At 62.8% G+C, this 115,343-nt stretch carries 110 protein-coding genes and 1 tRNA gene (2 of these 111 only partly in view); 32 read left to right on the top strand and 79 right to left on the bottom strand.

Features of this window, described 5'->3' with window-relative positions:
• The 9 genes from JN280_RS11460 to JN280_RS11420 form a co-directional block, all read right to left on the bottom strand.
• Positions 1-455, bottom strand: partial view of a dipeptidase gene (locus JN280_RS11460; protein ID WP_202312264.1) — the beginning only. Its footprint begins 622 nt before the window's first position; 455 of the gene's 1,077 nt are visible here — the first part of the coding sequence; the start codon lies at positions 453-455; its stop codon lies beyond the left edge, outside the window.
• Positions 456-683: 228 nt separating this feature from the next.
• Positions 684-986 (bottom strand): GNAT family N-acetyltransferase, encoded by a 303-nt coding sequence (locus JN280_RS11455; protein ID WP_202312263.1) that lies wholly within the window; start codon positions 984-986, stop codon positions 684-686.
• Between the two features lie 2 nt (positions 987-988).
• Positions 989-1,288, bottom strand: a complete 300-nt coding sequence (locus JN280_RS11450) for a GNAT family N-acetyltransferase (RefSeq protein ID WP_202312262.1) — start codon at positions 1,286-1,288, stop codon at positions 989-991.
• Positions 1,285-1,920: an alpha/beta hydrolase gene (locus JN280_RS11445; RefSeq protein ID WP_202312261.1), complete on the bottom strand. Its 636-nt coding sequence runs from the start codon at positions 1,918-1,920 to the stop codon at positions 1,285-1,287. Before JN280_RS11445 ends, JN280_RS11450 begins: the two co-directional genes overlap by 4 nt.
• Before the next feature lie 7 nt (positions 1,921-1,927).
• Positions 1,928-2,857 carry a VOC family protein gene (locus JN280_RS11440; RefSeq protein WP_202312260.1) on the bottom strand — a complete coding sequence of 310 codons (930 nt, stop codon included), beginning with the start codon at positions 2,855-2,857 and terminating at the stop codon, positions 1,928-1,930.
• A gap of 227 nt (positions 2,858-3,084) precedes the next feature.
• Entirely contained in the window at positions 3,085-4,032 is a 948-nt protein-coding gene (locus JN280_RS11435) for a PRC-barrel domain-containing protein (RefSeq protein ID WP_202312259.1), read from the bottom strand.
• A 392-nt stretch (positions 4,033-4,424) separates the two neighbouring features.
• Positions 4,425-4,802 carry a hypothetical protein gene (locus tag JN280_RS11430; protein WP_244743229.1) on the bottom strand — a complete coding sequence of 126 codons (378 nt, stop codon included), beginning with the start codon at positions 4,800-4,802 and terminating at the stop codon, positions 4,425-4,427.
• A 72-nt stretch (positions 4,803-4,874) separates the two neighbouring features.
• Complete coding sequence (locus JN280_RS11425) at positions 4,875-5,213, bottom strand: DUF883 family protein (RefSeq protein ID WP_202312255.1); 339 nt, start codon at positions 5,211-5,213, stop codon at positions 4,875-4,877.
• 134 nt (positions 5,214-5,347) lie between these two features.
• On the bottom strand, positions 5,348-6,097 hold the full coding sequence (locus JN280_RS11420) for a Crp/Fnr family transcriptional regulator (RefSeq protein WP_202312253.1): 750 nt from the start codon (positions 6,095-6,097) through the stop codon (positions 5,348-5,350).
• A gap of 184 nt (positions 6,098-6,281) precedes the next feature.
• Between JN280_RS11420 and JN280_RS11415 the strand changes: the two genes are divergently transcribed.
• Positions 6,282-6,668 (top strand): response regulator, encoded by a 387-nt coding sequence (locus JN280_RS11415; RefSeq protein WP_244743226.1) that lies wholly within the window; start codon positions 6,282-6,284, stop codon positions 6,666-6,668.
• Here the strand turns inward: JN280_RS11415 and JN280_RS11410 are convergent.
• Both JN280_RS11410 and JN280_RS11405 read right to left on the bottom strand, forming a co-directional pair.
• Complete coding sequence (locus JN280_RS11410) at positions 6,654-7,202, bottom strand: sigma-70 family RNA polymerase sigma factor (RefSeq protein WP_202312251.1); 549 nt, start codon at positions 7,200-7,202, stop codon at positions 6,654-6,656. The two genes, JN280_RS11415 and JN280_RS11410, sit on opposite strands and share 15 nt — an antisense overlap.
• A 6-nt stretch (positions 7,203-7,208) precedes the next feature.
• Positions 7,209-7,403: a NepR family anti-sigma factor gene (locus JN280_RS11405; protein WP_202314690.1), complete on the bottom strand. Its 195-nt coding sequence runs from the start codon at positions 7,401-7,403 to the stop codon at positions 7,209-7,211.
• Positions 7,404-7,633: 230 nt separating this feature from the next.
• Between JN280_RS11405 and JN280_RS11400 the strand changes: the two genes are divergently transcribed.
• The 5 genes from JN280_RS11400 (at position 7,634) to JN280_RS11380 (ending at position 10,725) form a co-directional block, all read left to right on the top strand.
• The gene (locus tag JN280_RS11400; protein ID WP_202312250.1) at positions 7,634-8,428 is read left to right on the top strand and encodes a response regulator; all 795 of its coding nucleotides are present in this window, start codon (positions 7,634-7,636) and stop codon (positions 8,426-8,428) included.
• A 120-nt stretch (positions 8,429-8,548) separates the two neighbouring features.
• Positions 8,549-8,716 (top strand): DUF1328 domain-containing protein, encoded by a 168-nt coding sequence (locus tag JN280_RS11395; RefSeq protein ID WP_202312248.1) that lies wholly within the window; start codon positions 8,549-8,551, stop codon positions 8,714-8,716.
• A 117-nt stretch (positions 8,717-8,833) separates the two neighbouring features.
• On the top strand, positions 8,834-9,889 hold the full coding sequence (locus tag JN280_RS11390; protein ID WP_202312246.1) for a PAS domain-containing sensor histidine kinase: 1,056 nt from the start codon (positions 8,834-8,836) through the stop codon (positions 9,887-9,889).
• A gap of 193 nt (positions 9,890-10,082) precedes the next feature.
• Entirely contained in the window at positions 10,083-10,409 is a 327-nt protein-coding gene (locus tag JN280_RS11385; RefSeq protein WP_202312244.1) for a hypothetical protein, read from the top strand.
• Between the two features lie 61 nt (positions 10,410-10,470).
• The gene (locus tag JN280_RS11380; protein ID WP_202312242.1) at positions 10,471-10,725 is read left to right on the top strand and encodes a glycine zipper domain-containing protein; all 255 of its coding nucleotides are present in this window, start codon (positions 10,471-10,473) and stop codon (positions 10,723-10,725) included.
• Between the two features lie 227 nt (positions 10,726-10,952).
• On the opposite strand, the gene JN280_RS11375 is transcribed toward JN280_RS11380, so the two are convergent.
• From JN280_RS11375 to xylF, 4 genes are all read right to left on the bottom strand, one after another.
• Positions 10,953-12,563, bottom strand: coding sequence for a CHASE domain-containing protein (locus JN280_RS11375; RefSeq protein ID WP_202312240.1), 1,611 nt, complete (start codon positions 12,561-12,563; stop codon positions 10,953-10,955).
• A gap of 139 nt (positions 12,564-12,702) precedes the next feature.
• Positions 12,703-13,494: an ATP-binding cassette domain-containing protein gene (locus tag JN280_RS11370; RefSeq protein ID WP_202312238.1), complete on the bottom strand. Its 792-nt coding sequence runs from the start codon at positions 13,492-13,494 to the stop codon at positions 12,703-12,705.
• 11 nt (positions 13,495-13,505) lie between these two features.
• Positions 13,506-14,822: a sugar ABC transporter permease gene (locus tag JN280_RS11365; RefSeq protein WP_202312236.1), complete on the bottom strand. Its 1,317-nt coding sequence runs from the start codon at positions 14,820-14,822 to the stop codon at positions 13,506-13,508.
• A gap of 204 nt (positions 14,823-15,026) precedes the next feature.
• The gene (xylF, locus tag JN280_RS11360) at positions 15,027-16,067 is read right to left on the bottom strand and encodes a D-xylose ABC transporter substrate-binding protein (protein WP_202312234.1); all 1,041 of its coding nucleotides are present in this window, start codon (positions 16,065-16,067) and stop codon (positions 15,027-15,029) included.
• A gap of 183 nt (positions 16,068-16,250) precedes the next feature.
• Between xylF and JN280_RS11355 the strand changes: the two genes are divergently transcribed.
• From JN280_RS11355 to JN280_RS11345, 3 genes are read left to right on the top strand one after another with little or no spacing between them, the layout of a single operon-like run.
• Positions 16,251-17,492, top strand: a complete 1,242-nt coding sequence (locus JN280_RS11355; RefSeq protein ID WP_202312232.1) for an ROK family protein — start codon at positions 16,251-16,253, stop codon at positions 17,490-17,492.
• Complete coding sequence (locus tag JN280_RS11350) at positions 17,489-18,919, top strand: di-heme oxidoredictase family protein (RefSeq protein WP_202312230.1); 1,431 nt, start codon at positions 17,489-17,491, stop codon at positions 18,917-18,919. Before JN280_RS11355 ends, JN280_RS11350 begins: the two co-directional genes overlap by 4 nt.
• The gene (locus JN280_RS11345) at positions 18,916-20,565 is read left to right on the top strand and encodes a CRTAC1 family protein (protein WP_202312228.1); all 1,650 of its coding nucleotides are present in this window, start codon (positions 18,916-18,918) and stop codon (positions 20,563-20,565) included. Before JN280_RS11350 ends, JN280_RS11345 begins: the two co-directional genes overlap by 4 nt.
• A 246-nt stretch (positions 20,566-20,811) precedes the next feature.
• On the opposite strand, the gene JN280_RS11340 is transcribed toward JN280_RS11345, so the two are convergent.
• From JN280_RS11340 to JN280_RS11330, 3 genes are all read right to left on the bottom strand, one after another.
• Entirely contained in the window at positions 20,812-22,194 is a 1,383-nt protein-coding gene (locus JN280_RS11340; RefSeq protein ID WP_274609094.1) for an adenylate/guanylate cyclase domain-containing protein, read from the bottom strand.
• Positions 22,195-22,514: 320 nt separating this feature from the next.
• Positions 22,515-22,739, bottom strand: coding sequence for a hypothetical protein (locus JN280_RS11335; protein WP_202312225.1), 225 nt, complete (start codon positions 22,737-22,739; stop codon positions 22,515-22,517).
• 179 nt (positions 22,740-22,918) lie between these two features.
• On the bottom strand, positions 22,919-23,326 hold the full coding sequence (locus JN280_RS11330) for a DUF2000 family protein (RefSeq protein WP_202312224.1): 408 nt from the start codon (positions 23,324-23,326) through the stop codon (positions 22,919-22,921).
• Between the two features lie 30 nt (positions 23,327-23,356).
• Between JN280_RS11330 and JN280_RS11325 the strand changes: the two genes are divergently transcribed.
• Positions 23,357-24,367, top strand: a complete 1,011-nt coding sequence (locus JN280_RS11325) for an AraC family transcriptional regulator (RefSeq protein ID WP_244743220.1) — start codon at positions 23,357-23,359, stop codon at positions 24,365-24,367.
• Here the strand turns inward: JN280_RS11325 and phoB are convergent.
• From phoB to JN280_RS11285, 8 genes are all read right to left on the bottom strand, one after another.
• Positions 24,354-25,043 (bottom strand): phosphate regulon transcriptional regulator PhoB, encoded by a 690-nt coding sequence (phoB, locus tag JN280_RS11320; protein ID WP_202312223.1) that lies wholly within the window; start codon positions 25,041-25,043, stop codon positions 24,354-24,356. The genes JN280_RS11325 and phoB overlap by 14 nt on opposite strands.
• A 41-nt stretch (positions 25,044-25,084) precedes the next feature.
• Complete coding sequence (gene phoU, locus JN280_RS11315) at positions 25,085-25,789, bottom strand: phosphate signaling complex protein PhoU (RefSeq protein WP_202312222.1); 705 nt, start codon at positions 25,787-25,789, stop codon at positions 25,085-25,087.
• 32 nt (positions 25,790-25,821) lie between these two features.
• The gene (pstB, locus tag JN280_RS11310) at positions 25,822-26,637 is read right to left on the bottom strand and encodes a phosphate ABC transporter ATP-binding protein PstB (protein WP_202312221.1); all 816 of its coding nucleotides are present in this window, start codon (positions 26,635-26,637) and stop codon (positions 25,822-25,824) included.
• A 12-nt stretch (positions 26,638-26,649) separates the two neighbouring features.
• A complete protein-coding gene (pstA, locus tag JN280_RS11305) occupies positions 26,650-28,263 on the bottom strand; it encodes a phosphate ABC transporter permease PstA (protein WP_202312220.1) in 1,614 nt (537 codons plus the stop codon).
• Positions 28,256-29,644 (bottom strand): phosphate ABC transporter permease subunit PstC, encoded by a 1,389-nt coding sequence (pstC, locus tag JN280_RS11300; protein WP_202312219.1) that lies wholly within the window; start codon positions 29,642-29,644, stop codon positions 28,256-28,258. Before pstC ends, pstA begins: the two co-directional genes overlap by 8 nt.
• A gap of 156 nt (positions 29,645-29,800) precedes the next feature.
• Positions 29,801-30,805: a PstS family phosphate ABC transporter substrate-binding protein gene (locus tag JN280_RS11295; protein ID WP_202312218.1), complete on the bottom strand. Its 1,005-nt coding sequence runs from the start codon at positions 30,803-30,805 to the stop codon at positions 29,801-29,803.
• 345 nt (positions 30,806-31,150) lie between these two features.
• Positions 31,151-34,381, bottom strand: a complete 3,231-nt coding sequence (locus JN280_RS11290) for a response regulator (RefSeq protein WP_446720842.1) — start codon at positions 34,379-34,381, stop codon at positions 31,151-31,153.
• 1,229 nt (positions 34,382-35,610) lie between these two features.
• Entirely contained in the window at positions 35,611-36,348 is a 738-nt protein-coding gene (locus JN280_RS11285) for an iron-containing redox enzyme family protein (protein WP_202312214.1), read from the bottom strand.
• A gap of 250 nt (positions 36,349-36,598) precedes the next feature.
• On the opposite strand from JN280_RS11285, the gene JN280_RS11280 reads away from it, so the two are divergent.
• The 4 genes from JN280_RS11280 to JN280_RS11265 all read left to right on the top strand — a co-directional run bounded on the left by JN280_RS11280 (position 36,599) and on the right by JN280_RS11265 (position 42,584).
• Positions 36,599-36,817, top strand: coding sequence for a hypothetical protein (locus JN280_RS11280; RefSeq protein ID WP_202312212.1), 219 nt, complete (start codon positions 36,599-36,601; stop codon positions 36,815-36,817).
• Between the two features lie 16 nt (positions 36,818-36,833).
• Positions 36,834-38,069 (top strand): YcaO-like family protein, encoded by a 1,236-nt coding sequence (locus JN280_RS11275; RefSeq protein WP_202312210.1) that lies wholly within the window; start codon positions 36,834-36,836, stop codon positions 38,067-38,069.
• Between the two features lie 8 nt (positions 38,070-38,077).
• A complete protein-coding gene (locus JN280_RS11270) occupies positions 38,078-39,301 on the top strand; it encodes a TfuA-like protein (RefSeq protein ID WP_202312208.1) in 1,224 nt (407 codons plus the stop codon).
• Positions 39,302-39,431: 130 nt separating this feature from the next.
• Positions 39,432-42,584 (top strand): AAA family ATPase, encoded by a 3,153-nt coding sequence (locus tag JN280_RS11265; protein WP_202312206.1) that lies wholly within the window; start codon positions 39,432-39,434, stop codon positions 42,582-42,584.
• A 437-nt stretch (positions 42,585-43,021) separates the two neighbouring features.
• On the opposite strand, the gene JN280_RS11260 is transcribed toward JN280_RS11265, so the two are convergent.
• From JN280_RS11260 to JN280_RS11220, 9 genes are all read right to left on the bottom strand, one after another.
• Entirely contained in the window at positions 43,022-44,578 is a 1,557-nt protein-coding gene (locus JN280_RS11260; protein WP_202312204.1) for an adenylate/guanylate cyclase domain-containing protein, read from the bottom strand.
• A gap of 16 nt (positions 44,579-44,594) precedes the next feature.
• Positions 44,595-44,966, bottom strand: coding sequence for a response regulator (locus JN280_RS11255; protein WP_202312202.1), 372 nt, complete (start codon positions 44,964-44,966; stop codon positions 44,595-44,597).
• A gap of 24 nt (positions 44,967-44,990) precedes the next feature.
• Complete coding sequence (locus JN280_RS11250) at positions 44,991-47,762, bottom strand: response regulator (RefSeq protein WP_202312200.1); 2,772 nt, start codon at positions 47,760-47,762, stop codon at positions 44,991-44,993.
• Complete coding sequence (locus JN280_RS11245; protein WP_202312198.1) at positions 47,759-48,514, bottom strand: Tll0287-like domain-containing protein; 756 nt, start codon at positions 48,512-48,514, stop codon at positions 47,759-47,761. Before JN280_RS11245 ends, JN280_RS11250 begins: the two co-directional genes overlap by 4 nt.
• 344 nt (positions 48,515-48,858) lie before the next feature.
• Positions 48,859-49,086: a hypothetical protein gene (locus tag JN280_RS11240; RefSeq protein ID WP_202312196.1), complete on the bottom strand. Its 228-nt coding sequence runs from the start codon at positions 49,084-49,086 to the stop codon at positions 48,859-48,861.
• A gap of 382 nt (positions 49,087-49,468) precedes the next feature.
• Positions 49,469-50,518 carry an AraC family transcriptional regulator gene (locus tag JN280_RS11235; protein ID WP_202312194.1) on the bottom strand — a complete coding sequence of 350 codons (1,050 nt, stop codon included), beginning with the start codon at positions 50,516-50,518 and terminating at the stop codon, positions 49,469-49,471.
• Between the two features lie 657 nt (positions 50,519-51,175).
• Positions 51,176-51,250 (bottom strand) — tRNA-Glu (locus tag JN280_RS11230).
• A gap of 86 nt (positions 51,251-51,336) precedes the next feature.
• On the bottom strand, positions 51,337-51,741 hold the full coding sequence (locus JN280_RS11225) for a VOC family protein (protein WP_202312192.1): 405 nt from the start codon (positions 51,739-51,741) through the stop codon (positions 51,337-51,339).
• Positions 51,738-52,130: a fimbrial protein gene (locus JN280_RS11220; protein WP_202312190.1), complete on the bottom strand. Its 393-nt coding sequence runs from the start codon at positions 52,128-52,130 to the stop codon at positions 51,738-51,740. The genes JN280_RS11225 and JN280_RS11220 overlap by 4 nt, the downstream gene beginning before the upstream one ends.
• Before the next feature lie 25 nt (positions 52,131-52,155).
• Here JN280_RS11220 and JN280_RS11215 point away from each other — a divergent pair, with 25 nt between their 5' ends.
• Positions 52,156-53,178 carry an RluA family pseudouridine synthase gene (locus JN280_RS11215; protein ID WP_202312188.1) on the top strand — a complete coding sequence of 341 codons (1,023 nt, stop codon included), beginning with the start codon at positions 52,156-52,158 and terminating at the stop codon, positions 53,176-53,178.
• 189 nt (positions 53,179-53,367) lie between these two features.
• On the top strand, positions 53,368-54,279 hold the full coding sequence (rpoH, locus tag JN280_RS11210) for an RNA polymerase sigma factor RpoH (protein ID WP_202312186.1): 912 nt from the start codon (positions 53,368-53,370) through the stop codon (positions 54,277-54,279).
• 228 nt (positions 54,280-54,507) lie between these two features.
• On the opposite strand, the gene JN280_RS11205 is transcribed toward rpoH, so the two are convergent.
• The 5 genes from JN280_RS11205 to JN280_RS11185 form a co-directional block, all read right to left on the bottom strand.
• Entirely contained in the window at positions 54,508-55,524 is a 1,017-nt protein-coding gene (locus tag JN280_RS11205) for an ABC transporter permease (protein WP_202312184.1), read from the bottom strand.
• 278 nt (positions 55,525-55,802) lie between these two features.
• Positions 55,803-57,269: a sugar ABC transporter ATP-binding protein gene (locus tag JN280_RS11200; RefSeq protein ID WP_202314689.1), complete on the bottom strand. Its 1,467-nt coding sequence runs from the start codon at positions 57,267-57,269 to the stop codon at positions 55,803-55,805.
• Between the two features lie 90 nt (positions 57,270-57,359).
• Positions 57,360-58,382 carry a sugar ABC transporter substrate-binding protein gene (locus JN280_RS11195; protein WP_244743213.1) on the bottom strand — a complete coding sequence of 341 codons (1,023 nt, stop codon included), beginning with the start codon at positions 58,380-58,382 and terminating at the stop codon, positions 57,360-57,362.
• A 456-nt stretch (positions 58,383-58,838) separates the two neighbouring features.
• Positions 58,839-60,587 (bottom strand): hypothetical protein, encoded by a 1,749-nt coding sequence (locus JN280_RS11190; RefSeq protein ID WP_202312182.1) that lies wholly within the window; start codon positions 60,585-60,587, stop codon positions 58,839-58,841.
• A 64-nt stretch (positions 60,588-60,651) separates the two neighbouring features.
• Positions 60,652-61,950, bottom strand: coding sequence for an adenylosuccinate synthase (locus JN280_RS11185; RefSeq protein WP_202312180.1), 1,299 nt, complete (start codon positions 61,948-61,950; stop codon positions 60,652-60,654).
• 647 nt (positions 61,951-62,597) lie between these two features.
• On the opposite strand from JN280_RS11185, the gene JN280_RS11175 reads away from it, so the two are divergent.
• The 5 genes from JN280_RS11175 to JN280_RS11155 all read left to right on the top strand — a co-directional run bounded on the left by JN280_RS11175 (position 62,598) and on the right by JN280_RS11155 (position 68,767).
• A complete protein-coding gene (locus JN280_RS11175) occupies positions 62,598-64,682 on the top strand; it encodes a DUF294 nucleotidyltransferase-like domain-containing protein (protein ID WP_244743210.1) in 2,085 nt (694 codons plus the stop codon).
• A gap of 182 nt (positions 64,683-64,864) precedes the next feature.
• On the top strand, positions 64,865-65,755 hold the full coding sequence (locus JN280_RS11170) for a DMT family transporter (protein WP_202312176.1): 891 nt from the start codon (positions 64,865-64,867) through the stop codon (positions 65,753-65,755).
• Positions 65,756-65,831: 76 nt separating this feature from the next.
• Positions 65,832-67,583: an adenylate/guanylate cyclase domain-containing protein gene (locus JN280_RS11165; RefSeq protein WP_202312175.1), complete on the top strand. Its 1,752-nt coding sequence runs from the start codon at positions 65,832-65,834 to the stop codon at positions 67,581-67,583.
• Between the two features lie 72 nt (positions 67,584-67,655).
• Positions 67,656-68,069: an MbcA/ParS/Xre antitoxin family protein gene (locus JN280_RS11160; RefSeq protein WP_202312174.1), complete on the top strand. Its 414-nt coding sequence runs from the start codon at positions 67,656-67,658 to the stop codon at positions 68,067-68,069.
• Positions 68,066-68,767 (top strand): RES family NAD+ phosphorylase, encoded by a 702-nt coding sequence (locus JN280_RS11155; protein ID WP_244743207.1) that lies wholly within the window; start codon positions 68,066-68,068, stop codon positions 68,765-68,767. The genes JN280_RS11160 and JN280_RS11155 overlap by 4 nt, the downstream gene beginning before the upstream one ends.
• A gap of 174 nt (positions 68,768-68,941) precedes the next feature.
• Here JN280_RS11155 and serA read toward each other — a convergent pair whose 3' ends face one another.
• From serA to JN280_RS11135, 4 genes are all read right to left on the bottom strand, one after another.
• A complete protein-coding gene (gene serA, locus JN280_RS11150; RefSeq protein WP_202312173.1) occupies positions 68,942-70,540 on the bottom strand; it encodes a phosphoglycerate dehydrogenase in 1,599 nt (532 codons plus the stop codon).
• Between the two features lie 121 nt (positions 70,541-70,661).
• Entirely contained in the window at positions 70,662-71,837 is a 1,176-nt protein-coding gene (locus JN280_RS11145; RefSeq protein ID WP_202312172.1) for a phosphoserine transaminase, read from the bottom strand.
• A gap of 142 nt (positions 71,838-71,979) precedes the next feature.
• Positions 71,980-72,609, bottom strand: a complete 630-nt coding sequence (locus tag JN280_RS11140) for a hypothetical protein (protein ID WP_202312171.1) — start codon at positions 72,607-72,609, stop codon at positions 71,980-71,982.
• A gap of 14 nt (positions 72,610-72,623) precedes the next feature.
• Positions 72,624-73,094 (bottom strand): hypothetical protein, encoded by a 471-nt coding sequence (locus JN280_RS11135; RefSeq protein ID WP_202312170.1) that lies wholly within the window; start codon positions 73,092-73,094, stop codon positions 72,624-72,626.
• A gap of 578 nt (positions 73,095-73,672) precedes the next feature.
• Between JN280_RS11135 and JN280_RS11130 the strand changes: the two genes are divergently transcribed.
• The 5 genes from JN280_RS11130 (at position 73,673) to JN280_RS11110 (ending at position 80,919) form a co-directional block, all read left to right on the top strand.
• Positions 73,673-75,622 (top strand): PrkA family serine protein kinase, encoded by a 1,950-nt coding sequence (locus JN280_RS11130; RefSeq protein ID WP_202312169.1) that lies wholly within the window; start codon positions 73,673-73,675, stop codon positions 75,620-75,622.
• A gap of 25 nt (positions 75,623-75,647) precedes the next feature.
• Positions 75,648-76,964, top strand: a complete 1,317-nt coding sequence (locus JN280_RS11125; RefSeq protein ID WP_202312167.1) for a YeaH/YhbH family protein — start codon at positions 75,648-75,650, stop codon at positions 76,962-76,964.
• Positions 76,965-76,977: 13 nt separating this feature from the next.
• Positions 76,978-78,534: a SpoVR family protein gene (locus JN280_RS11120; protein ID WP_202312165.1), complete on the top strand. Its 1,557-nt coding sequence runs from the start codon at positions 76,978-76,980 to the stop codon at positions 78,532-78,534.
• A 23-nt stretch (positions 78,535-78,557) separates the two neighbouring features.
• Positions 78,558-79,022 (top strand): NUDIX domain-containing protein, encoded by a 465-nt coding sequence (locus JN280_RS11115; RefSeq protein WP_202312162.1) that lies wholly within the window; start codon positions 78,558-78,560, stop codon positions 79,020-79,022.
• Positions 79,023-79,137: 115 nt separating this feature from the next.
• Positions 79,138-80,919, top strand: a complete 1,782-nt coding sequence (locus tag JN280_RS11110) for an SLC13 family permease (RefSeq protein WP_202314686.1) — start codon at positions 79,138-79,140, stop codon at positions 80,917-80,919.
• Between the two features lie 168 nt (positions 80,920-81,087).
• Here the strand turns inward: JN280_RS11110 and JN280_RS11105 are convergent, their stop codons facing one another.
• On the bottom strand, positions 81,088-81,978 hold the full coding sequence (locus tag JN280_RS11105; protein WP_202312161.1) for a cation diffusion facilitator family transporter: 891 nt from the start codon (positions 81,976-81,978) through the stop codon (positions 81,088-81,090).
• Between the two features lie 438 nt (positions 81,979-82,416).
• Between JN280_RS11105 and JN280_RS11100 the strand changes: the two genes are divergently transcribed.
• From JN280_RS11100 to JN280_RS11085, 4 genes are all read left to right on the top strand, one after another.
• Positions 82,417-83,646, top strand: a complete 1,230-nt coding sequence (locus JN280_RS11100; protein ID WP_202312160.1) for an aminotransferase-like domain-containing protein — start codon at positions 82,417-82,419, stop codon at positions 83,644-83,646.
• A gap of 216 nt (positions 83,647-83,862) precedes the next feature.
• Complete coding sequence (locus JN280_RS11095) at positions 83,863-84,621, top strand: prephenate dehydrogenase (protein ID WP_202312159.1); 759 nt, start codon at positions 83,863-83,865, stop codon at positions 84,619-84,621.
• 116 nt (positions 84,622-84,737) lie between these two features.
• Positions 84,738-85,142 carry an ATP-binding protein gene (locus JN280_RS11090; protein ID WP_210387839.1) on the top strand — a complete coding sequence of 135 codons (405 nt, stop codon included), beginning with the start codon at positions 84,738-84,740 and terminating at the stop codon, positions 85,140-85,142.
• Positions 85,143-85,271: 129 nt separating this feature from the next.
• Positions 85,272-85,601 (top strand): hypothetical protein, encoded by a 330-nt coding sequence (locus JN280_RS11085; protein WP_202312157.1) that lies wholly within the window; start codon positions 85,272-85,274, stop codon positions 85,599-85,601.
• Positions 85,602-85,898: 297 nt separating this feature from the next.
• Here the strand turns inward: JN280_RS11085 and JN280_RS40290 are convergent, their stop codons facing one another.
• From JN280_RS40290 to JN280_RS11065, 5 genes are all read right to left on the bottom strand, one after another.
• Positions 85,899-86,153 (bottom strand): DUF7668 domain-containing protein, encoded by a 255-nt coding sequence (locus JN280_RS40290; RefSeq protein WP_446720841.1) that lies wholly within the window; start codon positions 86,151-86,153, stop codon positions 85,899-85,901.
• Between the two features lie 337 nt (positions 86,154-86,490).
• Positions 86,491-86,823, bottom strand: coding sequence for a DUF7668 domain-containing protein (locus tag JN280_RS11080; RefSeq protein ID WP_202312156.1), 333 nt, complete (start codon positions 86,821-86,823; stop codon positions 86,491-86,493).
• Positions 86,820-88,220, bottom strand: coding sequence for a hypothetical protein (locus tag JN280_RS11075; RefSeq protein ID WP_202312155.1), 1,401 nt, complete (start codon positions 88,218-88,220; stop codon positions 86,820-86,822). Before JN280_RS11075 ends, JN280_RS11080 begins: the two co-directional genes overlap by 4 nt.
• A 310-nt stretch (positions 88,221-88,530) precedes the next feature.
• Complete coding sequence (locus tag JN280_RS11070; protein WP_202312153.1) at positions 88,531-90,405, bottom strand: CHASE2 domain-containing protein; 1,875 nt, start codon at positions 90,403-90,405, stop codon at positions 88,531-88,533.
• Between the two features lie 22 nt (positions 90,406-90,427).
• Positions 90,428-90,928: a FecR domain-containing protein gene (locus JN280_RS11065; protein ID WP_244743204.1), complete on the bottom strand. Its 501-nt coding sequence runs from the start codon at positions 90,926-90,928 to the stop codon at positions 90,428-90,430.
• A 34-nt stretch (positions 90,929-90,962) separates the two neighbouring features.
• On the opposite strand from JN280_RS11065, the gene JN280_RS11060 reads away from it, so the two are divergent.
• Positions 90,963-91,391, top strand: coding sequence for a DUF982 domain-containing protein (locus JN280_RS11060; protein ID WP_210387838.1), 429 nt, complete (start codon positions 90,963-90,965; stop codon positions 91,389-91,391).
• Between the two features lie 545 nt (positions 91,392-91,936).
• Here the strand turns inward: JN280_RS11060 and JN280_RS11055 are convergent.
• The 5 genes from JN280_RS11055 to JN280_RS11035 form a co-directional block, all read right to left on the bottom strand.
• Positions 91,937-92,167, bottom strand: a complete 231-nt coding sequence (locus JN280_RS11055) for a hypothetical protein (RefSeq protein ID WP_202312147.1) — start codon at positions 92,165-92,167, stop codon at positions 91,937-91,939.
• A gap of 233 nt (positions 92,168-92,400) precedes the next feature.
• Positions 92,401-92,574 (bottom strand): hypothetical protein, encoded by a 174-nt coding sequence (locus JN280_RS11050; RefSeq protein WP_202312144.1) that lies wholly within the window; start codon positions 92,572-92,574, stop codon positions 92,401-92,403.
• A gap of 196 nt (positions 92,575-92,770) precedes the next feature.
• Complete coding sequence (locus JN280_RS11045; protein ID WP_202312142.1) at positions 92,771-93,013, bottom strand: hypothetical protein; 243 nt, start codon at positions 93,011-93,013, stop codon at positions 92,771-92,773.
• The gene (locus JN280_RS11040; protein WP_202312141.1) at positions 93,010-93,222 is read right to left on the bottom strand and encodes a hypothetical protein; all 213 of its coding nucleotides are present in this window, start codon (positions 93,220-93,222) and stop codon (positions 93,010-93,012) included. Before JN280_RS11040 ends, JN280_RS11045 begins: the two co-directional genes overlap by 4 nt.
• A 1-nt stretch (position 93,223) precedes the next feature.
• Entirely contained in the window at positions 93,224-93,904 is a 681-nt protein-coding gene (locus JN280_RS11035; protein ID WP_202312140.1) for a glycoside hydrolase family 108 protein, read from the bottom strand.
• Positions 93,905-94,150: 246 nt separating this feature from the next.
• Between JN280_RS11035 and JN280_RS11030 the strand changes: the two genes are divergently transcribed.
• Entirely contained in the window at positions 94,151-94,480 is a 330-nt protein-coding gene (locus JN280_RS11030) for a hypothetical protein (protein WP_202312139.1), read from the top strand.
• 17 nt (positions 94,481-94,497) lie between these two features.
• Here the strand turns inward: JN280_RS11030 and JN280_RS11025 are convergent, their stop codons facing one another.
• The 24 genes from JN280_RS11025 to JN280_RS10915 form a co-directional block, all read right to left on the bottom strand.
• On the bottom strand, positions 94,498-95,325 hold the full coding sequence (locus JN280_RS11025; protein ID WP_202312138.1) for an FkbM family methyltransferase: 828 nt from the start codon (positions 95,323-95,325) through the stop codon (positions 94,498-94,500).
• Between the two features lie 338 nt (positions 95,326-95,663).
• On the bottom strand, positions 95,664-96,524 hold the full coding sequence (locus tag JN280_RS11020) for an ABC transporter C-terminal domain-containing protein (protein WP_202312137.1): 861 nt from the start codon (positions 96,522-96,524) through the stop codon (positions 95,664-95,666).
• 3 nt (positions 96,525-96,527) lie between these two features.
• Positions 96,528-96,821, bottom strand: a complete 294-nt coding sequence (locus JN280_RS11015) for a hypothetical protein (protein WP_202312136.1) — start codon at positions 96,819-96,821, stop codon at positions 96,528-96,530.
• A gap of 3 nt (positions 96,822-96,824) precedes the next feature.
• The gene (locus JN280_RS11010) at positions 96,825-98,276 is read right to left on the bottom strand and encodes a hypothetical protein (RefSeq protein ID WP_202312134.1); all 1,452 of its coding nucleotides are present in this window, start codon (positions 98,274-98,276) and stop codon (positions 96,825-96,827) included.
• 229 nt (positions 98,277-98,505) lie between these two features.
• Positions 98,506-99,051, bottom strand: coding sequence for a hypothetical protein (locus JN280_RS11005; RefSeq protein WP_202312132.1), 546 nt, complete (start codon positions 99,049-99,051; stop codon positions 98,506-98,508).
• 330 nt (positions 99,052-99,381) lie between these two features.
• Positions 99,382-100,902 (bottom strand): tail fiber domain-containing protein, encoded by a 1,521-nt coding sequence (locus JN280_RS11000; protein ID WP_202312130.1) that lies wholly within the window; start codon positions 100,900-100,902, stop codon positions 99,382-99,384.
• Positions 100,903-101,373, bottom strand: coding sequence for a hypothetical protein (locus JN280_RS10995; protein WP_202312128.1), 471 nt, complete (start codon positions 101,371-101,373; stop codon positions 100,903-100,905).
• Positions 101,373-101,807, bottom strand: coding sequence for a hypothetical protein (locus JN280_RS10990; RefSeq protein ID WP_202312126.1), 435 nt, complete (start codon positions 101,805-101,807; stop codon positions 101,373-101,375). Before JN280_RS10990 ends, JN280_RS10995 begins: the two co-directional genes overlap by 1 nt.
• Positions 101,808-101,811: 4 nt before the next feature.
• Positions 101,812-102,159 (bottom strand): hypothetical protein, encoded by a 348-nt coding sequence (locus JN280_RS10985; RefSeq protein ID WP_202312125.1) that lies wholly within the window; start codon positions 102,157-102,159, stop codon positions 101,812-101,814.
• Positions 102,160-102,580: 421 nt separating this feature from the next.
• Positions 102,581-102,790 carry a hypothetical protein gene (locus JN280_RS10980; protein ID WP_202312124.1) on the bottom strand — a complete coding sequence of 70 codons (210 nt, stop codon included), beginning with the start codon at positions 102,788-102,790 and terminating at the stop codon, positions 102,581-102,583.
• A gap of 375 nt (positions 102,791-103,165) precedes the next feature.
• A complete protein-coding gene (locus JN280_RS10975; RefSeq protein WP_202312123.1) occupies positions 103,166-104,239 on the bottom strand; it encodes a hypothetical protein in 1,074 nt (357 codons plus the stop codon).
• A gap of 18 nt (positions 104,240-104,257) precedes the next feature.
• Entirely contained in the window at positions 104,258-105,721 is a 1,464-nt protein-coding gene (locus tag JN280_RS10970) for a hypothetical protein (RefSeq protein ID WP_202312122.1), read from the bottom strand.
• Positions 105,718-106,332 (bottom strand): phage adaptor protein, encoded by a 615-nt coding sequence (locus JN280_RS10965; protein ID WP_202312121.1) that lies wholly within the window; start codon positions 106,330-106,332, stop codon positions 105,718-105,720. The genes JN280_RS10970 and JN280_RS10965 overlap by 4 nt, the downstream gene beginning before the upstream one ends.
• Positions 106,333-106,665 (bottom strand): hypothetical protein, encoded by a 333-nt coding sequence (locus JN280_RS10960; protein ID WP_202312119.1) that lies wholly within the window; start codon positions 106,663-106,665, stop codon positions 106,333-106,335.
• Positions 106,652-106,843, bottom strand: a complete 192-nt coding sequence (locus tag JN280_RS10955) for a hypothetical protein (protein WP_202312117.1) — start codon at positions 106,841-106,843, stop codon at positions 106,652-106,654. The genes JN280_RS10960 and JN280_RS10955 overlap by 14 nt, the downstream gene beginning before the upstream one ends.
• 142 nt (positions 106,844-106,985) lie before the next feature.
• Positions 106,986-107,987 carry a DUF5309 domain-containing protein gene (locus tag JN280_RS10950; RefSeq protein ID WP_202312115.1) on the bottom strand — a complete coding sequence of 334 codons (1,002 nt, stop codon included), beginning with the start codon at positions 107,985-107,987 and terminating at the stop codon, positions 106,986-106,988.
• Between the two features lie 4 nt (positions 107,988-107,991).
• Complete coding sequence (locus JN280_RS10945; protein WP_202312113.1) at positions 107,992-109,002, bottom strand: hypothetical protein; 1,011 nt, start codon at positions 109,000-109,002, stop codon at positions 107,992-107,994.
• Between the two features lie 364 nt (positions 109,003-109,366).
• Positions 109,367-109,645, bottom strand: a complete 279-nt coding sequence (locus tag JN280_RS10940; protein ID WP_202312111.1) for a hypothetical protein — start codon at positions 109,643-109,645, stop codon at positions 109,367-109,369.
• Positions 109,646-109,674: 29 nt separating this feature from the next.
• Positions 109,675-111,882: a portal protein gene (locus JN280_RS10935; RefSeq protein WP_202312109.1), complete on the bottom strand. Its 2,208-nt coding sequence runs from the start codon at positions 111,880-111,882 to the stop codon at positions 109,675-109,677.
• Positions 111,883-112,070: 188 nt separating this feature from the next.
• Positions 112,071-113,390 (bottom strand): PBSX family phage terminase large subunit, encoded by a 1,320-nt coding sequence (locus tag JN280_RS10930; protein WP_202312107.1) that lies wholly within the window; start codon positions 113,388-113,390, stop codon positions 112,071-112,073.
• 19 nt (positions 113,391-113,409) lie between these two features.
• Positions 113,410-113,703 (bottom strand): hypothetical protein, encoded by a 294-nt coding sequence (locus JN280_RS10925; protein ID WP_202312105.1) that lies wholly within the window; start codon positions 113,701-113,703, stop codon positions 113,410-113,412.
• Positions 113,704-113,824: 121 nt separating this feature from the next.
• The gene (locus tag JN280_RS39165) at positions 113,825-114,223 is read right to left on the bottom strand and encodes a hypothetical protein (RefSeq protein WP_210387837.1); all 399 of its coding nucleotides are present in this window, start codon (positions 114,221-114,223) and stop codon (positions 113,825-113,827) included.
• A gap of 132 nt (positions 114,224-114,355) precedes the next feature.
• Complete coding sequence (locus tag JN280_RS10920; RefSeq protein ID WP_202312103.1) at positions 114,356-114,466, bottom strand: hypothetical protein; 111 nt, start codon at positions 114,464-114,466, stop codon at positions 114,356-114,358.
• Positions 114,467-115,128: 662 nt separating this feature from the next.
• Positions 115,129-115,343, bottom strand: the 3' portion of a protein-coding gene (locus JN280_RS10915; protein ID WP_202312101.1) for a phospholipase D family protein. Its footprint extends 1,324 nt past the window's final position; 215 of the gene's 1,539 nt are visible here — the last part of the coding sequence; the start codon falls outside the window, past its right edge; it ends in the stop codon at positions 115,129-115,131.

The raw sequence follows: 115,343 nt of genomic DNA, 5'->3' as shown, positions 1-115,343 counted from the left end.
AGGACGAGATCGGTGTCGATCGCCTCGACGCCTTCGATATGGAACACCGCAGCCAGCGATCCGCGCGCCATCGCATCGCGAATCTCTCCGGCGCTGCGGCAGACGGAAAGCGCGCCGGCCCGCTCGAGCCTGAAAAGGATCGAAGCCATCGCCAGCGTGGAGGAAAGCGCGTCGCTGCGGTCGAGCTCGGGCGGCAGCGGCATGTCGTAGCTTTTGGCCTTCATGCTGGCATCGAGGTCGACATTCTTCACCGGCGGCGGGAACATCGCGAACATGCCGCCGGCGAAACCGCCCTCCCTGGCGCGCGGCAGATCGATATGCCCGCCCGCCCTGCCCTCGATAAACAAGGTCTCGGCCTTAGCCGAACCCGAGGTTTCGGCCTTGGCCGAACCGGCATTCAACAGCCGGAGCAGCACATCGTTGTGGCCGTCGAAGACGGGGATCTTGTCTGTCATGGGATCGACCTGGGTTTGTTTGGACGGGTGCCGGACAACGGCGGGACGCAATCTTTTAGGCATGACCGGCGGTTTGCGCAAACCGGTTCCGGATCTTTGTCTTGACGAGGGGCACGGCCGCGACGGATCGCGCTGCTCGACGAACTGCCGCGCAACACGATGGGCAAGGTGCAGAAGAACGTGCTGCGCGAACGCTACAAGGATTTGTTCAAGGGTAGAACCGGAAGGTCAAGCCTTCAGCAGGTCATCCCACGCCGGACTGTGACGCTTGAACTCGTCGGCCACGAACCAGCAGGTCGGCGTTATCTTGTTGCCCGCCGCCCGTGCATCCGCCACCAGCCGCTCGACCAGGGCTTCCGCGACCCCATCGCCCCCATAGGGCACCGGGACGAAGGTGTGATCGGCGATTATGTGGCCGGAGGCCGCCTTGACAAAGGTCAGCCGCGATTCCTCGCCATTGGGCATGAAAAGGAAATAGCGGCCGCCTTTCGCCGTCTCCTCGAACTGGAAGGTCGATGCGATGTCGGCCATGGTCAATGCTTCAGCACGTCGGCCCATTCCGGGTGGCGCCGGAACTGGGCATTGGCGAAGGGGCAGAGCGGGATGATGGTCTTGGCCGCGGCGCGGGCGTCTTCCACCGCCCGCGTCACGAGCTTCAGGCCGATGCCCTGGCCGCGAAACGCGTCGGGCACCTCGGTGTGGTCGATGATGAGCTGATGGTCGCCAGCCTTGGTGAAGGTCATTTCGGCCACCGAGCCGTCAGGCCCCGTGACGAAATACCGACCCTTCGTACCACGGTCCTCGACCTGTATCTCAGACGCCTGCTCGGTCATGCCGTTCCTCTTCCTTTCCCGTCGGTCCAGCGGCCAAGCAACTGCCTGGCCGCCTCGATTTCGGCAGGGCGCAACTCATGACCGCCCTCATGCCATTCAACTGTGACATCAGCCCCGCTCGCGCGCAAATAGGATTCCAGCCGGGACGTCATCTGCGGCGGACAGATCGGATCACGCCGACCGGCCGTCACCAGCATGGCCTTGCCGCTCAGGCTGCCCGCGACCTTGGGATCGAACGGGATCAGGGGATGCATCAGCACCGCGCCGTCGAACAGGTCAGGCGCGGCAAAGACGACGGATGCCAGGATGTTGGCGCCGTTCGAATAGCCGAGGCCGAGCACCGCGGAAGGTTTCCTGGCCTCGATCTGCTTATGTACGAAGGCCTTCATCTTGTCGGTGGCCCGGGCGAGGTCGTCCATGTCGTAGACGCCCTCGCCTGTGCGCCGGAAGAAGCGCGCAGCGCCCATCTCGGAGACGTCGCCTCGCGGCGACACGATGGTCGCGCCGGGCATCAGATCCCTGCCCAGCGAGACGAGTTGGCGCTCGTCGCCGCCCGTCCCGTGAAAGACGAAGAGCAGCGGACTGCCCGGTTTTCCGGGCAGCACGGTGTGGATGTAGCTGTCGTTTTCCATGCGCTTTTCACTCCAGCGGCTGGAGGTGCTGTTCGAGATAGGGCCTCAGATGCGCATGCTGCGACGGCAACTTCAATGTCTCGCCGAGATGCGCGGTATCCTCGTCCCTGTCGAAGCCGGGCTCGTTGGTGGCGACCTCGAACAACACGCCGCCGGGGGTCCGGAAATAGATCGCCCAGAAGTAGTCGCGGTCGATGACAGGCGTCACCTGGTAGCCCGTGTCCATCAGCGCCTTGCGCACCTCGAGCTGACTGGCTCGGTTTTCCACCGCGAAGGCGACGTGATGCACCGAGCCCGCGCCGAGATCGGCGAGCGGCGCGCCGGGTAGGGTCTCGATGTCGACGATATCCGCGCCGTTGCCGTTCTCCACGGCGAAGCGCCTGACATCGCCGGAGGCATCGACCTCCTGATAGCCCATGAACTTCAGCAGTTCGGCGGTCCGGCCCGCATCGCGCAGCCGCATCGAAACCGAGTGGAAGCCACGGATCGCCTCGTCGGACGGCACGCCGCCCTTCGCCCAGGGAGCGCGTTCATCGCCCTTGTCTTCCACGAGAGCGAAACCGTCGCCGTCGGGCCCGTCGAAGGCGAGCCGCTTCTGGCCGAAACTCTCCTCGCGCCTGAGACCGGTGACGCCCTGGCCGGCGAGATGCGTCTCCCAGTAGCCGAGTGTTCCTTCAGGAACGGAAAAGACGGTCGTGCCGACTTCTCCCGTGCCGGGGCGACCCTTGCCGATATTCGGGAACGGAAAATAGGTCATGACCGATCCCGGCGTACCGAATTCATCCGCGTAGTAGAGATGATAGACGTCAGGGGCGTCGAAGTTCACCGTCTTCTTGACCCGGCGCAGGCCTAGCTTCCCGGTGAAGAATTCGTTGTTCTGCCTTGCATCCTTCGCCATCGACGTGACGTGGTGGAGGCCCTTGATCTGGTTCAGCATCCTGCTCTCCTTCGTGTCCGACGCTCCGGCGTCGTCTCATGCCGCACTATGTCTGGAGCGGAACGGCAAATGAAAGAGAGCGTTCTCAGGATGAACCGTTCTCAATTTATGAACAATCTGACAGACATCGTTCACCGCATGGATCACTCGCTATGTCCGGCGATATCCATGGAAAGCTCGAGGAACCCGTCGACCGACGAGTTCCTCGTTGCGGACGAGCGTCACCGTTACCGGGTGACCGTCATGCGCTGGTCGTCACGCTTCTCGGCCCATGTGCTCTCGTCATAGGCAGGGGCCGCGTTCAGCTGCTCCTCGGTGAAATTGGTATAGAGATATTTGTTGCCGTCGGCATCGGTCATGAACACCAGATTGTCCATGCCGATCGCCACCGGCTTCTCTCCGACACCCAGGAAGCCTCCGACATCGACGATCACGGCGTCCACCTTGCCGTTCTGCGTCAGCACCACGTCACCGATCTCGCCCACATTGGCGTCCTCGGCGCCGTAGACGGTGGTGCCCACGAGGTCCTTCTCGGCGCTCAGATCACCGGGCTGCACCTCCTTCAGTTGCGACTTGTCGACGGCAGCCGTCGTCGTCATGTCGGTCTGCGTCGACGGAGCCTGCGCGTCCTGAGCAGGCGCAGGCTTCATCGCGTCATCGGCCGGCGCTGTCGTCGAAGGCGCGTCGGCGGACGGCGCCATCGCGGTCGTGTCGCCCGCAGTGGACGGAGCCGCTGCCGGGTCATAGGCCTTGCGGTCGAAGGCCGGCAGAGCCTCCAGTTCCTCCTTGGTGGCCGTGATCACTATCCAGCGGTCGCCGTCCTTTTCGGCCCAATCCATGTCCGAATAGTCCCAGGCGACGTTTTTCTCGCCGATGCCCAGGAAGCCGCCCACGCCGATCACTACTGCCTCGGCCTTCCCGTCCTGGCCGATGACGATATCGTTCACGTCGCCGATATTCTGGGCGTCGTCGCCGGTACCGTCATATACGGTCTCGCCGATGATATTGGTCGCGATCTGGCCATCCGCCTTCACAGTGGCGGCGGGCATGGCAGGATCGGCCGGTTGGATCTCGGCGGGCGCCTGGGTCGGCGCTGGCTGGGTCGCGTCCTGGGCATAGGCGCCAGTGGCAAGCAGGACGGCGACGGCGGTCGTAGCGAAAAGATGACGGTTCATGATACATTCTCCTTGTGCGAAAGGTCTTGCACCGCCGCGCCTGATCGATCTGTCGCAAGGGAGAACCGGCGCGGCGTCACAATCACCAAACGTCGTGACTCCGGTCAGGTTCCGGTTGCATTCACGGACATTTGCCCGCCAGGGATGACAACGCTGCCGATCGCCTGGAATGTGACCGGTTCCGGCTCTGGGCGCGGACGGAGAGCTATTTCTTTCGCGAGTGCGGCGCGACTCTTCGTGACGTGGACTGCTCGAATCGCTTTCGCCCGCTGCTGAGGCAGCCGGCCGGTCCGACGTTCCGGGGCCATCGAGACGACGAGAGGAAGGCTTGCCTCAAGGGCAAGGCAGAATGGGCCGGTGCTCGCGGCCACGCCGTAGGGAAGAACCCAGGATCACTCGGACGGCTCGTCTCCTTTGTCCGGCGTGGTGTTTTCGCGGTAGATCGCATAAGCGAGCACGGCAAGCACCGGCCAGACGACAGCCGCAATTCCGGCCCGCCCCCGCAGCATCGACGGCAACAGGGATATGGCTGCGGCCGCCGCTATCGAGGCGAGATCGAACGACCGGCGGTCCGCCTCCCTTCGCGATCGGCGGCGGTCCGACAACCCGGATATTCCGATGATGAGCGCGGCGACGAGCAGGAAACCGACGCCGAATCCCGCAGCCGTTTCGACAGCGCCGAAGCGCTCGGCGGCGGCGATATAGCCCGCCGCCACCAGAAAACCGATCCCGACGAGCCCGGCCAGACCTGCCAGGACATAAACAATCATGGCGCGGCGAGCCCGTCGCGCCATGTTGGAAGCCTCACCGGAAATGAATGCGGCGATGACCGAGCCGAGCATTCAGCGGCGCGTCAGCAATGCGAGCATGAAGCCCACTCCAATCGCGACGCCAAGTGACGTCAGCGGCTTCTCGCGAATAGCCTCCTCGAGCCGCGTCTCCAGGTCGCTTGCGCCCGAGCGCACCCTTTCGATCGCCGCTTCGCCTTGCGCCTTCAACTGGTCGACGCCTTCGGACGCAGCACGCCGGGCCGCTCCATAGGAATGCCCGCCCGTCGACTGGAGCTGTTTGGCGAGCTTCGCCAGATCGCTCTTCAGCTGGGCAATATCGGCTTCGAGATCCTGCGAGATCACCCGAGATCCATTGTCGGATTTCCCGCCTTTTTCTGCAGCACTCGGCATGGTTCAACTCCTTGTTTACACGACGCCAAACGCACCGCCGGGACCGATGTTCCACGGGCGGGGAACCGCTGCGTCATGAAAATGGGTTTCGCTGCGGAAGTCCAGTCCGCATTCCTCATGGTCGAGTGCCCCGATCATACAAGCGGCCGACCTTGCATCGACAGCCCTTCCCAACGCGCCACCCTCTTCAACCCCTCGCCGTCGAGAACCGTGCAGCCCCCGTTCCACGCTATGAGCTTGCGGCTCGCCAACTTTCGCAGCGTCTTGTTGGTGTGGACGAGCGACAGCCCGAGCGTGTCGGCGACATGCTGCTGGGTGATGGGGATCTCCGCCGATCCGGCGCTGATCAGGCTGACGCCCCTGGCGCGCTCCAGGAGGAAGGCAATCAGGTAGGCTGCCCGCTCGAGCGCCGTCCGACGGCCCACGCTTAGAAGATTTTCATCGAGCATCTGCTCTTCCCTGGAGGCGATCCACGTGATGTCGTAGGCCAGGCCCGGATGGTTGCGATAGAGTTCCATCAGTCGATCCCGTTCGAAGACGCAAAGCAGCATCGGTGACAACGCCTCGACGGAATGCTGCATCTCGCCCGTGAGGCTGCCCTGGAGGCCGATCAGGTCTCCGGGCATGACGTAGTTGAGGATCTGCCGGCGTCCGTCGGAAAGCAGCTTGTAGCGGAAGCCCCAACCGGACAGCACGGTGTATAGATGAGCACTGTGACTGCCTTCGAGCAGCACCGTAACGCCCTTTTCCACCGCCAGTTCGCCCTTCTTGAAGGTGGCGACGAAGGCCAGTTCCTGCTCTTCGAAATTCCTGAAAACCTTCAGCGGACGCAAAGGGCAGTGTTCACACGGATATTGAAGAGTCGGAATGGCTTGCGGTCCCATCTTCTTCCCTCGTGGCGGATCTGCTTCGCAATCGCGCGACGCGGCGGCTCGCGCGATAGGACCGGCGCCGGGCAACGCCTCACGAAACGAAACGGTTCCGTCATGTCTTTTTTAAATGACACCCCGTGGCAACTCGTCCATGTGTTCATTTTGTAACGGCTTGCCGGATCCGGAGGTTGGAGACTTGGCTGCAGACGCGCTCTCGGGCAAGCGCATCCTGGTGCTGGAAGACGAGTTCCTGATCGCCATGGATGTCGAGCAGTTGTGCCGCGAATGCGGCGCGGACGACATCGTGATCCTGAAAAGCCTCGAAGAGACCGGGGGCGCCGAGGCTGTTGCCAAACGCTTCGACGTCGCGGTCCTTGACCTCATGCTCGAAGGCCAGTCGACTGTCGGCTTCGCCCGGGAACTTCTGCATCTCGGCGTGCCGTTCGTGATCGCGTCCGGATATGGCGACCTGGAAGAGCTTCACAAGGCCGTTCCGGGGGCGCCCGTCGTCAGCAAGCCCTATAGCGGCACCGTCCTCATGGACGTTGTCATCGCCGCGCTCGCCGGGTCACGCCGCATTTGATCCCAGGACCTGCGCAGAAATCGCATCCGGACCATAGTCGGCCTCGCCGGAGATCTCGAGGATTTCCTGCAGCTTCGCGCGCGCCCGGCTGACCCGGCTCTTGATCGTTCCCACCGCGCAGCCGCAGATCTCGGCGGCCTCCTCGTAGGAGAAGCCCGAAGCGCCGATCAGGATGATCGATTCACGCTGATCCTCCGGCAATTGTGCGAGCGCGGAGCGGAAATCCTCCAGGTCGAGCGCGCCATGCTGGCTGGGATGGACCGCCAGGCGGCCGGTCATGACGCCCTCGCTGTCCTGAACCTCGCGACCGCGCTTGCGCATCTGAGAATAGAACTCGTTGCGCAGGATGGTGAACAGCCAGGCCTTCATATTGGTGCCGGGGTGGAAGCTCATATGCTTGTCCCACGCCTTGACCAACGTTTCCTGCACCAGATCGTCGGCCCGGTCGACATTCTGCGACAACGAGACCGCGAAAGCGCGCAGGCTAGGTATCGCGCCGAGCAGATCGTCCTTGAATCCCTGCGATACGGCCATGAGCGATCAACCCTTCTTCTGTTCGGATTCCGCCCTTTCCAGCCGAGCCAGCAGCTGGGTGAGATGGTCAGGCACTTCGTCTGAGAGAAGGCTCTTGTAGTATTCGTCCAATTTCCGGGCTATTTCCGAATTCGCCCCCAGAAGATGTTCGGGCCCATTCGGTTTCGGCCTCGTCTGCCGCGCGCCAGCTGCTTTTGTCATGCCGTCCATTCGCCCTGGTTTGTCATATCCCGTCCCCCCGAATTGCGCACAACCAACGGCCGGCGCCCTGTGTTGAAAGCCGCCGATCTGACCGCGACAACGTCCGGCCGGTGGATTCGTTCCTGTGCTCTGGAACTTTTTGTTGTGGCCGACGTTGAGCACGTCGTATTCGAGCCCGAGAAAGCGACAATTCCTACCGGCCTCAACGGCACCGAGGGAGACCACCGATCATGACGTTGTCAGCGACGATCGCCCCACATCTGCCATTTCTGCGCCGCTTCTCGCGCGCGGTGTCGGGATCGCAAACCAGTGGGGACGCGCTGGTCGCAGCGATGCTGGAGGCGATCATCGCCGATGTCGGCATCTTCCCCGAAGCGTCGAGCGACCGGATCGCACTCTACAAGATCTTCACTCGGCTGTTTTCGTCCATTTCCATCCAGGTGCCGCAGGAGACCCCGGCATCGGCCTGGGAGCAACGCGCCGTCACCAATCTCGCGGCCCTGGCGCCACGCCCGCGCCAGGCCTTTCTGCTCGTCGCCGTGGAAGGTTTTTCGGACAAGGAAGCGGCCGAAGTCCTCGACGTGTCGGAACGCGAGTTCACCGCATTGATCAATCAGGCGAGCAACGAAATCTCGCGTCAGGTCGCGACCGACATATTGGTGATCGAGGACGAGCCGTTGATCGCCATGGACATCGAGGAGATGGTCGAGAGCCTGGGCCACCGCGTCGTCGGCACGGCGCGAACCCACTCCGAGGCTATCGCACTGTTCCAGAAGACCAGTCCGAAAATGGTGCTCGCCGACATCCAGCTGGCCGACGGCAGCTCCGGCATAGACGCAGTCAACGAAATCCTGTCATCGACACCTGTTCCCGTGATCTTCATCACCGCCTTTCCCGAGCGCCTGCTCACCGGCGAGCGGCCCGAGCCGGCCTTCCTCGTCACCAAGCCGTTCAACCCCGAGATGGTGAAAGCCCTGATCAGCCAGGCCCTGTTCTTCGACAGACAAGCCAAGGCCGCGGCCTGACAACACACTGGTCTATGGCGGCCGCGCAATGCACCGGCATCGCCCCCCGCCACTGTTCACACCGGAACGAATATCGACGCGACACGTTCTGCCGTCACGAAACAACATAGGAGAAGGTCGATGCTATACTGGGCCCTGGTCTTCCTTGTCGTCGCCATTATCGCCGGCGCACTGGGCTTCGGCGGCATAGCCGGCACCTCCGCCGGTATCGCGCAGATCCTGTTCTTCATTTTCCTGGCTTTCCTCGTGCTTTCCCTGATTGCGGGACTGTTCCGACGAGCCGGGTGATCCAGCTGTCGACGGGATTTCGGAGTCCGCGCTCAACGGATTTCGACATTCGTCGAACCAACCCTCGCCCGACGCCTGCAACGGACAGGCTCGAGGGATACTGAGGCCCGCACTTGCATGAGCCCTGAAGTCGGAGGAAAAGAAGGAAAAAAACAGGGCGGGAGCGGGTTCGTGAACGTACATCATCCCGAATCGAGCGTCGAACTGGGCCGAAGCCTGCTCCGCGCGCTCAACAACACCGGCATATCCGTCGTCTACCAGGACCCGGAACTCCGGGTGCTTTGGGCGCGCAACGTTCCGCCGTCATGGTCGACCGGCGACCTGTTCGGCGCGACGGACGACCAGTTCCTTCCCGCCTCCGAGGCGCAGCGCCTGATCGGGGCAAAAAAGGCGGTGCTAGAATCGGGTCACCCGCAAAGCCTCGAGATCAGCGTCCCGGCAGACGGCGGCGCCAACTGGTTCAACATCTGGATCGATGCAGACCGCAACGACGGACGTGTCGGCGGCGTTGTCACGACCGCAGTCGATATCACCGAACAGAAGCGCCGTGAGCAGACGCTGCGCACCTTGCTGCGGGAGGTGAGCCACCGGTCGAAGAACCTGCTCGCCATCATACAGAGCGTGGCGACCCAGACCGGCCGCTATTCCGGCACGATCGACGGCTTCCTGACCCGGTTTCGAGGGCGATTGCAGTCACTCGCCTCGTCGCAGGACCTCGTCACCTCCTCGAACTGGCGCGGCGCCGACCTGCATGAACTGGTCGCCGGTCAGGTGAGCCGCTACACGGCCGATCCGCAAAACAGTGTGCGGATCAAAGGGGCCAATCCCTTCCTCAATCCGAATGCGGCGCTGCATATCGGCCTGGCCCTGCACGAACTGGCGGTCAATTCAGTGAGCTACGGCGCGCTGTCGCGCCCGGACGGCCAAGTGACGTTGACGGCACGGATCGTGCCGGCCGACGAAAACGACCTCCCCGGCGACAGAGCGCTGTCCCTGATCTGGAACGAAGACATTCCGCCCAATGGCGGCAATCTCAGGAACAAGCGCTTCGGCAGCGTCGCACTCGAACGCGTGGTGCCGGCCTCTCTCGATGGGATGGCCAGCCTCAAGGTCGGTCCCGAAGTGCTGGAATACAGCCTCCTGGTGCCCGAAGGCAGCTTCGAGATCGAATAGCCCGCCAAAGGGTGCCCAAGGAAGCCCGGCGTTCGACGATCGGAGACGAGGCCCTCTACATTGGGATGACATCGACTTGTCTTCGCGCAGGAAGTCGGGCGCAGCCGGAATCCAACGTAGTAAAAATACAATACCAAAGGCATGGAACTCCTCCCCGCGGAACTCCGTTACTATGGGCGAGAGGAGTTTTGTGATGGAACACATTGCCGCCTTGTTGCTCATAATCGGCTGCTCGGACGATCTGGCGCAATGCAATGAACTTCCGGCACCGGTCACAGTGTTCGAGACGGTGGAGGAGTGCGAAAGCGAAGTACCGAACGCGCTTTCTCTCTTCACCGGGAATCAGCCGCAGATTTTCGCGAAATGCCTGCCCGTCGACCCCGCCATGGAAGAAGAGGATGCGGAACTGACCTGGGATGTTCGGCCGGACGGCACACTGATCGCCTCGATCGGAAGCACCAGCGTCATGGTTGCGACAAATTCGCATCGCACGGAGCAAGGGTACGCCGGACGGGACTGAAACGCAGTTGATGACCGTTCCCGGCTTTCATACGGGGACACCCCTTGCTAGGAGCGGTTATATGAAAAAATTGATTATCGCACTCGTTGCGGCGGCGGCCCTCGCCGGGTGCACGACGGCCGAAAAGACGGCAGTCGGCGGCGCTGCCGTAGGCGCGGCAATCGGCGGCATTGCGAGCGGCACAATCGAGGGCGCCGCCGTCGCCGCAGCGGCTGGTGCCGTGGGTGGTTATCTGCTTGGCCGGGTTGCCGACCGTCCGGGTTATTGCCGCTATCGCGACCGCTCTACCGGCCGCGTCTACATCGACCGCTGCTGATCAGTCGGCGTACCCCGACCCCACGGCAAGCGATGGGGTCGGGAGGTTTCGTGCCGGACCACAAAAAGGCCGCCTGCCCGCCTCCCACCGACCCTTTTACGGACCCAACCTTCTCAAGGGCTCGTCGCAGCTCGTTTGGATTGCGGGAGGCGATCACCTTGAAGCCATGCGTCGCAGCTTCTGAAAATCGGCTCCGATTTTCGCGCCGATACGGCGGGGCCCGAAGCTCAGGATTTGGGTTTGCCGAGCGGCACGGCGATCTCGATCTGCAGGCCGTCCGGGCGATAATGCCGCTGGATCGTTCCGCGGAGTTCACGCGTGATCGTCATGTCGATGAGCTTCGTGCCGAAGCCGGTCCTTTCCGGCTCGCTCACATCGGTGACCCCGCTTTCCGACCATCTCAGATGCAGATGCCGGTTCCTGCCGTCCCTCAATACCTCCCAGGTCACTCTCAATCCCGATACGTCGGCATATTTCAACGTATTGGTCGCGAGTTCGTGGAACGTCAGTCCGAGCGCCTGGGTGGTCGCCTCGTCCAGCCGAACCGACGGGCCGGACATCAGGCCGGGCGGCAGTTCATTGCCGAAGGCCAGGCCGAGCTCGATCGTAAGGAGATCGACGAGATCCGCCTTCTGCCACCGCGCCCGGGTGAGGACGTCCTGCGAGGCGGCCATCGCCTGCAACCGCGCGCCGAACGTCGTGGTGAACTGGCCGATGTCTGACGCGCCAGCCGCCGTCTGACGCGCGATCGCCATGATCCGCGTGATCGAGTTCTTGATCCGATGCTTCATCTCCTGGAGCATCATGTCCTTTTCCAGGAGCGACTTTTCGGTGGCCTGCTGCAAGGCGCGGGCCGCCTCATAGGCCTTGGCCTGGAGCCGGGCGGCCGCGGCTATGGCCGTCGCGAGCAAGAGGCCGAAGGTGCCGAGCATCAGCGGGACGGCAAGCGACGTCGGCGGTTCGAAGGCCGATGTCGGACGGAACACGACAGTCCATTGCCGGCCGCCGACGACCGTCTGACGTGTCACCGGGAGATCGGCACCGTGTACGGTTCCGGGCGGCGCCTCCGTGCGGAACAGCAAATTTCCGTCTTCGGGTGTCCCGACAAAGATTTCAGCCGCGACCGGAAGCAGCGGGGCACGACCGAGTGCGCTGTTGAAGAGTTCGGCCGAGCGGAAGGACGCGAAGAGCAGCCCGATGGTCGCGGCCCCGGGCGGCGCCGTGCCCGACGGCGCGCTGCCGACATTCAGCCGCTTGAAGACCAGGAAGCCGGGGACACCCGGGCCGCCCATCGCCTCGCCGATCTGGACGAGGCCTGTCGCCCACGTGCCTTCGTCGCCCATCGCCTTCTCGATCGCGGCGCGGCGCGCGGGATCGGTGAACATGTCGTAGCCGATACCGGCGATATTCTCGCGAGGTTGGAACAGGGTCACCGGCGTACGCCAGGCCTGGTCGGTGTCGGGCTGGATCGGCAGGATCCGGCCGTGGTCGCGCTCCATATCCCGCACGACGACAGCCTCGTCGCCCGTCTTGACGAGCCGCAGGAAGCCTATACCGCGCAGGCCGGTGAAACTTTTCTCGACATCGAGCGCGTCGAAGAACGTCTTGAAGGCCATGCGCGGCACCTGGCCGTCACGTGCCTGGAAGAGGGCGTGGGTGGCATCGAGCAGCGCAAGATGGATTTCCAGACGTCCCTCGATGCGGTTCAGGGCTTCGTCCGCCGTCCCCTCGAACTTGATCCGCGCCGCTTCGTGGACGGCAAAATAGGCGTAGCCGGCCATCACGAGGCTCGCCAGGGCGACCGAAAGGAACGCCGCGGCTGGGAGAAACCGTCTCAAAAGGCACTATCCCGCATCTGCTTTCACGCACTTATCGGCGACCATGCAATTCAATGCAATCGAAAGCGTCGACGGAGGAAAGGGCCAAGGCGAAGAGCCGCGGCCAGCGTTCTGCCTGATATAGGCGGGGCCCGTGGTCTCAGGCGGCCATCTTGACCGCGCCGGGTCCCGGCATGGCACCGGGTGGACATTTCCCGAGGATGATCATCCCCAGCACTTCGTCCTTGGTGACCTCGCTCGTGCGGGCGGTGCCGACGACCTGGCCGTTCTTCATGACGCAGACCCGATCCGCCAGATCGAACACGTCATGGATATCGTGGCTGATGAGGAAGATGCCTATGCCGTCGGCTTTCAACTGGCGCACCAGTTCGCCGACCTGTGCCGTCTCCTGCGGGCCGAGCGCCGCGGTCGGCTCGTCCATGATCAGGATGCGGGCGTTGAACAGGATGGCACGGGCGATCGCCACCGACTGCCTCTGGCCGCCGGACAGCTTGATGACCGGATCCTTGAATCGCTGGAAGCGCGGATTGAGCCTGCCCATCACCTTGCGCGCTTCCGCTTCCATGGCGACATCGTCGAGCGTACCCCAGGGCGTGCGCAGCTCGCGCCCCAGGAAGAGGTTGGCCGCGGCGTCGACATTGTCAGCCAGCGCGAGCGTCTGATAGATCGTTTCGATCCCGTACTTCTTGGCGTCGCGCGGATTGCCGATCGAGGCTTCCTCGCCATTCACCAGGATGGTCCCGGCGTCGCGCTTATAGGCGCCCGACAGGATCTTGATAAGCGTCGACTTGCCGGCGCCGTTGTGGCCGAGCAGGGCCACCACCTCGCCCGGGAAGAGATCGACGGAAGCATCGTCGACGGCGCGGATGCCGCCGAAGGCGATGGAAATGTTCCTCATGTCGACGAGCGGCGCGCGATCCGTCTGTTCCATTGCCGTGTCTCCTAGTGGATGCGCTTGCGGTAGAGCGTGTCGAGCCAGACCGCGACGACCAGCACAACGCCGACCACGATGTTCTGGAGCGGCGTGTCAACGCCGAGAAGCACCATGCCCGACTGCAGCGACTGCATGAGCAGCGCGCCGAGCATCGCGCCCGCCACCGTCCCCGAGCCGCCGGCGAGCGACGTGCCGCCGATGACGGCCGCGGCGATGACCAGCAATTCATCGAGCGTGCCTTGCGCGTTGGTCGCCGCATTGAGGCGCGCGGTCGAGATGGCGGCACTGACCGCGGCGAGGAAACCCATGACCATGAAGATCTTCATGATAACCCAGCGCGTGTTGATGCCGGCGAGCTCGGCGGCCTCGGGGTTGCCGCCGATGGCGAAGACATAGCGGCCGAAACGGGTGCGCGTGGCGACGAAGGTCATGACGACGCCGGCCGCTATGGCGATCAGCACGGGAATGGCGATGCCGTGGGCGATGAAGGCCCCTTCAGGCACGGGCAGGCCCCGGTCCTCGTAATATCTCCGCACGATGCCAACCGGCCAGGGATAGGAGTTGGCGATCAAGACGGCGCCGAGGATCGCCGCCGAGGTGACGATACCCAGGAAGTATTCCGCCCAGACAGGCCGCAGGGGAAACTTGAAACGCTTGCGCTGGCGCCGGCCGTTGAGGAGCAGCAGGACGGCGGCGATGCAGGCGACGACGCCGAGGGCCCAGCTCGCCGTCGCTCCGATCGAGCCCACGGGTCCGCCGCCCATCAGACGGAAGGTTGCATCCATCGGCGCCACGGTCCGGCCACTCGTCACCCACCAGGCCGCGCCGCGCCAGACGAGCAGCCCGCCCAGCGTTACGATGAAGGCGGGGATGGTCAGATAGGCTATCAGGAAGCCCTGGAAGGCGCCGATCGCGGCCCCGACGACAAGGCCGGCGGCGAGGGCGATCACCCAGATCGAGGGATCGCCGAGCGGTATGCCCATCACCCTCGGCAGGAACTCCGCCTGGGTCACGCCCATGATCATGCCGACGAAGCCGAGCAGCGATCCGACCGACAGGTCGATGTTGCGGGTGACGATGACGAGCACCATGCCGGTGGCCATCACCGCGATCGAGGATGACTGTACCGACAGGTTCCACAGATTGCGCGGCGTAAGAAAAAGGCCGTTCGACAGAATGTGGAAGCCGATCCAGATGATGAGGAGTGCCCCCACCATGCCGAGCATGCGGGTGTCGATTTCGGTCGCTTTCAGAAAGCGCTGGACAGGACCCAGCTCAGCGGCGCGCGCCCGGTCGACGGACGCATTCGTGGTCGCGTCGGTCATGCATACCTCCCGCCGGCCTTCCGTCTGGCGCGGGTGCCGGAACAGTTGCATCCTAACGCATCGGCCCGAAAATCGTACTCGTTTTTCGGACGGCGCGATGCGTCATTTGGTTGTGGCAGGGAGTCCCTTGCGCGTCCAAGCGGACGCTCAACGCTCCAGGAATGCGCCGCGGCCTTCGTCAAGCCGCGGCGCTCGGGTGCAGGGTTATTTGCAGGCCTCGACCGAGCCGGCCGCGACCCCGGCGCAGACCACGTCCTTCGTGACCCAGCCGGCATCGATGACGAGGTTCAGATTGTCTTTGGTGATCGGGATCGGCGTGAGGAACACCGACTTCGTCATATTGCCGCCCGGAGTGGTGAAATCGACGACGCCTGAGATTTCGCTCATCTGCTTGCCGTCGGCGAGTTGTGAGGCGATCTCGGCCGCGGCCTTGCCGAGCTCGCGTGCATCCTTCCATACCGAGACGGTCTGGGTTCCGAGAGCGACGCGGTTGAGCGCCGCATGGTCGCCGTCCTGGCCGGAGACCGGAACCGAGCCGGCGAGGCCCTGCGCGGCGAGCGCGGCGATGGCACCGCCGGCGGTGCCGTCATTTGAAGCCACGACCGCGTCCACCTTGTTGCTGTTGGTGGTCAGGATCTGTTCCATGTTCTTCTGGGCGTTGGCCGGCAGCCAGCCATCCGTATAGGCCTCGCCGACATTCTTGATCTTGCCCGCGTCGACCGCTTCCTTGAGCACCTCCATCTGCCCGGAGAACAGGAAGTCCGCGTTCGGATCGGCCGAAGAACCCTTGATGAAGGCGTAATTGCCTTCCGGCTTGACCTTGAACACCTCGCGCGCCTGCATGCGGCCGACCTCCTTATTGTCGAAGGTCAGGTAAAAGACGTCCTTGTTCTCGATCAGGCGGTCGTAGCCGACCACCGGGATGCCCTCGGCGAGGGCCTTCTCGACGGCCGGGCCGATCGCCGAGGCGTCCTGCGACAGGATGATGAGCGCATTGGCGCCCTGGCTGATCAGGCTCTCCACATCGGTGAGCTGCTTGGCCGCCGAGGACTGCGCATCCGCTGAGATGTATTTGTCGCCGGCTGCCTCGATCGCGGCCTTCATCGCCGCCTCGTCGGTCTTCCACCGCTCCTCCTGGAAATTCGACCAGGAAACGCCGATGATCTTGTCCTTGGCTTCGGCGACCGTGCCGAGCGCGAACGACATGGCGACGCCCGCCAGAATGGCGGCTGTGAATCTCTTCATGATTTCCTCCCTTTCGCTCCGCTGGAGCGATCCGAATGACGCTTCAGACTGGCAATAGAAGCTTTTTTTCGAGCTTCGAAAAAAATAATGACTCGCCAGATGAACTGTGTCAATATCCTTCACGACATGTTTCAAGGGCCCCGCAGAAAAAGGGGCGGGAACAGGTCGGGAGGAATGCAAGCGATGTCGGCCGCAATCCGTCACGACAACCTGCGCGGGCGTAATCGCGCGCTGGTCATCGCCGCCGTGCGCCGCGCGGGCCAGCCTTCGCGCACCGAAATCGCCGGCACCACCGGTCTCAGCCACTCCACGATATCGGCCATCTCCTCCGACCTGATCGCCGAAGGTGTGCTTGCCGAGATCAAGGGCGGCGAGACCCCTGCCATGAAGCGCGGCCGCCCTCAGGTCGCCATCGGCCTCGACGCCAGAGCGGCCACGGTGGTCACCGTCGTGCTGTCGCTCAATTCGCTCACCGCGGCACTCATCGACTATGCCGGCACGGTGATCGCCGAGGATCACCGGCGGCTGCCAACGCTCACAATGAGCCGCGAGGCGCTGCTGGCCGAGACGGTGGCGATCGTGCGCCGGCTCATCGCCCATCGGGGGCGGGCCGGACGGCGGGTGCTGCGCATCGTTATGGCGGTACAGGGGACGACAGATGCGGCAGCACGCGAGATGCTGTGGTCACCCATCACCATACACAGCGACATCCCGTTTGCCGACCTGATCGAGAACGCGATCGGCATCCCCGCGACGATCGAGAACGACTGCAGCATGATCGCGGTCGCCTTGCGCTGGCGCGATCCGGAACGCTACCGGGACGACTTCATCGCCATCCTGCTCTCTCATGGCATCGGCATGGGGCTGATGCTGAAGGGTGAACTGTTTACCGGGACTCACTCCTCCGGCGCGGAATTCGGCCATATGGTCCACCAGCCCGACGGCGCGCTCTGCCGGTGCGGACGGCGCGGCTGCGTGGAGGCCTATGCCGGAAGCTACGCGATCTGGCGCAATGTCCACCAGGGCGACGAGAACGCCGCCCCAGCGGCCGACATCGGAGAGGCGGAAATGGCTGCTCTCGCCGAGGCGGCACGCGCCGGCGACGGACCCGAGCGGGACGCCTTCCGCAAAGCCGGCCGCGCCATCGGCTACGGGCTGGGCAGCCTGTTCGCCCTGATCGACCCCGCGCCTGTGGCGATCGTCGGTCACGGCGCGCTGGCCTTCGACCTCGTCGAGCCGCCGTTGCGCGAGGCGATCGCACAGACTGCCGGCGGCCAGCACTCCAGATCGATTTCCTTCGCCGTTGAGCCCAACGAGATGCCGCTGATCCGCGAGGGCTGCGCCATGCGCGCCCTGACCTTCGTCGACCGGGAGGTCTTCGCGCCGGGGCCAGTGCCGCAGACCGCAGGAAAGGACGTCGCATGAAATCTCGTCGCCTTGCCCTGACCCTGGCAGCCATTTGCCTGCCGGCTTCCGTCGCGGCGTTCGCCAATCCCTGGTCCGAACGTGTCGTCACCGAGCATGTCGACCAGTCCAGCCTCACCGGCCGGCTGGACTTCGAGGCACTGGAGGCGCTTCGCAACAAGGGCGAAAAACTGTTCGACGGTCGTTTCACCGAACTGGACGGCGTCGGCCGCCCGTTCGCCACCCAGGCCATCATCCCGACCAAACGCAAGCGCGCGCCCGAAAGCGGCTTCTTCCGCACGGCCGGCCTCGACGCGAATGCCTGTTCTGGATGTCATAATCAGCCGAGGCTTGGCGGGGCGGGCGACTTCGTCACCAATGTCTTCGTTTCGGAAGGGTTCGAGAGCGCGGATTTCGATAGCCTCGACCCGCAATTCTCCAACGAGCGCGGATCGAACCACCTGTTCGGCGCCGGCCTCATCGAGCTGCTGGCGCGCGAGATGACCGCCGAGCTGAAGGAGATCCGCAAGGCGACGATCGCCGAAGCGCGCAGGACCGGCCAGACTGCGACATCGAGACTCTCGGCCAAGGGGGTCGAATACGGCACGATCGCCGCCGAGCCCGACGGCGTGCTCGATCTTTCCGGCATCGAGGGTGTCGACGCCGACCTCGTCATCCGCCCGTTCAGCCAGAAGGGGGTGATGACGTCGCTGCGCCAGTTCACGGTGAACGCGCTCAACCATCATCACGGCATGCAGCCCGTCGAGCGTTTCGGCGTACGCTGGACGGGGGAGCATGACCATGACGGCGACCGGCATGACGACGAGATCGTCGAAGGCGACGTGTCCGCCATGGTCGCATGGCAGGCGACACTGGCGCCGCCGACGGTGATGGAGCCGGACGCCGCCGCATGGCAGGCGGCGGCGGCGCGCGGCCGGATACGTTTCGACGCGGTCGGCTGCACGGCCTGCCACAAGCCGGCGCTGCCCCTGGCATCCCTCGCCTTCTCCGATCCGGGGCCGTCCGACATGGCGGGAACGCTGCGCGCCGCGGAAGTCGCCGAGCCCGCGGTCTACGATCTCGCCCTCTACGACTGGGCGCGCAAACTGCCCCGCAACGACAAGGGCGAGGTGATGGTGCCGCTTTACGGCGACCTCAAGCGCCATACGATAGCAGACCAGCAGGTGGCCACGCTGGGCAACGAACTGATGGCGCAGCGCTTCGTCGAACGCAACGTCTTCATGACCGGGGAGCTCTGGGGCGTCGGCTCGACCAATCCCTACGGCCACCGCAACGATCTCGCCACGCTCGACGCGGTCATTCGGGCGCATGGTGGCGAGGGACGCGAGGCGCGCGACCGCTATGTCGCCCTTTCCGACGCGGAGCGCGACGACATCATAGCCTTCCTCAAGACGCTGGTGATCGAACCCGACGAGGCGACGAAATGACCCGCTTCATCGCTTGCCTTGCAGCGATCCTCCTTTCCACCGCCACATCGAGGAGCGCCGACGGCGAGGCACGCAAGCCGGTCAACGATGTTCCCAGGATGCATGAGGAGGCGCTCGCCGCCGGGATCGACCACGACTATGGCGGCCCCTGGGAGTTCTTCGTGGGCGGCGGCGGCGCCGCGCTCGACTGCAACGGTGACCGCAGGCCCGACGTCTTCCTGGCCGGGGGCAAGGGACGCTCGACGCTCTACGTCAATGAGAGCGCGGCCGGCGGCGTGCTGAAGTTCAGGGAGGAGCCGCTCCGCCTGGAACCGCGCGATCTGGAGAAGGTGCTCGGCGCCTATGCGCTCGACATCGACGGCGACGGCCATCGCGATCTCGTGCTGCTGAGGCTCGGCGAGGACATCATATTGCGCGGCGGAGCCGACTGCAGCTTCGAGAAGGCCAACCGGCAGTTCTCCTTCGACGGCGGCAAAGCCTGGACGACCGCCTTCGCCGCGACCTGGGAAGAGGGCCAGAGACATCCGACGCTCGCCTTCGGCAACTATGTCGACCGCACCGCACCCGGCTCGCCATGGGGTACCTGCGAGGACAATGGTCTGTTCCGGCCGCAGCCCGGCGAGAAGCCAGACTATTCGCAGGTCACAAGGCTGTCGCCGGGTCACTGCGCGCTGTCCATGCTGTTCACGGACTGGAACCGTTCCGGCATTCCTTCGCTGCGCATCACCAACGACCGGCAATATTACCGCGGCGGCGAGGAGCAGCTCTGGAAGGTGGAGCCCGGCGCGCCGCCGAGGCTCTATGGCCGCGCCGACGGATGGCAGCATTTGACCATCTGGGGCATGGGTATCGCCGAAGGCGACCTCGAAGGCGACGGCTATCCGGAATATGCGCTGACCTCGATGGGCGACACCAAGCTGCAGAAGCTCGACGACGAGGCCGAGGAGGACCGGCCGATCTATAGCGACGTGGCCTTCGAGAAGGGCGCAACCGCGCATCGTCCCTATGCCGGCGGCGACCTGAAGCCTTCGACCGGCTGGCACTCCGAATTCGCCGACTTCAACAATGACGGCCTGCTGGACCTCTACGTTGCCAAGGGCAATGTCGAGCAGATGCCCGATTTCGCCGCCTTCGACCCCGACAACCTCCTCGTCGGCCAATGGGACGGCGGTTTTGCCGAGGGCGGCGACATCGCCGGCATCGCGCTGCCGACCAAGGGACGCGGCGCGATCGTGGAGGACTTCAACATGGACGGCATGCTCGATCTGCTCGTCGTCAATCGCGGCCAGAAGGCGAGCCTGTTCAGGAACTGCGGTGCCGTCACCGGCGACGGGTCACGGCCGATGGGCAATTTCGTCGAGATCGAGTTGCAGCAACCCGGCGCCAACCAGAATGCGGTCGGCGCGCTCGTCTATGTCAAATACGGCACGCGCACGGTGACGCGCAGCGTGCAGGTCGGCGGTGGCCATGCATCGGGCCATGCCGGCTTCCTGCATGTCGGCGTCGGCACTGCGGAGCGCGCCGAGATCCGCGTCAAATGGCCGGACGGCGAGTGGAGCCCGCCCTACCGCGTCTTCGCCAACAATTTCGTCATTGTCGGACGCGGCGCCAAGGCGGCAAAATACTGGTATCCGCCGGAGGGTTGAGCGATCAGTGAGGAGCAGACGATGGACATTCGTGGCGCTTAAAGTTGCGCACCAAACCATCGTCCCTTCTAAAGGCTCGAGCGCCTAGTCATCTTTTTGAAGCCATCCTGCGTGCTTCGCGAGAAGGCGGACAATTGCTTTGTCGTTCACAACATCAAAAGTTCTTTGCCAAATTCTCAACTTTCGGAAGTCTCAATCTTCAGAATATTGGCCGAATACGCCGACGGAAATATCCGACCGTCGCTGTCACTCGAGCCCGATCCACACATAGCCGTCCTGTGTTCGGCAAGGGTAGACGGTCAAACTGGTGCGGTTTTTCGAAATGTCGCCCACGAATTCAAAGCCGGGCGAAGTACCATCCGGCTGCAACTTGGCCCAGTTCCTCACTTCGCCCGTAAGCAGATCAAAACAGCTCTGATGCCAACGGCAAACCAGGCCCAGATCGCTGGTGATCGTGCTCCCGGTGTGTGGGAGATTCAGCGTTTCGACCTCAGCGGCATTTCGGCGTTCGTACAGCGGCAGATGAAGATGCGGGCAGGCATTGTTGAAGGCGCAGTACGTGTCAGGTCCGCGAACGACGACAATGTCGAAATCCTCAAAGGTGAGAATCCGGCGTTCGTGCGGCTGAAGCTCGTCTTCAGCGAATGCGCGAACCCACCTCCTGCCGGCATGACGGACGGTCTCGCGGGGATGCCTGGCGTTCAGCTCGGCGTCGATTTCGGGCTTCAGCCCGATGACTTCGAACAGGCTCGTGCGCTCGCCGGTACCCCGAAGGCGTACCCTGACATAGTCGGCGACCTCGACCTTGTCGGCGATCTGGTCGTGAAGCGCCTCGGATATCAGCAGTCGTGTACCGGCATCCTTGTTTGCGGCTTCGACACGGCTGGCCAGGTTCACGACGTCACCGATTGCCGTCAGGCGTTCGTGTCCGACGAAACCCAGTGTGCCGATGACGGCTTCGCCATAGTTGAGGCCGATGCGAATATCGAAATCGATGCCATACATCGAGGCAAAGAACGGCTTCAAACGATCGACCGTCGCAAGGGTCTGAAGCGCCGCATTCACGGCGCGAAGCGGGGCGTCGGGCTGGTCGTCGACACCGAATATCGCCATCAGTCCATCACCGATGAAGTTGTCGATGAAACCGTCATTCTGCTCGATAATCTCGCCGACCTGCGCGAAGTAGCGATTGAGCAGATACATCACGTCATAAGGCGAAAGCCGCTCCGACAGCGACGTGAATCCGACGATGTCGCTGAAGAAGATCGCAACACGTTTCGACTCGCCGGATCGCGTCGCAGCGGAATCGCAAAGCTGGCTGGTCATCATCAGATCGGTTTCGTCCAGCACCAGGCGCCGGACGCGAAGCTCGCCTTGCGGCCTGAGCTGACAGGCCAGCCGAACCTCGTCCGCCAGTCTCAAGCGGTCCGCCATCGAAGTCTCATTTGCATTTCGGTGCGGACAAGCCTCGAGGCCATCGAGAACCCATACACGGCAGGTCGAGCATTTCGCGCGGCCGCCGCACGCGTGGGCAAACGGCACACCCGACCTGAGAGCCGCCTCGAGCAAGGTCTCGTCGGCGCCCACCTCGATATCCGTCTGGTCAGGTAGAGCGGTTACTTTGGTCATGGTCCCGGACACCGCCAGCCGCGCAGTCGGCAATGCATTGTAGCACCAATCGGCCCGGACAATCGAATCATGCACAGCTCGGGCCGAACGAAGCCGAGACCGTTGGTCACAAAGGCCTGAGAAGGAGATGATACTGGTATCCACCGGAGAACTGATACCAACGGCACTGGATGTCGACGCATCCGGTTGGGCGCTCACGCATCAATCCCCGGCGGATGCTCAGCATCCACCTGACCTCGATCGCTGGCGCGGCCCTCCAAGCGGGCGCGGCCACGCGGTTCAACGGTCGCTATCATCGACCGTTGCCATAGGAACGACCTTCAGGCTCCGGCCCCGCAACAACCGCCCGCGCCACCTGAAACGCCGCGGCTCTGCATGATGCCCGCCGCCAGCTTCGCTTGACCTGAAGCCCTGCGGTCCAGGCCGCCGCCAACCTTGCGCATGAGGAGGCGGATGTCGTCCGGCTCATGGCCGTCGGCGATCATGACCTGCCGAATGATCGGCTCGTTGAGCAGTTCGTCGAGCGTGGGCTCGCGCTGATGCATCGTGCTGCTCCATCTGCTTAGATCGCCGGAACCATAAAACGGAACTGTAACCCAATGATGTCATCGGCAGTCTTTTATGTTTCATCGTGCCGGTCTCAGTGCCTGGCGCCGGCAACATCATCGTCGCCATGTTCCGGGTGCTGCCGCGCACTTGAGCGGATTCGAGGCAACGGCCTGGCTTAGGCGTGCATGCTTGCGCCCTTGGTGATCTTGTCGACGATCTTCTTGTCGGCGCGAAGGGCAATGCCTGCCACCTTGGCATCGTCGGGCCCGAAAGTTGCAAAGACGGCGCGGTTGGCGGCATCGTGGCCGGTGGCGAACATTGCGTCGACATAGAGGGAGGTCGTGATCCCCCGCTCCAGCGAACGACGGTGGATCTGGCTCATGGTCGCCGCATCGGCGGACAGAACGATAACCGGCTGGACGGACATGGGGTTGTAGCGATTGCCATCGCGATCCACATATTCGTCGCCGATCATCTCGGGAGCTCGGAAGGAAAGGCCGGTGGTGAGGAAGGCCGTGACGTTCAGCTTCTGCCACACGGCAAGGTCACTGCGCAGGACGATGGCGACTTTGGTCTGGAACATGGATCGTATCACCGCTGGGAAGATGGCAAGATGTCTCCCGATCTAGGCTGGAACGAACAATCCGGTCTTGAACGTTTGTGCGGGCGCACCGACGAGGGCGGCATCGTGCCGGCACCGCCCTTCCCCGGCCTGGAGCGCATCGACGCCAAGTTCTTCGGCAACGCCTTCGAGCCTCATCGCCACGACACCTATGCGATCGGCGTGACCTTGCACGGCGTTCAGACATTCCGCTACCGGGGCGAGGTCCGAAACAGCCTGCCGGGCCAGGTGATCGTGCTGCATCCCGACGAGATGCATGACGGCGGCGCCGCGACCGATGCCGGACTTCACTATCGCATACTCTATCTCGAGCCCGCCCTGTTGCGGCGAAGCCTGGCAGCGAGCTGTGCCCCGCTGCCTTTCGTCCGCGACCCCGTCGTCACCGATCGGCGGCTGCGCGAGACGCTGCTGCCCTGCCTCTCCGATATCGAGGGCGAACTCGACGAATTGGCCGTCGTCCAACTCGTCACCGAGTTGGCGGACGGCCTGTCGCGCCATGCCGATGGACCCGCCCCTTCCAGGATCACCCTCGATGTCCCCCGGCTGGAGATGGCACGCGACTATCTGGAAGCCAATCTCGACCGTGTCGTGCGCTCCGACGCGCTGGAGGGCGTGACCGGACTCGACCGGTTCAGTCTGGCGCGGCAGTTCCGCGCCTTTTTCGGGACCAGCCCGCACCGCTACCTGCTGATGCGGCGGCTGGCGCGGGCAACCGCCCTCATCCAGGCTGGAGAGAACCTGGCCGATATCGCGGCCAGGACCGGCTTTGCCGACCAGAGCCACCTGAACCGTCAGTTCAAGAAGGCGTTCGGTGTCACGCCCGGCCGGTGGGGCGCCCTGACGCGGGCCCGACGGCAATCGCCGGCCCGCGCTGGAGCAGCATTTCCGCCTTTCTTCGAAAAGCCGAGACGCCCTGACTCATTGTTGTCACGCAATTCCGGACGCAAGACCGCTGCGCACTCTTGCTGGAATTGCTCCAGCGGGGACGTCACGCCTCGTTGATGGCGTAGCCGGCGCCGCGGATGGTGCGGATCACATCGGGCATGCGGGCCGTATTGACCGCTTTGCGCAGGCGGCCGACATGCACGTCGACGGTGCGCTCGTCGATATAGATCGTTTCGCCCCAGACATTGTCGAGCAACTGGCTGCGCGAGAAGACGCGCCCGGGATGCTGCATCATGAACTCGAGCAGGCGGAACTCGGTCGGGCCGAGCTTGATCTCGCTCTTCTTGCGATAGACCCGGTGCGCTTCGCGGTCGAGCACGATGTCGCCAACCTTGAGCACCGTCGACAGCACTTCGGGCTTGGCCCTGCGCAGCAAAGCACGAACCCGGGCGACGAATTCCGGCGTCGAGAACGGCTTCACCAGATAGTCGTCGGCCCCGGTCGAAAGGCCACGCACCCGGTCGCTCTCCTCGCCGCGCGCCGTCAGCATGATGATCGGCAACCGCTCGGTCTCCGGACGCATCCTCAATCGCCGGCAGAGCTCGATGCCCGACACGGCGGGGATCATCCAGTCGAGGACCAGAAGGTCGGGTACGTTTTCCTGCAGCCGGAGCTCGGCTTCATCGCCGCGATTGATGACCTCGACCTGATAGCCTTCGGCTTCCAGGTTGTAGCGCAGGAGCACGCATAGCGGCTCCTCGTCTTCCACGACCATGATCTTGGGGGCAATCATGCGGGTCGGATCTCCTCGGTATTCTTGCGGTCAAGCCTTTCTCATTCGGCGACTGTCGTCGAGGTTTCGTCGTGTTTCGGCCGCTGCACCGGAAGCTGCTCTCCCGTCATGACGAAATAGGCGTTCTCGGCGATATTGGTGACATGGTCGCCGATGCGCTCGAGGTTCTTGGCGCAGAACAGGAGATGCGTGCAGGCCGTGATGTTGCGCGGATCTTCCATCATATAGGTGAGGAGCTCGCGGAACACGGCAGTGTACTGGACGTCGATCTTCTCGTCGTCTGCCCGCAGCTTCATCAAGGCCTGGGCGTCGTCGGCGACATAGTGGTCGACGACACCGTTGACCTGACCCAACACCATGCCCGACATCGCCTCGATCGAATGCGACAGGCCGCGCGGCGCGACGCTCTGGCCGACTGCGCCCACCCGCTTGGCGATGTTCTTGGCGAGATCGCCGATGCGTTCAAGGTCGGCGGCCATGCGGATCGCGCCGACCACCGCACGGAGGTCCTGCGCCATGGGCTGGCGCTTGGCGATCAGCGTGATGGCACGATCGTCGAGCTCACGCTGCTTTGCGTCCATCACGGCGTCGTCGGAGATCACACGCTGTGCCAGCGCCGTGTCGGAGTTGAGCAGCGCCCTGGTGGAGCCCTGCACCATCGACCCCGCAAGGTCCCCCATGTCGCGGATCAGCCGGTCGACATGATCGAGTTCGTCGTCGAAAGACGTGACGGTATGTTCACCCATGATCCTGTCCTCGTTGTCCTTCCGCCCGCCGCTTACCCGAAGCGGCCGGTGATGTAGTCTTGTGTGCGCTTGTCGTCGGGGTTGGTGAACATCTTGTCGGTGGGGCCCTCCTCGACCAGATAGCCGAGATGGAACATGGCCGTGCGCTGCGAGACGCGGGCGGCCTGCTGCATCGAGTGCGTGACGATGACGATCGTATAGTTCTCGCGCAGTTCGTCGATCAGCTCTTCCACCTTGGCGGTGGCGATCGGATCGAGCGCCGAGCACGGCTCGTCCATGAGGATCACCTCGGGCGACACCGCTATGGCGCGCGCGATGCACAGACGCTGCTGCTGGCCGCCGGAAAGGCCGGTTCCGGGCTCGCCGAGCCGGTCCTTGACCTCGTTCCAGATCGCAGCCTTCTGCAGGCTCCGCTCGACAATGCCGTCGAGGTCGGCCTTGTTCTTGGCGAGACCATGGATGCGCGGTCCGTAGGCGACGTTCTCGTAGATCGACTTCGGAAACGGATTGGGCTTCTGGAACACCATGCCCACCCGCGCCCGCAGTTCGACGACGTCGATCCTGGGATCGTAGATATCCTCGTCGTCGAGCGTGATTTTGCCGCTGACGCGGGCGATGGGGATAGTGTCGTTCATGCGGTTGAGGCAGCGCAGGAAGGTCGACTTGCCGCAGCCCGACGGCCCGATCAGAGCGGTCACCTCATTGCGGCGGATGTCGAGATCCACGTCGAAGAGCGCCCGTTTCTCGCCGTAGTGGACGGAAACCTTGTCGCCCTTCATCTTCACGGCGGGCGCATCGGCACCCTGCGTCAGCTTCTTTTCCACGGCTGCCTCGGTCAAGATGTTCATCTCACTACTCCCTTACCAGCGGCGTTCGAAGCGTTTGCGCAGGATCACGGCCACTGCGTTCATGATAACCAGGAAGCCCAGCAGGATCAGGATCGCGGCTGAGGTTTTTTGCTGGAAACCCGGCTCGGGGAAATCGGCCCACATGAAGATCTGCACGGGCAGGATCGTCGCCGGATCGGTGAAGCCGCCCGGGATGTCGACGATGAAAGCGACCATGCCGATCATCAGGAGCGGTGCTGTCTCGCCGAGCGCATGCGCCATGCCGAGGATCGTCCCGGTCATGATGCCGGGCATCGCCAGCGGCAGCACATGGTGGAAAACCGTCTGGACCTTGGAGGCGCCGATGCCGAGCGCCGCCTCGCGGATCGACGGTGGCACGGCGCGGATCGAGGCGCGCGAGGCGATGATGATGATCGGCAGCGTCATCAGAGCCAGCACCATGCCGCCGACCAGCGGCGCCGAACGCGGGAGGCCGAAGAAATTCAGGAACACGGCGAGGCCGAGCAGACCGTAGACGATCGACGGCACGGCGGCGAGATTGTTGATGTTGACCTCGATGAAATGCGTCCAGCGGTTCTTCGGCGCGAATTCTTCCAGATAGATCGCCGCGGCGACGCCGATCGGGAACGAGATCGCCAGAGTCACCACCATGGTGAGAAACGAGCCGACGATCGCGCCCCAGACGCCGGCAAGCTCAGGCTCGCGGCTGGCTCCGGTGAAGAAGAAGACGGAGTTGAACCGGCTTTCGACGAGGTTCTCGGCCTTCAGCGCGTCGAGCCAGACGATCTCCTTGTCCGAGATCTTGCGGGAGCTTTCGGGCATGTCGATGACACGAAGCGACGCTGCGCCGTTCGACGCAGGCGCCGTACTGGAAAGCTTGCGCAGAACCAGGCCCTTGGCGGTGGCGCCGCCGGCCGCGCCCTTGGCGAGGCTCTCGAGCTTCACAGTGCCGCCATTGAGCCCGACGAGCAGCGACGACGCGCCGCTGGTCAGTCGAAGCGTGTTGCCTTCTCCTTCGGTCGCTCCGGCGCTGCGGGCGATCGACAGGATGGCATCGCTCGAAAACGCCAGGTCGATGTCGCCGCTGTCGGCCGACGGGGTGACGTCACCCGCCAAGGGGTCGATGCTGCCCTTCGCGGCGAGCAGGCCCTTGAGATAGAGATCGGCGAAATCGTCGAGCGGCACGGCGAAGTCGACGGTCTTGCCAAGCATCGACGGATCGGCGGCAATGTCCTGGCGCAGGAATACTCCGGCGCCGGTCGAGGCCAGGCCCCGCATCAGCCTGCGGTCCTGGCGGCTTGTCGCGTCGGGGATCTTGGCTTCGAGCGCATCATGGATGATGCCGTCGTAGTTGACCTCGCCGAGCTTGGCAGGGTCGACCTTGGCCGCCGACAGATCCAGCGGCAGGACGAGATAGTTCATCCGCAGCGCCGGGAGCGCCTGGATGACGATCGTCGACAGAAGCAGGACGAGAAAGAAAGCCGCGAGCCCTACCGCGCCGGCGCCCATCCACTTGAAGCGCTGCTCGGTGGCGTAACGCCTCTTCAGACGAGCCTTCGCCGCATCGTCGGTGTGGATGCTGGTCGGACGGGCGACGGCGCCGGGTAAAACGGTCGTATCAGTCATATTGCTCTCGGTACTTTTGGACGACGCGGAGGGCGACGATGTTGAGGGCAAGCGTGATGCAGAACAGCACAAGGCCGAGCGCGAAAGCGGCAAGCGTCTTGGCGCTGTCGAATTCCTGGTCGCCGACCAGGAGCGTGACGATCTGCACCGTGACGGTCGTGACGGCTTCGAGCGGATTGATGGTGAGATTGGCAGCAAGACCGGCGGCCATGACCACGATCATCGTCTCGCCGATCGCACGGCTTACGGCGAGCAGCATGGCCGAGACGATGCCGGGAAGCGCGGCCGGCAGCACCACCTTGCGGATCGTCTCCGACTTGGTCGCGCCGAGCCCGGCCGAACCGTCGCGAAGCGACTGGGGCACCGCATTGATGACGTCGTCCGAAAGCGACGAAACGAAGGGGATGATCATGATCCCCATGACGACACCGGCGGCGAGTGCCGATTCGGAGGCCACGCCAAGGCCGATGCTTTCGCCTAGCCCGCGGAAGAACGGCGCAACCGTCAAGGCTGCAAAGAAGCCGTAGACGACGGTCGGGATACCCGCCAGGATTTCCAGGACGGGCTTGGCGACGGCACGAACTTGCTTCGACGCATAGTCGGAGAGATAGATCGCTGCCATCAGCCCGATGGGCGCCGCGACCAGCATGGCGATGAAGGTGATGAGCAGCGTGCCGACGAACAGGGGAACCATGCCGAAAATTTCGGCGTTGGCCTCTCCTGCCTCCGCCCCGGCACCGGTGAACGCGCTCTGCGGGCTCCAGTGGGTGCCAAAAAGGAACTTGTAGAACGGCACCTGCTCGAAGAAGCGGAAGGATTCGAAGATCAGGGAGAGAATGATCCCGATCGTCGTCAGGATTGCGACAGCCGAACAGGCGATCAGCGCGATACGGACAACGCGTTCCACGACGTGCCGGGCGCGGAAAGCCGGCACGATCCGGGAATACGCAAGAAAGAAACCTGCGGCCGCAAGCAGGACCGAAAGCGCGACGATGATCCAGCTGCTGGTGGCATGGGCCGACCTGTACACCGCCGCCGCCGCCTCCTTGGTCGCGTCGCTGAAGCCGGCGACGCCGCCGAAGGCGATCGCCCGGGCGTCACGGATGAACGCTTCGGTCTGCGGCACGCCGAGGCCGGATAGCTCGCTGGCGAAACGAGCCTTGACGATCGAAGATTCGATGCCGGGCGTGATGATGCCCCAAAGGATGATGGCAATAAGCGCCGGACCGGCGGCGGCCAATGCCAGATACATGCCGTGCTGGCCGGGGAGAGAATGCAGCCGTGCGACGTCACCGTTGACGGCGGCAATGGCACGGGATCGTCCGGCGAAATATGCGATTACGAAGAGAGCGGCGAGCGCAAAGACGAGGTAACCGATCATGTTCAGGAGCCCTGATCCATTATCCAGACCACTGTTTCACGGGACGCACAGCCTGGCGCAACGCATGCCGGACATATGCCGGCTTCCCCGCGCAACAGGCGGAGGAATCCGGCCCAGGCAGGTTTAAGCCCGGGCCGGATGGTCAAGAACCGACGGTCAGGACCCCATGCCCTTGAGGGCCTTGGCATCCTCGGCCTGCTTGGCGCGATCCGCGTCCGGCAGCGGGATCAGGCCTTTGTCGGCGAGATAGCCTTCAGGTCCCCACGCGCCCTCGGAAGTGTATTCGGCGATGAACTCTTCCATGCCGGGAATGACGCCGACATGTTCCTTCTTGGCATAGATGAAGAGCGAACGCGACACCCCGTAGTCGCCCGATGCGATGTTCTCGAAGGTCGGATCGACGCCGTCGACCTTGTGGCCCTGCAGCTTGTCGGCGTTCTGGTCGAGGAAGGAGAAGCCGAAGATCCCGAAAGCGTTCGGATTGGCTTCGAGTTTCTGCACGATCAGATTGTCGTTCTCGCCGGCTTCCACATAGGCGCCGTCCTCGCGGAGCTCGCCGCAGCCTTTCTCGTTCGCAGCCTTGACCTCTTCCTGACAGGCCGCATCCATCACCAGTTCGACGAAGGCGTCGCGCGTGCCGGAGGTCGGCGGAGGGCCGAGCACCTCGATCTTGGTCGCCGGCAGCGAGGCATCGATGTCCGACCAGTTCATGTAGGGATTGGGGACGACCTTGCCGTCGACCGCGACGTTCTTGGCCAGCGCCTTGAACACCTGCTCCTTCGTGAGGTCAACCGTCGCGCCGGCCTTGGAGTTGGCGAGCACGATGCCGTCGAAGCCGACCTTGATCTCCACCGGCGTCACGCCGTTGGCCTTGCAGGTCTCAAGCTCCTTTTCCTTGATGGCGCGCGAAGCATTGGTGAAGTCGGGCGTATTCTCGCCGACGCCGCCGCAGAACAGCTTCATGCCGCCGCCGGTGCCGGTCGATTCCACGACGGGCGTCTTGAACTTGCCGGTCTGGCCGAGCTTCTCGGCGACGGCAGTGGTGAACGGAAATACGGTGGACGACCCCACGATCTGGATCTGGTCGCGCGCGGCGGCGTAACCGGCGGACGCGGCGAGCGCAAGCGCGCCTGCCGACGCCGTAAGGAGGAATTTCTTCATCTGGCCTACTCCTGTCCGGAATTTCTTGCTGACGCCAGTCTTGAGCGTCCGGCATGGCCTTAAAGCCCCTGTGTAACAGTTCGATGACAGATTTGTGTCGATGCGGTAAAGCCTGCCGGGACTCGCGCAGAAGGTGTTTCGCCGGCCATATTTCGACCCCGCAGGGCGACAGAAACGTAACCGGCTAAGGGATTATTTGCCTATCGGGATCATGGGCGCGCAAGCGCTTCAATGCGCCCCGCCTGGACCCCTCGAAGAAACTCAGCGATTGCGACCCCATGCATCGCGCTTCTGCGGCGCACTGTCTTTGTCCCGAAAACGCCGCATGCCTGCAGGCGACATGTTTTAGCTCGCACAAGATTTTCGGGATGACAGGACGGACCAGCGCTCGATCTTCTCCAGCAGCGCGCGCGGGCTGATCGGCTTGGCGAGATAGTCATCCATGCCGGCCTCCAGGCAACGCTCGCGGTCGCCCTTCAGCGCATGGGCGGTGACGCCGATGATCGGCACGCGTCCGCCAACCGACGCCTCCGCCTCGCGGATGGCACCGGTCGCTTGCAGTCCGCTCATCTCGGGCATCGAGACATCCATCAGGATCATGCGGGGGCTCTTTTCGCGCCAGAATTCTACAGCGCGCCGTCCGTTGCCGACGATCTCGAAGCTCATGCCTGTCTCTGCCAGGATCTGGGTGAAGACCAGTTGATTCACCTCGTTGTCCTCGGCGACGAGGATATCGAGGCCATGCGCATCTCCCGGGTCGATCGCAGGGACCGGTGCGGCCACCGGAGCCGGCGGAGGCGCCGGCACTGCCTGCTTACCGCAAACCGTGCCGGCCCGGCGCTTCTGTATGATCCCCACCAGCGTCTCCAGCAGGATGGAAGAGCGTGCGGGCTTGATCAGATGGGCGTCGATGCCGAGATCGCGATAGGCAGCGTTCGACAGGGACTGGTCGACCGAGGTCAGCAGGATGATCGGAGTTCCCGCGACCACGGGCTTCGACCGTATCAGACGGGCGACTTCGGCGCCCGACATGACAGGCATCTGATAATCGAGGATGACGCAGTCGACGGCGAGGCCCAGACGCGCCGCCGCGTCGAGCACCCTCAGCCCCTCGGGGCCGTCCTCGGCCGCACAGGAATCGAACCCCCACGAAACCATCTGCTCGCTGAGGATGGCGCGGTTCACCTGATTGTCGTCGACGATCAGGATGCGGGCGCCGGTGACATCGACCGGTGTCACCGGGGTCGGCGCCTGCCTGTCGCCGTTCGGCAAGGTCAGCGTGAACCAGAAGGTCGAGCCGACCCCTTCGGTGCTCTCGACGCCGATGCGGCCCTCCATCAGGGCGACGAGACGCGAGGTGATCGCAAGGCCCAGGCCCGTCCCCTCGTGGCGCCGGGTCGAAGAGCCGTCGACCTGGCTGAATTTCTCGAAGACGAGGTCGAGCTTGTCCTGCGGGATGCCGATGCCTGTATCGGTGACGCGGATCGTCAGACAGGTCTCGCGGGCCACGCTCCGGCCGGTCACCTCGACCAATATGTGCCCCGCCTCGGTGAACTTCACGGCGTTGCCGACCAGATTGGTGATGATCTGACGGATGCGGCCGACGTCGCCGACATAAAGGCCGTGCAGCTTGGGCTCGATCCTGACGATCAGCTCGAGGTCCTTTTCCTTGGCGCGCGCCGCGACCAGCGTCGCGACATCCTCGACGGCCTCGGCGAGATTGAAGGGCGCGGGGTCGAGCACGAGCTGGCCGGCATCGATCTTGGAGAAGTCGAGAATGTCGTTGATGATGGTGAGCAGGGCATTGCCCGATTTCACGATGACGTCGGTGAAGGTTCTCTGCTTGGCATCGAGATCGGATTTCGCGAGGAGCTCGGCCATGCCGAGCACACCATTCATCGGCGTCCGGATCTCGTGGCTCATATTGGCCAGGAATTCCGACTTGGCGCGGTCGGCCAGCACGGCACGGCGCTGAGCCTCGCGCAGCTCGTGCTCGCGACGCTTGAGTTCGGTGATGTCGGTGGTCGAGCCGATCAGATAAAGCGAGCCGTCCGACGCGACCATCGTGCCCTTGCGGGCGATCTGCCAGCGACAGCTGCCGTCGGGCTCGGTGACGGTCTCTTCAACCTCCTGGTTCTCGCCGGTCGCCAGGACCGCGCGATCGCCCTCCATGAAGGCCTCGCCCTCGAGCCCGAAGATCTCGACGTCGGTCCGGCCGATCGCCTCCTGCCTGGAATGGCCGGTCAGGTCGCACCAGCTCCTGTTGACATAGACGAGCCGGAGATCCGGGCGCTTGGCATAGATCGAGACGGGGACGTTGTCGATGAGGCTCTGATAGAGCTCGTTGGCGCGCAGGCTTTCCTGGAGCTGGCGCTCGCGCTGCTTGAGCTCGGTGATGTCGACCCGTACGCCCACGAAGGTGCCCTCGTCGGTCCAGCCGTCGAAGACCTGATACCAGCGCCCGTCGGCATTCTGGCGCTCGAAGGCCGCATGGGGCAAACGATGCCGGGTCATATAGCCGTCCAGCCACGCCTGCCGGTCGGTGTCGTAGAGAGCGTCCAGGGCGGCGTCGCCGCTGGCTCGGAAATACCCGATCGAACGGCCGTACTCGATCGCCTCCCGGAACGAGTTGCCGGGCTGCCAGACCGGTTCCAGCTCGGGGAGCGTGCGCCGAAGCTCCTTGTTGGCGAGCACGAAACGGTCGTCGCGATCGTAGATGATGACGCCGGCCGGCAGCGAATCCAGCACGTCGGCCAGATGCTGGCGAGCCTGCTCGGCCTCCCGGCTGCGGCGTTTCACATCGGTGATGTCGAACAGGAAGCAGGCGAGGTAGTCCCTGCCGCTTTCGGTGCGCACCCTGTCCTTGCGCACCATCCTCGTTCGCCCGGGTCCCGAAAGATCGGAATCCTCCTCGAATTCCTGCGCCTCGCCCGTCGCCAGCACGGCGCGCTCGACGCTTGCGGAGGCGTGGGCTTCCGCAGGGGAGAAGAAGTCCTCGTCCTTCCTGCCGACCATGGCCTCGGGCTCGAGACCGAACATCCGCGCGAAGGCGGCGTTTACGATGACGAAACGCAGTTCGCTGTCCTTGACGAAGACCGGCTCCTGCAAGCCGTCGAGGACGGCTCCTGCAAGCCTGGCCTTTTCCAGGGCGTCGGCCAGTTGCGCCTCGCGCTCCTTGATGTCGGAGATGTCGTAGTAGCAGACCAGCCGTTTGCCACCCGTCAGGGCAGTCACCGAATAGATCATGGTTCGGCCGTCGGCGCGCTGGAACTCGCGGGGCGGGACGTCGCCCGCCTTGATCTCCTCGATCCGCCAGGTGACGTAGTCCTCCCAGCCTTCGTCGGCGACGTCGTAGATGCCGTTGTGCCGGTTGATATCCATCAGCGCCCGGAACGGAGAGCCGACATCGACGTCGCCCGGCGTCAGCCTCCAGAGCCGGTAGAAGGCCTTGTTGATGATGCGGACAGTCAGGTCCCTGTCGATCAGGACGATGCCCATCGTCATGGCGTCGAGCGTGCGCTGAAGGTCGGAGAGAAGAGCGCCGCCGCCCTCCTCGGTTTCGGCCGGCGGCGCCATGTCGCGACCGATCCCGCGATAGCCGAGGAACCGGCCACAGGCATCGAATCGCGGCTCGCCGGACATCGACCCCCGTCGGCAGTGTCCGTCGGCGGCACGCAGTTCGAAGCAGAAGTCCCGGAAGGGGCGGCGTGCGCAAACGTCGGCCCTCAGGTCCACGCCTTCCCCCGCTCCGCTGCCCATCACGTCGAAAAGCGACCGGCCGCGCAATGCCGCCGCGTCGACGCCGGTCAGCCGCTGCAGATCCCGCGAGAGCCAGGCGAAGCGATGATCCGCGTCGGTTTCCCAGAACCAGACGCCGCCGGCCCCCAGCAGGGACGCCAGTTCCGCCACGGCGATGTCGCGCGACGCACAGCCGTCGGCACCGGCCAGGCGCACGGCTCCGTCCTGCACGATATTTTCTCCGGACGCGGGCCTGGACGACATGTCGTCCAGCGCGCCTTGCCCATCCCGCAATGCCACCGGCAGAGCCCCCATCGGTCGAGCCTGGTTCGGAGCAGGAATTTGCCGGAGAAGCATTAACGATCGACTAACCATATGCGCGCAGCGCGTATCTTGTTCCCGCACCGCGCGCAGACGCTCTTCATTCAGAAGAGGATCATGTCCGCAGCAGCAAGCGCATGGGGCTTGTCGAGCGCCGCCACCAACGCCTGGCCGCCGCGCCGTTTCCGTCCTGGTCGCAGTAGAGCGATCTGGAGCCCGCTTTGTAGATGAAGCGATCGTCGGCATCGATCCGCGAGGTCGGACTGGACACACCGCCAACGCGGGCGCCTTCAAGGAAAAAAGTGCCAGTTCGCTGTCCGGCTGAAACAAATCAGGTTTCAGCGCTGCCTCCACAGCAAGGGCATCACCGACAGTTGAAATTGGATTCTGCCTCATTTTTGTGTGGCGAAGCGACAGCATTCCCGTCGGAGCGACGCGATGCCAGCACATCCTTGTATTGCCCGCTTCGATCATGCGCTCAGGCTGCGTGCTGCCGGGCCGATGTGAAGGGTACCTTGTCGTCGGATACTCCTCTCAAGCAGAAGGTTGACGCTTTACGCTCGGAGACGCCCGCCGGTCACCTCTCTGATCTCTTGCAGCCTCATCGACGCCGCGCCCTCCCGCGCGAGCGGGTTCCTTCAATGTGACGGGGTCGTGACGAATACGACCCGCCAGCACCTGCTGCCCGGCTCTGGCGGAGAGGACAGGTTGCTCCGCCAACCAAAGAATAGCACAATCCGTAGATGCTAATGTCTCTTGGAGCTGACAAAGTCGCGTTCGGGACCCAAAACCGCTATTCGGTCAAATCGAATCGGTTGCAGTTCTGAAATGCACTCCGTCAACGACTCCATACAGGCCATCAAGCTCGTAGCGATCGTCTCCACGTCAGGCCGCGTCAGCGGCAGTCGATCTATGACGTCGCGGACTTCCGCGCTGTGGTAGGGGTCGACCCGACCGTGTAGCCGGAAAGTCCGGAACGCCACTTCGGGCAAGCCCGATGTGTCGCGAATACGGTCAATAACATCGGTGCTCGGCGGGAAGGATTCGAGCACCATGATGCAGCCGAGGAGAGTGATCGGATGGTAATGCTCGACCCAGTAGCGCTGGGCGCCGGCCAACCGCGCCACCGGCGGCGGTGGCATCTGTCGCAAAACCGCCGCAGGATCGAAACCAGCGGCCTCCAGGTCCTCCAGTGCCCAAACGTCGTGGTCCCGCTCTTCTTTGAGGTGATGTTTGTAGTACTCGATCAGCGGCGGTACGAGTGGATCGGCCGGCCCGATTTCATTCAGTCGGCGGATCGCTGCCTCCATCACCGGCACTGAGGCGCGCATGATCTGATGCAGCATGATCAGAAATGCCGGAACAATTTCCCTCGGGTTTTCATTGGCCCATAAGCGGGAAAAGACCGCATCCAGCGGTCCTGTGCACATTGTCATTCTTGCGCGCAGAACCTCGCTCGCTCTGGGTGCCGCGGGATCTGTCATTGAACGATCTCCCAAATTCTGCGGCGACGATTATTTTTGACCAGGATTACCGAATTCCCGCAGTGACTCGCTGACTGAAAATCTCTACGCCGCAGGATAATAACGTGCTGCATCTGGTCGCAAGACCGATCAAAGATGCACAGCCGCCGTTCGGGATAGGTCTTTCGTGGACTCGGTCGCGGACCAATGATAGCCTATATTGTGATACTTACTTACATCGAACTCGGTGTACGGGTAATGGAGGGCGCAGATGGCCAATCTCCCGAATTTTCAAAGCAATCTCCAGTTCTTAATCGACCAAGGTGCAATTCCTCAAACGGATCCTGATCACCTGGGGGACAGTATCAAGCAGGCTATCAACGATCTGACCCCATCGGAATTGGAGACGCTGGTCAGACTGGCAAAAACAGCCAAGGCACATCTGTTCGTGCACGACGCGAACAACAACGTTATCGCGATGGGACTCTGAACGGACCTCTGCGACGTTGTACCTGAGCGATTGTCCGCTGACCCGCGGCGAATGCTTCGTCAAGGTCAGCGAGGCGTCTGGTCGCGTCACAGCGCTAGAGGAGACCGAGCGGCGTGTGGGGAGACTACTCGACGCGATTCCAGTCACACGGGTGTCCGATATTTCTCGGCTGGAGTTGTCGCAGGCACCGGTGATGGCCGCGATTACTCCCCTTGCCCGCGATTTGACCACGCATATGGGCAAAGGTTTGACCGTACGTGCCGCCCGTGTCAGTGCGATCATGGAAGCCATAGAACGGATTTCAGCGGAAACCGTACGTGGCGATGTTCGGCGCGCCAGCTATTCGCAACTGATGGAACAGGGGCTCAAATGCGTCGATCCTGAGCGGTTCGACCTTCCGCCAACGACGGCCTACCGCCCGGATCTGCCGATCGATTGGGTATCGGGCTGGGACCTGATCGGGAAATGCGAGATCCAGGTTCCTACCGACCTATGTGTCTCGCCACCCGGTCAATGTGTCCTGGACCAGGTCGACACCAATGGCCTCGCAGCCGGTGCAAGTTTTGGCGAGGCGATCCGCCACGCACTTTTGGAGGTGATCGAGCGGGATGCGAGCAGTCAGCAGCTGTTCTTCGAATTGTTTGGGACAGGCCACCTGTGCGGGCCAACGCGAAAGCGGATCAGCCGCAGGCTGTTGCCAACGACTTGCGCCGAACTCGTCAGCCGGGTCGAAACAGACCGTGTCAGTGTCGTCCTGGACGAAATCACCACCGATATCGGCATCCCGGTCATGGCCTGTTATTTGATTGATGCAGCCTATCCGGCCGCGACAGGAACAACGCGGGTGATTTTCGGCGGCTGGGGATGCGATCCGAGCCCCGAACACGCATTGAACCGTGCTCTGACCGAGGCGCATCAATCGCGGATCGGCACGATCCAGGGCACGCGTGATTCATTCAATCTGATCCAGGGCAGTGACCGGGACTTCACTCGGCAAATGCGAGGCACCATTCTAAAGGACGCGCCCGAGGAGACTTTAACCGTTGCCGACGGCTTGTCCGACAGCATCGCGGAAGACGTCGAACTGATTGTCGACCGTCTGCGCTCCACGGGGGTCGATCAGGCGGTCGTCGTGGACATGTCGGATCCCAGTCTGGGTGTGCCGGTAGTGCGGGTCCGGGTCCCCGGCCTTGCCATGTTCATGGTCGACCGTTGCCGGGTCGGATGGCGCTGCATGCGCCACATTCTGTAATCTGACCAATGCCTTCTGCGGGATTGCAAACGGTTGTTTTTGTCGGTCCATCTTGCCCGCACGATCTGATCTGCGCCGTACTGCCGGACTCCGTCATTGCTCCGCCGGTGCGGCGTGGCGACTTGTATCGGCTTCGGCTCCTCGATTTCTCAGTTTTCGTAATTCTGGACGGGGTGTTTACAAATCTGTTGGCAGTGTCGCCGCGCGAAGTGGTGGACGTGCTGCAGGACGGGGCGGCGGTCATCGGCGCTTCAAGCATGGGGGCGCTGCGGGCCGTCGATTGTGGGCCGGCGGGCGCGGCAGGCCATGGGCGCGTCTACCGCATGTTCCGTCGCCGACTGCTGACTTCCGAGGACGAGGTGGCAGTCATGTTTCGGCCGGAGGCGCCCTATCCAGCGCTTTCCCAGTCGCTCGTCAACATGCGCTTCGCCTTGCGCCGAGCCTGCCGTTCCGGACTCCTGGACCGGACCGAAGCGGAGGCGATGGTACAGGCAGCCGAGCTCTTGCCATATGAGCGCCGTGACTGGACCACGGTCGCAGAAAGCGCACGGGTTCGGCTCTCGCGGAGCCAGCTTGCCTCGCTCAAGTCCTGCGATGTCAAACGCGAGGATGCGCTTGCCTGCTGTCGTTGGGCAGCGCGGCAGCTCCGTGTTGGCGCAATCGTGGCGGCACCGAGGCAGGACCGGAGCCGGCCTTTCGAAACCATTTCGAAAGACCGTGAGCGCACTTGGGATCCGCTGGACGGTGTGGACCCAGGCACGATTCTGCCCGCCTTCTTCGAGTGGCTTTGGCTGTCGGGCCAGAGTGATGCGATCGCCGATGCGGGCGGACTTTCTGCTGCGCTCCGACACGGTCATATCTCTGAATTCGTTCAGAACGTCGACCTCCAGGCACCGTCCGCCGAACTCGGAGCATTGCTGATGCGCTTCACGGCATTTAGCCGGTCAAGATTGCTGGCCGAAGAACTCCATCTGTCGGGCAGCCCTCGGGATTTCGCGCGCGCCCGAGTAGAGATTGCTTGCGCCCACAACGCCCACGGCTGGGAAGACCTCATCGATCGAACCGGCCCCCGGTCGGCACTTGCGCGGAAGCTGCGAGGCTACAAGCGCGACCGTGCTCGTATTTTCGCGTTGACCCGCAGCGTTCTCTTCCGACACCCGGCAGTGGGCAATGCCACGCTGCCGGTCTGGCAAAGATCGCGAAACGTGCGCCAACCTGCCGAAGGGCATTGAGGAACGAACATAACGATGCGCAATTGGGGAATCTATTGCCGCCAATTCCGCCCTCGGCGCGGGGATCCTCTTCTGGACGCTTTGAGCCCCATGACATAAAATCGGCGGACCAAACTGGGAGGCGCCGCAGTTGTCCAAACGCAAAGGCGACCTGCTGGCATTTCTCAAACGGCACCGATTGGATCGCCACGCGGGAGTGCTTTCGGAAACCGGCGTCGATCTGGACAGCTTGGGCCTCCTGACGGAAGGCGATCTAAAGGAGCTGGGCTTGCCGGTCGGAGATCGGCGCAAGCTGCTTTTTGCTGCCAGCAAACTCCCGGGACCGGCCATCGGCTACCTTCAGTCGGACTTTGAAGGCTTGCTAGCCGAACGGCGGCACCTGACGATCCTGTTCTGTGACATGGTGGGATCTACTGCGCTGTCGAAGCGCCTCGATCCCGAGGATTTCGCCGATGTCATTAGAGCGTATACCCTACGGACCAAGGCAGCGATCGAGCGCTTTGGAGGTCATGTCGCAAAGGTCATGGGGGACGGCGTTCTCGCCCTGTTCGGCTATCCAAGTGCACACGAAGACGACGTCGAACGCGCGGTGCTGGCGGCCCTTGATTGCTTGAAGGCCAACAGGAACGCGCCGATCCGGACGGAAACGGGCGATCGAATCGAGGTTCAAGTCCGCATCGGCCTGCATTCCGGGCTGGCTGTCGTCGGCGCGCTCGACGCCGGCACGCGTAGCAATGATATTGTGGGCGACGCTCCCAATATTGCACAGCTGCTGCAATCGGTGGCAGCTCCGGGCGAAATCCTCGTCAGCCCTCAAATCCAAAAACTTGCAGGAGAGCGGTTTGAATACGAGGCGCTGGAGCCACGTATCCTGAAGGGAATACCCGAGCTGATTACGCCGTACCGGGTGCGTCGAGAAATCAAGACCAAGACGCGCTTCGAGTTGCGCAACAGGAGATCACTTGCACCGCTGATAGGCCGGAGCGACGAACTTGAACGTCTGCTCGACTGCTGGGCGCGGACCAAGGCAGGCTCCGGTCAGGCAATCCTGATTGCCGGTCCTGCCGGAATTGGCAAGTCGCGGTTGTCGAGCGCGTTTCTCGATGCGATCCGGACCGAAAGTAAGGACGTCCTGACCTTTCAGTGTTCCCCACATCACACGGGAACGCCGCTCCGCCCTGTGGTGACGCGGTTGACCCGGGAACTCGAGGCCCTGGTTGCAACTGGTGAACCGAGCTTGCTGGATGCAGCATCGGCTTGGCTCGGGCCCAAAGAAGACCCGGACGCGAAAGGTCTGGCGCTCCTGACCGCGCTCTTGTCGATAGACGCCGCAGAGCGGGCGGTGACACTCGACATGACCCCACGTCAGCAGATGGAAGAGACGCTTCTACTGCTGGTTAGCCACTCAATTGCCATGGCGCAGCAGCGGCCGCTGCTGCTTCTGTTTGAAGACATGCATTGGGCTGACCCAACCACTCTGCGCCTCGTCGATCTGTATCGCAAGAAATTGACGGGCGAGTCAGTCATGCTGATTGCCACGTCTCGGTCCGGCGCTGAGCATGGCCCGCCGCCGCTGGATTTGCCGCTCGAGATACGGCTGGACCGGTTACCTGATCCGGTCGTCATGGATCTGGTACGAAATGTGGCGCACCCGTATGAGATACCTCCTGAAACGGTGCGCACGATCGCGCGGCGGGGAGAAGGCGTTCCGCTATTCATTGAGGAACTGACCAAATCGGTGGTCGAACGCCTGATCAGCCGCGAGTTCGAGTCTGAAGAGGCAACCAAGGACGACCATCTCGTTCCCGACAGCCTGGTGGATTCGCTTTCGGCGCGGCTCGACGCCCTACCAAGCGCAAAACACCTTGCGCAAATCGCCGCTGCCATCGGACACGAGGTCCCGCAGGATTTGCTGCAACGCGTTTCGGGATATGCGCCGGACAGATTCCAGGCCGCTGTTTCCGAACTGGCACAGGCTCGCGTGATCCGGTCCTTTCCGGAGACGAAAGACGATCCTCTGGTGTTCGGCCACGCTTTGATTCAGGACGTGGCCTATCAGCTTTTGCTGCGCAAGGATCGTCGTGATATTCACGCGAAAATCGTCGGGGCGCTCGAACGCGACTACAAAGAAACCTGCAATCAGTTGCCCGAGGTTCTGGCGCGCCATTGCGAGGAATGCCGACGGATCGAGAAAGCAGTCCGCTATCTGATAGACGCAGGAGTAAAGGCAACCCACCGCTCAGCGAATATCGAGGCACTCAAACACCTCCAGCATGCCCGCGATCTGACACGCGGCAAGATGAACATGGCGACGCCGGAGGCTCTGGCGCTCGAGCTCGAGATAGAAAGTGCCATCGGTACACCGCTTATTTCTGTTGAAGGCTACACATCCAGGGAGACCATTCGGGCCTTCGAAAGGGCCGAAGAAATCTCGGTCGAGTTGGGTGACGATCAGGCCCGGTTTCGTGCGCTGTTTGGGCTTTGGGGGCACCGGTGGATGGCGGGCTATCTGGATCTGTCGCAGCGCTTTGCAGAGGAAATGCTCAGCCTTTCGGAAAACGATTCGGCACCCGAAAGGAGAATCTTGGCACATCGCTGCGCGGGAAGCAGTTGTTGGATCATGGGAGAGTTCGAACGGACCCGATACCACTTTGGGCAAGTAAAGGCTCTTACCCAGGATATGGATACTAGGGAGCTTGCCGACCGGTTCGCAGTCTGCCCGCGTGTGGTCGCGCACGTCCTGGGCGGCTACGCGATGTGGCTGGAGGGCAGCAAAGAGGAAGGTGCCTCTGAAGTTGCGGTCGGGCTGGTACGAGCCTATGACATGAAACATCCCTATAGCATGGCGTTGTCGCATTCCATGGCAGGCGGGCTGAAGCTCCTGACCGCGGACTTCGAGGGGCTGATCGAGCACACCGAAGCGTTGCGAGCGATTTCAAAGGATCGCCGCTTTCCCTTTTGGCTGGCCTATGCCGAAATCTTCGAAGGCGCGGCGCTGGCGGAGAAAGGAAAATTCGACGAAGGCCGAGACAAAATCCTGAAGTCCATCGAGGCATACAACGCCATGGGCGTGATGATCCACCGCACCATGCAACTCGTGCAGCTGTCAGATATCGAGGTCAGAAAAGGCAACATCCGCTCGGCTACGCGCTGGCTCGACGAAGCGGAGGCCGTGGGAAATCAGACCGGGGAACGTCAATGGTTCGGTCTGATCAGACAAAGGAGGGCCCGGATAGATACCCGCACGCAAGCTCTGGGTCCCTCGAATCAGTCGGTGCATTAGCCCCGCATGCATCCTGGTGCCGCCGTTCAAATGAGCCGGGCCTGGGAGCTCCACTCTGCCGGAGGCCAGCGCATCAGCGGTTGGAGTTGCATCGGCGGCGGCTGCCGCCCATCAAGAATGGCTTCGGCAAGACCAGAGAAGGGTTGGTCGCGGCACGTGCGAGACGCAGGACGTGTCCAGCTTCCCAGCCGCAGCGAGTTCGGACAAGGTCGCGACCGCCCCGATTCCAGACTGATCCCTCCAAGGAATGCATGCACGATTGCTCGCAGCAGGGTGCTGGCATTGGCGCATGGGCCCGGAAATCGGAATCGATTTCGGAAACGTTAGGGTGTCCTTTGCGTGCAGGAATGGTCGCGCGACCCTGCAGCGGCACGGGTGCTCCCATCCGTAGCGGGAGCGGCCGGCGTCATGCCCTGCCGACGCAGGGGTACGACGCCCTATCGCACAAGATAGGCCCCCACCGCACCGATGCCACGCAGATCGAGCGAGCACCGCGGCTCCAGTGCCCAGGGGCTTTGAAGGGCGCGCCTGGTCGATTCCGAGATCTGCATGCGACCGGCGACACCCTGCGATTCGAGGCGGCTCGCAATATTCACGGTCTCTCCCCACACGTCGTAAACGAAACGATGCCGGCCGATCAGCCCCGCCACGACAGGTCCCGAATGGATGCCGACGCGGATCCGAAAAGGTTCGACATCGGGCGGCATGTTCCGCAACGAATCCAGCATGGATTTGCCAAGTGCCACGATCCTGTCGGCGTGGTCCGATGCGGGCTCGGGGACTCCGCAGGCGGCCATATAGGCATCCCCGATCGTCTTGATCTTCTCCACGCGATGTTCCTGCGCGAGCAGGTCAAACTTGCTGAACATGCCATCCAGGCGGTCGACCAGCTCGGATGGTTGCAATCTCGCCGCGATGGCCGAGAAGCCTACGATATCGGCAAACAGGATCGAAACCTCCTCGAAGCGATCGGCGATGACCTCCTCGCCGTCCTGTAAGCGGCTGACGACCTGGCCTGGCAGGATCGCGTGAAGAAGCAAGTCGGCACGTCGTTTCTCCGCTTCGATCTGCAGCAGGTAGCGGCGTTCGCGGTCGAGCCAGCGCTTCTTTTCGAGGGTGGAGTTGATGCGGGCGCGAAGCAGGACGGGATTGAACGGTTTCGTCAGGTAGTCGTCGGCCCCCGCCTCGATGCAGCGGGCCACCGCCGCGACCTCGCTCAGGCCCGAAATCATGATCACCGGAATGTGCCGCCATCGACTGTCCGCCTTGAGCCGCGAGAGCAGTTCGATGCCGTTGATGTCGGGCATCAATATGTCGAGCAGGATCAGGTCGAACTCGTCCTCAGCCAGCCGCGCGAGCGCGGAGATGCCGGAATCTGCGGTGGCGGTCCGGTGGCCTTCGCGCCGCAGCCGGCGGGAGAGAATATCCCGATTGCTGGCGACGTCATCGACGACCAGAATCCTGCCGCCCCGTTCGGGCATAGCCTGGTGCTCGGACCTGAATAGTACCCGTTCGAGTTGCGCGGCATCTATCCTGGTCTGATCTGTGGGCTGAATCGTCTCGATGGCCTCCCCTCGCGAGAGTCCCGCGATGGCGTCGACATGTTTCAGAAGCTCGGCGGCCGCCGCGAGCATCTCGCAGAGATCCTCCTTCAGCGTGTGCCGGTCACCCGCGTCCTCGAGCATCATTTCCGAATAGCCGATGATGGCATTGAGTGGCGTGCGCAGATCGTGCCGAATCCTCGCCTCCGCTTCGGCTCCCTCTCCCTCCTGCCTTTCGACCTTGCCGTCGACCAGGTGATCCACAAGCCCGTTCAGCTGCCTGGCAGCTTCCCCGATCCGCTCGAGGTCGGTCAGCATGTGGGTCAGACCGAAATCCCGCGCCTGCTCGGTGAGCAATTCCTGGAACCCGAGGATTGCTCGCGCGGGGCCGGCCAGCCGCTGCGCCACGTGGGCGGCGATGGCATTGCGCTGGAATTCGTTCCCGGCACTCATTGTGGCCCGGCTGCGCTCAGCGTTCCGCGGCGAGCAGATGCTCGATCTTCTGGACCAGCCGCGACAAGTCGACCGGCTTGCTGTCATAGTCGTCGCAACCGGCTTCGAGCGCCATGTCCCGATCGCTCGCCATCGCATGCGCGGTGAGCGCGACGACCGGAATGGCTGATGTAGCCGGATCGGTCTTGATCCGCCGGGTCGCTTCCCAACCATCCATTACAGGCAAGCTCATGTCCATGAGGATCAGATCCGGCTTCTCGGAGATGGCAAGCTCCACGCCGGCCTTTCCATTGTCCGCAATCAGCACTTCGAAGCCGCGACGGGACAATCGCCGTGAAAGCATGTCCCGGTTCATCTCGTTATCTTCCACCAGAAGGATTTTCGTCATTCCTGGTTTCCTTCGGTCATTCCTTCAGTCCCCGGCGACAGCCACTTCGGCCGATTCACGCGATGTGATCTGGCGCTCGAGGGCTTCGACCAGCTGGGACCTGCTGTTAGCGCCCTTCGTCACCACGGCGACGGCCCGATCGCGCAGCCAACGCAGCTCTTTTGCCGAGAGATCCTTGGACGTGACCACCACGACCGGGATATTCCGCAGCTTCGGATTTCTCTGTATCTGGCTGAGCGTCTGGAAGCCATCCATTTCAGGCATGAGGAGATCGAGCAGGACCAGGCGCGGAAGAAGCTGCTTCATCAGTTCCAGGCCGCGCACGCCGTCGCCCGCCTCGTGGACCGTCCAGTTCCTCTTCACCAGAAAGCGACGAAGGAACTCGCGGGAAGCGCGATCATCGTCAACGACCAGCACGTCGCGCTTGCCTCCGCCGCAAGCCTCGATCGTGCGGATCAGCTTGTCGGTGTCAATGGGCTTGGTCAGATATTCGACCGCGCCGAGCGAGAGGCCGAGGTCGCGATCGGCCAGGATCGTCGCAAGGATCACGGGAATGGTGCACAGTTCGGGATCGCTCTTCAGCGTTCGCAACACCGACCAGCCGTCCTGATGCGGCATGATGATGTCGAGAACGATCGCGGCCGGCCGATGTGTGCGGGCGGCAGCTATTCCCTCCGCTCCACTTGCCGCCTCCATCGAGGCAAGTCCCGCTTCCGCAAGGGCTTTCGCGATGATGCTGCGGGCGGCAGGCTCGTCGTCGATGATGAGGACAGCACGATCCGGCCGAATGATCGGCGTCGGCGCGGCAGCAGGAAGGTTTTCGGTCTCCTCGTTGCGTTCCGCCGGAACGTCCGCAGGAACTTCCATTGTGAAGATCGAGCCTTTTCCGACTTCACTCTCGACCGTCACGACGCCGCCTATCATGCGGCAGAAGCTGCGGGTGATGCTCAAGCCCAGTCCGGTCCCGCCATAGTTCCGCGTTGTGGAAGCATCGGCCTGCGTGAAGGCATTGAAAAGCCTGTCCTGCTGCTCCGGCGTCATGCCGATCCCCGTGTCGGCCACCTGGAAGACGAGCCAGTCGCCATCCGCCCGTCTTTCGCGGCGCACCGCGAGGGTTATCCGACCGCTTTCGGTGAACTTGGCCGCATTGCTGAGCAGGTTGAACAAGTTCTGGCGCAGTTTGGTCTGGTCCGAATACATCGTCCCAAGGTCACCCTGAAGGTCCTGCACGAACTCGTTCCGGTTCTTCGCCATCAGCGGCGAGACGGTGAGCTTCACATCGCTGAGCAGTTCGGCGACGTCGAAGGATTCGAGGAAGATCTCCATCTTGTTCGCTTCAATCTTCGAGAGATCGAGGATGTCGTTGATGAGCGACAGGAGATGCCGTCCGGCGGACGCTATCTTCTCGATATCGGGGACAAGCTGGTCATCTTCCTGGTCGCGCGCCTCCTCGATCAGCATTTCGCTGTATCCGATGATCGCGTTGAGTGGCGTGCGCAACTCGTGGCTCATCGAGGCGAGGAAGCGGCTTTTGGCCGCGCTGGCGGATTCGGCGTCGCTCTTGGCCTGCTCGAGTTCGACCTGCCTCTCCTTCAGTTCCGTAATGTCGGTGTAGACGGCGACCGTCCCCCCGTCAGGGGGCTTGCGCTTGGTGATGCGGACCCATTTGTCGCCAAACTGCTTCTCTTCGGCCATGCCTGCGGGGTCGGCGTGGAGGCGCAGGCGTTCGCGGATATATTCCTTCGGTGATTTGCCGTTGAGGTCCACCCGCCCTTTCGCCACATCCTGCTCCAGGATCTCCCGGAAGCTCTTGCCGTGCAGCGCTTCCTGCTTGCGGCTTGGGAAGATCTCGCAATATTTGCTGTTGGCGATCAGGATTCTGTCGTCCCGATCATAGAGGACGAAGCCGTCGGATATCGCCTCGAGCGCAGCGGCGATCGTGCGTCTCTGTCGCTCGGCTTCGTCTTCGAGCCTTTTCTTTTCGAGCACGCTCTGTTTGAAGAGCGAGAGCGTTCTGGACATTGCCCCGAATTCGTCGCCGCCCTCTTCATTGATCTCGACATCGTATCTGCCGGACGTCAGCTCTCCGATCACCCGATTCAGGCGCCGCAGCGGAGCGATGATCGAGTGGAGGACGAGAAGGGTCAGGAGCGACCCGATCAAGACCACTGCGGTTACCAGGACGGCTGCGGCCGTGGCCGTCCTCTGGGTCTCCGCGACAACCTCGTTTCGGGCAGCCTCGGCCCGAGCCTTCACCAGTTCGACCAGCCTGTTGAGATCGGCATCGACATTGGCACTGTGGGTGCGTGCCCTTGCCAGCAAGGTGTTGCCTATGATGCGATTGTCCTGGGTATAGCTGTCGGTCGCCTGCAGCGCCGTTTCGACATAGGCGTCGACCTCTCTTCGGATCTTCTCGACCGCCTCGGGCGAATGCTCGGCAAGGTGTTCAAGCTGTGTTTCCAGCCGTTCGCGGGCCCGCCCGGCATTGCGCTGAGAATTCATCAGCAGGCTGACGGAGAGATCCGTCAGCCAGTATCTCAGGTCTCCGAAGGCAACATGGGCCGCGGCTGCCGATGCGGCGCGGTCGAACAACTCCCTGGTTTCATCCATGCGGTCGGCGCTGCGATAGAGCGCCTGGGTGAGGAATACGGAGGACAGGACAAGACTGATCAAGCCCGCGGCGGTCAGCGCTGCCACACGTGCCGCGATCGGCAGATTTGCGAGACGGCCGGCGAACCTTCTGACCGGCGCCGAAACGGCCTCAATCGGCCGCAACTGCCGGTCGAGCGCGCTCATTCGAACAACACGATGCTGATCGCACCGCCCAGATCACCCGCTTTGCCCCCCTCTTTCGGATAGCCGGTGACGTCGATTTCTCCCTTTGGCATGCCGTGGCAGGAAAGGCAGGACTCCGTATAATATTCGGGAAACAGCATCCGGAACGCGGCGCGGCCATTCACATCGGTCGTTTCCGTGTAGGCATCTCCCTTCGGTCGCTGCGGATCCGTGAACACTTGCTCGATGACACGTGTCTCCCACGCGTCCGGGAGCGACTTGCGGTTGCGCACCAGGACCTCCGGCGCGGTCACACGGACGATAGCCTCATTCCCTACTTTCTCGGCGAATTTCTCGTTCATCAGCCGCGCGAAAACGGCCGGGACAAAACCTTTGAACCCAATGCCGGGGCGGTTGATGTCCTGCTGCTGCTGATCGACGACCTCACGCATGGCCTCGATCTGCGCTTGAACCAGCCTGCGGTCTCGTTCCGACAGGTCATCGGACATCAGTTCGTGGCCGGTGACCTTGGCATAGTGCGTTATCGCCTCCGCCGTGAAGCGCTCACCGTCGAGATGCTTGTCCCCTATGGCAGGATCATTGATGAGCGACTGGTAATTTGAAAGGACGCTTCGGGCAGACCTGAGCAAGTCCGCGAGCCGTGTTCCAGTGGCAATGTCGGCCGGCTCGTCAGCAGCCGAAGGTAAAAGGATGATACAACCAAATAGAACTGCAAGGCTGCAATTTCGCGCGAGAGCTGCAATAACTTCCATTGTTCTTTCCCTCTGGCAGGGAAGCACAAGGCGGAAAGATAGCACAGGAAGACAAACGGCAGTAGCCATCTTTGGGCGATGCAGGGCAGCGAACCGGGATTGGCCGGGCCATGAAAACCCCCGGCCATGCGCGACCTGGCAAGTTGACCGCTATCGGTCACCCTGCACTCCTGCCCGATTTCAATCAGGACATTGTGGCTTGCCTTTCGGATCCGCCGCGTCATCCATTTGCATGACGAGCCCTCTCCTAATTCGGGGCCTGTGAGACGAGCGAGAAGCCGATCGACTTCGGCCTTTGCGCCTGGCCGCCGAAGGTGGTCCTGTCCGAAGCCAGCCGTGCTTTTCTAACGGAACTGGTCGCAGCGGCCAGGACAACCCTCGACATCGCCGGCATTTACGATTTCTCCATCGAGACAGACTGCACCAACAATCGGAGCGCCGCTCTGAACACCGGGGATTTCGATCGAAGCACCGTCCAGCGCGCCGTACAGCCATTTTTCAGCTGTCGACCTGTCGGGAGCTGCCACCGAAAAAGCTGAACTCAGCTTCGCATCGAAGGTAAATTTGGCCATGTCAGGCTTCACCACCGACCATCATGGCCGTACTCCCGATCGCGCGATCTCATTCCAATCTCCCTGGCCAGCCGGTCGCATCGAGCATTCCGCCGTGCCGAACCGCGGCCGAGCACGATCAGGCTGTCTCGATGTTCTCAATGGACCGGGGCTTCCGCGGTCCAACGCATATCTCCCGAAAAGCGAGCCGCGGTTTCGGGATAAAGACATGCGCAAAATCAAGTATCTAAAGCGGGTCGCGTGAATGCTTTTTACGTGACATGCCGTAGATGGGAAGTGCGAGCGCCGACGCAACGGCAGTGGCGGCCAAGCGCAACTCTTTGGCGCACAAAAGCAAATGGAAACGCGCGGACGCCGATGAACCCCAGCAGCGGGAAGAAGGTCAGGCTGGTGCGGCCCGTGCTTCCCGCCGATGCTGGGATGGGCTCTTGCCGGTCCATCGACGGCAGGCATGGCTGAAAGAGCTGGCTTGATGAAAACCCAGCAGCCATGCGATCTGCGACGCTTGGAGGTTTTCTCCGAGATAGCGCAAGGCAAGATCGCGCCTCAGGTCATCCAGGATCGAACGGAAGCTCAATCCTTCTGCAGCCAGGCGCCGAGCAAAGGTCCGTTCGCTCAAACCTACCTTGCCGGCGACGGTCTTCGAATCGGCTTCGGCATGCGGCAGAAGCGGGGCGATGGCGTTCTCTACGGTTGTCCGAAAGGGGCTGAGATTGGATGAGCGGGCCGCCATGGCTTCCTCGCACATCGTCACCATGAGCCGGTTCAGAAACGGATCGTCCCCTGCCAGCGGAAGGTCAAACGACGCGGCGTCGAAACTGATCTCGTCCGCACATGCGCCAAACTGCACGTCGCATCCCAGTGCGCGCCGAGTTCCACGCAGGTCGCCCGACCGATGGTGGATGAAACTTGCGGCCGTCGGTACGAGCTCTCGGCCGACGAGGTGCCGGCTCAGCCGCAGGAGCACCAGGATCGCAAACTCCATGAAATGGCTGTCTCGATGCCGAGGGGCCCCGGTGTACGACAAGCGGACGCAGCCGGCGACACCCCGTTCAATCTGGACGACCAGCGCCTCGTTGCCGATCCGAGAATATCGTTGGAGCCGCGCCAGTGCGTCACCGAGTCGGTGAGACGACGACGCCACATAGTACAGCATGCCTGCTTCACGCAGATCAAAATCGCGAGCCAGCGTGAGGCCGACCCAGTCATCCCTGGTAGCGCGAGACACCTGCGCCAGGAACTCCATCTGCGAGATGACGTCTATGCGCGTGGCGCCAGCCACGTCGAACCGAGACAATCCGCATCGATCAAGCAGGGGTTCCGGATCGATCCCGAGCCGTCGGAGATGGTCTACCCCCAGCCGGGTGGCCAAGCCCATCGCGGTCGGGGCGGCCGCCAGCCGTTCGAGTTGCGATTTGGCTTTCTCGGTCACCGGCCCCCTCAACCTCCAGACCCCGTTTCAGACTATTATCGACTGGCGGCAGCCAAACGCAACTATTTGGCATGTACAAACAAGACAGACCAGCACTGACTGGATAGTTGACCATTGGCAAGGCCCGGCGTCGCAATACAGGAGCCTATCTTGGCGTTCGCCGACGCACATATTCGCTTGAACATCCCGACCGGAATGAACTTCCCAACTCCGCACCAGCCGACTGACAGCCGCCTCGTGACCGGCAATACGGCCAACGACTATTGAGGTAACACACAGATCCATGTTTCCGGAGTTGGAACGGCTGGCTGACGCAAGACGGCACTGCACCGGCGAGCAGGTGCAGATCGCCAATTTGTCGCGCCGAACCTGACTCTGGCCTACCCGGATTTCCAGATCATCTGAAAGACACAGGTCGGTGAGGTAGGCACAAGTCCCGCCCACCGAGGTGCCGCCGTCGAAGCTGTTCCTTGCAGCGGGTCAGGCAACGAGCCCGGCAATGGCTTGGCGGCGGCACCACTTTCCTAGGATCGCGGCCCAGCATTTCTCAGCGCACCGCTACTGAAATATTGCGGCTTCACCGGAAGCCCGCAGTAGCGATGGTTTGCCGACAATTTGATCGACTTGAGATTATGACGGCGTAACTGTTGAGGATATTGGTACGCCCAAGGGGAATCGAACCCCTGTTTGCGCCGTGAGAGGGCGCCGTCCTGACCGCTAGACGATGGGCGCGGGAGCCGCTTCATAGATTGGGCTTCCGCAAAAAGCAACAGGCTTCCGGCAACTTTGTCGCGCGGCCGGGATATCCGGCGACGCCGTCACCGCCGCGGCTCGATCAGATCCCAGAGATTGCCGGCAATATCCTGGAAAACCGCGACCGTGCCATAGGCCTCCTCGCGAGGCTCCTCGCGGAAGGCGACGCCCTTGGCCAGCATGGCCTGGTGGTCGCGGCGGAAATCGTCCGTCTCCAGGAACAGGAAGACGCGCCCGCCGGTCTGATCGCCGATTCGCGACGCCTGATGCTGGTTTGCAGCCTCGGCCAGCAGAAGCCGGGCGCCGCTCGCGCCGTCAGGCGTCACCGTCACCCAGCGCTTGCCGCCACCGAGGTCGACGTCCTGTTCCAGTACGAACCCCAGCTTGTCCGAGTACCAGGCGATCGCCTCGTCATAGTCGCGCACGACCACGGCAACGGTGGCGACGGAACGTGAAGGCGCCGCGTTCACTGCGCCTTCACCGTCAGCCGGCCGATCAGGCGGCGCTCGGCGAGGTCGAAGAGGAATATCGCCTGGCTGCCGTCGGCCAGTTCGGTGAGCAGCGTGATGCGGTTGCCGAAGAGCGACTGCGACACGACTTTCGTGCCGGCCGGAAGGACGATGTCGGCCTCGATCGCCGCGCCGCCGGCAGGCGCCGGGATCTCGGAAAGCTGCCGTGCCTCCTCGGCAGGCCCTGACGTGCGCGATTTGTAGACAATCGCCAGCGCCACCGCCATAAGGGCCAGGAAAAGCAGGCCGAGATTGATGCCGACGAAGCGGATGAGCTTTCGCCTGACGCGCTCGACCGCCGGGTCGAGCGGCTTCTCATCGTTTTCGTCGTCGAATGCCGGTCTGGCCATGATCCCCTTTGCCCGGAAATGAAAGATGCGAGACCCTGATAACGAAGAGGACGGCCGATTGAAAGTACTGGAAACCGGGCCGGAGGCGGCGGCTTCCCGGCTCGATCAGTGGCTGGCCTCAGCGCTCGGCCCGGACATCTCGCGAAACCGTGTCCAGGCGCTGATCCGGGAAGGCGCCGTCAGCGTCGCCGGCAAGCTTGTGACGGAGCCGAAGCGAAAGCTCGCCGCCGGCGAGCGGGTGGTGATCGACCTGCCGGAGCCGGAAGCGCCCGAACCGCAGGCCGAGGACATCCCGCTCGACATTCTCTTCGAGGACGATTCCCTCATCGTCATAAGCAAGCCCGCGGGCCTTGTCGTCCATCCAGGCGCGGGCAACTGGACCGGCACCCTCGTCAACGCGCTGATCCACCATTGCGGCGACAGCCTTTCGGGCATCGGCGGCGTCAGGCGGCCCGGCATCGTGCACCGCCTCGACAAGGACACGACCGGCGTCATGGTGGCCGCCAAGACCGACCAGGCCCACCGTGCCCTTTCGGAAGCCTTCGCCGATCACGGCGTGACCGGCGATCTCGAGCGCGCCTATGTCGCTCTCGTCTGGGGCGCTCCGGCGCGCATGACGGGAACGATCGACGCGCCGCTCGGCCGCGCCGCCGACAGAATGCGGCGCGCCGTGGTTCCGGCCGGCCGCGACGGTGCCCGCCACGCGATCACGCATTTCGAGGTCAAGGAGCGTTTCGGCAGGGAACCCGAGCCGATCGCCTCTCTCGTCGAATGCCGGCTGGAAACAGGCCGCACCCACCAGATCCGGGTGCATATGGCCCATATCGGCCATCCGCTTGTCGGCGACCGCGACTATGGCCAGGCCTTCCGAACCAAGGCGAACCGCCTGCCGGAACCGCTGCGGGGCGAGGTCAAGGCCTTTCCGCGCCAGGCGCTTCATGCCTGGCTCCTTGAATTCCGGCATCCGAAAACCCACATGACGATGCGGTTCGAGGCGCCGCTGCCAGGGGATTTCAAGGCGCTCATATCCGGCTTCCAAAAGCTCTGAACTTTTGTTGAAAAAAGTTGACTCGCACCGTTCAGTTCGGCGTGACACACTGTTTTGCGTTGAACAAAATGGTGGATTTTCTCGTTTTGTTCCTGTATGAACCGGTTGGCGTGGTCGATGCCCGTTGCATGCCACGCCTTATGCCCGCCGATTTTCGGGGGCAGTCTCCCAGAGGAAGGAGGGTGCTTTATGGCCCAGTCATTGCCCAGTATCGTTTCCGGTGAAGGCGGCCTCGCCCGCTATCTCGAGGAAATCCGCCGCTTTCCGATGCTCCAGCCGCAGGAAGAGTACATGCTCGCCAAGCGGTATCAGGAGCATCAGGACACCAATGCGGCCCACAAGCTGGTCACCAGCCATCTGCGGCTCGTCGCCAAGATCGCGATGGGTTATCGCGGCTACGGCTTGCCGATCGGCGAGGTCATCTCCGAAGGCAATGTCGGACTGATGCAGGCCGTGAAGAAGTTCGAGCCCGAGCGGGGTTTCCGCCTGGCCACCTATGCGATGTGGTGGATCAAGGCCTCGATCCAGGAATACATCCTGCGTTCGTGGAGCCTCGTGAAGATGGGCACCACCGCCAATCAGAAGCGTCTGTTCTTCAACCTGCGCAAGGTGAAGGGCAAGATCCAGGCGCTCGACGAGGGCGACCTGAAGCCCGAGCAGATCGCCGAGATCGCGACCCGGCTCAACGTCACCGAAGAGGAAGTCGTGTCGATGAACCGGCGCCTTTCGGGCGATGCCTCGCTCAATGCGCCGATCCGCGCGACCGAGGGCGAGTCAGGCGAGTGGCAGGATTGGCTGGTGGACGACCACGACAGCCAGGAAGAAATGCTGATCGAGCAGGACGAACTGGAAAACCGCCGGTCCATGCTGGCCGGCGCCATGTCGGTGCTCAACGATCGCGAACGGCGCATCTTCGAGGCGCGCCGCCTCGCCGAGGAGCCGATGACGCTCGAGGAACTGTCGGCCGAGTTCGACATCAGCCGGGAGCGTGTTCGCCAGATCGAGGTCCGTGCGTTCGAGAAGGTGCAGGATGCGGTGAAGGCCGCCGCCAAGCGGCAGGCCCAGGCGCTGCGCACCATCGAGGCGCAGCCGGCCGCGTAGCGCCGGCGGCAGCCGGCAATATCTGTCGAGTGTTCCGGACCGCCGCTTTCAAGCGGCGGTCTTTTTGCGCTCAAGGCCCGCCCTCACCTTGAAGCCATGCCGGGTCGTCCATGCCGACGGTGCAATCCGCGAAGATGCGCGCGCGGCCGATCCCACGGCACCCCCTCAGCGTCTCCTCCGCATGGCTGAGCGGGGCATAGAGTACCTTCCTGATGGGTTTCCTCCCCTCTACTCGCGCGCGCCTTCCCGCAGTTTCTGCGCATAGACATTGATGACGAGCGCGGCCAGGAGGATGAGGCCGCGGATCAGGATCTTCAGGAAGCTGTCGATCTCGATATGGTCGAGCCCGTTGTTGAGCACGCCGAGCACCAGGAGGCCGATGATGGTGTTGCCGATGCCGCCGCGCCCGCCGAACAGGCTGGTGCCGCCCACCACGACGGCAGCGATGGCGTCGAGCAGGAACGTGTCGAACTGGTTCTGCTGCGCCGACCCGAAATAGGCGACGCCGATCATCCCGGCGATGCCGGCGCACATGGCGGAGATGACCATCACCGAGGCGATGATCATCTTGACGTTGACGCCGGAATATTCCGCCGCCTCGCGGTTGCCGCCAACCATGTAGACGTAACGGCCGAAGCGCGTGTAGGTCAGCACCAGATGCGCCACCAGCATGAACAGCAGGCAGATCACGATCGACCATTTGATGCCGAAGATCGTGCCCGAGCCCAGCGTGGTGATCAGGTCGGGATAGTTGTAGGCGATCTGGCCGCGAACCAGCATGGCCGAGATGCCGTTGGCGATCTGCATCATGGCGAGCGTCATGATGAAGGAGGGAATCCCCACTGCCGTCACGCCGAATGCATTGACCAGGCCGAGCGCAAGGCAACTCGCCAGCGTCAGGATGATGGCGACCACGCCGTTGAGCGGGATATTGGCGATGTTCACATAGTCCGGCTGCAGGGTGAAATAGGCGACCGTGATGCCGATCGCATTGGTGATCGCGGCGACGGACAGGTCGATCTCGGCAGTCAGGATGACGAAGGTCAGACCAACCGCGATGATGCCGGTGATCGAGGCCTGCGACAGGATGTTCATCAGGTTGTCGACGGTGCGGAAGCTGGGCGCCTGGATCGAGAAGAAGATCACCAGGACGATCAGCGTGAAGACCGGCGCGATGTTGCGCATCTGCTCCGCCAGGAAACGCTTCAGCTCGAAGGGCCGGGCAGTGTCGGTCACCGTGCTCATCCAATGCTCCCTAGCCTGAATTTCTCACACTCGATGTAGCCTGCGTTGCTCTTTCGGTGAGGCAGACATGGCGTCGGGGGCGAAGCAGCGTGTAGAGACACACGGTCGAGCCTCCCGACGCCGTAGGTGCCGGCCGAAAGGCAACCCGGAGGGAAGCCGACAAGGTGCGCCGCCGCGCTCGCCCGATGGCACCGCATCGCGCGTCGCACGGCTCCTGCCCTGTCGGCTTCTTGAGCCGGCGCAGGCCACATCCAGTGTGAGAAACCCAGGCTGAGCGATCATGCCGCATCGAGCAGATCCGCCTTTTCGATGCGTCCTTGCGTGAATTCGCGCGCGACGACGCCGCGCTTCAGCACCGTCACGCGGTCGGCCAGCGTCAGGATGGTCTCCGGCTCTGTCGACAGCACCAGCACGGCGACGCCGCGGTCGCGCAGCGATCTGACGATGCGGATCACGTCCTCCTTGGCGCCAACATCCATGCCGCGTGTCGGCTCCGACAGGATCAGCACCTTCGGCAACTCGGTCAGCCACTTGGCCAGGGCGACCTTCTGCTGGTTGCCGCCCGAGAGATTTCCCAGAGCGATGTCGGGGCGCGGCGGCCGGATCTGCAGGTCCTTGATGTGGCCTTCGGTGATGACGCGTTCGCGGCGCGGGCGCAGAAGGATGCGGTGGATGCGCCCCAGAATGGCGATGGTGACGTTCTTGAACACCTGCTCCGTGCGGAACAGCATCATGTTTCGGTTCTCCGGCAGGTAGGCGATGCCCGCGCGCCGCGCCGAGGCCGTGTTGCGGAACTGGACCGGACGCCCCTCGAGCGCAAGCCGTCCGTCGCTGAGCCGCCCCTTGCCGAACAGGACGCGCGCCAGCTCGACCTGGCCGCAACCCATGAAACCGTAGATGCCGGTGATCTCGCCGCCGCGCAGCTTCAGCGAGACGTCCCGGATCATCGCGCCGTCGCTGAGCCCCACGGCCTCCAGTACCACGGGACGTGCGTCGTCGCCGCTGAGCTCGGCATGCTCGCCCATATGCATATCGGCCGAACCGCGGCCGATCATATGCGAGATGACGGCATCCTTGGTCAGCCGGGCGGTCTCCTCGGTGATCACCTTGCGGCCGTTGCGGAACACGGTAACGCGGTTGGAGATCGCCAGGACGTCGTCGAGGAAATGCGAGATGAAGACGATGGTACGACCCTGCTCCCTGAGGCGCCGCAGCACATCGAACAGCCGCGAGACCTCCGGCGGCGACAGCGCCGAGGTCGGCTCGTCGAGGATGATCACCTTCGCGCCGGAGAACAGCACGCGAGACAGTTCGATGAGTTGCTGGATACCGACCGGCAGGCTGCCCATGCGGGTCATCGGATCGATATCAAGTCCGAGACTGGCAAGCTGCCGCTTGGCTTCCCGCCTCATCCGCCCCCAGTCGACGACACTGCCGGCGAGCAATGGCTGCACGCCGAGGAACACGTTCTCGGCGACCGTCAGGTCAGGAACGATCGACAGTTCCTGATGGACCATGCCGATGCCTGCGGCGAGAGCATCGCGCGGCGAGCGGAAATGCACGGTTGATCCCGCCACGCGCATCTCGCCCTCGAAGCCGTGATAGACCCCGGCGATCAGCTTCATCATGGTCGACTTGCCGGCGCCGTTCTCGCCGACCAGCCCATGGATCTCGCCTTCGGCCAGCGACAAGTCGACATCGCGCAAGGCATGCACGCCGCCGAATGTCTTGGACACGCCGATCATCTCGAGGAGCGGCGCGCCCGTGGCGGAAGGCGAGGACCCATCCGGGCCCTCGACCTCGATCGGGATGGTCTCAGACAAGGAACTTGCCGGTCACATCAGGAAGTTCTTCTGCAGCCAGAGGTTTCCCGGCGCTGTGTCCTTGGTGATGACCGGACCGTCGGCGAGCATGTATTTCGGCGTGTCCTTGGCCTGGTCGCCGCCCGCCACGGCAGCCACGCCCGCCGCTACCGCCCAGCCGTGGATGCGGCAGGAGGGGTTACGCACGGTCGCGAGCATGGTGCCGTCGAGGACGGCATGCACGGCCGGCGGCATGGCGTCGACACCGCCGATCACGATGCCGGTCCGGTTCTTCGCCTTCATCACATTGTGCGCGGCGAGCGCCATGTCGTCATTGTGGAAGAAGCCGGCGGTGATATCGGGATATTTGGTCAGCAGCGATTCCCAGATGCGGGCGACCTTGGTCACGTCCCAGTCGGCCGGCTGCTCGTCCAGCACCTTCACGTCGGGATAGTTGGCGACGACCTGCTTGAAGCCCTTGGCCCGGCCTTGCGCGCCTGTGTGGCCAAGCGCACCCTGCGTCATGACGATGGTGCCCTTGCCGCCGATCGACTTCATGATCTGCTCGGTGACGACACTGCCCATCATGACATTGTCGGGCGCGATGAATGTGTGCAGCGCGAGTTGCCCTTCCGGCGCCATCATCGTGTCCATGGCGATGACGGGCGTTCCGGCGTCGATGACCTTCTTGATCGGATCGTTGAGCGTGCCGATACCGAAGGTCTGCAGCGCCACGAAATCCCACTTCTGGGTCGCGAGGTTGTCCACCGCCGCACGCTGCTTGGTGGCGGACAATTCGCCGTCGAACCAGGTGATCTCGACATTCATCAGCTTGCCCCAGGCCTCCGCGGCCTGTTTGCCCTGGGCGCACCATGTCGCCTGGAGCCCGGCATTGCCCATCGCCGCCTTGAGCGGCTTGCCCGAAGGTTTCAGTTCCTGCGCAATCGCCGGATCGAAACCGGCCGCGCCCAGCATTGCACCGGCGAGCGCGGTCGCTCCGATCGCCTTGAAAATGTCGCGACGTGTTCTGGATTCCTCGATAAGGTCGTCAAGCACTGCCGTCCTCCCTAGCCCGGCAAGCCTGTGCCGGATCGCGTTTCCTTCCCATGCGCCGGCAACCTTGCTGGGAGGAGCTCTCCTCTCGCCTCCCAACGACAGTTCTCCAGCCGCGCAGACGATAGGGTTGAAAACACATCCGCGTCAACACGACGGTGGGGAGGACGGAAAGTACAAGTTGTGGAGATTCTATTCGGTCTCCGGCTCATGTCGCGAGGCGGCGCAGCTTCGGACGAAGCCGCACTTTCGCTCATTGCGCGGGTCTCTTTCCATGAGATCGACTTGGGGAGGGCACCGAGACCCCGCCCGCATCCGCCTTCATCCGAAAGTTCCTTCTGATTTTGACAGTTCGCCGCGCGCCCGTTCGAACGGGTGCTCGAGAGAGTGTCCGCGAGGAGTGTGGGACGGGGGCGGAACGGCCTGGATCCCAAGCAAATCCGACCCTTCCGTGGACCCTTATCCCGCGTTGGCGGTCTGCCAGGCCTTCAGGGCGTCGTCGAACACTTTCTCGCCGGGGATGCCCTTTTCCATGGTGATCAATGCGCGGCGGCCCGACTTGTAGATGACGGGAACGTCGATCCACTTTTCCCGACGCAGCAACGTGAGATTGGCGTCCATCTCGGCCTTGGAATCATTGAGCGCCACCAGGAAGAAGCCGTCGGCGATCTTGGCCGGGATGCCGATCAGCGGGCTGCCGGCAGCCTCTTCCGTGCCCTTGAGAGCGAAGCGCAGGATGTTGTCGATGCCACCGCCTTCGAAATTTTCCGGCGTCAGGAAGATCAGCTCGATAATGTGGCTCGCCGGCAAGGTCTGATCCGCATTGCGGCGGATCGTCATGCGCAACTGCAGGTCCTTGCCCGGGATTGTCGCTTCACCCCGGATCGCCGGCTCCGGCGGGAGATCGTTGCCGGGAGATTCCTGCACCACCGACCACACGACCTGGCCGGATTCAGCCGATCCTTGCGCGGAATTGGTGCGTTCCTCATAGAAGATGGCTTTCTGACCGACGGCCACCTGGGCGACCGGCGGCGTGGCCGCACCTGGCGCGGTTGCGCCGGGCGCGCCGGCCACGGGCGGGGTCGCGGCATCGGCGGGCGCCTGGGCTCCATCCGCAGGCGCCGGCGTCGCGCCGGCGGGCGGCGTCGCGTCATCGGTGGCGGCCGTCCCCTGGTTCTCCGGCGTCGCCGGAGGCGGAGCAAGGGTGGTCTGGCCCGCGGCAGGCGGCGTCGTCGCGGACGCCACCGAAGTCCCTTCGCCGACCCCGGCTTCGCCGCCAGCCGGACCGGCATCGGTCTCGCTGCCGTCGGCATTGAGCCGCTGCGTGAATTTCGGAGCTTCCGGCGCGGCCGATGATGGCGAGGAAGGTTGCGAGGCCGGCTTCTCCGGCGGTGTCAGCGTCCCCGTGGGCGGCGCTCCGGGCTCGGATTCGGGCTCCGTCGAAGCGAGTTGGTCACGGCCGAACTTGACCAGATCCGTGAGCCGGTCCTTGTTCAGCCAGGCGGCATATCCGCCGCCGGCAAGCGCAGCGAGCACGACGGCCGCGGCAAGCAGCTTGCCGTAGCCGCGCCGACGCCGTGGCGCCTCCAGCTCCGCTCCGTCTTCCGGCTCCTGGCCGTCGTCGAAGCTCCTGTCGTCCACATCAGGGGCGGTATCGAATTCTCCGGCCTGCGGACGCGCGGTCTCCTGTCGGGCAAGCGGCGGGATCTCGGCGTGCGGCGTCTGGACCGTCGGCTTCTGGGCGATCGGCGTGACAGGCTCCGCCGCCGTGCCCTCCGCGGACGGCTTTGGCATTTCGGGCGCCGGCTTCGCCGGCTCGACTGCCGGTTTGTGTGCATCCGCAGCAGGTTTGGGCGTGGTCATCGGCCACGGCTTGGGGTCGGGTTCCTTCCTGGGCGACGGCAGCGGCGGCGATTCGGCCGGCTTGGCCTTCAGCGAGGCGAAAACATTCTCCAGTTCGGCGAGCGGGTCGGACTGCTCGGTCACACGAGGCGGCGGCGGAGAGAAGCTCGCCTCGATCTCTGCGATCGCATCCTCCAGGGTCTTCTTCTGCCGTTCCGCGACAGCGGCCGGCGGCGGCGGGTTCAACGCCGCAAGCTTGTTGGCGACGGTCGCCCGCGCCTTCTCGTAGACCCTGCGACGCATCTCCGGCGTAGTCTCACCCAGGCCGTCGATCGTCTTTCTCAGAACCGCAACGAAATCTGCCATGCCTTGCTTTCCTGTACCCTGTCGCGCCGGTCCGCGGAAACCGAAGCACTAGGGGTGGGCAAAATTAGTCTTGAAACGGATCGGTCACAAGTATCGTGTCGTCCCGCTCGGGGCTGGTGGAAAGCAGCGCCACCGGCGCACCGATCAGTTCCTCGACATGCCGCACATACTTCACGGCCTGTGCCGGGAGGTCGTTCCAGCTGCGCGCGCCTTGCGTCGTGCCTTTCCAGCCTTCCAACGTCTCGTAGATCGGCTCGACCCTTGCCTGCGCACCCTGGCTCGCCGGGAGATAGTCGATGATCTCCCCGTCCAGCCGGTAGGCCGTGCACACCTTGATCTCGTCGAGCCCGTCTAGCACGTCGAGCTTGGTCAGCGCGATGCCGTTGATGCCGTTCGCCGCCACCGCCTGGCGAACAAGCACCGCATCGAACCACCCGCAACGACGCTTACGCCCTGTAACTGTGCCGAATTCATGGCCGCGCGTACCGAGGAACTCGCCAACCTCGTTGTCCTGCTCGGTCGGGAACGGTCCTTCGCCCACTCGCGTGGTGTATGCCTTGGTGATCCCGAGGACATAGCCGATGGCGCCCGGGCCGACGCCGGAACCGGCCGCCGCCTGCCCGGCGACGGTGTTCGACGACGTCACATAGGGATAGGTGCCGTGATCGATGTCGAGCAGCGTGCCCTGCGCACCTTCGAACAGGATTCGCGCGCCGGCGCGCCGCTTGTCGTCGAGGACCTTCCAGGTACGGTCCATGAAAGGAAGGATCTCGGAAGCCACCGACGTCAGCTCCTTCATGATGTCGGCATGCGCGGCCTCCGCGTGGCCAAGGCCGCGGCGCAGCGCATTATGATGGGTCAGGAGCCGTTCGACCTTGACGGGCAGCGTCTCCGGATCGGCCAGATCCATGACCCTCACCGCGCGGCGGCCGACCTTGTCCTCGTAGGCCGGACCGATCCCACGGCGCGTGGTACCGATCTTCGTGCCGGAGTTGGATGCGGCATCCTCGCGGAAGCCGTCGAGTTCGCGGTGCAGGGACAGGATAAGCGCCGTGTTCTCGGCAATCTTGAGGCTGTCGGGCGAAATGCCGACGCCAAGCGCCTTGAGCTTGCCCAGTTCCGACACAAAGGCATGCGGATCGAAAACGACGCCATTGCCGATGATCGAAAGCTTGCCCTCGCGCACGACGCCGGAAGGAAGCAGCGACAGCTTGTAGACCTTGCCGTCGACGACCAGCGTATGACCGGCATTGTGGCCGCCCTGGAAACGCACGACGACATCGGCCCGCTCCGACAGCCAGTCGACGATCTTGCCCTTGCCTTCGTCGCCCCACTGGGAGCCGACGACCACCACATTGGCCATTTTGCCTTCCTTCCATACGACGCGACGCGCCGGCGCCGCCGAAATGACAGGCCTCTATACCGTCAAGGATTCGCGAGCGCGACCTTTCTTTGCCTACAACTGCGAGCACAGGCACAATAATTTCCGACGGGGCGGTCCATCTACTCGCGACGGGGCGCACTTTGCCGTCGGCTCTGTCGTAAACCCGGAACGGGATCGGCATTGCTGAAGCGCGACACTGGCAGCGGTCAAACGCAACCGTGCGGCGCGCAACCGGAATCAGGCGGTGCGGGCAAGACATGACCTGCGCTGATGGCACGTCGAGCACCGCGGGCGCCTCATTGAACTCCGTAGCCTTGTCATCAAGTCCGGCATCGTGGGCCTACCAGCGATGATCGCGCCACCATCCTCGGCGCGCTCATCTGGATGGCCGAAAGGCTCAAGGCCTACAGGTCCGCACGCTCTGGCGAATGGGGAACAGGCGTTCGAGGAAGAGCGGAAGGGAGAAATTCCTGCCGCCTCGATGGCAGATACTGCGCCGCCACAGGGGCGCGTAGTAGGCTGAGGCCTGTTCGCTCCGTTTCTGGAGTGGCGTCGCATTTTGTGGTCACATGGACCTCAGGGGAGGAACGTGCTTAGTGATAACAACAGGTGCGACGCCGCTAAGAGTGCTTGACGCAATCGCATTCGACACCGAGACGACGGGGCTCGATCCGGCAAAGGATCGAATCGTTCAGATCGGCGCAGTTGCGATCCGGCGAGGCGCTGTCGATCAGGACATGAGCCTGGAATCACTGGTCAATCCCGGCGTACCGATCCCGTCTGCCTCGACTGCGGTGCACCACATCACCGATGCGATGGTGGAGGATGCTCCTTCATTCGTCGGCGCTTGGGGCCGGCTCGCCGGTTTTGCCGCTGGCCGCATCCTGATCGGCTACTCGATAGGCTTCGATCTCGCCATCATCGCGAGTGAAGCGACGCGCGCTGGCCTGGATTGGAGGAAGCCCCGCTCACTCTGCGTGCGATTGCTCGCAGCGGCAGTCAATCCGCGTCTGCCAGACCACTCGTTGGAGACGATCGCGAGCTGGCTTGGTGTAGCTTTCGGTGTCCGGCACCAGGCGCTGGCCGACGCGCGTGCCGCCGCTGACATCTTTGTGGCGCTGCTGCCGCACCTAGCCCGCCGCGGTATCGGCACCCTGGCGGAAGCAGAACGGGCATGCCTCGACCAGACGGGGCAACTGGAGAGCCACCTTCGCTCGGGCTGGATGGAGCCGGCTTCGCGGCCCGAGACCTTCAGATCGTTCGTCGCTGTCGATCCCTATGCCTACCGTCATCACGTCTCCGAACTGATGAGCCAGCCACCCGTGGTCGTAAGATCGCAGACGAGCGTGCGGGAGGCCATGGCGGTGATGTTGTCGCGCCGCATCAGCTCATTGTTCGTGTCCGAAAACGGCATGCCCGGTGCGGCTCGCGAAGATTATGGCATCGTGACTGAGCGCGACCTCATGAGGCACTTGTCGGAGGGCGGGGGGAGTGCATTCGCAGCTTCCGTCGCAGAAATTGCATCACGCCCCTTGATCTCCATCCGGGCGGCTGCGTTCGCCTATCGCGCGATAGGCCGGATGGCGCGGCTAAACATTCGCCATCTCGCCGTTTGCGACGAGGCAGGGCACCTGGTAGGTGCGGTTTCCGCTCGAGATCTGCTCAAACTCAGGGCGAGCGCCGCAATTAACCTGAGTGATGCGATCGAAGAGGCTTCCTCGACGGACGACCTGGCGGCAGCCTGGACCTCACTTCCCTGGGTCGCTCAGTCGCTGATTGCCGAAGAAGTCGAAGCGCCGCTTATCGCCGAGGTCATCAGCGAGGAGCTGCGCGCCATGACGCACCGCGCCACAGTCCTTGCGGAACTGGCGATGGCCGCCGACGGCAAGGGGGCGCCACCCTGCGCCTATGCCGTTCTCGTTCTGGGGTCCGGCGGAAGGGGCGAGAGCCTGTTGGCTGCCGACCAGGACAACGCGATTGTCTTTGCCGAAGGGCAGCCGGAAGGCCAAGAGGACTGCTGGTTCGCAGAGCTCGGCGAGAGGATTGCTGCCACGCTCGACACTTCAGGCATAGCTTTGTGCAACGGCGGCGTCATGGCAAGAAATGCAGAGTGGCGCGGCTCGCTTGACACCTGGAAACAGCGTATCGCCGGCTGGGTCCGCCGCTCCCGTCCCGAGGACCTGCTCAATGTCGACATCTTCTTCGATTTGCAGGCGGTTCACGGCGACCGCGCGCTCGCTGCGCAACTCCACGAGCATGCGTTCGCGGTCGCGCACGGGCAGGTCGCTTTCGTAAAAGCCCTCGGCGAGCGCGCTGCGACGCCAGTCAATCCGTTTTCGTTGCTGGGCCGCTTCCGGGTAGAGCACGGCCGCATCGACCTCAAGCGCCACGGGCTGTTTCCCGCCGTTGTCTTTGCGCGCGCATTGTCCATCCGTCATGAAATCGTCGCGCTTTCGACTCGTGATCGCCTTGCCGGCCTGGCCGCGAAGAAAATAGGACCGGTTGCCGAACTCAGGCGCGTCGCCAGCGCGCATGCGCGTATGCAAAAATACATACTGCGCCAACAGTGCCGCGACATCCTTGCCGGCGTTCCGGTCTCTAACCGCGTCGAAATCTCGACGCTCCCCGACGAGGAACAGGCCGAACTCAGAACTGCCTTGAAAAATGTTCAGCTAGTACCAGACCTGGTGCGCGCAACGATGTTCGACTGAGTTGAGACCTTCATTGCTGGATCGTGTGGAGCAGGTGACCTGCCACTGCGACAGCCAGTCGACGATCTTGCCGTCGTCGCCGGGGCAGCCCATTTACGCGCGGCACCGGGCACTTTAGACCGGCTCGTGTCGTAAACCCGGAACGGGATCGGCATATCTGAGACTCGCCGCCGGATCGCCTCATGCATCACCGCCCCGCCTATGTCCTGCTCCTGGCCACCATGCTCTTCTGGGGCGGCAATGCGGTCGCCGGCAAACTCGCCGTCGGTCACGTCTCGCCCATGCTTCTCACGACCGCCCGGTGGGGCCTGGCCTGCATCGTGCTCGTCGCCATGTGCTGGCGGCAACTGGACGCCGACTGGCCGATCATCCGCAAGCGCCTTGTCTTCCTGGCGTTGCTCGGCACCGCGGGCTTCTCCGTCTTCAACGTGGCGCTCTATTCGGCCGTGGTCTACACCTCCGCGATCAATGTCAGCATCGAGCAGGCAGGCATGCCGGCGCTGATCTTCCTCGCCAATTTCGTTCTGTTCCGCCAGCGCGCCACCGCAGCGCAGCTTGCCGGCCTCGTCATCTCCATGGTCGGCATCGCGCTCACTGCGAGCCACGGCGACCTGACGAGACTGCTGGAACTGGACGTGAACTTCGGCGACGCGCTGATGCTGCTTGCCGTAATCGTCTATGCCGGATACACGGTCGCGCTGCGCTTCAAGCCGCTGGTCCACTGGCAAAGCCTGATGATCGTCATGACGGGGGCCGCCTTCCTCGGCTCGCTTCCCTTCCTCGCCGGAGAATTCGCGCTCGGCGCCGCGATCCTTCCCGATACCTTGGGATGGCTCGTCATCGCATACACCGTGATCTTCCCGTCGATCCTGGCTCAGGTCTTCTACATCAGGGGCGTCGAGCTGATCGGCGCCAACCGTGCGGGCCTGTTCATCAACCTTCTGCCGATCTTCGGTACCCTGCTGTCGATCGCCATCCTCGGCGAGACCTTCCATCTCTATCACGCCTTGGCCCTGGTTGCGGTGCTCGGCGGCATCTGGCTGGCGGAGCACAGCGGTCGCAAGATGAAGTGATCCGATCCCGCAAGACTGGTGAAGGATCGTTTCATCCTATCCGGATGTGCTAAGATGCGGCACGGGAGAAGAGCCTATGGAACGCAAGCTTGCCGCGGTGCTCGCCTCCGACATGGTCGGATATTCTCGTTTGATGGAGGCAGACGAGCAGGGAACGCTGGCACGGCTCCGAACGCATCGCATCGAGCTGATCGACCCCGCAATAGCGAAGAACCAGGGTCACATCATCAAGACAACGGGCGACGGCATGCTGGTGGAATTCCAGAGCGTCGCCGACGCCGTTCGCTGCGCCGCGGAAATCCAGGAAAGGATGCGACGGCGCAACGCCGATGTTCCGGAGGAGCGACGTATCCAGTTCCGCATCGGCATCAATCTGGGCGACATCATCTTCGACCAGGGCGACATCTTCGGTGACGGCGTCAACATCGCCGCGAGGCTCGAGCAATTGGCTGATATCGGCGGCTTCTGCGTGACGCAGGCGGTCTACGAGCAAGTCTGCGAGCGGCTGGACATCGCCTTCGAGGATCTCGGTGAGAAGACGCTGAAGAACATCACGCGCCCGATACGGGTGTGGCGCGCGGAGGTGCCCAAGAAGGCTGAAGCCCACAAGTCCGAGGGCGTCCCCGCTCGCGCCGTCGCGAAACCATCCATTGCGGTTCTGCCCTTCGCCAATATGAGCGGCGACCCGGCCCAGGAGTTCTTCGTCGACGGCCTCACCGAGGACATCATAACCGAGCTGTCACGACGCCACGAACTCTTCGTCATCTCGCGGACGTCCACCTTCATGTACAAGGGCCAATCCGCCAACCTGCGCGAAGTGGCGCACAAGCTCGGCGCCCAGTTTCTGGTCGAGGGCAGCGTGCGCAAGTCGGGCGACCGGCTGCGCGTCACCGTCCAGCTCATCGACACCGCCAACGATGCGCATATCTGGGCCGAAAAATACGATCGCCAACTCGACGACGTCTTCGCCATACAGGATGAAGTCACGGCAGCCATTGTCGCCACGTTGCCGGGCCGGGTCGAGGCTGCCCAGCAGGACCGGCTCATCCGCAAGACGCCGGCCAACATGGCTGCTTATGAATGCGTGCTCGCCGCCAAGGGCCGACATCATCGCAGCAGCCGCGAAGAGAATATGGAGGCTCAGAAGCTGATCGAGCGAGCGCTGGAACTGGACCCGGACTACGCTCACGCGCACGCATGGCGCGGCTGCATACTCGGGCAGGCTTGGGTCTATGGATGGTGCGCCGACAAGGACGCCGTTTTCAACGAGGTCATTGCCGAACTGGAGAAGGCCTTGACGCTCGACGACAACGATGCCGACGTGCATCGGATTCTCGCCGCCATCAATATCAACCGGAACGACCTGACCCGGGCCCGCCATCACCAGGAGCGAGCGCTAGCGCTCAATCCGAACTACGACCTTGTCGTCGTCCAATATGGCGAACTGCTGACCTGGCTTGGCAGACCCGAAGAAGGAATGGACTGGATCCGCAAGGCGATGCGACTGAACCCTCATCACCCGGAGCGTTTCTGGAGCCACCTCGGCAAGGCCCGTTTCGCTGCCCGACAATATGGCGACGCGATCGAGGCGTTCATGCATCTGTCGACCATGGATTGTATGCAGCATGCCTTCGTCGCAGCCGCCTATGCCTGGCTCGGCGACAGGACAGCCGCGGCCGCGCATCTCGCTCTGATCGAGGCGCAGGAACCCGGTTTCGGCCTGGAGCAGGTCCTGGCCACGCTCCACTACGCGCGCGAGGCTGACAGGCTTCACCTATCGGACGGATTGGTGAAAGCAGGCATGGAACCGATCCGGCAGGGCGACTGAGCTTCCACTCCTCCGATCGCCGGCATTGCCAAATGGCACCGAATCCCCTATATGATGCCAATCGGAGAACTTATGGCCGAATTGCTACCTGTCAACACCACCGTCGGGGATTTCGTGCCGCACCCCATCACGGATGACGAAGCGGCGGCGATGTTCCGTGCCGCCGTCAATCTGTTCCGGCTGTGGAAGCTGACGGACGAGGAAGCGGCGACCCTGCTCGACCTGCCGGTCCGCAGCTATCGGCGTTGGAAGGCAGGCGAAATCGGCCGGATCGACCGGGACGGCAAGGCGCGGCTTTCCAACCTGATGGGCATCCACAAGGCGCTTCGCATCGTCTTCCGCGAAGCACAGCGCGGTTATGCCTGGATCGGCGCGCCGAACTCGGCTTTTGCAGGACGGTCGGCGCGCGAGGTCATGCTGGGCGGAGAACTGACCGATCTGATGCGGGTGCGGCGCTATCTGGACGCGGAGCGCGGCGCCTGGTGAGATCGGCAATTCCCGTATCCGACGTGGCGTGGCCCGCCGCGTCGCGGATCATCCGCAGCAGCTTTCCGCCAATCGACCTCTTCGAAGACATCGCCGATCCGGCCGACTGGCCGCTGATCATCTCGGCGGAGATGAAGACCAATCCGCGCCTGATGGAGACGATCGGCAATCTCGATCTCGTTCCCCCCGATCGGCGCGTCGCCGGCCCTGGCGCCAGCTATCTGATGGCGCCGTTCACCCATGTCAGCCCGGACAGGCCGAGCCGCTTCAGCGACGGGACCTTCGGCGTGCTCTACGCGGCGGACAAATTCGAGGTCGCCCTGTTCGAGACGATCCATCACCATGCACGCTTCATGGCGCGGACCAACGAGCCCGCCGGCTGGACCTCGCAGTTCCGGGAGATCGTGCTCAGCGTGGATGTCCGGCTGCACGACATCAGGGGCGGCGGCCATGGGGCGGCGCTCGATCCGAACGACTATGCGGCCGGCCAGGCGCTCGGCGCGCAACTCCGCAAGGCGGGTTCGAACGGGATCGCCTATCCGAGCGTCCGGCGCGAGGGCGGTCAGTGCGTCGGGTTGTTCCATCCGGATTGCGCCGCAAACCCCATCCAGGGCCGGCACCTGGACTATCACTGGGACGGCTCGCGCGTGGACCTCTATCGCGACGCCGGCACCGGCAAGGTCTACAGGATCGTCTGAGATGGTGAACGAAGCGGCAGGAATGGCTAATCCAGCCGCATCGTTCTTTCAGAACGGAGAGCGGAGCCCCTGCAGCGCGTTGCGTGAAGAAGCATTCACGCAACACGCTGCAGGTTCTTTGATTTGACGCATGTCTTTGTCCCGAAACCGGTACCCGCGTTCGGGAGACATGCTTTAAGCCTCGGCGACGTCGAAGCGCAGCCGCTTGGCGGAGTCGATCTTCGGATTGGCGCGAAGCTCTGCCAGCGCCTTCTCAGGGAAGGGCGCGTCGAGATAGAGCAGCGCAATCGCATCGCCGCCCGGCCGGTCGCGGCCGAGCTGGAAGTTGGCGATGTTGACGCCATTGTTGCCGCAGAGCGTGCCCAGCAGGCCGATGATGCCGGGCGCATCGGCATTGGTGGTGTAGAGCATATGCTGCCCGACCTCGGCGTCGAGATTGATACCCTTGATCTGGATGAAGCGCGGCTTGTGGTCGGAAAAGCAGGTGCCGGCGATGGAACGCTTCATGTGTTCGGTCGTCACCGTCAGCTTGATGTAGCCGTCGAAGACGCCTGACTTGTCGCGCTTGACCTCGGACAGGATGATGCCGCGCTCCTTCACCATGATCGGCGCCGACACCATGTTGACGTCGGCCACCTGCGGCCGGATCAGCCCGGCAAGCGCGGCGGCGATCAACGCCTTGGTGTTCATCGTCGCGGTAGCACCGTCGAACAGGATCTCGACCTCCTTGATCGGATCCTCGGTTACCTGGCCGACGAAAGCCCCGAGCACTTCGGCGAGCTTCACGAAAGGACGCAGCTTCGGCGCCTCCTCGGCCGTGATCGACGGCATGTTGACGGCGTTGGAGACCGCGCCCTTGATCAGATAGTCCGACATCTGCTCGGCGACCTGCAGGGCGACATTCTCCTGGGCCTCGGAGGTCGAGGCGCCGAGATGCGGCGTGCACACGACGTTCTCCAGACCGAAGAACGGGCTCTCCTTCGCCGGTTCCACCTCGAACACGTCGATGCCGGCGCCGGCAACCTTGCCGGTCTTCAGCGCCGCGACCAGATCGGCCTCGACGATGAGGCCGCCGCGCGCGCAGTTGATGATGCGCACGCCGTCCTTCATCGCGGCGATCGCATCGGCGTTGATGATGTTGCGGGTCTTCTCGGTGAGCGGCGTATGCAGCGTTATGAAGTCGGCGCGGGCGAAGAGCTCGTCGAGTTCCACTTTTTCGATGCCGAGCTCGATGGCGCGGTCTTCCGAGAGGAACGGGTCGAAGGCGACCACATGCATCTTCAGCCCGACGCCGCGTGTCGCCACGATCGAGCCGATATTGCCGCAACCGATGACGCCCAGCGTCTTGCTGGTGATCTCGACGCCCATGAAGCGGTTCTTCTCCCACTTTCCGGCCTGCGTCGACACATTGGCCTCGGGAAGCTGGCGGGCGAGCGCGAACATCATGGCGACGGCATGCTCCGCCGTGGTGATGGAGTTGCCGAAAGGCGTGTTCATCACGATGATGCCCTTGCGCGAAGCGGCTGGGATGTCGACATTGTCTACGCCGATGCCGGCGCGGCCCACCACTTTCAGCCTGGTGGCGGCGTTGATCAGCTTCTCGGTGACCTTGGTCGCAGAGCGGATGGCGAGGCCGTCATAGTCGCCGATGACTTCGAGCAGCTTGTCCTTGTCGGCGCCGAGTTCGGGCAGGTAGTCGACCTCGACGCCACGATCCTTGAAGATCTGCACGGCAGTCGGGGAAAGCTTGTCGGATACGAGAACACGAGGCATGGGCGTGGTCCTTCTGGGAAAACAACCGGTTGTGGCGGCCACCCCTCCCGGGCGGAATGCCGGCGCCCGCCTTTCGACGGGCGCGAAACGCGGAGGGCGGCCGGACGGATCGGGAAGGGGCTCAGGCTGCAGCTTGCAGCGTGGCCAGTTCCTTTGCGAAGGCCCAGTCGAGCCAGGGCATCAGCCGTTCCAGGTCGGCGGCTTCGACCGTGGCGCCGGCCCAGATGCGCAGGCCGGGCGGCGCGTCGCGATAAGCGCCGATGTCGTAGGCGACGCCTTCCTTTTCGAGCACCGAGACGATGGCTTTCGCGAAAGCGGCCTGGGCATCGGCTTCGAGCGCGGTGACCGCGGGATCGACGACCGAGAGACAGACCGAAGTGTTGGAGCGCGTGGCGGGATCGAGCGCGAGGTGGCCGAGCCAGGACGACTTCGCGACGAAATCGTCGATGACGGCGAGGTTCCGGTCGGCACGCGCGATGAGCGCGTCGAGGCCACCGATCTCCCTGGCCCAGAGCAGCGCATCGATATAGTCCTCGACGCACAGCATGGACGGCGTGTTGATGGTCTCGCCCTTGAAGATCCCTTCGATGAGCTTGCCGCCCGAGGTCAGGCGGAAGATCTTCGGCAGCGGCCAGGCCGGCTTGTAGATCTCCAGCCGCTCGGCGGCGCGCGGCGACAAGATGAGCACGCCATGGGCGCCTTCGCCGCCGATCACCTTTTGCCAGGAGAAAGTGACTACGTCGAGCTTCTCGAAATCGAGACGCTGGGCGAAGGCAGCCGACGTCGCGTCGCAGATCGTCAGGCCCTTTCGGTCGGACGGAATGAAATCGCCGTGCGGAACCCGCACGCCCGATGTGGTGCCGTTCCAGGTGAAGACGACGTCGCGGTCGAAATCGATCGCCGAGAGATCGGGCAGCCTGCCATAAGGCGCATCGATGGTGCGCACGTCGGCGAGCTTCAGTTGCTTGACGACGTCGGTCACCCAGCCAGCGCCGAAGCTCTCCCAGGCGACCATGTCGACTCCGCGGGCGCCGAGCAGCGACCACAGCGCCATCTCGACGGCGCCGGTGTCGGATGCCGGCACGATGCCGATCCGGTAACCCGCCGGCACCTGCAGAACCTCGCGGGTAAGCTCGATCGCCTGCTCGAGTTTGGACTTGCCGATCTTGGCGCGATGGGAACGGCCGAGCGGGGCCGCAGCGAGCGCTTGAAGCGACCAGCCGGGACGTTTTGCGCAAGGACCTGAGGAAAAATTGGGATTGGCCGGACGCAGGTCCGGCTTCGCAAGTGCGGTCATCGTGGTCTATCCTTCCAGATAGTAAGCCCCTCGGTGGGGAGGGGTAGCCCACGGCGGCAATTACGCGAAAGCTTCCTCGGGTGCAAGCGGTCGGGGAACGAAATTTGTCCCCCGATCGTTGCTGCTGCGCGCTTGAAGCACATCAACGAGGCCTGAAATCCCAATTTTCTAGCGGATCGGGCCTCGATTTCATGCGGACGGACCTCGTATCGAATTCGCTTATGGAATTCGGCGTATATCTATAGTTCTTAGGAATTCTCCCATCTGTCCTAATCGCAATCAAATCTCCCCTTCGCCAAGCATCCTTGATGGCCTCGATCAGAGCCTGATCATCGACCGCAGAAAATCCTATGCGCCTGCCGACTTCATTGTTCCACATGTCCTTATAGACATCCCACGAATCATCGATCAAATCCTCCTTAGCAGGAGACAAAATCCATTCACGCATATCGCCGAAGGTCTTTGCGACAGGAACGCCGTATTTCTGCGCGAGCTTGGCGCTCATATATGCATGGTCGATAGCATTGCTCGACGCCGGAAGTACGTCACCATACCTATTATCCTTAGGCAATGGTAGAGGGCTTTGCTCTCGATACACCAACCCAAGCGATCGCGTTATTTCATCTGCCTCTCTCGCCATTTGGTTGAAGCCCGAAAGCTCGCGGGCCGCATGTTTCGTGACATCCGCACCCTTGCTCAGATACTCTTTCGAGACATCTACGCCATCGCTTAATTTAGCCTCCAAGTGACCAAGAATTCCTTTCATATCCATATATATCCGTCCCTTTATTCCGAATTCAAGAAGTACAACTTCCCTTCATCGTCCGCCATCAAAATTATACTACCCTCCACACATCCACCAAAACTATCTTTTATGTGAAAATACTCAGGTCCTATGATTGTTGCTCTACTATCTTTTCTAAAGACCGTAAGGTATGTAGCCGTGTCATTCCAGCCAAAAGGCCCAAGGACACCGAAATAATAGTCGACGTCCTTTATCCCTCTCTTTTCTACGATCTCCAGCGGGTCCACGTCGATATCGGTTAAACAGGCCTCTTCTGCATCATTGAAGATATCAGAAATATTCACCGACCTTTTCAATGAAAGTCTCCAATTTATTTCTTCATTTAATTCGCGAAACTCTCTACTCATATAATACTCATGCAAACTCTTTGGGTCGCTAAATAATACGTAGATAAAAGAAATCGTATTGTATAGGAGTATCGACATGATCGCCGTCACCAGCACACGCACCATGCAACTGCCTCCACGCCGCGACGCGCATTTAGGATCACCATACATCCAACGGATGTAGGAACCAATTCCTTTACTTAATCGAACAGGTAATTCCTGACAAAGCCCGTCCCTCAATCGAAAGCCCGCGCATGAGGGGAAGCGCGGACTGTCGCTTGGACGGGTTCGAACCGTGGAAAGGAAACGGTCCACAGAGAAAACAACCGTCAGGCGAAAAGTTCCATGCGGCGGATGTTTTGCTGATGGCTGTCACCAGCAGACCGGCCTGGCGCGATGTGCTGAATGGAGGTCTCGCCTGACTTCCTGTCGCACCCTCTTGCAGATACCGACCGCCGTAGCCACATCTGTTTGGATAGCAGCCGTGTGAGATCGCAGTGGCGGTGCAGAACTTATCCACAGATGCAAGGCCGGTCTTGCCCGCCGGGCGGTCGCACACTTAAATGTGATCGGCTGCAAACTTCTTTGTAAAAAGAAGCTATTGCGGGATCACGACGGAACCACAAAGCTATCAGATAGTTGATTCTCGACAGGGCTTACTCACAGCGAGCCCGGCGTTCCCGGGCCTGAAGCAAGAGGGCATTATGGGCGGGAAAGAATCAGACGTCTTCGATCTGTTTTCGGAGATATATACCAGCACGGCACAGGAGGAGATGAGCCTCCAGGAATATCTGCTGGCCTGTCGCGACGACCGATCTCTCTACGCGACGGCGCCTGAGCGGATGATCGAGGCGATCGGCGAGCCGAAGCTGATCGACACGAGTGCCGACGAGCGCCTCGGGCGGATATTCGCGAACCGGACCATCAAGATCTATCCGGCATTCGCCGAGTTCTACGGTATGGAAGATACGATCGAGCGGATCGTGGGCTATTTCCGCTACGCTTCGCAGGGCCTCGAGGAGCGCAAGCAGATCCTCTATCTGCTGGGGCCCGTCGGCGGCGGCAAGTCGTCGCTTGCCGAGCGGCTCAAGAAGCTGATGGAGCAGCGACCGATCTACACGCTCAAGGTGGGCGGGCAGGTCAGCCCGGTATTCGAATCGCCGCTCGGCCTCTTCCATCCGGAACGAATGGCCGACCTTCTGGAAGACAAATACGGCATCGCGCGGCGGCGCCTCAACGGGCTGATATCGCCCTGGGCAGCGAAGCGCCTCGACGAGCTCAACGGCGACATCTCGAAGTTCAGCGTAGCGAAGCTGATGCCTTCGCGGCTGCGCCAGATCGGCATCTCCAAGACCGAGCCGGGCGACGAGAACAACCAGGACGTCTCGGCCCTGGTCGGCAAGGTCGACATCCGGCAGCTCGAGAATTTCAGCCAGCACGATCCCGACGCCTATTCCTACAGCGGCGGCCTCAACCGTACGACGCAGGGCCTGCTCGAATTCGTCGAGATGTTCAAGGCGCCGATCAAGGTACTGCATCCCCTGCTCACCGCGACACAGGAAGGCAGCTACAACGGCACGGAGAATTTGGGCGCGTTCCCCTATCAGGGCATTGTCGTGGCGCATTCCAACGAGTCGGAATGGCTGCATTTCAAGAACAACAAGAACAATGAGGCGTTCCTGGACCGCATCCTCGTCGTCAAGGTTCCCTATTGCCTGAGGGTGACCGAGGAGAAGCAGATCTACGAAAAGCTCCTGCGGGAAAGCGAACTGGCCAGGAACCCCTGCGCCCCCGAGGTGCTCGAGATCCTCAGCCGCTTCACCGTTTCCACCCGCCTGGCCGAGCATGAGAACTCGCCGCGCTACACCAAGATGCGCGTCTATGACGGCGAGAACCTGAAGGAGATCGATCCGAAGGCAAAGTCGGTGCAGGAGTATCGCGACGCCGCCGGCGTCGACGAAGGCATGACCGGGGTGAGCACGCGCTTCGCCTTCAAGATCCTGTCGCAGACCTTCAACTACGACACCAAGGAAGTCGCGGCCGATCCGGTGCATCTGATGTACATATTGGAGCAGGCGATCCGGCGGGAGCAGTTCCCCAAGCAGATCGAGGCCGCCTATCTCGATTTCATCAAGTCCGAGCTCGCCACACGCTATGCGGAGTTCATCGGGCACGAAATCCAGAAGGCTTATCTGGAATCCTACAGCGAGTACGGCCAGAACCTGTTCGACCGCTATATCGCCTATGCGGATGCCTGGGTCGAGGACCAGGACTTCAAGGATCCCGACACCGGCCAGATTTTCAACCGCGAGGTCCTGGACGCCGAGCTGTCACAGATCGAGAAGCCGGCCGGCATCGCCAATCCCAAGGACTTCCGCAACGAGGTGGTCAAGTTCACGCTGCGCGCCAGAGCCAAGAACAGCGGTCGCAACCCGTCCTGGACGAGCTACGAAAAGCTGCGCGAAGTGATCGAGAAGCGCATGTTCGGCCAGGTCGAAGACCTGCTTCCGGTCATCAGCTTCGGTTCCAAGAAGGATACGGTCACCGAAAAGCAGCACACGGAGTTCGTGCAGCGCATGGTCGAGCGCGGTTACACGCAGCGCCAGGTCCGTCGCCTCGTCGATTGGTACATGCGAGTGAACAAGGCGGGTTGACCGCCGGGAAGGCGCGGATCGATCCATGCCGAGTTTTATCGATCGCCGGTTGAATCCGCCGGACAAGAGCCTGAGCAACCGGCAACGCTTCCTGAAGCGGGCGCGCGATGAGTTGAAGCGCACCATCAAGGAACAGGTCAAGACGGGCAAGATCGCCGACGTGGATGCCCAGCACACGGTTTCCATGCCGGTGCGCGGCACCAGCGAGCCGACCTTCCAGAACTCCAATGCCAGCGGACGGCGCGACCATGTGCTGCCCGGCAACAAGGAATTCCAGACGGGCGACCGTATCCCCAAGCCGGGCGGGCAGGATGGCGGCGGCGCGTCGGGACCGACGACCCAGGAGACCGAGGACGATTTCCGCTTCGTGCTGTCGCGGGAGGAGGTGCTGGACCTCTTCTTCGAGGATCTCGAACTCCCTGACATGGTGAAGCTCAATCTGAAGGAGATCGCCGCCTTCAAGCCGCGTCGCGCCGGTTTTGCCATGACCGGCTCGCCCACCAGCATCAATGTCGGGCGCACCATGCGTCATAGCTACGGGCGGCGCATCGCGCTCCACCGGCCGAAACAGGAGGAGTTCGACGCCTTGACCGACGAACTCGCCTTGCTCGAGGCGGACCCGGCCCCCAAGGCAGCCGCGCTGGAGCGGATCCTGCAGATAAGACAAGAACTCGACCGGCTGGGCCGCCGCCGGCGCCTGATCCCCTATGTCGACCCCGTCGACATCCGCTTCAATCGCTTCGACCCGCAGCCCGTGCCCAATGCAAGCGCCGTCATGTTCTGCCTCATGGACGTGTCGGGCTCGATGGGCGAGCGGGAGAAGGATCTGGCGAAGCGGTTCTTCGTGCTGCTGCACCTGTTCCTCAAGCGGCGCTACGAGCGCATCGACATCGTCTTCATCCGCCACACCCACGAGGCCAAGGAAGTGGACGAAGAGACGTTCTTCTACAGCCAGCAGAGCGGCGGCACCGTCGTCTCGACGGCACTCGAGGAGATGCGCCGGATCGTTGAGGAGCGTTATCCCAGCCGGGAATGGAACATCTATGCCGCCCAAGCCTCCGACGGCGACAATTTCGCCAATGATTCGGAGCGCTGCGTCATGCTCCTCGACAAGGAGGTCATGCCGCTGTGTCAGTACTATGCCTATGTCGAGATCATCGACGAGCGCGAGAGCCACATCTTCGGCTCGACCGACAACGGCACATCGCTGTGGCGCGCCTATCGCAAGGTCGACGCGCAGTGGCCGAACTTCCAGATGACCCGCATCGCACGGCCGTCCGAAATCTATCCCGTGTTCCACGAACTTTTCTCCAGGCAGGCCGGCCTGGCGAAGCGCGGCTGAGGACGAGCGGGCAATGGACAAGCGTGCAAGTTCCTCGCGCCTGCTGTTTTCGGGGTCCGACTGGGACTTCGCGACGCTGTCGCGCACCTATGACGCGATCAAGTCGATCGCACATGACGAGTTGGGCCTGGACACTTATCCGAACCAGCTCGAGATCATCTCCGCCGAGCAGATGCTCGACGCCTATTCCTCGGTCGGCATGCCGCTGATGTACCGGCACTGGTCCTTCGGCAAGCATTTCCTGTTCGACGAGCAGCTCTACCGCAAGGGCCTGCGCGGCCTGGCCTACGAGATCGTCATCAACTCCAATCCGTGCATCGTCTATCTCATGGAAGGCAACACCATGGCGCTTCAGGCCGTGGTGACTGCCCATGCCGCCTTCGGCCACAATCATTTCTTCAAGAACAACTATCTGTTCCGCCAATGGACCGACGCCGGATCGATCCTGAGCTACCTGGACTTCGCGAAGAGCTACATCGCACGCTGCGAGGAGCGGCATGGACTTGCGGCGGTCGAGGCCATCCTCGATGCGGCCCATGCGTTGATGGAGCAGGCGGTCTTCCGCTACCGCCGCCCGCCGCGGCTCTCTTCCGAGAAGGAACGCGAAGGAATCCGCGAGAGGCTGGAATATGAGGAGCGGTCCTTCAGCGACCTGTGGCGCACCCTTCCCCGACAGAAGGACGAGGACGAACCCAGCGCCATCGAGCGCAGCGCCCAGGAGCGCAAGAAGAAGCTGAACCTGCCGGAGGAGAACCTTCTCTATTTCCTGGAGAAGAACAGCCTGGTGTTGGAGCCCTGGCAGCGCGAGATTCTGCGCATCGTGCGGGTGATCGCGCAATATTTCTACCCGCAGCGGCAGACCCAGGTGATGAACGAGGGCTGCGCCACTTTCGTGCATTACACGATCATGAACAGCCTCTTCGACCAGGGAAGGATCGGGGACGGCGCCATGCTGGAGGTGCTGCAGAACCATTCGAACGTGGTCTTCCAGCCATCCTTCGACGATCCGCGCTATTCGCGCATCAACCCCTACGCGCTGGGTTTCGACATGATGCAGGATATCTGCCGCATCTCGATGGAACCGACGGCTGAAGATCGCGACTGGTTCCCCGACATGGCCGGCAATGGCGACTGGCGCGCGACGCTGCTCGACGCCTGGGCGAACCATCGCGACGAGTCCTTCATCCTGCAGTATCTGAGCCCGGCGCTCATCCGCAAATGGCGCTTGTTCGTGCTCGGCGACGTAGCGTCGGAAAGGCACTATGAAGTGGCGTCGATCCACAATGAGCGCGGCTACGGCAAGATCCGCGCCGCTCTTGCCAGGAGCTACGATATCGGCGAAACCCGCCCCGACATACAGGTGGTCGACGTCGATCTCCTCGGCGACCGGCATCTGAGGCTCGAGCACAAGGTGAAGCATGACATCATGCTGGAGGAGAAAGGCCGCGACGCGACATTGCGCCATATACGCAATCTGTGGGGTTATACCGTGAGCCTCGCAGGCATCGACGCCGATACCGGCGCTACGCTCTACGAGCGATCGTCCGGCCAGATCGCGGAGAGCGGATAGGCCCTGGTTGCAGGAGACAGCCGATGCCCAGGACGAGTGCCGGACTGCTCGTCTTTCGCCGTGAAGCCGGTTTCCCTGAAGTGCTGCTCGTCCATCCCGGAGGGCCTTTCTGGCGCAAGCGTGATGAAGGGGCGTGGTCCATCCCGAAAGGGGAATATGGTCCGGGCGAGGATGCGCAGGCAGCAGCGTTTCGCGAATTCGCCGAAGAGCTCGGAGCCGTGCCGCCGGCGGGCCCTCCATTTCCTCTCGGCGAGGCAGTCCAGGCCGGTGGGAAGCGTGTCGTCGCCTATGCCGTCGAAGGAGCTTTCGACGTGAATGCCGTCCGAAGCAACAGCTTCGAGATGGAGTGGCCGCCCGGCAGTGGGCGCCGGGAGCTTTTCCCCGAGGTTGATCGCGCCGGATGGTTTACGCTGCCGGCCGCCACTTTGAAGATCATTCCAGGCCAGCGCCCATTGCTGGAACGTCTTGAGGTCATGCTGGCCGGCTGATACGCGATATGGGCAAGGCAACGTATCCCTCCCTTCCGCGTTGCTCCGACACCTTGAACGATCGGCCCGAGAATGGAGTATGATTTTCGGACCGATACGGCAGAACCGGGCGCCCATGCTTACATCCCCGCAATTCCTGTCCTTCGCCGTCATCGCGCTGATGATGGCGGCGTTCATCTGGGGGCGCTTCCGCTACGATCTCGTCGCGGCCCTGTCGCTGCTGCTGGCGCTCGCGCTTGGTGTCGTGCCGCTCGACCGTGCATTTTCCGGCTTCAGCGACGACATCGTCATCATCGTGGGCAGCGCCCTGCTGGTGAGCGCGGGCGTGGCGCGCAGCGGTTTCGTGGAACTGCTCATCCAGCGCCATCTGCCGAACCTGAGGTCGGTGCGCGGCCAGCTTTTCCTCCTGGTTTTCGTGGTCGCGGTCCTGTCGGCCTTCGTCAAGAACATCGGGGCGCTGGCGATCATGATACCGATCGCCTTCCAGTTCGCGCGGCGCTCAGGCATATCGGCCTCCACATTTCTGATGCCGATGGCCTTCGCCTCGCTGCTCGGCGGCCTTATGACCCAGATCGGCACCTCGCCAAACATCGTGGTCTCGCGTATTCGCGCGGAAATCACGGGCACTGCCTTCAGCATGTTCGACTTCACACCGGTCGGGCTCGCCCTGACCGCAGCGGGCATCATCTTCCTCACGCTGTTTTACTGGATCCTGCCGCAACGCCAACGAAAGGGCGGTTCGCTCCACGAAGCGCTCGCCATCGACAATTATTCGGCCGAGGCAACCGTCGTGCGGGGATCGACCGTCGTCGGCAAGACGGTGGCCGACCTTTTGAAGATCGCCGGCGGCGAGGCCGTGATAACCACGATCCTGCGTACCAACAACGTGCGGATCACGCCTTTTCCCGACGCCGTGCTCCAGGTCGACGACATCCTGCTGATCGAGGGGGACCATGAGGCGCTGGATCGCCTCGTCGCCCAGGCCAGGCTCAGCATCGCCGGTGGCCGCGAGTTGGCGGAGCAGGGCAAGGCGGGCTTCGAGCCCGTCGCGATCGAAGCCGTGATTGGCGAGCATTCGAGCCTCATCGGCTGGTCCGCCAAGCACCTGCTGCTGCGCGAGCGCTTCAACGTCAACCTTCTGGCCGTCAGCCGCAAGGGCGAGCGGCTGGACCAGAGGCTGGGGGCGATCTCGTTGCGACTGGGCGACGTCGTCGTGCTGCAGGGCAACCCGGCCGCCATGCCCGAATTCCTGCGCGACTTCGGCCTTCTGCCGCTCGCGGAGAGGCCCCTGCTCCTCGGCAGCGCGCGCCGCGGCGTCTTGCCGGTGCTGATCCTGATCGCGGCGATGGGCACGACCGCCCTCGGGCTGGTGCCGGTGTCGGTCGCCTTCTTCGCCGCCGCGACCATGATGATATTGTTCAAGATCATCCCGGCCCGCGAGATCTATGCCTCGATCGACGGGCCGATCCTCGTCATGCTCGCCACCTTGATCCCGGTAAGCGATTCCTTGCGACAGACCGGCGCAACCGACATCATCGCTTCGGCGCTTGCCGAACTCGGTTCGACATTGCCGGGCTACGGCGCCCTGGCGCTTATCCTGGTCGCGGCGATGGCCGTCACACCCTTCCTCAACAACGCCGCGACGGTGCTGGTGATGGCACCCATCGCGGCGGGCTTCGCCGGCTCGCTGGGATACCGGCCCGAGGCTTTCCTGATGGCGGTGGCGATCGGCGCGGGTTGCGATTTCCTGACGCCGATCGGGCATCAGTGCAACACGCTGGTGATGGGCCCCGGCGGCTATCGGTTCTCCGACTATCCACGGCTCGGCCTGCCGCTCTCCCTGATCGTCATCATCGTCGCTGTCCCTGCCCTCCTCACCGTCTGGCCGCTGCAATAGGGGACGCAGAGGCGGTTGGCAGGGCTTGCACCAAACGGTCGATGAACCGTTTTGAATGCGAACGGCCGCTGTAGCCGAAGCCGAGCGGCCCGGGGAGGCCGCGCCGAGGTCGCGTGCATGCGTCAGCGTTGCGCGGCCTGAATGCGCCAGCATCCGGTGCCGCCGGTATCAGACCACCGGGATGCCGCCGGGATGCTTGGCCTTCTCCTCCGGCTCGACATGGATGGTGATCATGGCGCCACCGACGCCACCGCGGAGGGCGGCCTCGATCCTGTCGCAAAGCGCATGCGAATCCGAGACACTCATCGTGCCCGGCACGACGAGATGGAACTCGATGAAGGTAACACGGCCGGCTTGCCGGGTCCGCAGGTCATGGGCCTCGATGGCGCCATCGGCATGTGCCGAGATGAGTTCCTTCACGCGCGTCAGCGTCTCTTCCGGAACCGCTTCGTCCATGAGGCCGCCGATCGATTCGCGCATCAGCCGCCAGCCGGACCAGAGGATGTTGACGGCCACGAGCGCGGCCAGCACGGCATCGAGCTGTTGCCAGCCCGTCACCACGACGAGCCCCACGCCGACCACCACGCCGACCGACGTCACCACATCGGCCCAAAGATGGCGCGCGTCGGCGATCAGTGCCGGTGAGCGCCATTGCCGCCCGAAGCGGAACAGGACGAAGCACCAGAGCGCGTTGATGACGCTCGCCGCGGCATTCACGAGCAGACCTTTCAGCGGAGCCTGGAGTTCCCTCGGGGCGAGAAGACCGAAATAGGCCTCGCGCAGCACCATCAACGCCGCGATCACGATCAGGACGCCTTCCACGACGGCCGACAGATATTCCACCTTGTGATGGCCGTAGGGATGGTTGGCGTCCGGAGGCGTCGCGCTCAGCCGCACCGCGAAGAAGGCGGCGACCGCGGTGGCGACATTGACGGTGCTTTCGAGCGCATCTGAGTAGAGCGCGATACTCCCCGTCAGCCGATAGGCCAGATATTTCAGGCCGAGCACGAGGCCGCCGACGGCGATGCTGCCCAGCGCGAGCTTGAGAGCTTTGTCCATCACACGCTCCGGTTCGTGACTCTGGGCGGACCATGCCGGGCGGGCCTAGCAACGCGGCCGACATAGGCGGTCGTCGTCCCCGGTGCAAACGTTATGTTTGGAATTGGAAATCATTCGCAATAACAGGCGGTTATATGTGCACCTATGCACCTAACCGGCTGAGTGACCCCTGCTCGGCACTCCGTCGGCGTATCCGCAATGGCGCGATCCCGGTCCGGATGTTGGATCGCTCTTCGGCCATGGCGGTCAAAGCACCTGGGGCACGGGCAGGCAGATTGCCAGTCGCCTGCCCGGTTTTCAGGGAGGGCCCCGGCTTGCCGGCCGATGAGGATCGGCGCTGGAGGAACGCTTCTTTAGGTCAGCATCATTGACATAACGCCTGTCCGGGCGTTCTGTCCGGCGCGAGGAAACCACGCCTGAGAGGCAAAGAGGGAAATCGTGTCCAACTGGGAAGACAAATTCGCGGCGCGCGCCGAACGGATGCGTGCATCGGAGATCCGGGAACTGCTGAAACTGCTCGACCAGCCCGACATCATCTCCTTTGCTGGCGGCATTCCCGACCCGACGCTCTTTCCCAACCGCGCCTTCAGCGAGGCATATGAAGACCTGCTCTCCGGAGACGCTGCGGGAGCTGCGCTGCAGTATTCGGTCAGCGAGGGTTATCTGCCGCTGCGCGAATGGCTCGTCGACCATATGGCGGCTCTCGGCGTGCCCTGCTCGCCGGAAAACATCCTGATCGTTTCCGGGTCGCAGCAGGCGCTCGACTATCTGGGCAAGCTGTTCCTTTCGCCCGGCGACACCGCGCTCGTCGCGCGACCGACCTATCTGGGCGCGCTCCAGGCCTTCAACGCCTATGAGCCGCGCTACGACCGGCTGGCACCCGAAGGCGACAACATGACGCCGCATGCCTATCGCGAGGCCGCCAGGGACGCCGGCGGCCGGGTCGCCTTGGCCTATCTCACACCGGAATTCTCGAACCCCACGGGCGAGACCATCGATCGCGCCGCGCGGGAGCGCCTGCTCGACCTGACGGCGGACCTGGACATACCGCTGATCGAGGATGCAGCCTATCAGGCGCTGCGCTACGACGGCCAGCCGGTGCCGCCCATCCTGGCGCTCGACGTCGAACGCAGCCGCGGCATTGACAACACCCGCACCATCTATTGCGGCACGTTCTCCAAGACCCTGTCGCCCGGCCTGCGGGTGGGCTGGGTGTGCGCTGCGGCACCCGTCATCCGCAAGCTGGTGCTGATGAAGCAGGCATCCGATCTCCACAGCCCGACGATCAACCAGGTCGTCATGCACAAGGTCGCCATACGCCACTATGATGCCCATACCGCCCGGTTGCGCGACACCTATCGCCGGCGCCGAGACCTGCTGCTCGACGCACTGGCGCAGCATATGCCTCAGGGCACGAGCTGGACGAAACCGGAAGGCGGCATGTTCATCTGGGTCACGCTGCCCGAGGGCATGGACGGCGCATCGCTGCTCGCCCGCGCGATCGAGACCGAAAAGGTCGCCTTCGTGCCGGGCAAGGCCTTCCACGCCGACGGCTCGGGCGCCAACACCATCCGGCTGAGCTTCTCCCTCGCCGACGAGCATGCGGCGGCCGAGGGCATCGCCCGTCTCGGGCGGCTGATTTCCCGCATGGCAGCTGAAATAGCCTGACGCGGAGCAACTGCCATCGACGCCAGCAAGCACGGTTGACATCCGGGCGGGCATTGGCTTACGAGTTCGCCATGACGACCTCGCTCCACCATTCGGGCCTGTATTACGCGCCGCTTCCTTAGCGGCGGGGTGTTTCGTCATCTTTCAACCGCTGCGTCGCCAGCGGTTGTTTCCCTTAGTCCGTCCCTGGCTTCGCGCTCCCAGCAGAGGTCAGGCATGTTTCGGGAAAGCAACGCACGTCCAACCCTCGGCATCGTCGGTTTCGGCGCCTTCGGACGGCTGATGGCGCGCCATCTTGGGCCCTACTTCCGGCTCTGCGCCTATGATCCGTCGCCGCCGGCCCCTGATGTCGCGGGGTTCGAGGATATCACTTTCGCCGACCTCGAGACCGTCGCACGCAGTCCGGTCGTCGTGCTCGCCACGCCGGTCGATCGCATCCGCGAAACGGTCGCGGCCATCGCGCCCCATATGCAGCCCGGCGCACTCGTTCTCGACGTCGGATCGGTCAAGTCGATGCCCGCCGGGATCATGAAGCAGGGCCTGCCTGATAATGTCGACGTCGTCGCCACGCACCCGTTGTTCGGTCCTCAAAGTGCTGTCGACGGCATAGCCGGGCTGAAGATCGCGGTCTGTCCGATCCGCGGCGGGCAAGGCCGTCGCGTGATCGCCTTTCTCAAAAGTCGGCTACGCCTCGACGTCATCGTCACGACCCCGGAGGCGCATGACCGCGAAGTCGCTGCGGCACAGGGTTTGACCCATCTCATCGCCAAGGTCCTGGTGCGCATGGAGCCGTTGCCGACCGCGATGACGACGCGAAGCTTCGACCTGATCATTGAGGCCGTGGGCATGGTCCGCCACGATACGGCAGAGGTTTTCCACGCCATCGAACGCGCCAACCCGCATGCCCATGACGTCCGCCGGCGCTTCTTCGACCTGGCATCGGCGCTGGACGCCGAACTGGCAGGAGAGACCTGATGCTGGCCGGCGCGGTTCCCCTTCATGCGCGATCTCGCCGGCTTCGACTTTCGAAGCCCATTCCTCGCTCGACAAGGGCCAGGTGCGGGAACTGGCGACCGGCCGCTTCATAGCCCATGGCGAGGCACTGCTGCGGGGTGGGCAAGACCCATCTCGCGGTGGCGATCGGACGCGAGGCGATCGTGGCCGGCCATACGGTGCTGTTCGTGCTGGCGCCGGCGCTGGTGGCCCAACTCGCCAAGGCGCATGCCGAGGGGCGGCTGGAGGAACGGCTCATGCACTTGTCCAAACCCAAGCTGCTGATCGTCGACGAGCTCGGCTATCTGCCGTTCGAGCCTGATGCGGCGCATCTCTTCTTCCAGCTGGTCAGCCGTCGCTGCGAGCGGAGAAGCCATGCTGATCACCTCGACCCGCTCGGTGGGCGAGTGGGCAGCCCGTTCGGGAATCCGGTGGTGGCGACCGCCATCCTCTACAGGCTCCTCCACCATAGCCACGTCGCCACCATCCGAGGCGACAGCTAGCTCGTTCGCATATTCTCGTGCGTCGCGCTCCGACATCGTCACCGGCTTTCCGCCAATCGGCGGCAGCGACCGCCTTACTATATCCGACATTATTTCGCCTCGATCTGTGTCTTGAAGGAGATGCAACCTATGGGTGTCGAAATGCGCGCGCTCGTTACATGGATCTCTCTCCTTTGGGCGGCGATACCTGTCTCGGCGGCTGAGATGTCTGTCTGGATCGTCATGCCCGATGAGACGGTCCTATCGGCGCGGGAGGTCTGCGAAAGCGACCGACGATGCCAGGTCGAAATCGAGGATTGGGGCTATCTGATCGCGCTTGGCGCACAAGGGGTCTTCGACAGTCTCGTTACCTCACCGGATGGCGTACGATACGGCAGGTTGCTGAACTACGACGCGACGAGAGGTTACACGAAGGAACGACTATTCCATTATAGGGACAGCATCGTTGGCCAAGAATGACACTATCTCGGAACGAGATATGTTCAAATACGTTGACTATACACTGATGATTAAAATGAACAGTACGCAATGCCTTGCCACTTCGCGTCCTTTCTCTAGCATAGCATAGCATTCCTCTGATAGTTGCCGCAGGGAAGCGAGGCTTCGAACGCCCGCAGATATGTCAGGCTTGTCGTTCAAACCAGAGCATAAGCCGCCAACGATAGCGGCGAGGGCCGGCATCCTTGTGCTGACCGTGAGGGTCACTTGGCCCGGCGACTTCCCGAGACCGGAGACCTCTATCGGTGTTTCGAGCACTCAGGGGACATGACATCCGTCCAATCTTACGCGAATCTCGCCGTTGTCTTGAGTAAAGGAGAGCGTGAGGCACATGTCCGATTCTCCCTCTTCCTTGCTCCACAATGGCACGATCGTAAACCAGCTCTTTCCATCTCTCGTCTCCATTATCTCCAGATCGTCATAAGCGTCTTGAGTTGGCGAGACAAAGGTTGCCGGATATTCATCCAGGGCCCTATAGACTTCTGCCCTGGTTGCGCGCGACCTCTGATATATCCCGAAATGATCATTCCGGTCCCGTAGCGACGAGATCGGAAATCTTCCAGCAGATGCTCTTGATCAAATCGGCGGTCATTTTGGCTTTCTCTGTTGCCCGGCACAGGCGCGCGCCGGATCGGCGTTTCGGCTGCGAACCAAGGAAACTTCGAATACTGCGCAACCTCCCAAGCCAGAGTGCAGAGCTCCAGCCTTTCCACGATCTCAGTAGCGTTCCGGCATCTGCTACATTGTTTGCCGAAGCCGCCGCTGAATGTTGGTCGTAAGATAGCCAATGGCAGGAACCGCGTCGCCTTCGTCTCCTTGGACGCCCTCTAAGCTCCGGTGACCCTCGTCTTCAGGGCACGTAACAGTCATCCAAACTGACACGAATATCGTCGCCCTCCTGGGCAAAGGTAAGCATGAGGCACAAATCCGAGGCCCCTTCCTCTTTGCTCCACAATGGCACCTCAACGGACCACGTCCCGTCGTTTTCTTCCGTGACTTCCAAATCGCTATAGGCAGTCTTGGGTGGAGAAACGAAGGTCGCAGGGTACTCGTTCATGACCCGATGAAGATCAGCCCTGTTCACAAGTGATTGTTGAAATATCCCGTACTGATCGTTCCTCCCCCTGGTCGCGACGAAATCGGAAATCTTCCAGCAGATGCTCCTGATCAAATCGCCGTTCATTTCGGCTTCCTTCTGTTTCCCGGCACCCGGATCGGTGTCTCAGGCGTCACTCGGATAAACTTCAGATACTGAGCAAGCTCCCACGCCGCATAATTACGCTCTAACGGCGACAGGCCGTGATACTTCCATAACCCGTCAACGGCCAGGATGACCTCGTCGATTATGTTCTCGGTCAACGCACGCCTTTGCATTTGAGTTATCTCATAGTGTGCAGTACCGGGCATTGTGGAAGGCCCTTCAACACGGACAGCAGGAGCGTCCTTGTCATTGTAGCCACGGATATCCCTCATCGCCGCTTGTTGCACAGGATGATGTTTCTCCTTCCCTTTCTCTTTCTCCAGGAAACGATGCGGTTTCGTAATCGATGGCCCATGAGGATCGCCCAAAGGCCCAACCCATTTTGCAGGCCCATTGCGATAGTAAAAAGGCTGGCTTCCATCTAACTCTTGGCGAAGGAAGGCAACGATGGATTCTTCCCAGTTATCACCGAGGGCTTCGGGACGCTCAAGTGCCAACCATCCCGGATATGCGGTATCCAAGCCCTCCGTGGGCGTCCCGTAGAACGAACGATATCCATCGAATTGCACGGGAAGCTGCTGGCCATCGGCGACACCCTTCGCCGCGCCGTTGTTCGCCAGAGCCCGCTTGATCGTCTCAAGCGGATAGCCCCGTTGCTGCAAAGCCCGGATGAGAGCGATCTTGGCGTCTGCCAGCGCACTGGATCGTGCGAAGGCTGTTGCCGTTTGCGCCACCCTTTGCGGGGAGACGGCTGCCACCCCACCGCCTGCAAGCGCTCCGAAGAGCCGCGCCCATGGTTCCCAAGGGGTATTTTCAGTGAGTTGTCCCGCCGTTTCGGAGGCCACGGCCGGAACGGCCACCATCGCGGCTTTTCGAATCGGCCCGCCTGGCAGAAAGGCTCCGCCGAGAAACTCCGTACCTGTGTAGGCATATCGGCCGGCTGTCGTTTGAGGCTGATAGTTTCTACCCAGGATAGGGTCGGTGATCTTGCGCCGGATACTCTCGGAGGAAGGGAGCCTCGACCACATCGTCACGTTGGAGGTGATGTGGCGGAGGCGGTCTTTATCCTCCTGTGACCCCCCGGTCTTTTCCAGTATCCATTGGACAAGCCGGCCCTGAAGGTTGCTGAAGTCGCCGCCTGCGCCGACGGCACCTTCGGCGGCCGAGCGCAGGCCCGCCGGCATCGAATGAGCGACATCGCCCCATGGGTCGATCGGTTTGGGGGCTCCTGGACCGTAGCTGTTGCGGCCGTCCCTCGATGCGAATGTCTTGGCTCTTTCGTATGAGCCGAGATCTTCGATTGGACCGCGCCCCAGCAGCCACGATGCGATTTCCTCCCGCGACGCAGGGCGATAAGCCCCGGCCTGAAATTCGGTCATGCTCTCTCCTGATTTTTGGCTGTGAGAATTGTGTGCGGCGCGAGGCCGCAATGGCGGCAGCGACGTCCGTCGACGTGCGAAGGGATGACTTCGGGCGGCCCGCGAAATCAGATGGTCGGGGAGCCGAAAGCGGCGTTAGACAGCCGCAGCGCAACCAATCCGCCGGCAACTTTCTGACCGGCGAACTACCAGAATCGAGATTTTGGGAGCGTGCCCCGGCTTGACCGGAGGAGACCGAAGAACGAAGTACTATTTACGGGTGTTGGCAGAAGCAGATCGCCAGCCTACGCGCTGCAGCTTCGGGGCATTCCTACGCCGGCGGACCGTCCTGAGATTCGCTTCCATGCCATAGCCAGACGTCGATCGACCCGCTGCGACCTCGGATCTGCGTCGGCTGCGGGCCGCTGAGCGAGGTCGGTGCGAGACACTCAGGGCCGGCTGCCTGCAGCAGGTCGTCGCTCAGGGCCGCCTGAGCCTTGGCTGCCGCGGCGACTTCCATCAGACGGCTCGCGACATTGGCCGTGTCGCCGGTGACTGCGACATGTTGCTGGTTTTGACCGCCGAGCCGCGACGCCACGATCGCCCCGAAATGCGCCCCGATCTTGAAGCCTATCCTGGCCGCGACAGGTGCAGGCAGAAAGGTTAGCCAAGTCTTCATGGCGCCGGCCAACGCGACACAGAAACGGGCCGCCCATGCGGCGTCCTCGATATCCGGCTTCGGCAGGCCGAACACGATCATGGCGCCGTCACCGGAAAATCCGGTTACGACGCCATGATGTCGTGCCGCCTCTTCGTCGACCAACGTATAAAAACCGTTGAGCAGATCGCTCGTCGCCTTCGGCCCGGTTGTTTCGCTGAGCCCCGTGAAGCCGGATAGGTCGATGAACACGACTGCAGCGTCCAGATGAAGGGGCTCCGCGAGAAAGGTCTCGTCTTGCGCCAGCCATCTTTCCAGGCCGGCGCCTTGGACCCTTTGGAGCAGCAGACTCTGTCCGGCGAAACGTGACGCACGACGTCGGTCGAGCCAGAGTTGGACCGCCCCGAAAAGGATGAGCGGAGGCAGTGCGGCGGCCGCCGGCAAAGCGAGGCTGAGCCAGGTGCCGTGGAAGAAGGCCGTAAAGTTGAGCGCCAGCCAGACCAGCAAGACACCCAGCATGGCGACAAACCCGGTGACACTCCTTCGCCAGGCCAGCAAAGCGACGAGAATCATGGGCAGGATCGTTGCCACGCCGGCGTCGACGAGCCGCACTGTGCGGTCCCGAACGATCCCTCCGCTGTCGAGAAGTTGCGCGATCGCCGTCGAAATGATTTCGACGCCGGGCATGATCGGATCGAAAGGCGTGGGAAACACATCGCCGCCGCCGGTGACCGTCGCTCCGATCACCACGATGCGGTCCTTGAACGCTTCGGGAGCGACGTTCCCGTCCAGCAGGGTTGCTGCGCTCACCGTGCGGATCGTGCCGCGCGGACCATAGAAATCGATCGGCAGAATCTGGCCTATGTCGGTTCTGACGGCACGGTTGCCGAGCCACAACTTGTCAGTGTCGATCACGGGGCTTTCGCCGGTCGCGGCGGCAGCGACGCGCAGAGGCAAGGAAGCCTCCAACTGACCGCTGGCCCGGAACAGCATGGGCACCGCGCGGGGCGTGCCGCTTCGGTCCGTGGCGACGTTGACCACGCCGACGCCTGCCGCGTTAGAGAATCTCTCCTGAGGCAAGAGGAAGCGTTCGGCGATCGGGACTCGGGCCAAAGGGTCGTCGCGACTGTCGGTGAGTCTCTGTTTCACCGATGGAAATATGGCTGCCGCGGCGATCACGCTCGGTTGGCGACGCAGGGCGGTGGCCAACGCCTCGTCGCCGTCGGCGGGACCCGCATCCACCAGGAGCAGATCCACGGCAATGACCCTGGGTTCGTGACGGGCAATCTCCGTGACAATCCTGGCGAGCGAAGCCCGCGCCAGCGGATAGCCGCCCTCGCGATGTACCGCCTCGTCATCGATCGCCACGATGGTCACGAGATCGGGCGGCGTCTTCTTCCCGCGCGCCAGGGTTCGCAAGTCGGCCATCGTCGCTTCGACGCGTTCCAGGAACCATGTGTCACCGCGCCAGTGAACAAAACCGAGTCCGGCACCCCACAGCCCGGTCAGCAGCACCGCGATCAGTATCTGGACTGTCCGCCGGCTCATTCTGTTGTCGTCGCTCAGGCGATCACTGGCCGAGCCGCCGGAGCAAGGCGTCACGGCGAGCAACCGGCCAGCGTCGCACCTCCAGAGGGACTGTTCCCGTATCGACATCGACCCCCTCGCCCGGGCCGAGGACGACGCTGTTTCCCGAAGACGCCCTGCGCACGGCGACAGCCCCCCTCACGACAAAGACCGACGTCTTGCCCCGCGCTACATCGACGGCCCATCGTGTGCCGCGAACCGCTGCGATGGCCTGCGGGGTGACCACCTCGAAACCGCGCAGGGCCGCACTCGACGGAGCGTCGATCAGCACTGCCTTGCGGTTCAGGGCGACACCGTCCGTCGAGCCGTCTCCATTTCGGTCCAACAGCCTGTATCTGGCTCCGCCTTCCACGGTGATCGTCAAGCCGCGATCGCAGTGGAGAACGCGTCGGGATGTCCGTGGAACGCTTTCGAGCAGGCATCCCTTGTCGGTGGATTGGGCGAAGCCGTCGCCTTGCCTCAAAAACAGGGTAAGGGCGATCATTGTCGCGCCACGCAAACATCGAGCCGCAACTGTCATGGCTGCTCCTTCGGGCTGCGCCTCCCATCCGGCCAGCCTTTCGCGTGGCAAGCCGGCATCCGGGTTTGTTCAAGGGCTAAGCGCTTCAGGAGGCCTGCGCAAGGCCACATTTGGGAGAGCATGCAACCTCGTGTCGCAACACGCGTTCATCATGAGCCAAGCTTTGAGGCGGGGTCCTGTCATGAATGAAGGATGGTTTGCCAAGCCGGTATCCATTGCGGTCGGGTTTACCGGCGAGATCAGAAACGTATCGAGCGCAAGGCAGGCGATGATCATTCTCGATCACCACTGGCCAGACGAAGGCACCGCAAAATACGTCGAGGCGCGCCATTCCTGCCTCGACGTGTTGCATGGTACGAAGGCTGCCGACATCGCGCGCGAGGCCTTTGCCGCAGCGGCGCGCGAAGCGCGCATTCTGGTCGAGTAGGTTCGGCCGGCGTGCCGGCGGATCGGCTCGACAAGAAGCGGAACAGGCGCATTGGGAGGACGCGATCGGGTTGCCGCGGGCCGCAGCGACCCGAAATGTCGGGGTCGTTCTTTTCCCTGGGGAAATCCGATTCCAAGAAATCACGGTGGCTCGCCTCTCGAGGAGGCACGGGTTCAGGCTCCGCACAAGATGGTTGGTGTCGCCCTGGGCTTCACGGTCTTCAATCCCCGTCGGTCCGCAAGCGCATGACCTCATCTGATCGGGGTCGGGCGACTCGGCCATCCGGCTTTCGTCCTCCCGGAGTTGGAGGCGAATTGCGCACCCTGCCAGCTACGCGAAGCCTCGAAAGCCTCGCTAGGGCACCGAACTGCATCGTGTGGCTCGTCGCCTCGCTATCAGCGCCCGGCACATCGGAGCGACGCAAGAACGAAGGGTCGAAACGTCATCTGCGGCCGACCGCTTGAACGACTGCGATAGCCGAGTTCGTCATCCTTGTCTTGCGGCTTCCCGGCCGCGCCGTGAACTCGTCGTTGCCCTTTCGACGCTCAGGCTCGACCGATCCAAGGGCCCGGCTGCTTCGGGGTTAGGGATGCGTTGAACTGGCGCAGGAGTTCCAGTGTTGCGGAATCGTCCTGCGTCAGCATCCAGCTTGCCACGATCGACATCAGCCGCGCCGGCGCACCGACCGAACCGAGAGCCTCATGCAGTTCCATTGCGATGAGCGTTGTATCCGCCAACGCGCTGCCGGCATCTGCCGGCGACATTTGATCACGCATTCGGATTGCCCCTCAGTAATCCTAAGCGGGCGTAAGTTCTGCTTCCAATGTGTCTTTTGCAAGCCCCTCGAATCACTTTTTCCTCGGCAGCGCCGCAAAACGTTACCCGGCGACAAGACAAGCCCGGACTTATCCACTGATTAGTGGAGGAGATGATGCTCCGAGGGCTTTCTGGTCCGTCAAAACAGTCTTTCGGGCAGCCGACGGTTTTGACCGGCGAGGTCTGGGGCGCCTCATTTCCTTCGCAGCATCAGCACCAGGAACTGCACGAGGATCCACAGCAGGCCTGCGATAGGCAACAATTGCGCCGCTGTATGGGACACCTCGGCCAATGAGGGGAGCCACCATGGCGAGAATACCGCTCCTGCCGCCACGCCGGTGGTGGTCTTGTCGACAAGCGGGTTCATGGTGTCCACCCGCACCAGCGAGTGCCCTTCGCATTGTGGCTGTTGATTTGGTCGAGTTCGATGCGAGGCGTGTCGACCGTCGCATCGCGCCGAGGCTCATTGTGATCGCACCAGACTCCGCGGGGGTTCGCCGTCCTGGTCGTTGCGGAGCAGCCCACGACAAGCGAGGACGCGACCAGAGGAACTGCGATCAGCTTCAGTGCCGCGCCCATTTCAAAGCCTCCCGCCTGGCTTCCGCATCGGACATGGCTGCCGCCTTGCGTTCCTCGCCGGTGGCTTCGCGCCCCATTTCAAGGCGATCCTCGGCGGCCCGCAGTTCTTCGGCTGCGAGTTTGGCACGCTCAAGCCTGGCACCGTCGATGCGCGACTTCACCACAACGCCGATCAGCGCGACGATTGCTGCGCCGGCGACAAAGAGATAGCCGGTAAATCCGATCATTTGCCGATCCTCGTGACAGCCCGCAGCCGGCCGACGATCGCCATGACACCGCCAGAAAACGCCGTGATCGAACCCCAGAGTGTGTAGATGTTTCCCGAGAAGTCGCCGCTTGCCGGGTCGAAGGCAATGCCGGCGAGGCCCAGGGCTGTTGCAATCGACAGCACGCCGCCCCACACGGCGACGGACTGCCACCAACGCTTGGTCTGCATGTCAGGCTCCTTTCGATATGAAGTGGGAGAGGATCAGGGATAGCCAGCCCTTGGGCCGCGGAGACAAAGTGGGCTTGGCAATATCGATTGTTTCGAGTTGCGACGACCGCAACCTGTCGGGGGTTGCCACTTCCTGGATCGGCGACGCGACCTCCGCGGCCGGCCCTCCTGCCCTGGCCATCGCCACCGCCTTGGACCTCACGCCTTCGACGCGCGCTGTCCACCCCTTGCGGAATGTGGGCCACGTTTTCAGACTGCGCAGGAAGCTCATTCGCCTGTCGCACAGTTCTTGAATCACCGTGCCGGATGGCTCCGCTTCAACTGCTGCCAGTGTCTGCGGACCGATCTTGGCGTCCTGCCGCACGTCAACGACCGCCTGAAGATATTTTGCCGCCCGGTCCGGACCGCTGTTCACCGCGAAGTCGAACACCGCATAGTCGACGCCATCGGGCAGATCGTCGGCCGCCACCGCGTTCCAGTAGTGGCGCCGGTAGATGTCCGCAATCTGAACGGTGGTGATGTTGCGCAGATCATCCTTGCCGGCCTTGGGATTCACATATCGCCTGAAGGTCGCGAGCGTGATGCCCTTCATCGTCGCGCCGCCGGGGTCCTTTGGATGGTCCGACCACCCGCCTTCGTGCGTCAGGACGAGTTTTAGCGCTTCCGCGAAATTGCGGTCCATGGCGTATCCTTTCCGGTCGCGGGCGCGACCTGATGCAGGCTTCAGATTGAGGGTGTGCTTAGAGGCGCCGCCTCATCGGAGTGCGGCATGAAGGTCTACGACCTTGCTGGGTTCCCGTGGATCCGGAACGTCAACAAAGATGTCACGCACTAACTCACCTGATTGCCCAGAGCCCGCGCACCGCCCGATTGCTCTAGCGGGAGGAGAAGGATAGTTTAGCGCTGGGAAACAAAAGGGAAGATATCCGTGCTCCGCATCTGGTTGGCGGCTGCGCTGCTGTACTCAACAAGTGCCGATTCGGCCGAAAGCGTCGGTGTTTACGAGAACTGTGCGCGTGTCGGCGACCTAGCTAGACAACTTATGTCAGATCGCCAGCGCGGCATTGAACAATCGAAGGTAATGACCAACGCCCCAGCCGTTCCCGCCTTGAGGGAACTTCTTAGGAGTATGGTTGAGGTTGCCTACGCCTTTCCCGCCTATCAAACGGCAGATATGCGCGATCACGCCGTCACTGATTTCGGCAACTCCCTTGAACTGGCCTGCTACGAAAAAAAGAGAAAGTTAGGCTACGAGTAGTTCTACGACCGGGGCCGTTATCTTCTAGCTGCCAGAACGAGACTTGGGTCGTTGGCGTTTTCGTTAATCCAAGCCCGGAATCCCCAGCGCGAGAGGTCCTCGTTAAATCGTGAAAGGTTATATCCCCCACCCCCAGTCCCGTGCAGTTCGGCTGCGACAACACTGACCCTTCGGAGGAATGACGCATCAGCAAATACCTGCGCTTCGCCACCCTCGATGTCGACCTTCAGCAGGTCTATGTGCTCGACTCCATGCTCCATACAGAGCTGCGCAACGTTTACGCCCCTCACCGAGGCACCATTTCCGGTCGTATTCATTTTGAAACGGGCTGAAGGGCCGGTGTTGGTAATGTAGACCTGTTGATCGGCTTTGGCCGTTAGGCAGACCTGGATGGGGACAATGCGCTTTTCGTGCGCAGTGTTTTCCTTAAGCAAAGCGAAGTTCGCGGGATTGGGCTCTACGCTAAATATGGTTGCCTGTGGATATCGCGCAGCGAAATACAAGGAAGCAAGCCCCGTATTTGCTCCAACGTCTACGATCGTCCTAACCGCTGCCGGCGGGAGCAGTTCTGCCGGAATATCATACGCTCGGCGGGCAAAAATCTCGTAGAAGATAGATATGTCGCTGTCGTGAGGCCGAAGAATAACTGGCGTGTTGTATCCTTCAACGCTTATGCTCATATGGAGCCGCGCGGTCGGGTCGGCTGGGATCCTCAGCCAGTTACGGATATGAAACACCACGGTGCTTCCCATTAGGCATAGCTTGTCGCGAATGCTCCTCGGGACACGAGCGGAGAATTTCATCTCATCCGCGTAGAGAGAGATTTTCTGTGTGAGCCAAGCCAAGGCGGCAGATTCCCCGTTACGACTGTGGCTCAATATCACAGGTGTTGTTGTTTCCAACCGGAAAAGCCCGCCGTCCTCACCTGACGACGGGTTGGCGATCCATCATAGCTCGCCGCGGACAAGCCGCTTCCTCCGACTGAAGTCGTACCGGTGATGAAGGTAAATACTCGGAAACTGAAGAAGCCCGCGGATCAGGGACGGCTGGACACCCGGGCAGTGCCGGAATCCGTACGGCGCGGCCCAAACAGGGAGAAGAGAAGAGCGCGCCAACCGCGAAGTTGCGGTCCATGGGGTGTTTTTCCTACCGTGTGGGCGGCCGGTTGCAGGGTGTCAGGTTTTCAGGAGGGTGAGGCCGCTTCGAGTGCAGCAATTCGAGCTTCCAGGGCCGCAATCTTGGCCTCTGCGGACTCAAGCCTGTCTGCCAGCCAAGGCATCACCGCCCAGAGGTACGGGGTGCGTTTGCTCAGATCCATGCCCCACGGGATGTAGTCGTGGTCGCCCGGATCGCCGACGCCAGGCGATGCAAGGTCTGGTGAGATCGCATAGGACGACTGAGCGCCCCAGCCGACAGCAACCGAGCCGTCAACCTTCCATGCGAACTTGCAGGCGGGATCAGCGCGGATGACGGCCATAGCCTCGAGCGGATCGAACGTCCCCAGGAAATCCTTCAGTCGATCGTCCGACGACGTATTGTAGGCCGTCGCAGACGCGTTGGTGTGGATGCTGCCGACCAAGCCGTTCGGATTGTAGAACTGCGCGTGCTGGACCGTTGCAGTTTCCGTTCGCGAACTGCGGATCGCAGTTGCGGAAATGTCCTTGCCGTAGCTAGCGCCCGTCGTGCTCACCGTGCCGACCGTAAGAGTACTGGGAACGACCACCACACCGCTCGCCCGGAAAGCAGCCACCAGTCGCGAATAGGCTCCGGTCCCGTCACAGGAAACGATCGAGACGCTATCGTTCACATCATTATCCCGGATGCCAAGAACGAGATGGCCAACGCTTGCTCCTTCGATCAGAGCACCAAATGTCGAGCCGGGAACCAGCGCCGAGACGGGCGCGCCGTTGTAGCTGCCATACGCTCCGGTCCCGATCGTGGCTTGCGCTATCGCCATAGAGGAGCTCGATCCAAGGAGCGGCTGCTTGCCGGCCAGTTCGGCATTGACCTCGTTCCGCCAGTCAGCAGAGAAGATCGAGGGCATCGGCTAGCTCTCGATCATTGGCGTAGAGGACCGCATCCGCGCCAGCAGTACCTGATGGCTCGTCTCGTTGGCCTTCACCATCTCGTTGCGGAAGCTCTCGACGGCAGCCCCGGTCTGGCGCTGCTGGCCGCTGTTTTCGATCAGGAGGAGCGGCAGGAAGGCGATGGAGCAGTTCCACTCCTCCACATCCTTGCCTGTGTTGGTGTCCTTCCCCTGGATTTTGCAGAAGAACTTGCATTGAAGCTGGATGCAGTCCTTGCCGATCAGGGGGCAGAAATCTCCGACTATAAGGTGCATGGATCAAGCCGCCTTTTCGCAGATGATGACATCGACATATTGCACTTGAAGGTTCGTCGTGTGGGAGTGCGGTTCGCCGGTGAACGTATGGGTATGGCTGTTGCCTGAGCCTGCCGAACTGGTTGTGCCCGAGTTGATACCAACAGTATGGGTGTGCGCTCCGCCGCCCGCGGTCGCACCTGCGTTCACGTCAACAGCATGAGTGTGCGCACCAGCAGCCGGGATTGATCCGTAATCAGTGTTGGTTCCCCCTGTGGTGCTCGTTGAGCTTCCCGTGGTGTTGTAGAGATAGCCGTTGCCAAGATTGGGATGGGTATGGTTGCCTGCCGAGTTCGTAACTCCAGCCAGCGTTCCCGGACCATGCGTATGAGTGCCGGCGCTCGCTGCGGTACCAGCTAGATTGCCCGGACCGTGAGCATGATTCGGCATCTGCGCAACAGTCAGCGTTGTGTTGCCAACGGTACCGCTCTGTGTCGCATTCGTCGTCGAGCGAGCGCTCGAGAAAACCGCAGAAAATGCAACCGCTCCACCCAAGCTTGCCGAGCCACTGACCACGCGCAATGCCCTATCGTCGATTGACGTATCCTTGGTCCAGCCCGTAGGGGCCGCCGTCTGCTGGAACAGCATGCGTGTGCCAGCGGGAAAAGCATCGACCTTGTTGCCGCCAAGCGTGGACGCGGCATTGAACGTCGCGGCGCCGTTGAAAGTCGTCGCGCCCGATACGGCGAGTGAGGAAGCGGCAACGGCATCGAGTATTGCAGCACCGTTCGCGCGGAAGGCCGCGACCAGCTTCGAATAGTTCCCGGTGCCGTTGAATGAGACGACGGAGACGCTATCGTTGGCGTCGTTGTCCCGGATGCCTAGGACCAGATGGCCGGCGTTCCAGCCTTCGATCAGCGATCCCAACGTGGTGCCCGGAACCAATGACGAAATCGGGGCGGCGGAATAGCTGCCGTATCCGGCGTTGCCGATCGTCGCGCCTGATGCCGAAATTTGCGCGAAATCGTTGGTGTAGGGCGCCATCAGAAGCCAGCCGCCGGCATTGCTGTTGGCCGACGCCGAATAGATTGCCACATAGACACCGCCGACCAGCAGATCCCCTGCCGACAGGTCCACATCGCCAGTGAGCCCCATCTTGCGGATGGCCCTGGAGCCAAGACCGTTCACGTTGAGCGTTGTCGCACCCGTGTTCGCGAGGCCGGAGCGGAACGTGACCATTCGCCCGTTCGCCAGTGACGCGAAGGCCGACCGCGCGGTGAGCGTGCGGGTATTGGCCGTGCCGCCGGCTGACAGCGCCCCGGCGATGTCGTCACGCCATTCGGCGATGCGCCCCATCATCTGGCGGGCACTGTCGTTCACCGAGTCGGGGAACTGGTTTTCCAGCCAATTGATATCGCCGTCGGCGTCGTCGTTGTCGCCGGGCGTCAGGCTCCAGCTATATAGGCTTCCAGCCATTCGGCGCTCCTGATCGATGGGTGCCGCTGAAGATCACAGTGGCAAGGGGTTGGGGTCAGAACTCGAGGGCGACTATCCGGGCCACGGCGCTGCGTCGACTGTGCGGCGGCCCGGCGAACGACCTCAGGTGCGGCCGTCTTGGCTTCGCCCGCACATCACCTGATGTCGTCGCTTCTCTTTGCCGCAAATTGTTTGTCGGAAAGCCGTGGCACACTTTTCCGAAGCCTGCTTAGCCTCGTCTTTGCCGCTCACTGAACCATTGGCGCAGCAATGTCGGGTCGCTCACCAGCAGATCCGCCGTTCCCGCGTCCATGCCTTGGGCGATCAGCCAGTCGCGTGTCTTGTTCTGCCCTCGCGCGGCCATCACGTCCTGCCGGCGATCCTGCTGTTGCTGCATGAGCGTGCTCGCCAGGCCCTGGTTGCGTCCCCATGGATCCGCTGCCGCAATCGCCGGCGCCAACGCTCCCAGGAGTTCGCGCCATCCCCAGCCGCCATCCTGCGACGGGGCTGCCTCGCCTTGCTCCGGCACCAAACGCGTCGGACCGCAGTGTTCCGGCGCTACGGGCGTATCGCGCAGCCCTCCCCATGGATCGCGTTGCAAGGGCTGCGACAGGGCCATCTGGTCTTCCGCAAGGCTCTGCGCGAATGCGGTCACCCGATCGCGTGCAAAACGGCCGGCCAGGTCGCCCCCGAGGGCCGTCTCGAAGGCTTGCGCAACCCGTCCGCTGGCCGCGTCGGGCGGTTGCGCGCCGATTGATCCGTCAACTGGCGGCACGACAAGTTCCGGGCGATGACCCGGATCCGGAAGAAAGTCACGAAAATCAGGCATCGAGGTCACCCTCACATCGTTCGTCGAAGTTGCGATCGTTGGTTCCGAGCATCTTTCTCGACCATCATCCGGCCGAGGAAACCGGTGGCGCCGGCCGGTCCGGCGGCGGGTGGACCATGGTCCGGGCCTGTGGAGTTGACTCTGGCCGCGCCAAGCTTCGCGTACCGCGCTCCGGGCCGGCCACGACAACACAGAGGGCTCGTGCGCCGGTTGCCGCCACTCGGCTCAGCCAACAGCGCATCGGGTTCGCGAGCAGGATCGAGCGAGCCGGCGGACTTACCCCACCGCCAGATCGTAATGTACCGCCTTGAAGCCGCTGCCGGCATCGACGACCGCCTCGGGGTGGCGTTCTTCCACCTCGTCGGCCATGAGGCCGATTTCAGTGGTCGCCTGCCCCTTGTAGCGATAGGCATAGACCGGCAGGCCGTTGTCGAGCATGCCGACCCGGCGGATATCCTCTTTCAGGCGGCGGTCGGAGGCCTTCGGAATGGCGCCGAGCAAAGCCGCGAGGATGCCGCCAAAATTGACCGGCTGGGTTTGTGTCGATGTCTGCGTGCCCCAGTTTCCGGCCGATCCCGTGCCGGTCGTCAGCAGGCTCCCGATCCTCGCCCAGGGCGACATATCGGTCTGCTGCCACTGGTTGATCAGGTCGTTGAGGCCCTGCTGGGTACGGTTGTCGATCGCGCCGCCAAGGCCCATCTGCTGGTTCGCATCGAACACCTTGTTGTTCTGGATGCCGGACAACTGGCCGATCATGTTCAGCATGTTGCTCATCCCCTGATTTTCGAGGCCGGCAGCGTCGAACTGGTTGCCCATCGCCTGCTGGCCGAGGCCCCCGAGCTGCCCGGCCGCGTTGAGCCTGTTGCTGATGTTCTGGCCCTGCGTGTTAGCCGCTCCCTGCGCCGCCCCGAGCCCGAGGTTCTGGCCTTGGAGCCAGTTGCCGATATTCTGGCCCTGGACACCGGCAATCTGGTTGGCGATGTTCGCCCCGAGCTGAGTGCCCTGCATCCGGTTGCCGACGTTCCGATCCTGGACGTTCGCAACGCCGCCGGCCGCGCCGCTCTGGATGCCAAGGCGGCCCTGCTGCGCATTTTCGAGCATGCCGCCCGCCTGCACCTGCCGGTCACGCTCGGCCTGGTAGTTCTGGTTGCGCAGGTTGCTGGCGTTGCTGACGACAGCATCTGCAACCGTACCCTGATGCGCGGCCGAGCCATAACGCCCGCCCGCCGCAAACATCTGGTTCGTCTGGTCGGCAACATCCTGCGAGCCTTTGGCAATGATGTCGTCGAGATAAGGCGAGCCGCCCAGATACAAACCTCCGGCCGTCCCGCTCAGATACTGCTCGGCCGCGCCCGGCTGGCCTGCGCGGTCATACACGTTCTGATGGTTCTGCTGGCCGATCTGCCCCACTTTTCCGGCCTGTCCCATGAACCGCTCGAGGTTGGCGGTGACGATCTGCCCGACGTTCTGCGCGTTGTTGTAGATCTGGTTGAACTGGCCGGACCCGATCTGTCCGGGATTCTGGAACACGGCCGCAGCCTGGTTCATCCAGTTGTTGGCGCCGACACCGCCCATGACATCGCCGATGACGTTCTGCGCAGTCTGGCCGATGCCGCGGTTGCTGATGACATCGTTCGCGGCCTGAATAGGGCCGGTCTGAAGCTGCGTGTTCATGGCGTTATAGGCGGCCGTACCGGGCTGAACCGGCTTTCCCATGCTTCGCGCCCATACCGGGGAACCGGTGTTGGTGCTCGAGGCAGTGCCCTTGTTGCCGCCCTGCGTAGTGGTGCTGCCCATTTACCGACCTCCCCTGCCGCCGCCGTAGACCTGTCTGGTGGTGTAGCCCATCTTTGGCCGGTTGTGCTGCAACCACTGGGTCGCCCTGAGCTTGGTGCCCAGATCGTCGGAATTGGCCCCGAGCAGCACCCAATCCGGGATCGAGTCGGAATTCTGCTGGGGCAGCGACATCGGAAGCTGGCTGTTGCGCTGCTTCATGGACTCGATCTGGGCCTCGATGTCGGCGCTCGGGATCAGCGCATTGATGGATTCGTTCGTAATGGGCTTGCCGGTTCCACCAGTGGCGGCCATCAGCGCATTCATGCCGCCCAGCGTCTGGCTCGACAGAGGCGCCCGGGTCGGCCCGTTGTAGACATTATGGCCGACGCCCGAATTGTAGAGGTTCATTGCTTCCGACGCGGCCTTCTCCAACAGTGGCCTCGCCCATACCGGGGGTTCGTTCGTCTGCTTCGAAGTCGTGCTCTTGCTCATCAAAGTCCCTTTCGCCAGATCACAGCCGCTTCGGCGTAGCCCAGCGGCTCCAGCAGTTTTTTCCAGCCCTTGCGGCCGACCAACTGGCATTCGGTCGTGCCGTGTTCACGCGCGGCCCATTCCTCGATTTCCTTCAGCAGCGGCATGCATTCGCGCAACCGCCGCCCTCCGACCTCGGCCAGAAGCAGTTGCTTCTTCCCCGTCGCGTCGATCGTCACGATCTCGGTGATCGGCGTGAGGATCACCTGGCCCGCCTCGTCGAAGACCAGCCAGAGCTGCCGGCGGCCCTGGGCACATTCCCGGACGATGTTCGAGACGGTCTCATAGGTCCCGAACCGGCGGCAGTAGCGCTCCAGGCAAGCGATGACATCCGGCCATAGAGGTGCCATCTCCGCGACGCTCATGTCCGTGGAGAGACGAATAGTCAGCGCCATCAGGTCACCCGCTGCGGCCAGGGATCTCGGAAATCGACAGGATCACGTCGAGTGCGTTTGCCGTTCCGGCCTGCACCCGGATTTGATCGCTTTCGTTGAGCGCGAATGCCTCCAACGGCAACCACACCTGGCCGTTGGCCGGTACCGCGTGCTGGAACAGCAGCCTGAACTGATCATTGGCCGCCGAATTGAACCAGTTCACCGTCGCGACCACGTTCGATCCGGTGACGTTGGCCAGCCGAATGCCGATCACCTGCACATAGCCGACCGCGGTGAAGATGGTCGTGTTGCCCGTCGACGTCAGATGGGCGCTGATCAGCCGGCAGGCATTGGAGACGAAGTTACCGCTCATGGACTCTACCTGTCATCTTGAGCCGGCTGATTCAGCAGAAGCTGCGCAAGCAGTCCTGTGGAGCGCCGGGTTTTGACGTCGCTTGCCCCCTCAGGTTCGATACCGTGGATGGCCGACCTTGGCTGATCGGCCGGCACCGTCACCTCGAAGCGGTGGAAACCGCCCGCTTGCCCCGCCCGGGAAGGCCGGTCTTTGTCGAAACGTTGGCCGGGTTCTTCCAGTTTCTTTGACCGCCGGCACGATCCCGGACTTCAGTGCGGCCGAAAATCTCGGGAGCGTCACAGAGCGGCCGAAACCCGGTCACGACGCTTCGCGTCCCACTGGTCAGTTCGATACCCCGGTTGCACGTGCAGAGGATCTTCGTCTCGGCCTGCACTCGGATTTGATCGTTCTCGTAGAGTGCGATGGCCTCGAGCGGCAGTCACATCTGTTCGTTGGCCGGCACGGCGTGTTGGAACAGCAGATGATACTGGTCATTGACCCCGGAACTGAACCGGCTCGCCGTCGCGACCGCGTTCGATCCAGCGATATTGGCCAGACGAATGCCGATCACCTGCACATAGCCGACCGCGGTGAAGACGGTCGTGTTGCCCGTCGTCGTCAGATGCGCGCCGATCAGCCCGGCAGGCATAGGAGACGAAATTGCCGCTCATGAGCCTACCTGTCGTCTTGAGCTGGCTGGTTCAGCAGAAGCTGCGCGAGCAGTCCGGTAGCGCCGGGTTCTGGCATCGCTTTCTGTACCGGAATCTGATATGATTTCAGCGAGCAACAGCTCGGAGAAAGATAGTGTTCCACACCTACATCCTCGCGGCTTCCGGCAATAAGGTCGATATAGACCGCGCATCGTTCTTGATGGACAAGGGGCTACTACAGGAAGCGATTGACGCCATGGAAGAAGAAAAGGCCACCTGTCCTCGGGAAGACGCTCTATATGGCCCACAATGGATCTGGGACTACTATTGCGAACGACATGCAGAAAGATACGGGGGGGGCTTCGAGCCTGATGTCAGTCCTGATTGGGATCAGGGCGGGACGCCAGCCCGAAAAGCCCTGGAGTTAACGCCCCAAGAGATAGAAGAATTCCTCGCTTGTCTGCCTTTCCGGGGTCAAAAGCGGCCTGGGCAGACCTGATCCCGAACCCGTTAAGCTTTCGAACGTCCCGGCCTGAATCGATCGCGTTGAAGCCCGCGTCCCTGAACACATTCTCAAGGGCGCGGCTTTTCGATACAAGTTCATGCGTCAAGGTAGCGCCCGGCGCATCTGTAATCATCTGATCCGGCCTCGCCTTCCCGAACCCGACCATATATTCCGGCGAGCGCTCGAACTGTGTGGCCAGTTGCGCGGCAAGTTGCGGGTCATGCGCCATAGCACTCTCGACAAGCCGGCCGTACTCTCCCGCCGTCATCGGCCTGCCGATCGTGAACGCCTTCGAGAGGTCAAGCCTGAATTCACGCGGGTCAGGCTGGCCGCCCTTCTGCGCGAACCCTGCGGCGTATTCTCTGTCCCGCGAGAAATGCGCGCCGCTCGGATATTCGTTGGGCAGCTTCCCGTTAGCCTCTCCTCGCCAGAACACATCGTCGGAATAACCCATGGCCTTGGCCCGCGCCATCCGGCTTGCTTCGTCCATCGGCAGTTCCGAGATGACATCGTTTGTCACTTTGGCGGCCACGGTCGGGGAAGCCTTCTTCGCAAGCTTGCCGACAAGCTTGCCGCCGGGTATGGCTCCGATTGCCGCCGTTGCCATCCCCAGATAGTCGCCGGAATTGTAGGCACGGCCGCCGTCTTCGCCCGCCAATAGAGCGCCAGCTCCGGGAACAAGATCGATCACGGCGCCAACGTTGCTGCGCATTTCATGGGCTTTCGAAGAACTGAAGCCCGCAGCCCTGGCGGCGTCAAAGACGCGGTCTCCAATCCACTCGCGCTTGGTCGGCTCGTAGGCCTTCAAAACGGCATTTCTGCCGCGCGACGCCGCCAATGCCTCCAACACACCGGGCACATAATTCCGAGGCGCCCTGCCGGGCGGCGAATAGTCGATCGGCGCATCGATCGGTTCGCTCAGAAGATCAAGAATACCGGCCATCATTCACTCTCCGAAACATCATTGCTGTCCCTCGGGCTGGCCCTCCGGGTCAACGCCGTGGATGGCCGACCATGGCTGATCGGCCTGCACCGTCACCTCGAAACGGTGGAAACGCCCGCTTGTCCTCGCCGGGATGAGGCCGGTCTTTGCCGAAACGTCCGCCGGATTTTTCCAGTTTCGCGGGCTGCCAGCGCGGTCTTTGGCAGCGGAACGGCCGGAAACCGACGAAGCATCGCAGAGCGGCCGAAATCCGGTCACGATGGTGCGGCTGCCGCTGGTCAACTCGACATCCCCGGTTTGCAGCACAGCCTGCAGAGGATCGCCGGAGAAGAAGCCGAGCCGCCAGTCCGTATCGAAAGCAGCAATCGTCGGCGTGCCGCCGCTCCATGCGCGGCTGTCGAGCGAATAGGGCAACTGATCGAGCGGAATTCCGAGGCTCGAAAGGCTGTCCAGCGTGAAGCCAGGCGTCGTCGCGTCGATCAGCCCGGTCATGATCCTGTTCGGCTTTAGCAGGCTCCATCGATCCACGCCGTAGTGGTAGAGCAGCACCTTGTCGTAGGAGTTCTCCAAGGTGTTCGCGATCGAGCGATAGGCCCAGTAGACGATCTTCCTGTTCGGATCCTCCGAACCGTAGACGTTGTAGATTTCCTGCCGGGAGATGTCGTCGATGAAGGTGTTGTCGACGCGCTCGACCCCGATGCCGACGGGCGGGATGCCGTATCGATAGAAGCCGTCATCGGACAGGTAGTAGATGCCGCTGCCGGTCGCCACGACGGATTTCGGCGCCATGCATCCGTGGTTGGTCAGCGTCTGCTTGAAGGTCATGACCATGGATGTTTCCAGCGCCAGATTGCCTTCCCTGACGCTTTCGGCGTGGAAGATCAGGCAACCATTGACGCCGCCCGCAAAGCCCATGATCTCGCCGCCGTCGGGGAAGGCCTGGAAGTCCGACGATCTCTGCCGCGGCGACCAGAACTGCGGCTGGTTGAGCCCCGACCACTGCACCATGCGCTGGTTCGTGTTGAGGTGGGACAGCATGACGAAATCGCCCATCGTGCCGACGAGTTTTGCGCGCGGAGCATCGGCCGACAGGTCGGCGAACTGAACGGGACTGTTGAGGTCGATGTACTGGACCGGATCGACGCTGTTGGTTGCGATCAGCCACGAGCCATACTGAGCGAAAGACCAGCGCTCGCTGTCGGCGGTCGAATATCCGCCCGGCTTCGAAACGTCGGTCCACGTCAGCGTGGTGCCGTCGAACATCAGAAGCTTGGTCTTGGTGCCGACAACAAGCACGTAGTTGCCGTTGTTAACATAGCCGAGGTACGACCCCTGAGGACGCTCGGGCAGAGGCTGCGACAGCGCCCGAAACGACGGGAACGGCCCATAGCCGCCCTGGATCGGCAGGACGTTTTCAAGGGAATCGGTCGCCTCGGGATCGAAAGGCGACCGATCCGGCGCGTAGGTGGCGAAGGGGATCATGGGCCGCGCCTCGACATGCGTGCGCTGGCGCGCGAATACACGCCCAGCCTGTCGTCAGCCACCAGAACATCGATAAGCCCGGCCTGCGCATTGGCCATCGCGTCCGCGCGCCCCTGGTTGCCGATATAGATGCTGGCATGCTTCAGGCAGCCGTAGAGATATAGGCCGGGATGTTCCTGCAGCAGCCAGTTGCTGTCCGTCTCGTCGACCATTTCGGGCAGCTTGGCCCAATACTCGAAGCCGATGTCGGCGCTCGTCTTCGGCCGCACGATCAGTTTCGCACCCGAGATCGTGAAGACATTGGGAAGATCGGCGAACTTGTAGGGGTATGCCCAATCCTGATAGGTAGGTGCCACGAATTCGAGGACACGGCGGGGATTGAAGATGGCCGCGACCTCGCGGAACTGCAGATAGTCGGCGGGAATGTCCGCCTCTCCGTCGCTGCCAAGCGTCAAGGTCGCGCTGGTGAGCTGCCGGCGCGTCCTCAGCACCCGGTTCAGATCCGCTTGGCAGAGCGTGACGAAATCGCCGGCGACGGCGGCAAGATCCTGCCGGTCGAACATCCAGTCGGCTATGCTTGCCTTGAGGTCGCCAAGGGTCTGGATGGCCATCTAGACGTTCCCTCTGAACTTGCGGAATTTCTGGTGATCGGCGTCGTTCAGCCACCGCTTGACATAGTTGCGATCACCTTGCCGGTGGGCCTCTGCAAGCTGCTCGTGGTAGATGTTGAGCGGGATGGAGGCCACGACCTTCCCATCGCCGAAGCGACGGCCCAGGCTGTCGTTGTAGGCCTCGGCGTTCTCGTCCAGCAGTTCATCGACGGGCGTGTCGGTGCGGATGACCGCCGTGCCGTTGCCGAGATCCAGCCACCAGCTCGTGACGCCGGTCTGCGGATCGTGGCTGAACAATCGCCAGTCCCCGTCGAAGACGTCACAGGGGGTCATTGCGGGCCGCCAGGCCGCGTTTGACGAGATCCTTCGCCTCGTCCGCCGGAAGCTCGGCCTCCGAACCGGCCGGCATTTTTTCGCCCCCGCCGAGCGGCCAATAGCCTGTGAGCAGCTTCACCGGAAACTTCCTGGCCTTTCTTGGCCCGCCCCCGGCAGGTTCGGAACCCTTGTCCATCATGATCTCCATTCGACTGCGGCAACGAACCCGCAATAGAAACGGTTCGGTCCGGTGCGCGCGAACAACACAGGCGGGCAGCGGCGCATATCCGCCGCTGCGGGCACGGGCCGCCGCGGCAGTTCGCGACGGCCGGATGTCATCAGGAAGCGGCGGTGAGGCCGAACACGTCGGCAATCACGCCATGCGCGGCTTCGTTGCGCACGACGAGCGTCCACTCCGTCTTGATCACGCGCTTGTTGGCATCGCCTGTCTTCGCCGGCTCGTCCTGCTTCATAGGGCGAAGCACGCCGCGCGAGACCTTGTCGGGGTCGATGATGAAGACGTTGCGCGCGAGCGCCGCGCTCGTCGACATGACACGGTTGGGCTCGACCACGAGTTCGCCGAAATCCGACTGGTAGACGTCGGCCGCCGCAAGGATGATGCCTTGCTTCTTCTTCTCCGGCACCTCGCGGCGGAACGGCGCCACATTGGCGTCGCTCATGAAGGTGGAGAAGGTTCGCTTGTTGTAGGGCGACACCATGATGGTCGTCGGATTGCCGCCGGCCTGGTAGGTGCTCTGGATGACGTTGTCCATCAGCGCCTTGGTATAGGCCCGCTGGGTGCCCTCGGTCGCCGCAGCCACCAGGCCCGTATTCGAGTTGAAGCCGCCATCGGCGCCGCCTGCACCACGATCCGCATTGGACTCGAGCCATGCCGGGAAGCCTCCCGAGACACGTGCGGTGGCGTCGTTGCCGGCGTCGGAGCCGACATTGCCGAGACAGGCGAACTCGATGTCTTTCTTGAGTTCGACGCTCGCCTTGGCGAGCTGGTAGCCGAGTTCGGTGTCGCGGCCCGCCTTCCTTACCGCATCCTGTGTCTCGGTGACGATGATGGGCTTCCACGAAATCTGCGTGAAATTCGCGACCCGCTTTGTCGGCGCACGGCCGCTGAAGGTGTAGTCGTCACCTTCGATCTGCGCATTCGCCGCAGGCGTTGCAAGCTCGTCGGTCTGCCAGTCGTGGCGGACGGCCTCGACCTTGCTCGTGCCGATCATGGTGATGAACGGCGTCTCCTGGGGTGTGATGCGATAAATCGCATTCTCCAGGTCTTCACGATTGCCTACGGCGTCGTAGGACGAAAACGTTCCGGCTATCTGGGCCATTTGATTATCCTTTGACCAAATCGAGGAGGACTGCGGCTCCGCTTTCGATGGAGCCGTCACGGCGTAGTTGGTCCCATTTGTCCTTGGATGCGCGGGCCTGCGCTTCCGCCGGTCCGGCACGGCGGCCGGGCCTTTGAAGCGGCAGCGCCTCCCTGGCCTTGGCCTGGGCCTTGGGCCGGTTCGCCATGATCCTTTGATAGGCCATGGCGTCCTTGGCCAGGAGGATCAGGCGATGGTCGTAGACCTGCCCGAGATCCTGCGCGGTGAAGCCGTATTTTTCGATACCTTTCGCCAGATCCGCGTTGAACTGGTTCAATTTCGCGCGGTCGCGCAATTCGGGCATCGCCTTGACGAGATTGTGCATCTCGCCCTGGAGCCACTGCCCGAATACGACTTCGCTCTCGTGGCGGCGCTCGTGATCCGCCTGCTGCCTGGCAGCCGCCAGTTGCCGCAACTGGTCGATCCTCGTGTCGTAGTCGACCTTCTGCTGGATGTAGCCGATGGGATCGCTGTTCAGCAGTGATGGATCGGGCGCTTGCGGCAGATGGGCCGCGGCAAGCTCGATGGCGAAATTGAGGTTCTCGTCGAAAAACTGGGACTTCTGCTGGATTTCCGAAAGCCTGGCCTCCAGCTCCTTGCGGGTGGCTGCGAGCTCCATCGTCTTCCGGCGGTAGTCGGCGTCACGCAAATTGCCTTTGCGCCATTCCTCGACGTCGTCGAGGGTGACCTCGGTTCCGTCCAAGAGGCGGACGTTCGTCGGTTCCTCGGTGCCGTCGCCTTCCTGGGCTGCGTCTTCTTCCGGCGGGCCTTCCCCGAAGGGATCGCCCACTGTCTCGTCTTCCTGGACATGGTCCGGTTCGTGGGCTTCGTTGGCCATCTGTGGCTCGCCTGCCTCGCGCTCCGTGCCGCTCCTGTCCTCCAGCGGATCTCCGCCGAGAAGGGTGGTGAGTTCATGAGCCCCCTGGTCCAGGCTCAAAGCCGAGTTCCCGCTGTCCGGGTTGACTCCATCTTCCATGACAATGCTCCATCAGGCGGTTCCGTGTGGTACCAGCGGTCGATGGTATCGGCCGTTGGAGTGCGCGACGGCGCGGCCCACGCCCGTTGGCCGAAGGCCAAGCGTCCGGAGTGGCCGCGCCGGTGATTGAGGCCGCGTGGATGCGCCAGCACCCACGCCCCCACTGGATGTGTCGACATCCAGTGCCGTTGAAATGATAAGGGCGACCGGTGAGGTCGGCCGCCGGGCTGCGCGATTACGCGCCGCACCTGTCGGCGCGACAGCCGCACCGGCGATTGAGATCGCGTGGATACGCCGGCATCCACCTGTCGATGTTGAGCGAACGAGTCTCGCCGCTTCACACAGGTCGAAACCGCCGTCGTGCCTATGCCCGCTGCCCGGCATTGCGGGAGCGCAGGGCTTTCAACGCCCGGATCCTGGCCTGCACTTCTCTTGTGGCACGAACGCGCTCCAATAGCGCGGCCATGCGTTTTCTGCTCGCCCACCAGGGCAATCGCAGGAGTTCCTCGAATGCCTCCCTCTCGATCTCCTCGAAGACGGACTTCAGTCCTTCGCTGCCGACGAGAAACTCCAGCTCGGAGGATGGAATACCGTTGGGTTTCATCACGTCACTGCCCTGACGCGCGAGATCGAACCGGCCCAACATGTGACCCGATATCGCTGAAGGTCATGTCACATCCCTGTCTCGGCTGGAGTGTCGATGTTGGTATCGGCCGGCCGTGCGGTGACTGCGCTGTTCATCTGGTTGGCTTCCCGGGTAAGTTCGGCCTCGAGCAGCATTTCCTCGCGCCGGAGCTGGGCATCGAGGATCGCGTCCATCTTCCGCTGCTCGCGTTCGAATTCCGCGCGCTCCTCCGCGAGCCTCATCTCTTCGGCCGACCGTTCCCGCGCGAGCTGCAATTCGAGCATGGCCTTCTCACGCATCGCCTGTACCTGGCTCTGTGCCTTCTGGCGGTCCAGCTCGGCGCCGGCCTGGGCCCTTTGCTGTTCGAGCTGCAACTTCTGCTGTTCGATCTGCATCCGCGCCATCTCGGCCTGGGCCCGCGGATCGGGCTGCGGCTGGTCCTGCCGATCCTGTTGCTGCACGAATTGCTGAACCGTCCGGGAGCTCACCTCACTGAAGAACTGGTCGGGTTCCTTCAGGCCCGATGCCTCCACCATCTTGCGCAGCGTGTTCGCATACTGAGCCAGGTTGCAGATCGGATTCATCGGACCGGCCTGCGCAATGATCTGCTCCTGCTTGCCGGCGATCTGCATGAGCAGCATCATGTCGCGATCGCGGGAGCCGGAACCAAGGCCCACCGACACCGTAGCGTCCATGTTCGCATTCCAGGCGCGGGGGTCCATCTGCACCCAGTTGTTGCGCAGCCGAACCATCTTCGGGCGGTCCTGGTAGCGCACGATCAGCTTCAATACGCAACGGAACAGACGCTTCAGCCCGATCTCGGCGATGTTGCGGGCGTAGAGCTCGATTTTCGAATAGGACGCACTCTGCGCCAGCATCTGGCCCGTCGCCGTCTGGTTGCTCAGTGCCTCGGGGTCCAGCGCCATCGACTGTCGCGAGACGCCTGTCCGCTTCTCGGCCACCATGTCCTGGTATTCCAGCATCTGATAGGACTCGGCCGCCACGAAGGGTGTCTGCACCTCGCGGATTTGCCCGAGCTGACTGACCTGGATCACGCCGCCGGGCGTCGGGTTCACCACCTCGTCCGGATTGGAGACGTTCTTAAGCACCACTTCGCGCTGCGGCAGGTTGGAGAGGTAGAGATTATCCAGCGTCTGCCGCTGCAGCGTCGTCTTGATCTTCTGCACGTCCTCCAGTTCGTCCATCATGGACCGGCCGCGCCAGATATGCGCATCCGGATTGGGGACGACATCGGCGAATGGCAGGTCATCCGACCATTCGTCGTTCGCCAGGAGCTGACGCTCGTCGCCCGTCGTCCCGGCGATGACGACCTTGCGCCATTCCGCATGGCCGTCTCCGTCATGGTCGACGCGCAGATAGGCCTCGAACACGTCCACCTCGACCATGAGCGGGTCGGAGTGGAAATGGTTCTGATCGTAGAGTACCCGGTTCCACCGCGCGACCCTTTCGGGGGTCGACTGCAGGTCGTAGTCGGCGCCGATCGACAGGACGGTCTCGCGATCGTAGCCGTCGTCGATCAGGCTTTGCCGCGTCCTTCGCGAACGGTGGCAGGCGAATTTCGCGTCCTCGATCGACGTTGCGCCGCGCTCGATCAGGAACTCCTCCGGCGCCAGACACATGATACGCAGCCGGCCGCTTTCGGAAACGCGGCGGATCTTCACGTCGTGGCAGGTGTATGGTTGCTCCACCGGCTGGCCCGTCTGCGGGTCCGGTACCCTCTCCGTCTTGATCTCCTGACGATGCTGGAGAACGCTCACCTCGTCGTCGCTCACCAGTTGTGTGAATGCGTCATCGGAGAGGCCGGTATAGTCCAGCAGCTCATGTTTCGGCGACGCATCCCACCAGAATTTGAAGACACCATTGCCGAACATGAGGGCATCCTGGAAGGCGTCCCAAAGCACACGATAGCCGCTGCACTCGCGCCAGAAGACGTAGTTGACATAGTCCGACGCCTGCTTGTCCACGCCCTCGTCTTCCGGCCCCTGGGGCTCGTAGCAGACGACCTGATCCGAGGACGCGAACACGCGCATAAGGCTTGGAAGTATCCAGCCGACATGATCGGACAAGTCACGTGTGGTCACCTTCGACCAGCCGTCTCTCGCGTCGAGGTCGCGCAGCTCGCCGCGATAGTATTCGATCGCCCTCACGCGACGCAGAGAATGCTCGGTCTGGTCATAGCCGATCGCGTCATTGATCTGGCTGCGCACGAAAGCCGCCAGTCGGGCGTCGTCCATTCGCTCATTCCTCGAAGCCATGCGATGTTTTCCCGAAACGCGTTGCAACCCGATGGGGCGTTCTGCGCACAACCGACGGACAGATCGTCGACGGTGGTGCCCTCCCACTGCGGCGTGTCGCGTGTATCCTTTTTCACGGGACACGCGGTAGGCGCCCGAAAAGCCGAGCCGCATGACCTTGCCCAGTCCTAGAGAATCCCGCGACGGTCGCGCGGCGGCAGCTTGAGGTCGCGCGGCGCCTCATAGGCCACGCACATCAGGCCGAATGCGTCGGCGGCATGCGACGACCAGTCATGTTCGGGCCCGAGGCCGATATTGCGGACATCGTCCTGCTTCTCATGGTACCAGCCAAGCGCATCGAGCCCCGCCGCACAGGTGACCTCGTTGAACCACATCTGCGGAAAAAGGCGACGCGCGGCTTCTATCCTCTTCAGGGCCGCACCCTTGCCCTGGTTCGGAATGGTCTCCACCACGAAGCCAGCCGCGGCGATATGGTCCTCGAACCGGATCGCGGTCACGGCATCTTCGCGATTGCCGTCATGGGGCAGGATGCACCGGGCATTGCCGTATCCACGCGATCGCAACCACTCCAGATGCGCGGCCAGCGGCTGGCCCGCTGCCTCGTAATAATCCAGCATCCGCATCTCGCGCCCCACGAACTGGGTCACCCAGATCGACGTCGCGTCCCGCACGCCGATATCCCAGAACGCCTTCAGCGGCATCAGCGGGTCGCGCGCCACGGCGCCGATCCGGCCTTCCTGCCGCGCGTTGGCGAGCGGTTCCGCGAAGTAGGCGCCTGCAAGCACGGTCGCGTATCCTCCCTCCCATATATGTTCGTACTGGTCGGGAGCGCCGCGCAGACAATCGAGTCGCTCCTGTTGGAGCGCGCTCGGAAACCATGGATTGTCGGACCAGTCGGCCTTGACCACGATCGCGCCGGTCGGCCGCGAGGGCCCACGCAGCAACGCATCGATCGGGTCCGTCTTGCGTCGCGGATTCCACGAGGCCCAGATCTCCGAACCGTCTGCCCGGATTGTCGGGCGCAGAAGGTTGAGCGAGGTCATCGACAACGTCTGTGCCTCCTCGACCCAGGCTCGCCTGAAACCTTCAAAGGACTTCACCGACTCGGCCGTGTGATCCTGCATGCCTTGGAACGAGACGAGCCCGTCCCCCGGCGTCTGGATCACCTCCCGGAACACTTTGAATCCGTCGGCCTCGCCAAGGCGGAAATCCGCGAGCTTCCTTTCGAGCAGGCGCTTGGCGCTCTGTTGTAGGCTCTTCTGCACCTCTCGGATACACAGCGACAGCAGCCCCTTCTCTGCGATGCTGTCCTGGATCAGTAAGCCGGCGAAGAAATGCGACTTGCCCGAACCGCGTCCGCCATGGGCGCCCTTGTAGCGCGCCGGCTTCAACAGTGGCCGGAACGTTCTCTGCGTCTTGAGCCAGAGCGTGCCGTCCGCCCTTCGGATAGACACAATTGGCGCCAGGCTTTCCTTCTTGCTCGCCATCCCTTCGAACACCCGCTCCTCAAATCGGGTCCCGTGGGTCGACGATTTCACGGACGATCTTGATCACCGGGTGCTCGAACGCCTTCTCGGGCGGCGCGGCCAGGGAGACATTGGCGAGATCTGGCAGCGTCTTCTTGAGCAGCATCTCGATCACCTTCAGTTGCGAGGCATCCAGTTCGACGGGATCGCCGTCTTCATCGGCATCGCCGAGGGCATATTGCTGCAGCCGCCTCACCAACCTTACGGTGTCGACTGCAGCCCGTGCCTCTCGGCCTTGGTCGATGCCTGCGATGGTCTTCTTCCTGCCCGGCATCCGGCCTCCTGTCGATGAAGCAGCAACGCCGCGCCTGAGATCGGCGTCGATCTAGGACGACACGACCGTCGCCCCGGGGAAAACAAGGCGAGCGCAATCTCGCCGCGGATGGCTCTATCGCTTAATCAATAACCCGCCGCGAACAGTTCGGGCGGGCCAGACACAATTCTTCGAAAGTGAGAATAGTAGTCAATAAATCGGATTGTTCCGCAGAAGTCAATCGATATTCTACTTGGTTATTAATTTGTGAACGCTCCAGCGACCCAGTACGATCATATACCGCATTTGCCGGCACGATCAGCCGGCGGGTCGCAGCCCCGGACAGGTCCCCTCCGCCCTGATCAATCTGCCTGCAAAGACAGTCGCTCGAAGAATGACGATGCACGCCTGCCACAGGACGCGCACGCTCCTGTCGCTCAACGGAGAAACCCGCCGCGAACTTCTCGGGCGGGTCGGACACAATTCTTCGAAAGTGATAATGACCGTCAATAAATCTGGTTCTCGCGGAGAAGTCAATCATAGTTCTACTTGGTCATCAAGATGTGAACCGCTGGGGGGATCGACGACCGCAAATCCCAGGGTCCTCTGCCATGTTGGTGCGGCCGCCGTGCGGTGGAGCCGAGCGCTCAGATCACGATGAAATCCAGGTTGGTCAGTTGGAGCCCGCACCGCCGAGCAGCCGATCTGCGCCGATGCCACCATCCAGCGTGTCGTTGCCCGCCGCGCCGCTCAGCACGTTGGCGCCGCCGCTGCCGATCAGCATATTTCGAAAGACTGTTGCCGGTCGCGGCAAGTGGCGACGCGCCGAGCAAGGTGAGGTTCTTTACCACGCCCCTAACCCAAATCGTGTTGGCGAGACTGAAGCTGATCGACGATCGCACCGTGTCGATGCCGCCGGAGCCGGCTGCGCTCTCGACGATATCGCCTGCATTGTCGGCCCGATAGGTGTCGTTTCCCGCGCCGCCGAGCTCGCCCTGTATGCCGATCGAGCCTACTGCGCCTGGCTGCTGGTCGCTATTTTCTCCTGGGGGTCGTCCCTTTTACGGATGGCGATTGCTGAAAGCAGCCCTCCGCCTACACCCATGGTGGAGTCGCAGTTTCCGTGTCCCATAGCGGAACACCTCGTCTGCTCATGCGTTTATTGCCCGGTTCCCCCGAAAGAAGGAGTGCGCCCATGAACCAGGCGGAGCGTGACCAGCATGGACCGATGACGTTCGTCAATCGAGGCGGCAAGAATGCCGCTGGCACGGTGGAAGAAATTGAAAGCCGGCATCGCCTCGCCGAGGGACTGAAAGTCAGACAGGACCGGCTATCAAGGAACGGGGATCACGATGCAGAGCGTCGACCGGCAATTGGGCCGGCTGGACGCGACCGAAAGGGCCCCGCCATACGCAGCAGCCGGGTTTAGACAGCGCCATCGTGCTGCTATAGCTGCGACTCGATGGGCAGCAGTCCGATCGCCCAGGCGAGCAAGCGACGGCCCTGCCCGGCTTCCGGATCACGGTGGAACGACTCGTTCTCGCCACCCACCCAGCACAGCCGGCCGCTGTCGAGAATAAGACGATAGCTCACGTCAGGTGAGGTCTGACGGTCGAACTCTTTGCTCATCTTCGCAGCAAGGTCGCATTGCTCGAAAAGCA

Origin of the sequence: Mesorhizobium sp. L-8-10, from assembly GCF_016756635.1 — a bacterium.
In the GTDB taxonomy this organism is placed as follows: Bacteria; Pseudomonadota; Alphaproteobacteria; order Rhizobiales; family Rhizobiaceae.
Note: the sequence above shows the minus strand (reverse complement) of the source record. Positions and strands in the feature narration are given on the sequence as shown.

Coding starts and splice junctions, on each gene's coding strand:
- JN280_RS11065 (WP_244743204.1), bottom strand. CDS start 90,928: ATGATCGCCCTTACCCTGTTTTTGAGGCAAGGCGACGGCTTCGCCCAA.
- JN280_RS11340 (WP_274609094.1), bottom strand. CDS start 22,194: ATGACCAAAGTAACCGCTCTACCTGACCAGACGGATATCGAGGTGGGC.
- JN280_RS11045 (WP_202312142.1), bottom strand. CDS start 93,013: ATGATCGGATTTACCGGCTATCTCTTTGTCGCCGGCGCAGCAATCGTC.
- JN280_RS11345 (WP_202312228.1), top strand. CDS start 18,916: ATGACCCGCTTCATCGCTTGCCTTGCAGCGATCCTCCTTTCCACCGCC.
- JN280_RS11085 (WP_202312157.1), top strand. CDS start 85,272: ATGGGTGTCGAAATGCGCGCGCTCGTTACATGGATCTCTCTCCTTTGG.
- JN280_RS11365 (WP_202312236.1), bottom strand. CDS start 14,822: ATGACCGACGCGACCACGAATGCGTCCGTCGACCGGGCGCGCGCCGCT.
- JN280_RS39165 (WP_210387837.1), bottom strand. CDS start 114,223: ATGATTGACTTCTCCGCGAGAACCAGATTTATTGACGGTCATTATCAC.
- JN280_RS10925 (WP_202312105.1), bottom strand. CDS start 113,703: ATGCCGGGCAGGAAGAAGACCATCGCAGGCATCGACCAAGGCCGAGAG.
- JN280_RS10975 (WP_202312123.1), bottom strand. CDS start 104,239: ATGGCCGGTATTCTTGATCTTCTGAGCGAACCGATCGATGCGCCGATC.
- JN280_RS11110 (WP_202314686.1), top strand. CDS start 79,138: ATGCTTACATCCCCGCAATTCCTGTCCTTCGCCGTCATCGCGCTGATG.
- JN280_RS10960 (WP_202312119.1), bottom strand. CDS start 106,665: ATGACCCCCTGTGACGTCTTCGACGGGGACTGGCGATTGTTCAGCCAC.
- pstB (WP_202312221.1), bottom strand. CDS start 26,637: ATGAACATCTTGACCGAGGCAGCCGTGGAAAAGAAGCTGACGCAGGGT.
- JN280_RS11255 (WP_202312202.1), bottom strand. CDS start 44,966: ATGACGAAAATCCTTCTGGTGGAAGATAACGAGATGAACCGGGACATG.
- xylF (WP_202312234.1), bottom strand. CDS start 16,067: ATGAAGAGATTCACAGCCGCCATTCTGGCGGGCGTCGCCATGTCGTTC.
- JN280_RS11060 (WP_210387838.1), top strand. CDS start 90,963: ATGGCTGCTCCTTCGGGCTGCGCCTCCCATCCGGCCAGCCTTTCGCGT.
- JN280_RS11370 (WP_202312238.1), bottom strand. CDS start 13,494: ATGGAACAGACGGATCGCGCGCCGCTCGTCGACATGAGGAACATTTCC.
- JN280_RS10955 (WP_202312117.1), bottom strand. CDS start 106,843: ATGGACAAGGGTTCCGAACCTGCCGGGGGCGGGCCAAGAAAGGCCAGG.
- JN280_RS11250 (WP_202312200.1), bottom strand. CDS start 47,762: ATGAGCGCGCTCGACCGGCAGTTGCGGCCGATTGAGGCCGTTTCGGCG.
- JN280_RS10945 (WP_202312113.1), bottom strand. CDS start 109,002: ATGGAAGATGGAGTCAACCCGGACAGCGGGAACTCGGCTTTGAGCCTG.
- JN280_RS11405 (WP_202314690.1), bottom strand. CDS start 7,403: ATGACAAAAGCAGCTGGCGCGCGGCAGACGAGGCCGAAACCGAATGGG.
- JN280_RS11035 (WP_202312140.1), bottom strand. CDS start 93,904: ATGGACCGCAATTTCGCGGAAGCGCTAAAACTCGTCCTGACGCACGAA.
- JN280_RS11335 (WP_202312225.1), bottom strand. CDS start 22,739: ATGCATCAGCGCGAGCCCACGCTCGACGAACTGCTCAACGAGCCGATC.
- rpoH (WP_202312186.1), top strand. CDS start 53,368: ATGGCCCAGTCATTGCCCAGTATCGTTTCCGGTGAAGGCGGCCTCGCC.
- JN280_RS11015 (WP_202312136.1), bottom strand. CDS start 96,821: ATGCACCTTATAGTCGGAGATTTCTGCCCCCTGATCGGCAAGGACTGC.
- JN280_RS11115 (WP_202312162.1), top strand. CDS start 78,558: ATGCCCAGGACGAGTGCCGGACTGCTCGTCTTTCGCCGTGAAGCCGGT.
- JN280_RS10980 (WP_202312124.1), bottom strand. CDS start 102,790: ATGCCTGCCGGGCTGATCGGCGCGCATCTGACGACGACGGGCAACACG.
- JN280_RS11190 (WP_202312182.1), bottom strand. CDS start 60,587: ATGGCAGATTTCGTTGCGGTTCTGAGAAAGACGATCGACGGCCTGGGT.
- JN280_RS11095 (WP_202312159.1), top strand. CDS start 83,863: ATGTTTCGGGAAAGCAACGCACGTCCAACCCTCGGCATCGTCGGTTTC.
- JN280_RS10930 (WP_202312107.1), bottom strand. CDS start 113,390: ATGGCGAGCAAGAAGGAAAGCCTGGCGCCAATTGTGTCTATCCGAAGG.
- JN280_RS11270 (WP_202312208.1), top strand. CDS start 38,078: ATGCCTTCTGCGGGATTGCAAACGGTTGTTTTTGTCGGTCCATCTTGC.
- JN280_RS11430 (WP_244743229.1), bottom strand. CDS start 4,802: ATGATTGTTTATGTCCTGGCAGGTCTGGCCGGGCTCGTCGGGATCGGT.
- JN280_RS11120 (WP_202312165.1), top strand. CDS start 76,978: ATGGACAAGCGTGCAAGTTCCTCGCGCCTGCTGTTTTCGGGGTCCGAC.
- JN280_RS11395 (WP_202312248.1), top strand. CDS start 8,549: ATGCTATACTGGGCCCTGGTCTTCCTTGTCGTCGCCATTATCGCCGGC.
- JN280_RS11130 (WP_202312169.1), top strand. CDS start 73,673: ATGGGCGGGAAAGAATCAGACGTCTTCGATCTGTTTTCGGAGATATAT.
- JN280_RS10950 (WP_202312115.1), bottom strand. CDS start 107,987: ATGGCCCAGATAGCCGGAACGTTTTCGTCCTACGACGCCGTAGGCAAT.
- JN280_RS11170 (WP_202312176.1), top strand. CDS start 64,865: ATGCATCACCGCCCCGCCTATGTCCTGCTCCTGGCCACCATGCTCTTC.
- pstC (WP_202312219.1), bottom strand. CDS start 29,644: ATGATCGGTTACCTCGTCTTTGCGCTCGCCGCTCTCTTCGTAATCGCA.
- JN280_RS11390 (WP_202312246.1), top strand. CDS start 8,834: ATGAGCCCTGAAGTCGGAGGAAAAGAAGGAAAAAAACAGGGCGGGAGC.
- JN280_RS11000 (WP_202312130.1), bottom strand. CDS start 100,902: ATGGGCAGCACCACTACGCAGGGCGGCAACAAGGGCACTGCCTCGAGC.
- JN280_RS10920 (WP_202312103.1), bottom strand. CDS start 114,466: ATGCTGATCGGCAGCGGCGGCGCCAACGTGCTGAGCGGCGCGGCGGGC.
- JN280_RS11260 (WP_202312204.1), bottom strand. CDS start 44,578: ATGAGTGCCGGGAACGAATTCCAGCGCAATGCCATCGCCGCCCACGTG.
- JN280_RS11280 (WP_202312212.1), top strand. CDS start 36,599: ATGGCCAATCTCCCGAATTTTCAAAGCAATCTCCAGTTCTTAATCGAC.
- JN280_RS11380 (WP_202312242.1), top strand. CDS start 10,471: ATGAAAAAATTGATTATCGCACTCGTTGCGGCGGCGGCCCTCGCCGGG.
- JN280_RS11185 (WP_202312180.1), bottom strand. CDS start 61,950: ATGGCCAATGTGGTGGTCGTCGGCTCCCAGTGGGGCGACGAAGGCAAG.
- JN280_RS11455 (WP_202312263.1), bottom strand. CDS start 986: ATGGCCGACATCGCATCGACCTTCCAGTTCGAGGAGACGGCGAAAGGC.
- serA (WP_202312173.1), bottom strand. CDS start 70,540: ATGCCTCGTGTTCTCGTATCCGACAAGCTTTCCCCGACTGCCGTGCAG.
- JN280_RS10935 (WP_202312109.1), bottom strand. CDS start 111,882: ATGGACGACGCCCGACTGGCGGCTTTCGTGCGCAGCCAGATCAATGAC.
- JN280_RS11145 (WP_202312172.1), bottom strand. CDS start 71,837: ATGACCGCACTTGCGAAGCCGGACCTGCGTCCGGCCAATCCCAATTTT.
- JN280_RS11140 (WP_202312171.1), bottom strand. CDS start 72,609: ATGGATATGAAAGGAATTCTTGGTCACTTGGAGGCTAAATTAAGCGAT.
- JN280_RS11205 (WP_202312184.1), bottom strand. CDS start 55,524: ATGAGCACGGTGACCGACACTGCCCGGCCCTTCGAGCTGAAGCGTTTC.
- pstA (WP_202312220.1), bottom strand. CDS start 28,263: ATGACTGATACGACCGTTTTACCCGGCGCCGTCGCCCGTCCGACCAGC.
- JN280_RS11125 (WP_202312167.1), top strand. CDS start 75,648: ATGCCGAGTTTTATCGATCGCCGGTTGAATCCGCCGGACAAGAGCCTG.
- JN280_RS11220 (WP_202312190.1), bottom strand. CDS start 52,130: ATGGCCAGACCGGCATTCGACGACGAAAACGATGAGAAGCCGCTCGAC.
- JN280_RS11200 (WP_202314689.1), bottom strand. CDS start 57,269: ATGATCGGCGTGTCCAAGACATTCGGCGGCGTGCATGCCTTGCGCGAT.
- JN280_RS11400 (WP_202312250.1), top strand. CDS start 7,634: ATGACGTTGTCAGCGACGATCGCCCCACATCTGCCATTTCTGCGCCGC.
- JN280_RS11070 (WP_202312153.1), bottom strand. CDS start 90,405: ATGAGCCGGCGGACAGTCCAGATACTGATCGCGGTGCTGCTGACCGGG.
- JN280_RS10995 (WP_202312128.1), bottom strand. CDS start 101,373: ATGAGCAAGAGCACGACTTCGAAGCAGACGAACGAACCCCCGGTATGG.
- JN280_RS11385 (WP_202312244.1), top strand. CDS start 10,083: ATGGAACACATTGCCGCCTTGTTGCTCATAATCGGCTGCTCGGACGAT.
- JN280_RS11215 (WP_202312188.1), top strand. CDS start 52,156: ATGCGAGACCCTGATAACGAAGAGGACGGCCGATTGAAAGTACTGGAA.
- JN280_RS11420 (WP_202312253.1), bottom strand. CDS start 6,097: ATGGGACCGCAAGCCATTCCGACTCTTCAATATCCGTGTGAACACTGC.
- JN280_RS11160 (WP_202312174.1), top strand. CDS start 67,656: ATGGCCGAATTGCTACCTGTCAACACCACCGTCGGGGATTTCGTGCCG.
- JN280_RS11440 (WP_202312260.1), bottom strand. CDS start 2,857: ATGCTGAACCAGATCAAGGGCCTCCACCACGTCACGTCGATGGCGAAG.
- JN280_RS11295 (WP_202312218.1), bottom strand. CDS start 30,805: ATGAAGAAATTCCTCCTTACGGCGTCGGCAGGCGCGCTTGCGCTCGCC.
- JN280_RS10970 (WP_202312122.1), bottom strand. CDS start 105,721: ATGATCCCCTTCGCCACCTACGCGCCGGATCGGTCGCCTTTCGATCCC.
- JN280_RS10965 (WP_202312121.1), bottom strand. CDS start 106,332: ATGGCCATCCAGACCCTTGGCGACCTCAAGGCAAGCATAGCCGACTGG.
- JN280_RS11350 (WP_202312230.1), top strand. CDS start 17,489: ATGAAATCTCGTCGCCTTGCCCTGACCCTGGCAGCCATTTGCCTGCCG.
- JN280_RS11410 (WP_202312251.1), bottom strand. CDS start 7,202: ATGGCCGTATCGCAGGGATTCAAGGACGATCTGCTCGGCGCGATACCT.
- JN280_RS10985 (WP_202312125.1), bottom strand. CDS start 102,159: ATGAGCGGTAACTTCGTCTCCAATGCCTGCCGGCTGATCAGCGCCCAT.
- JN280_RS11055 (WP_202312147.1), bottom strand. CDS start 92,167: ATGCGTGATCAAATGTCGCCGGCAGATGCCGGCAGCGCGTTGGCGGAT.
- JN280_RS11285 (WP_202312214.1), bottom strand. CDS start 36,348: ATGACAGATCCCGCGGCACCCAGAGCGAGCGAGGTTCTGCGCGCAAGA.
- JN280_RS11330 (WP_202312224.1), bottom strand. CDS start 23,326: ATGTTCCAGACCAAAGTCGCCATCGTCCTGCGCAGTGACCTTGCCGTG.
- phoU (WP_202312222.1), bottom strand. CDS start 25,789: ATGGGTGAACATACCGTCACGTCTTTCGACGACGAACTCGATCATGTC.
- phoB (WP_202312223.1), bottom strand. CDS start 25,043: ATGATTGCCCCCAAGATCATGGTCGTGGAAGACGAGGAGCCGCTATGC.
- JN280_RS11020 (WP_202312137.1), bottom strand. CDS start 96,524: ATGCCCTCGATCTTCTCTGCTGACTGGCGGAACGAGGTCAATGCCGAA.
- JN280_RS11425 (WP_202312255.1), bottom strand. CDS start 5,213: ATGCCGAGTGCTGCAGAAAAAGGCGGGAAATCCGACAATGGATCTCGG.
- JN280_RS11290 (WP_446720842.1), bottom strand. CDS start 34,381: ATGGCGCCGCCGGCCGAAACCGAGGAGGGCGGCGGCGCTCTTCTCTCC.
- JN280_RS11435 (WP_202312259.1), bottom strand. CDS start 4,032: ATGAACCGTCATCTTTTCGCTACGACCGCCGTCGCCGTCCTGCTTGCC.
- JN280_RS11445 (WP_202312261.1), bottom strand. CDS start 1,920: ATGGAAAACGACAGCTACATCCACACCGTGCTGCCCGGAAAACCGGGC.
- JN280_RS11325 (WP_244743220.1), top strand. CDS start 23,357: ATGTCTCCCGATCTAGGCTGGAACGAACAATCCGGTCTTGAACGTTTG.
- JN280_RS11135 (WP_202312170.1), bottom strand. CDS start 73,094: ATGGTGCGTGTGCTGGTGACGGCGATCATGTCGATACTCCTATACAAT.
- JN280_RS11090 (WP_210387839.1), top strand. CDS start 84,738: ATGGCGAGGCACTGCTGCGGGGTGGGCAAGACCCATCTCGCGGTGGCG.
- JN280_RS11355 (WP_202312232.1), top strand. CDS start 16,251: ATGTCGGCCGCAATCCGTCACGACAACCTGCGCGGGCGTAATCGCGCG.
- JN280_RS11075 (WP_202312155.1), bottom strand. CDS start 88,220: ATGACCGAATTTCAGGCCGGGGCTTATCGCCCTGCGTCGCGGGAGGAA.
- JN280_RS11105 (WP_202312161.1), bottom strand. CDS start 81,978: ATGGACAAAGCTCTCAAGCTCGCGCTGGGCAGCATCGCCGTCGGCGGC.
- JN280_RS11040 (WP_202312141.1), bottom strand. CDS start 93,222: ATGCAGACCAAGCGTTGGTGGCAGTCCGTCGCCGTGTGGGGCGGCGTG.
- JN280_RS11080 (WP_202312156.1), bottom strand. CDS start 86,823: ATGAACGGCGATTTGATCAGGAGCATCTGCTGGAAGATTTCCGATTTC.
- JN280_RS11240 (WP_202312196.1), bottom strand. CDS start 49,086: ATGGCCAAATTTACCTTCGATGCGAAGCTGAGTTCAGCTTTTTCGGTG.
- JN280_RS11245 (WP_202312198.1), bottom strand. CDS start 48,514: ATGGAAGTTATTGCAGCTCTCGCGCGAAATTGCAGCCTTGCAGTTCTA.
- JN280_RS11165 (WP_202312175.1), top strand. CDS start 65,832: ATGGAACGCAAGCTTGCCGCGGTGCTCGCCTCCGACATGGTCGGATAT.
- JN280_RS10990 (WP_202312126.1), bottom strand. CDS start 101,807: ATGGCGCTGACTATTCGTCTCTCCACGGACATGAGCGTCGCGGAGATG.
- JN280_RS11010 (WP_202312134.1), bottom strand. CDS start 98,276: ATGGCTGGAAGCCTATATAGCTGGAGCCTGACGCCCGGCGACAACGAC.
- JN280_RS11450 (WP_202312262.1), bottom strand. CDS start 1,288: ATGACCGAGCAGGCGTCTGAGATACAGGTCGAGGACCGTGGTACGAAG.
- JN280_RS11050 (WP_202312144.1), bottom strand. CDS start 92,574: ATGAACCCGCTTGTCGACAAGACCACCACCGGCGTGGCGGCAGGAGCG.